Genomic DNA, 115,343 nt, shown 5'->3' on the forward strand with positions numbered 1-115,343 from the left:
TGATCGTCATCGGCTCGGATCGAATGATGGCAGCGGTAAAAGCCGCACGCTTTGCCGCTTTAAAACCGTACTTGAAGGAAGGCCACGAGGCAGTCGGTTCAATCAACTCGCCGATGCAATGCATGATGAAAGGCGTCTGCGCCCAATGCTTATGCAAACACGTAGATCCGGAAAGCGGCGAAGAGAGCTTTATGTATTCTTGTTACAACCAAGATCAGGCGCTGGATTATGTGGATTTCCCGAACCTGGCGGCCCGTCTGCGGCAAAACACGGTACAGGAAAAACTGTCCTCACTCTGGCTGACGTATTTACTCGAAGCCCAATGATAACAAGATAGGCAGACTTTAAGCCTATCCCCGGTAGACTACAGACCCGATCTATATCGTCGCTCCCGCAAAGGCCGGAGACAAAAGGCTTTAACGAATTCCCGCCCGCGCGGGAGTGACGAATATATTGGATTTAATGGCAGGGTTAAGCATATAAAACCGAAGCATTCCTTGCGGAATATCCGGGCTTTAGCGATGCTAAACTACACTCGCTGTAAAGTTACAAACTTTGTACTATCGTGATAGCCAAACCCGTAGTTAAGCGGGCACGGCAAAAGCAGTCACGGTCGAGGAACTCACTCCCTACCGTGGCTGTCCAGCACCCAGTTATTGAAAGGAGTTCACCCGTGTTTTCGCGCATCCTTCTACTCATTTTACTCACCTGCTCACCACTAACAGCTTGGGCAGACGCAGAACAAGCAGCACAAGCCCTTAATCTGACTAAGCATTGGGTGGGTTATTTGGCTATCGGCATATTTGCCGTTGCCTATCTGCTGGCAATGACCGAAGAGGTCACCGAATTAAACAAATCCAAACCCATGGTATTAGCCGCGAGCTTAATCTGGGCATTTATCGCCGGCATTTACGTGAATAACGGTATGAGCGAGCAGGCCGGACACGCATTCCGTGCTTGTCTGGAAGGCTATGCGGAACTGTTTTTGTTCATCATGGTGTCGATGGCTTATCTGAATGCGATGGAAGATCGCGGCGTTTTCGATAATCTGCGGGTTTGGTTGCTCAGTAAAGGTTTCAGCTACAGAAAACTATTCTGGATTACCGGCATCATGTCGTTTTTCATGTCCTCAGTTTGCAACAACCTGACCACAGCACTGCTGATGGGTGCAGTGATTGCAGCCATGGGCAAAGACAATCGCAAGTTCGTTACGTTGGCTTGCATCAACGTCGTGGTAGCCACGAATGCCGGCGGTTCGTTCAGCCCATTCGGCGACATCACCACACTATTGGTTTGGCAAAGCGGGGTTGTACCGTTCAAAGATTTCTACTCGCTTTTCATCCCGGCCATAGTCAATTTCGCACTGCCGGCGATAATCATGCATTTCTGGATACCCAAACAGCAACCTGCCGCAGTCGGTAAAGCCCCAAAAATGAAACGCGGCGCAATGACCATGATCGTGCTGTTTTTACTGACGATTATTACTGCGGTCTGCTTCGAAAACATGCTGAAACTACCACCCGCGGCCGGCATGCTGGCGGGCCTGACTTATCTAAAATTCCTGGGCTTTTATTTGCAAAAAACCGCTGATAAAGACAACGGCAAAATTAGCGATTTCGCCCACGTGTATAAATTATTTAACGTTGCGGTTCCCGACGCCAGGCCAAGCCAAAAATTCGACGTATTCAAAAGCGTCGCCACACTGGAATGGGACACCCTGCTGTTTTTTTACGGCGTCATGATCAGCGTCGGCGGCCTGAGTTTCATTGGTTATCTAACCATGGCCTCGGATGTGTTATACGTCGGCATGGATCCCACCATCGCCAACATTGTGGTCGGCATCCTGTCGGCTTTCATTGATAACGGTACCATCATGTTTGCGGTACTCACCATGCATCCCGACATCTCGCAAGGCCAATGGCTGTTAGTCACATTAACCGCAGGCGTGGGCGGCAGCTTATTGGCAATCGGCTCGGCAGCAGGCGTAGGCTTGATGGGACAAATGAAAGGCCTTTACACCTTTAGCGCACACTTGAAATGGATGCCGGTCATTTTGATCGGTTTTTTCGGTAGCATTGCCACGCATTTCCTGATTAACGGTAGCTATTTTTGACGCGACAAGCTCTATTGGGCAGTCTTTTTCATGGCCTGCCCAATAGGCCAATTGCAAAATTCAGTATTTTTTTTGTTTTTTTGCGGCAATCAAATTTGCATTTGCAAGCGGCCAAAAGCGGATTTCAGCCAAGCCGACTCTCCATAAAAGCCTGATAAAAAACCACTTCATTTCAATATCTTAGCCCACCAATAGCCACCCGCAACCTACGTTAGCCTGACATTTGCACCCACCAAAGACAACCGACAACCTATTGTCACAATCATTTAACAAGCAAAATCTAGCTAGTTTTTGTGGATACCCGCCGATTGCGATGTATAATGGAGGCGATTTAGCTCGGTATCGTTGTCGCTTTTCAAGTCTGCAATCGGATCAACAAACATTGTTTTCCACTACCTGCTTTATTCACCAACCCTAGTTACAAACCAGCGAATAGCACTTTATTAGCAAGAGAGATTTATGTCAGTTCAAGTAGAAGGCAAAGTAAAATGGTTCAATGACGAAAAAGGCTTCGGCTTCATTGAGCAAGAAGGCGGCAAAGATGTATTCGTACACTTCAGCGCCATCAACGGCAACGGCCGCAAAACCTTGAAAGAAGGCCAAAAAGTCACGATGGAAGTGACCAATGGTCAAAAAGGCCCACAAGCGGAAAACGTAACACCGCTGTAAATTGAACTGAAAAAGCCGCCTAACCAGCGGCTTTTTCGTTAGATCAGTTTACCCCACAAGTCATACTCGTCGGCTTCCTCGATTTCGACATCGACGAAATCGCCGACTTGTAAATGACTTGCGCCATCGATAAACACCTGACCGTCAATTTCGGGTGCATCGCTTTTGCTGCGCGCCACCGCCCCCTCCTCGACCACCTCATCGACCAACACCGTTTCGATCCGGCCAACTCGGCGTTGTAGACGTTCAGCACTGATAACCGATTGATGTTCCATAAAGCGCGCCAAGCGTTCCTGTTTAAGCGCTTCCGGCACTGCATCCGGCAAATCGTTAGCCACCGCTCCCTTCACCGGCGAATAGGCAAAACAGCCCACCCTATCCATTTGCGCTTCGCTCAGGAACTGCAACAACTCTTCAAAGTCTTGTTCGGTTTCGCCGGGAAACCCGACGATAAACGTGCTGCGGATGGTCAAATCGGGACAAATCTTCCGCCACGCACGGATGCGCTCCAAATTGTTTTCCGCCGCAGCCGGACGTTTCATCAGTTTTAAAATTCGGCTGTTGGCGTGCTGAAACGGAATATCCAAATACGGCAGAATCTTGCCTTCAGCCATCAGCGGCACGACGTCATCAACATGCGGATAGGGGTAGACATAATGCATCCGTGCCCAGATACCCAACTCACCCAAGGCTTCGGCCAAATCGTAAAACCGGGTTTGCATTTCCCGGCCGCGCCAGCGCCGACTTTGATATTTCAAATCCAAACCGTAAGCGCTGGTATCTTGCGAAACGATCAGCAGTTCCTTAACGCCGGCATCGACCAACTTCTCGGCCTCTTGCATCACATCATCGATAGGTCGGCTCACCAAATCCCCGCGCATGGATGGGATGATGCAAAACGTACACCTATGATTACAGCCTTCCGAAATTTTCAGATAAGCATAATGCTTAGGCGTCAGCTTGATGCCTTGCGGCGGGACTATGTCGGTAAATGGGTTGTGTGCGGGCGGCAGATACTCGTGCACCGCAGACACCACTTCATCAGTGGCGTGCGCACCGGTGATTTTTAAAACCTGCGGATGCCGAGCCAAAATCTCGTCTTGCCGCGCTCCCAGACACCCGGTGACGATGACCTTGCCGTTTTCCGCCAAAGCCTCGCCGATGCTGTCCAGCGATTCTTCGACCGCCGCATCGATAAAGCCGCAGGTATTGACGATCACCAGATCGGAATCTTTGTAATTCGGCGACACCTGATAGCCCTCGCTACGCAGCTTGGTCAAAATTTGCTCGCTATCGACCAGGGCTTTTGGGCAACCTAAACTGATAAATCCAACACGGGGGTTATTCATGAAACTCTCTTGAAAACATTTTTATAAACAGGTGGGCGGCTTGGGCAAGCCGGCGATTTTACAGGCGTATTTCAGCGGCCCTTGCGGAAAGAGTTTTTGCAGATAGCGGCTATTGCCCTTGTCTTCGCCAAATTGTTTGCGGATAGCCGCTACAAACATCCGTGCATTGGGCAAATGCTGGAATTTTTGATAGTAGTCGCGAATGTACAGCAGGATTTCCCAATGCGCATCGCTAATCGCGATACCTTCTAGCCGCGCCAACTCGTCGGCCACCGCTCGATTCCATTGCCCGGCATCGCGCAAAAAGCCATCGTCGCTGGTTGGCAACGCAACACCGCCGACCATCAATTCCACGAATGAATTACCGGATTCCGCACGGTCAGTTCGACCAAGCCCGCATAATCAACTGCTTCCAAGCCTGACAACAAAAATTGCGGCTGGACGCCGTGAACCGATAACATCTCTTGCAAGGCATAAACCCGACACGACCGACTCAACAATTGCCGCAACAACGCATTACCGCTATGCCCGATCCACGCGGCACACACCGCACCATCCATCAAGACAACATCGTCACCGCTGCCAATGCGCTCGATAAGCGCCGCTTGCAACGGCAATTGCGATAACAAATGCAGCATTATTCCACATGCGTCAGCTTCAAACCGACGATGCCGACGATGATTAACAGGATGGACGCTAAGCGGAACCAGTCCGCCGATTCCTTAAACAGAAAAATCCCGATTATCGCGACACCTACCGCCCCCATGCCGGTCCAAACCGCATAGGCCGTGCCCAGGGGCAAGGTTCTGATCGCCAGCATTAACAGGTAAAAACTGCCCGCCCCCGACACGCCGGTCACTACGCTTGGCCACAACTTAGTAAACCCGTCATTGTATTTAAGACTTATCGCAAACACGATTTCCGAGCAACCCGCGGCGAACAATAGCAACCAACCCATCAAAACTCCTTTCCTATGCACTATAATCTGCGGTATTTTACAGCAGTGCTCTTACCTATCCGCAATATTTAGTAATTTAATGGAAAAAGAATCCGACTATCTTGTTAGAAGCGCGAGGCTGATTTTTGGTCACTTGAGCGATCTAGTCAAAAAGAAATGCATTATCTCCGCGCATTTTGGCGAACATAACCAATCATTTTTGACCACCATTATCGATCTCGATCAAAAAGCCAATCTGATTACACTGGATGTTGCGCCTACGGAATTACTGAATAAGCAGCTGCTAGGCTCAGCCAAAGTGCTGTTCCGCACCGAATACGAAGGGATTAAAGTTTCATTCCGCGGCAAAGCAATCAAAAAGTCGCAAAGCGACGGTCACCCGGTGTTTGCGATGCCTATCCCGGACGCCATTTTTTGGATGCAACGCCGCCAGTATTATCGCGTTAAAGTGCCTCTTTCTCATAAAAACAGCACCTGCGAACTCAACCTTGCCACAAAAAATGAAGCGGGCGAAGTCGATACGCAAGCCAAAGTGTTCAGCGTGGCAGACATCAGTATTTCCGGATTTTCGTTTTTAAATCCCGACACAAAAATTGCCGACCTTTTAACGCCGGATACCGTCATAGACGAATGCGCCTTGTATTTGCACGATGGCAGCAGGGCCCACGTGGGTTTTGTCATTAAAAGCGTGAACAATGTTCGAGCCAGCGCCACAACCTATCAACATCGCATAGGCTGCAAATTCACCCACATCCCGCAGGTGTTCGAAAACAACCTCCAACGCTACATGCAGGAAATCGAATTACAGCAAAAGAATCTAAGCATTTAAATCCCAAACAGCTGAGCATAGGTTTTAGGCCGCGAAATTGCGGCAAAAGCACCCCAAGGCCGGCCACTGACAAAGCGCGGATGCTTAGTCCAAGTGTGACCTTACTGGTTATAATTGCGCGCTTCAAAAATCTGACTTAACGCCATGTCCTTACCAACAATCCCCGCAACTGCATTGCCACAACAAGGCACCACAATATACTGGAGTGGTCTGAGCGGCTGCGGCGACTCGCTGACGCTGGCGCAAACGATTGCTCAGGAAAAGCGCCTGCTAGTCATCGTCACCCCAGACACTCAAACTGCGCTGCGCCTGGAACACGAGCTGGCGTTCTTTTTGGACAACAGCCTGCCGATTCTGCATTTTCCGGATTGGGAAACCCTGCCTTACGACGTATTCTCGCCATTACCGGAGATTATCTCCGAACGCTTGCGCACTCTGGCCTTGCTACCAGACACCAAGCGCGGCGCGCTGATTTTGTCGGTGGCGACGCTGATGCATCGTCTGGCCCCACGCGAGCATATTTTGGCGCACAGCTTTGCGATCGAAGTCGGCGGCACTTTGAGCCTGGAAGTCACCCGCGCCAAACTGGAAGCGGTCGGCTATCAATGCGTCTCGCAAGTCTATCAACACGGTGAATTTGCGGTGCGCGGCTCGATTTTGGATTTGTTTCCGATGGGATCCAAGCAACCCTACCGCATCGAATTGTTCGACGACGACGTCGAATCGATCCGTAGTTTCGACCCCGACACGCAAATGTCGCAAGACAAAATGCAGAAAGTCGAGCTATTCCCGGCCCGCGAATTTCCATTTACCGACGAAGCCATCAAACGCTTCCGTCAGGCCTTCCGCGAGCAATTCCCGGACGCCTCGCCCAAGAATAATCTTTATCTCGACGTTTCCAAGCAAATCGCCCCGGCCGGCATCGAATATTACTTGCCGCTGTTCGTCGAGCGCACCGAATCGCTGTTCGCCTATTTGCCCAAGACAGCGCTGTTTGTGCTACCGGCCAATTTCGCCGAAAACGCCCAGCGCTTTTACAGCGAAGCCGACGAACGCTATCAGCAACGCAAATACGACACCGATCGCCCCTTATTGCCGCCGACTCGTTTGTTTCTGTCGGCCGAGGAAATCCAACAACACACCGACAGCTTCAGCCGCATCGTACTGGACAATCAATCTGAAACCGCCCACACGTTCGATTGCAAACAGCTGCCGGACGTAGCAATAGACAGTCGCTTAAAAGAACCCGCTCAGCGCCTGCGCCAATTCATCGAAGGCTTCGATGGCAAAATCCTGTTCGTCGCCGAAACCGCCGGCCACCGCGAAGGCCTGATCGACAAATTAAAAAGTGTCAAACTCGCCGCCAAACAGGTCCAAAGCTGGCCAGAGTTTTTACAAACCGATCACTCGCCGTGCATCGTTGTCGCGCCGATGGACCACGGGCTTTGGCTGGAAGACAACAAGCTGGCCATCATCACCGAAAGCCAGCTCAGCGGCGAAAAAGTCCAACAACGCCGGCGCCGGCAAAAATCGGCGGCGCGGGCGCTGGAAAACATTTTCAACAACCTTGATGAGCTGACGATAGGCTCGCCGGTGGTGCATCAGGAGCACGGCGTCGGCCGGTACTTGGGCTTGCAGATTCTCAACGTCGGCGGTATCGACGCCGAATTTTTGATGTTGGAATACGCCAATAACGACAGGATTTATGTGCCGGTGGCTTCCTTGCACATGATTGGCCGTTACAGCGGGGTCAGCGCCGAAAATGCGCCGCTGCATCGTTTAGGCACCGACCAATGGAGCAAGGCCAAGAAAAAAGCCATGGAGCGCGCCCGCGACGTGGCCGCCGAGTTGCTGGACATCCACGCCAAACGCGCCGCCCGCGAAGGCTTTGCCTTTAACATCGATAACAGCGACTACAACGCCTTCGCCGCCGCCTTCCCGTTCGAGGAAACCCCGGACCAGCTCAGCGCCATCGACGCCATCTTGCAAGACATGGCCGCCACCCAGCCGATGGATCGCGTGGTTTGCGGCGATGTCGGTTTCGGCAAAACCGAAGTGGCGATGCGCGCGGCCTTTGTGGCGGTGCAAAGCGGCAAACAAGTCGCGGTGCTGGTGCCCACCACCCTGCTCGCCCAGCAGCATTATCAAAACTTTCGCGACCGCTTCGCCGACTGGCCGGTGCGCATCGAAGTCACCTCGCGCTTCGTCACCCCCAAACAGCAAAAAGCCATCGCCGACGACTTGGCCGACGGCAAGGTCGACATCGTCATCGGCACCCACAAATTGCTGTCCAAGGAAATGAAATACAAGGCCTTGGGCCTGGTGATCATCGACGAAGAACACCGCTTTGGCGTGACGCAAAAAGAACATTTCAAAAAGCTGCGCCACGAGCTGGATTTGTTAACCCTGACCGCGACACCGATTCCGCGCACCTTGAACATGGCCATGGCCGGCCTGCGCGATATTTCCATCATCGCCACGCCACCGCCGAACCGCCACGCCATCAAAACTTTCGTCACCGAATGGATAGATTCGCAAGTGCAGGAAGCTTGCCAACGGGAAATCAAGCGCGGCGGCCAGGTGTTTTTCCTGCACAACGACGTCAAGACCATGGACAAGATGATGCGCGAACTGGGCGAACTGGTGCCGGAAGCGCGCATCCAGATCGCCCACGGCCAGATGGCCGAGCGCGAGCTGGAGCAGATCATGCTGGATTTTTACCACCAGCGCTTCAACGTGTTGATCGCCACCACCATCATCGAAAGCGGCATCGACATCCCCAGCGCCAACACCATCGTCATCAACCGCGCCGACAAACTCGGTCTGGCGCAGTTACACCAGTTGCGCGGCCGGGTCGGCCGTTCGCACCACCGCGCCTATGCCTACTGCATCGTGCCGCCGAAAACATTGATGACCAAGGACGCGATCAAGCGCCTGGAAGCCTTCGAGACTTCCGGCGAACTGGGCGCCGGCTTCATGCTGTCCTCGCACGACATGGAAATCCGCGGTGCCGGTGAATTATTGGGTGACGAACAAAGCGGCCAGATCCAGGAAATCGGCTTTACCTTGTACACCGAGTTGCTGGAACGGGCGGTCAAAGCCTTGAAATCCGGCAAACAGCCGGAATTGGACGCGCCGCTGGACACCGGCCCGGAAGTGGATTTGCAAGTCGCCGCGCTGATCCCGGAAGACTACTTGCCCGACATTCACGCGCGCCTGGTGTTGTACAAACGCATCGCCAGCGCCGAAACCGAAGACGATTTGCGCAAACTAAAAATCGAAATGATCGACCGCTTTGGATTGCTACCGGACCAAGTCAAAGCCTTGTTCGCCATCACCGAACTGAAACAACACGCCGCGCACCTAGGCATCCGTAAAATCGAAGCTCACGCCACCGGCGGCCGCATCGTGTTTATCGCCAGCCCGCAAATCGACACCGGCGAGTTGATCCTGATGATACAGAGCCAGTCGCAGGTGTATAAATTCGATGGCGCGGACAAATTACGCTTTACCCAGACCTTTAAGGATATGGAGGATAAGGTGGCGTTTTTGGAGAAGTTGTTGGCGAGGTTGGGGGCGAAAGCTTAGCCTAAGGTGTGAAGCAAAGACGGCGAGGGCAACAAGCTATCGAAAGAAAATTATGTGCTATTAGCTTACGTAATCGCGCATTTTGAAGCCAAAGTTCCTCCAATTACGCCATTACTAGCCTAGGTTTCGCGGACTACCAAAAGGGAATGAATGAAGCTACTTGCAGCGAGAAGAATTGTGTGTTCATATGAAGATTAGGGCTACTCCACTGTTGCCAAAACTAACCAGTACCATTATATAATTTATTTTTTATATTATTGGCCATTAGAAAATATAAAAAAATAAATTACCAGGAAGGCCAGTTTAATGGAAAAAATAGCTACAAAGAAAAAACTATATTTGCGTGCTATTCAGGCTAAACGTTTAAAGCGAGAAATAAAACTCTCAAACTTAGCCAAATCCAAGGCGATAAGAAAAAAGCTAAAAAACAGAAAGAGGAAAGAATCCTCCAATACCAGAGAGATTTTTGCCCCAAAAGAATTTTGCCTTACAACAGAAGAAAGCCGAAAACTTTTGATCGAATTTTTAAACAAGGTTATTAGCCATTTAAAAACCGGACATGAAGTTGTAATTTCTTTCAAAAAAACCAGAAAGCTTATTACTTGCGGAACATTGTGGGCGACGACAAGAATTGAATGTTTAGTAAGAGAATACCCGGGAAAAATTAGCTGCACATATCCAGACGACAATATTGTTGAGCAATTATTTCAACATATTGGATTACTTAACAAACTTGGAAAGCCACCTAGAAAAAATATTGACGAAGACAGTGTTCGTTTTTGGCATTATGTATTAGGAAAATCTACAGACGATGTTTCTAAGTTTAAAGATCTACTTCAATCGACTTTTTTATCTGAAGAGACAAGATCAGGACTATTTGACAGCATGTCTGAAGCTGTAACCAACATAATTCATCATGCCTATAAGGAAGGGCAAGTGAAAGAATGGCGTATGTTTGCACAACATAAAGATTTAAAACTGACTGTTGCAATATGTGATCAGGGCATAGGAATACCTGGTTCACTTAGACAAAAGCCTGAACTTAAAGAATATTTAGCATCTCCAATGCACTTTGCTAGACGGCGTCGTGATACTGCTCTCATTGAGGTGGCTGTTCAAAGTACGCGAACTAAAACTCGATTACCTCATCGAGGGAAGGGCTTGAAAGATATGCTTGAACTGGTAAAAAGTGGTACCGTAGGAGGATTACGGATCTTTAGTAAGAAAGGGGCTTTTGATTACAGTGCATCCATGAAATTAGAGACTACAAAGGATTTTAAAACAAATATCAATGGAACAATTATTATTTGGGAAATATCATTGGAGCCAAACAATGACTAATAAAGTTCTATACATTGCAAAAGACTATTCGGAAACTCCAGCTGGCCGCTATTGCTCTGATGGAAACTTCTCAGGGGAAAGGTTTCGCGAAGAGTTTTTATATCCAGCATTATTGAACAATGAGCACGTTGAGGTCAATCTTAATGAAACATTGGGACTAGGCTCTTCTTTTTTAGAGGAAGCGTTCGGCGGACTTATTAGAGAAAAGGGAATGAGCCTTGATGAAATTAAACGAAAACTAGAAATTGTCAGCAAAAGGACTGTATATAAAAATCGAGTATGGGAATACTTAGAAGACGCCCAACTACAAAAAGAAAAATAATATGACAGCATGCGACATTGCCGCAATCGGCTGGATTATTGCACTTGCTGGCTTAGTGATCAATAATAGATTCTCTAATCAAAGAGAAACTAGGAAGGAGATTAGAGCAAAATTTGATCAACTTAGCAAATCTCTTGATAATCTTCTTGACGCATCTAGAAATTATTATTTAGATTCTAGCGCAACTCTCTCAAAAGAGTCGATGCGAATACACGAGTCCATCAACTCTTGTGATAGGCTCATAGAAGAGCTTTTTGAATTCAATAAAAATATTGCATTACAACCAGATTTTTATATTATTTTTGACGTTGTAACTGGTGGAAAATTTGAGTCGACCAAGCATACTCCCGGAGAACATAATATTCATATTTGTAGGAGACTATCTATCCTGAAAGAAACTTTATTGAAGAATGCAGAGCAGCAGTTTAGCCAGATATTCAAGCAGAAAGCCATTTCTTGACAAGAGAGTAAATTGAAACAAACCCGAAAGACACAATATTATTATCTGGTGTCCCACCAAATTGAAGCATGCGATTACCGGTAGGTAAACAACATGCGCAGCATCGCTCGCGAACCTTGTAGCCTGTAAACTCACCCCGAAACACTCCCATCCGGCAATACAAATTTAATATCCAAACTCCGTAAATAAGTCTGTAATCCGGCATCCTGCAACGGAAGCAAATGCGCCTCTTCGCCGGAATCGTTGTAATGCGCATGCCAATAGCCGGGCGGAGTGATGAAAGCGGAATAGGGTTGCCAATCGACGCGGGTGGGATTGACGATCCGACCGGTTGCCGAAATCTGAGGCCCGACTAAGGTATAACAACCCGGCGCACAATCCAGAATCAAATCCAAGGCCACCGATTGGTGGCGATGCGGCAATTGCACCGCACCCTTGGGCAACACGCCCAGCATCGCCCACAGTGTGTGGGTGACGGTCAAGGTTTGGTCCATGGCTTTGTTGGCCAGCAACACACTGATGCGGTTGCGATTCACCATCTCCGCCGCTTTTTGCGCCGCGGCCAACTCGCGCAGCGAATCTTCAGCGGTATAGAGCGTCGGCTTAAAGCATGGCCTATCGGCTGTCACCCCCAAATAAGTCAACAGCGGCTGGTCGTGCACCAGGTAAAAGGCCGAATCGCTGTCGGCAAAATGTCGAATATCCTTGCCCACCGGCAGCACCACAAAATCGCCGGTTTGCCAGGGGATGGTCAGGTCATCGAATTCGGTGCGGCCGCTGCCGTACATCACATAAAACAACAGCGAGGTGGCGTTGAAATCGGTCGCCAGCGACTCGCCGGCCAGAATTCTGACGAAATTCGCGCACAAGGCCGGACTGGTAGCCGGACCGGGACAACGTAATTGCTCGCTGACATCCAGCGGGATAATCCGGGTACCGCCGGTTCGATGCAACTCGCTGCCGAAATTGGCGAACGGCAATTTAGTGATAGCGCCGGAGCCAATTGGGTCAGCGGCTTGGGTATATTCAAAATACCGGCAATTTTCCAGCAAGGGTTCAAGCGGATTTTGCGGTTTGACAATGGTCATGACGACACCTTTTTGATGTATGCAATCCAGGTAAATAGCGTGATGGTTTGAATTTTACGCTGGCTGGTGCGACAAAGTAGATTTGTGTCAAACCCAAAATGCACAGACGTTTTTTCAATCCGTAGTTCGGACGAAATACTTAGCACAAGGGTTCCACATTGCATCAGCAACCGTTAGAATCGTTTTGTATATCCAAGGTAAATCCAAGATGGCTCTGGCAGAGAAATTAACATTAAGCGTGAAAGATTATTTGCAAGGCGAGGCGTCCACGCAGATAAATCACTAAATGACACGCCCTGCCGCGCTTACATTTCCGACATGAAAGTCAACGTCACCATTGCCAACGCCTTCTTTTATCCTGACCTGCTGCTGGACATCGCTGATCAGGTATGATGCTCGGCATTTTGACCGCGCTCGTAACACAACGCTGAATCGCCAAAACCTGTTTCTTTTAACTTCTGACGTACCACTCACTGACATAACACCATGAAATTAACAAAATCTTCCCGTTTTCCTGCCTGCCCCGGCCCCGTCGTCACTATCGTCCTGGATGGCGTAGGCATTTCGCCACGCGAAGACGGCGACGCGGTTAAAGCCGCGCGCACCCCGAATCTGGACCGTTACATGGCCAACTACCCGATGACCACACTGCTGGCGCACGGCACCGCAGTCGGCATGCCCAGCGACGAAGACATGGGCAATAGCGAAGTCGGCCACAATGCCTTCGGCGCCGGTCGGGTGTTTGCCCAAGGCGCGAAATTGGTCGCCGAATCGATCAGCAGCGGCCACCTTTGGCAAGGCCACGCCTGGCACGAGGTCGTCGCTACTGCCAAACAAGGCGGCACCTTGCATTTCCTGGGGCTGTTTTCCGACGGTAATGTCCATTCGCATATCGACCATTTGAAAGCGATGATCGAACGGGCCAAGCAAGAAGGTGTTGCGAAAGTTCGCCTGCATATCCTGCTGGACGGCCGCGATGTCGGCGAGACTTCTGCATTGGATTACGTCGATCCGTTCGAAGCTTATCTGGACGGCTTGCGCGGTGCGGATTTTGATGTGGCTATCGCCTCGGGCGGCGGCCGTATGCAAATCACGATGGACCGTTACGAAGCGGACTGGTCGATGGTCAAACGCGGCTGGGACATCCACGTGATGGGTTTGGGCCGGCAATTTACCAGCGCCCACGAAGCAATTGAAACCTTCCGCAACGAAGCCAACGTCATCGACCAAGACTTACCAGGTTTCGTGATTGCCAAAGACGGCAAGCCTCTCGGTACTATCGTCGACGGCGATGCGGTGGTGTTTTTCAACTTCCGCGGCGACCGGGCGATCGAAATTTCCCGCGCCTTTATCGAAGAACAATTCAGCCCCTTCGAGCGCGGCCCGCTGCCGAAAGTGACTTACGCCGGCATGATGCAATACGACGGCGACACTAAACTACCGCCGCGCTTTCTGGTCGAGCCGCCCACCATCGACCGCACCTTGGGCGAGTATCTGGCCAAGAACGGCGTGTCGCAATATGCGATCAGTGAAACTCAAAAATTCGGCCATGTGACCTATTTCTGGAACGGCAACCGTTCCGGCAAATTCGACGAGGCCTCGGAAACGTATGTGGAAATCCCCAGCGACGTGGTGCCTTTCGAACAACGGCCCTGGATGAAATGTGCCGAGATTACCGATACGTTGATAGACGCCGTGCGCAGCGGCCAATATAAGTACCTGCGGGTCAATTATGCCAACGGCGACATGGTCGGCCACACCGGCAATTTCGAGGCGGCGGTGACGGCGATGCAAGGCCTGGATCTGCAATTGGCGCGCCTGATTCCGGTGATTTTGGAGATGAACGGCACGGCAATTATCACTGCCGACCACGGCAACGCCGACGAAATGTACGAATTGGATAAAAAAGGCAATGTCACCCGCAATGCGGAGGGCCGCACCAAAGCCAAAACCTCGCACACCTTGAATCCGGTGCCATTTGTGTTGGTATCTGGGGAGAATCCTAGCTACACACTCCGCGACGATTTGCCGAAAGCCGGCTTGTCGAATGTGGCTGCGACTATTTTGAATCTGCTGGGTTTTGAAGCGCCGGAAGATTACGATCCTAGCTTGATCAAAGCCAGCTAAGCCGTAAAGCATTCTGAGCTGATGACACCGCCTTTCGGCTATACGCTGTTAGGCGGTTTTTAATGGCTGATGGAAATTGGTGTAAAGCCTCTGTTGACCTAATTTGGATGCCCCAATGGACTACCCCGAACGCATCGTTTGTTTAACCGACGAAACCACCGAGACCTTGTATTTGCTGGGCGAGCAAGCCCGGATCGTCGGCATTTCCGGCTATACGGTCAGGCCGGCGCAGGCTCGCCAGGAAAAACCCAAGGTCTCGGCGTTTACCAGCGCCAAAATCGACAAAATTCTGGCGCTCCAACCGGATTTGGTGCTGGGCTTTTCGAATTTGCAAGCTGAGATTGCGGCGGAGTTAATCCGTAACGGTATTGCTGTGCATGTGTTCAATCAACGCTCAGTCAACGGTATTTTGCAGATGATAGGCTTGCTGGGCGCGATGGTCGGCGTCCCGGAAAAAGCCGCTACGCTGGTGGCGCAGTACCGGCAGCAACTGGAAACCACCCGCCTGCACAGCCTGAGTTTTGCCAAACGTCCGAAAGTGTATTTTGAAGAATGGGACGAGCCGATGATTTCCGGTATTCGCTGGGTATCGGAGTTGATTGGCATCGCCGGTGGCGAGGATTGTTTTGCCGAACTGTCCACCAAACACTCCGCCAAACAGCGCATCATCGCCGATCCTAAGGAAGTGGTAAGGCGCGCGCCGGACATTATCATTGGCTCCTGGTGCGGTAAAAAATTCCGCCCGGATCATCTGGCTGCCCGCCCCGGTTGGGACAGCATTCCGGCCGTACAACAACAACGAGTCTACGAAATTAAATCTTGCGATATTTTACAGCCAGGACCGGCGGCACTTAGCGATGGTTTGGCCCAGATATGTCAGATCATCAATGATTGGCAGCAAGATTGTGCTTAGCCTAATAGGTGCTCAAATAAATCCAATAGCGCAGGCTATAGCTGTGAATTAATGCCGCCGGGCCGGATGGAATAGTTCATATCAAAACCCGCGCCTACATCTTAACCTCCTCTTCGAAAGGGATTCTTCATGCCACCCCAAATCCCAGGGAGCTTGATCAATGATCATCATCGAAGAGGTATCACATGAAAACGCCAAAATTATTTTTCCTAAGCACCGTTTTGTTCGGCGCCTGCACCATTGCCCATGCCCAGCCAACGGGTGGCGGCACCACACCTAAACCGGTGTGCAAAACCTTCGATATTCCCACGATTATTTGTCCCGATGGCTGGACCATAGCCGACGATCTGAGCAACGGCACCAATAAATGTACGACCGGCTTTATCAAAAGAACCTTCTGCAAAAATGTTGCTGCGCGCAGTGGTTTTCAAGGTAACGTCGAAGTGATCAATAACGGCTCCAAGTTGTTTGAATTTGTGCAGCCAGTCGATGAATCAGGCGCGCCTATCGCCATAGAAGCTGAATAGCTGATTGCCAGCCAAAACAAGCATAAACCTGTATTGGGCTGCGTGAGTGGCCCAATACAGCGTCATAAAATCAGACGGCAACTTCACTGTGGTTACAAATAGCGCTGAGGATCGACCCCGCACTTCGCGGGCACCTCAAATGAGGTAATCCGATCATTACAACCGGGTTTGGACAGATCAAAATCTGCGGGAGGTGTGTAGCAGCGCGTCCGGGCATTGAATACCACTCTCACCCGGGGATGCAGCAGGTTTTCATGATGTTGCTCAACTACGACGGCCAAATAACCGCTCTCCAGTCGTACTAAGGTGCCGACCGGATAAATGCCGATGCTGCGAATAAATTGATGCACCAGCGTCAGATTGAAATGATGGTCGCTCCATTCCAATAACTTTCTTAGCACTTCGGTGGGTTCGATGCCGGTGTGATAAACCCGCGTGGATGTCAGTGCATCGTATACGTCCACTACCGCAGCCATCTGCCCGTAAAGGCTGATTTCATCGCCCTTCAGGCCTAGTGGATAACCACTGCCGTTGTAGCATTCGTGGTGTTCGGCTGCGACATTGAGCGTGATGGGTGAAATACCCGGCGTTTTCTCCAGTAACTGACAGCCGTAGTGCACATGATTTTTCATGATCTCAAATTCGCTTTCCGTCAGTTTTCCAGGTTTGTTCAGAATGTTATTCGGCACCTGCATTTTGCCGATGTCGTGCAATAAACCACCAAGGCCGACCTGTTCGATAAGCTTGCGGTCTATATCCAAAGCTCTGCAAAAACTAATCAGCAGCGTGCCGACCGCCACGGAATGCTGAAAAGTATATTTATCAGCCTGCTTGATTCTGAGCAGGCTGACCATGGCGTCCGGGTTACGGAAAATCGAATCGATGATATTGGAAACTACCGGCTCTACCTGCTCCAATTCGACCTGCTTACCCAAGCGACAATCCTGGAGGACATTGTGTACGATTCGGTTGGCTTCGCGGCAGACTTGCTTGGCTTTTACCCGTTCTTTTTCGACGCTAACCGGCGGCGGCACGCGCTTGAGCGTGCGCCCCAAGTGCTGCATATGTTCGTCAAGCTGCCGGTTTATGTCATGAACGGATGGAGCTTCCGGCATATCCGGGCCGAGCGCGGTATCTATGTAGACCTGGCAAATGCCGTAGGCGGCGATTTTTTCGATGTCTTGAGCGGATTCGATCAAAAAGCTGTTGCGCAAGAACGGGTGGTTTATCCACGGGCAGTTGATGTCGTGGATAAACATCTTGGGCTTCAGGTCGGCTACATCGATTTTTTTTATCATTGCGCGTTTTGCCCAGCGGATTGCGACTGAATGGCAGCATACCCGTTATGAATTGGACCGGGTTCGCTGTAAGTGTATCAGCACTGGTGGTTGCCATAGCAGTAACCAATAAAGCCACTAAAACAATCCCTAATCCTAGTGCGGGGATCATCAAAAAACACACAAAAATTGGCAATCGCCAGCCGCTGAGCTAACCTAGGCGATCCGGTTAACTGCAAATTTAGGGAATAGATAGAACCATGCTGCGTTACGACCGTTCTCGATACATCGCTTTAGGCCTGCCTGCTTTGCTGAATGCTTTGGCGCTACCCCTGTATGCGCATCAGATAACGACCAGCGGGTCGTCCGACGAATATGCCGTGCCGTTCTATTTGATTATCGCCCTGGCATGCGGATTATTCGGGGTATCCGCGATGATAAAACGCTGCCGCGACATCGGCTCTTCGGCCTGGGGAATATTGCTGGGATTTTTGTTCGCGCCACCGCTGATGCTGTTTGTGGCTTTGGTATTAATATTCGCCCCCAGCAATCCGGCCGCCGACCAACTGGAAGCGCCAGCGTTGCGCCCTACCTTCGATATCTGGTTTACCGGCTTTCTGTTATTGGTGAGCCCGTGGATGCCTGTGCTATTAGTACGGGCTTTGTAAGCGCTTATTCCAATCAGCTGGTTTGAACCTGTTCAAGATTATCAACCTCGCCCTTAGACGCGCCTAAAACCTTGGTTTCCGGGAAGATAAAATTCTTTTAGCCCGGCCCTTAATTATCTTCGCTCAATGGAAATCTTGGATTCCCGCTTTCACGAGCATTACAGCGAAGTGACTATTTGGGCAATACTGGCGGACGCCCGAAGGCGTCCGCCGTGAGTTGAGCTCATTTGGTATTTCTGGGATAGCTGTAAATAGCTTGACCATGGGCTTTATCAACATAAATCATATCTTTTTCCGCTACCACAACCGGCGCAAGCGGATTGGGATAACTATGTATGCCGCGATTGTGCGCGGGATTGTCGTAAACCACTTCAGCAACCCAACTATTTAAAAAGCCGCCGGAGGCGATGCGATCACCCTGTGCTTGAACACTTGTCGAGACAAGAGCGGCAGTAAGGACGATAGCCAATTGGATGGTATTTAAGGTTTTCATGATAGGTCTCCTGGTAATAATGGTTATGAACCCGGCCCTATCTGTTTCTGCATCTCGTTCGAGAAGAACGGTATGTCGGCCTGGGTTAATAAATCACTGGAATTCTGATTGGAAATTCAACCGATCCAGCTTGGAGACCATTGTGAACAAACCCCTGCAACAAATAAAATTGATTGTTTTTATGGCTTCAATAGATTTTACATATAGTGAATTCCTTGCCGGCTTGTCGAATAAAGCGACAGTCTGAGTATCGCCAGCAGGAATAATGGGCTTAGTTAATCAGCGCGGCAAAGCGTGTCGATTACTTTACATTTCAGCGGCAAAACTGCGGATTTAGTGGGGAACGAACCAGGTTGACCAAGTTAAACCCATCGGCATATTGCTGATTTTTCATCTATTTCCAACGCATAATCAGTGAGTTGGCAGGATCATCTTCCGCTGAAATCCGGCGCCAAGATTAATGGCATCAAAATTGATAGGGTTCAGGCAATATGCCGGCTTTGCGCTGACCTTCTGGTCATGGCCGGAGATTTGTTCAGCCCTGGCTTTGGAATTTAAATACCTATGACTATCTATGCCATCGGCAGCGTAAACGGCGACTACCAGAGACTGATGCAACTGCTGGCGACTATCGGCTTCGATCCGTTGGAAGATCGACTGTGGTTTGCCGGCAATCTTGTCAATCACGGACCGGAATCTTTGCAGGTACTGCGTTACGTTAAAAGCCTGGGCAAGGCGGCAGTCGTGGTATTGGGCAAACAAGAACTCCATCTCTTGAGCGTTGCGCTGGGCTATACGCCAATGACCCCGGAAGATACCTTGCATGAAATTCTTAACGCGCCGGACCGGGACGAATTATTGAAATGGCTACGATTGCGTAGCCTGATTCATCACGATGCCAAGCTTAATTTTACGCTGGTGCATTCCGGGATTCCCGGCGAATGGAGCTTTAGCCAGGCGCTGACTTTTGCGTATGAAGTGGAATCGGTTTTATCGGGAAGCAATTACGCGGCGTTTCTGGAAAACCGCAAGCAAGACCAGTCGCGCTGGCATGCCAAACTGCGCGGCTGGAAACGGCTGAATTTTATTGCCAATGCCTATACGCAAATGGCCTATTGCAATGAACAAGGCAAGCTGGATTTCAACGCAACTGGCCCAGTCGATGCTCAACCGAGCGGTTTAATGCCTTGGTATCGTGTCCCCAACCGGCTGACATCGCAATTGAACCTAGTTTTTGCCGATGACGCGCATTTTGCCGATAGTGATTGCGCCGGCTTCTATCCGCTGCCCGCGTTGTCGGCTTTGCGATTATCGACATCCGGCGCAATGATTGCAGCAATGTCTTAATGCGCTGTTGCTTGAACTCAGCCTGGGCGGCCATACGCTCATTTTTTAAAGCCCAGGGCTGTATCGGCCCCTGTCACATTAGTCAAATTTGCATCATCAAACTTGGCACTTCTAAAATCCGCGCCGGAAATGGTCGCGCCGTCTAAATTGGCGCCGGACAAGTCCGCCCAGATAAACTGGCCGCCGCTCAAATTGGCATGGCGGAGCGATGCGTTGCTCATCAGCGCGTAATTAAAATTCGCGTCGCTCAAATCCGCATTGTTCAGTATCGCATTGTTCATTTCCAACTTATCGCGCAGTTGCCGCGGACTCGCCGAATTGGGACCTAAATTGGCCTGTTTTAATTTGGCGCCGGCGAAATTAACATTGTTCAGCGATCCGGTGACGCGGCTGCGGCTCAGGTCCGCGCCGGATAAGTCGGCATAATCCATCAATACGCCATATAGGCTGGCATAGGATAAATCGGCATTCTGCAAATTCGCATTACGCATCTGCGCAAGATTGAGATTGACACCTACCATTTTAGCTGCCGTTAGCTTTGCCCCGTCAAGATTGCTGGAAAACAGGTCGGCTTTATTGAAATCGATTCCGGATAAATCCAAACCCGACAGGTCTTTCTTGATCAAGTTCGGCTGCTGACTGCCGGCCTCGGCTATAATCGCGATAACGCCTTCTCGAGTGAGTTCCGCTGCAGCGCATGGCAATAGCCAAAACCCCAAACTGAAAGCTACCAAGGTTCGGCAAACACCGGAATCGTATTGCATAACTACTCCTCAAAGCGGGTTAGACGGTCAAAAAATAACCGCCATCTTGCGAGTTTCAGTGCATCATAATCCAATAAATCAGGCTTTAGGCAAATTTTCCCGCCCTATAGAAGTGCTACTTCAGGCCAGCCATGATCAAGGGTTTTCGACAAGTTATATACTTTTGGCAACACAACCACTAAAGGCTGTTTAGCGTGAACGCTTTCTATCATAAATTATTGATTTTGGGGCTGATACTAGCGCTGCCCGGTTTAGGCTGCTTCAGCTATTACACGCTTGAAGAAGCCGGCCCAAACACCGCGCTGCCGGCGTTGGCGATTATGATAGCGTATCCGGCCTTACTGATTTCCCTGACAACCCTCATCATGTTGCGAGTTTCGAAGAAGCCGTCCCGTCCAGGGGCTTGGCTGGCGGGAAGCTGTTTAATCGTTTCGGCGGCGATCCTGCTGATTGCCCGCCTATAGAACATAAAACTGCTTAACAAACACGCCGCCGATTAAATTTACTAGATACTTTCCAAAAAACATAAAGCAACTATAGTTGCCCAGACACGCGCCTCCACAACATCGCCAGGATCTTAACTATGGATTTTGTCATTTCGCCCGCAATCGCCTTGATGGATAGGCTGCGCTATCCCGCAAAATTTGCGCTGCTATTCAGCATCGTGCTGATCCCGATGCTGTTCATGGCCGGCACCTTGATCAGACAATTTCAACAGGAAATCGACTCCTTGGCGCAAGAACGCCATGGCCTAAGTTACATCGCCGCCCTCAGAAAACCAATCGAACACATTCAGCAGCATCGGGGCATGACCAGCGCATTTCGCAACGGCGCAACCCAATTTAAGGAACGCATCACGAGTAAACGCGAAGAAATCGATGGCTATTTTGCGGAACTGGAAAAAACCGACCGCGAACTGCATGAGGCCTTGCAAACCGACAAGATGCTTTCCAAGCTCCGCCAACAGTGGAACGACATCAAAACACACTCCCAGGATCAAGAGTTAAGTGCAGTGATAACCGCTCATAACATGTTGATTGCCGATGGTTTGAAGCTACTAAACCATATTTCGAATACATCCGGCATCATTCTCGACCCCAAGCTGGATAGCTTTCATATGGGCTTCGTACTGACGGCCGATTTGCCCGAATTAATCGAAGTGATGGGGCAAACGCGGGCGCTGGCGTCCGGCATCGCCGCCAAAGGTAGTCACACACCGCAATCCTTGACCAAGCTGTTGATCTTAATCGCTAATATAGAAACCTATGCCCGCAAGGTGGATGAAGGCTTGGCCGTGGCGTTTGCGGAAAACCCCGAGGTGTCGCGAAACTTGCGCGGCACCAATGAAAACTACCGAACAGCCTTGCAAACCATGCTCGGTTTATTACGCCAGCAATTGGTCGAAAGCGAAACCATTTCTGTTGGTAGCGATACAGTATTCGAAACCTCCACCCAAGCCATCACCCAGTCTTACCAGCTCTACACCGGACTGATAGCCGAACTCGACCTGCTTTTTCGCACCCGCAGCACGGCAGCCGAACAGTTTTTACAATTTACGCTGGCCGGGTTAATCGGGGTGTTGTTGGTGGTCATTGTGCTATTGCTGGGCTTAACCAAGTCGGTCAATCGCAACATAACCGCAATTAACCTCGCAACTAAGCGCGTTGCCCAAAACGACCTGAGCGCGAGAATACATATTGATGCCAACGATGAAATGCGGGAGATTGCCGAAAACTTTAACGCCATGATAGAGACCAGTTCGGCTTTGCTGAAAGAAATCATTCATACCAGTGCCGAATTGCATACGTCGGCGCAAAAAGTCTACACAGTTGCCAACCAAAGCGCGACTCATCTCGACCGGCAACGCGAAGAAATCACCTCGGTCGCGACAGCGGTGAACCAGATGAGCGCGACCATCCAAGACGTTGCCTCCACTACCAATACGGCGGCCCAAGCGGCCAGCACCGCTAACGAGCAAACAAAAAACGGTCAGAGCATAGTGGCCAGCGCCACACTATCGATCAGCCAATTGGCTAAAGACATCGAAGGTGCCGCCAACGTGATTCAAAGTCTGGAAAAAAGCAGTGAATCCATAGGTTCATTGGTGGACGTGATTAAAAGTATCGCCGAACAAACCAACTTATTGGCATTGAATGCCGCCATTGAAGCCGCCCGCGCCGGCGAACACGGCCGCGGTTTTGCGGTAGTGGCGGATGAAGTTCGCAGCCTAGCAAGCCGTACCCAAGAGTCAACTGCCGTAATCGAAAATATGATAGGCGAATTACAGGCCGGATCGCGCAAGGCGGTCGCCGTGATGCAGCGAAGCCGCACGCAAGCTAATGTAGGTGTGGAGAAATCTCGGGAGGCCATGCAATCCCTGGAAGCGATCAGCCAATCGGTGGAAACCATCGACGCGATGAACCTGCAAATTGCCAGCGCGGCCGAAGAGCAGACGGCTGTGACCGAGGAAATCAATCGGAATATCGTCCACATTACCAATTTATCGGAACACACCAGTAGCGGGGCTAATCAGACTACCGCCGAAGCCCGCCAGCTGAATCAGCTAGCGGAAAACTTACAAAAACTAACCACGCAATTCAAACTGAACATCTAGCAAGAGAAGCCGCTACCCGATTTGTGCAGGCACCCAGGTAGCGGAACCCATTCTATTTACCCAGCACTTCGCCTCTAACGCTTTCTACCAGTGCCGCGGCTTCCGCGATGAGTTCGGCAGGCACATTCAGCTCTTGCATAGTCGCGCCTAGATGCTCCATGACGGCGTCGAAATGGGAGTCGTTCAAACCCATTTTTACCAAGCGAGCGTGACCGTCGCGCAAGGAACGTCCGGTGTAGTTGTTGGGACCGCCGAAAGCCACCGTCATAAAGGTTTTTAAATGCTCGGCTTGTTTAGCCATGTCGGTTCTTTCAAAAAAGCGGTTGATCCGAAAATCCCCCATCACTTTGCCGTAAAACACATCTACTGCGGCATTCACCGCCGCTTCGCCGCCGATGCGTTCATACAAAGATGGTCCTTGCACTTCATTTGCTTCACTCATAATACCCCCTCGTTATAGTTTTTAATTTACGAGGCGTCTGTTAAATCGGCAAACTATTGATTTTTGACTGATTTAACGGCCTCGGCGGCGATAATACCCGATGATAGTTTCGTATCCAAACTATTTCACTGCCGCCAAAGACCTGACTGATTGTAAGTTATTGAATCTTTTCGATACCGCCCAAATAAGGCCGTAAAGCCTCCGGCACGGTGATGGAGCCGTCTTCGTTTTGATAATTTTCCATCACCGCTATTAAGGTGCGGCCGGCTGCCAAACCGGAACCGTTCAAGGTATGCACCAACTCCGGCTTGCCGGTTTCCGGATTGCGCCAGCGCGCTTGCAGACGCCGCGCCTGGAAATCCTTGAAGTTGCTGCAAGACGAAATCTCGCGGTATTTCTGCTGGCCCGGCAACCAGACTTCCAAATCGTAAGTTTTGGACGATGAAAAGCCAGTGTCGCCCGCGCACAGCAACACTTTGCGATACGGCAAATTCAACTTTTGCAAAATAGCTTCGGCGTGCGCAGTGAGTTCTTCATGAGCCTGCGCGGAGGTTTCAGGCGTGACGATTTGCACCAGCTCGACTTTTTCGAATTGATGCTGGCGTATCATGCCGCGCACGTCGCTACCGTAGGCACCGGCTTCGCTGCGAAAACACGGCGAATGGCAAACAAATTTCAGCGGCATTTGTTTGGCTTCGACGATCACATCGCGGACGATATTGGTAACCGGCACTTCGGCGGTCGGGATCAGGTAAAACGTCGGATCGTTTTGGACCGTAAACAGATCGGCTTCGAACTTGGGCAATTGGCCGGTGCCGCGCAAACTATCGGCGTTGGCCAGGAACGGCACATAGGTTTCCTGATAGCCGTGCTCGTTGATATGCGTATTCAACATCAACTGAATGATAGCGCGCTGCAAGGTCGCAAGCTTGCCGGCCAGTACCACGAAACGGGCGCTGGCGATTTTCGCGCCCAGTTCGAAATTCATGCCCAGCGGCTCACCCAAGTCGACGTGGTCTTTTGGCGTAAATGTAAATTGGCGCGGCTCGCCCCAGCGGCTCACTTCCTGGTTATCCGCATCGCTTTTACCGGCAGGTACTGCTTCATCGAGAATATTGGGGATGCCTTCCAATAGCACGCTCAATTGGTTTTGAATGTCGTTTAACTCGGATTCCGCTGCTTTCAGTTGATCGCCCAAATCCGCCACCTGATCCAGCAAGGGTTGCACATCTTCGCCCTTGGCTTTGGCTTGGCCGATGGCTTTGGAGCGGGTATTACGTTCGTTTTGCAACTCCTGGGTTTTGACCTGAACCTCTTTGCGCCGGTCCTCCAGAGCTTGATAAGCGGCGGCATCGAATTGAAAGCCGCGTCTTTGCAGCTGTTGCATAACCAGTTCCAGGTCGCTTCTAAATAAACGGGGGTCTAGCATGATGTTAAAGATCCTGAATTGAAAAAAGAGATAAAACGACGGCTATACCTGCTTGCCCAGCCACAAGCCGGTCCACAGTGCGGCGGCGCAAAACACGATGTTGCTTAGAAAAACGGTCAGCATCGCACCCATGTGCGATTCGAAGGAATGACCACTTTCCAGCAGGTAGAGAATCAAATATAAGCCGGACAGCGTGATGAATAAACCAATCAGAACGGTCACTAAAATGGCCCGGTATTCTATTGAAATGGACAGTTTGTGCATCAACACCGTGGCGACGATGCCGATCAAAAACGCGCCGATGCCATTAACCAGCGTCAATGCATAGGGAAACGGCCAGTCGAACACACGAATTGTGCCCTGCGAATAGAAAAACAAGCCTTTGCCTAGCGCCAAACCGGCCCATACCGCTAACAGGCAACCGAACACGCTGGCTACAATATTCAGACCGGCCTTGCTGAGTTGTCCCTGTTCCAGCAAATAAAAGGTTTCCAGAGAAAAGCTGGAAAAAGTGGTAAATCCACCCATCACGCCGACCAGAATCGCGGTGCGGTATTCCAAGGCAATCGTCAGACGTTGCAGAATCAACGCTTCGGTCATCAGCCCGATCAAAAATGAGCCGAGCAAATTGACCGTCAAGGTACCGTAAGGAAAGCCCCGGCCCAGCCACAGATATACGCCGCTGGAGGCCAGATAGCGCAACATGGAGCCTATGGCGCCGCCAAGAGCGACCGCGAACAATTGCAACATCAGAATTTAAAGAACGTTTCCCGGTAGTACCGTAATTCTTCGATGGACTCGATGATGTCGTCCAGCGCTTTGTGCGAGGCTTGTTTGTTAAAGCCATCCTTTAACTGCGGCGCCCAGCGCGCGGCTAGTTCCTTAACGGTGGAGACGTCCAGGTTGCGGTAATGGAAATAGGCTTCCAATTTGGGCATGTAGCGATAGAGAAAGCGCCTGTCCTGACAAATGCTGTTTCCACAGATCGGTGACGTTCTGGCCGGCACCCATTCTTGCAAAAACGCGATGGTTAGCGCTTCCGCTTCGGCCGCGTCGATTTTTGATTCCTTCACCCGCTGAATCAATCCGGACTGCCCATGGTGCTTCTGGTTCCAGTCGTCCATTGCCGCCAGCGCCGCGTCAGACTGATGCACCGCCATCACCGGCCCTTCGGCCAGGATTTGCAGATTTTTGTCGGTCACTACCGTGGCGATTTCGATGATCAGATCGTTATCAGGATCTAAGCCTGTCATTTCCAGATCGATCCAGATAAGATTGTCGGCATCTTGAGCCATTTTCATTCCATGGTATTAATAATGTTGCGGCAAATTGTAGCATTAGCTAATCTGTACCGCTAATTGTTAACCCCACCTACATAGGCTTGATGAACACGTTTACCGGCATTTTTTTAGCGGCTTTAGTCCTTTCCTACGGCATCCAATTTTGGCTGGCAATGCGCCAGAAATCCTACGTTTTACAGCATCGCGAGCAGGTGCCGACCGCCTTTCAAGACCGAGTGTCACTCAGCGCGCACCAAAAGGCTGCCGATTACACCATAGAGAAAAGCAAACTGGGCGACATCGACAGCGTGGTCGGCATGGTATTTCTGCTGGCGCTGACCTTGGGTGGCGGCATCAGCCTGGTGTTCGATTTCTGGTCAACCTTCGATTTGTCGCCACTGATGGCCAGCTTGTTGTCAATGGCCAGCATTTTTCTGCTGATGACTGTAATTGAAATCCCGTTTAGCCTTTACCAAACCTTTGTCATTGAGGAAAAATACGGCTTCAACAAAAGCAAACTGCCGCAGTTCGTGAAAGACCAACTAATGTCCATGGGCTTGACGCTGGCGATAGGTTTGCCGATTCTGGCGCTGATTTTGTGGGTGATGGACAGCATCGGTGGCCTATGGTGGCTGTATGCCTGGGCCATCATCATGAGTTTTTCGCTGTTGATGAGCTGGCTGTTTCCGACCGTGATCGCCCCGCTGTTCAACAAATTCGAGCCTATGCAGGAAGGGTCGTTGAAACAACGCATTCAGGGCTTGCTGGAACGTTGCGGCTTCAACAGTCAAGGCATTTTCATCATGGACGGCTCGCGCCGCTCCGGCCATGGCAATGCGTATTTCACCGGTCTAGGCAATAATAAGCGCATCGTGTTTTTCGATACCCTGGTCAATTCACTGGACGAGGAAGAGCTGGAAGCAGTGCTGGCTCACGAATTGGGCCATTTCAAATGCAAACACACCATTAAGATGCTGGTGGCTTCGTCAGTGATGACCTTGATCAGCTTTGCGGTGTTGGGCTGGTTGATCAGTCAGGACTGGTTTTTCGACGGTTTGGGCGTCAGCACCCATTCCAATGCCGCCGCACTGTTGCTGTTTATGCTGGTGTCGCCTGTGTTCACCACCTTCATGCAACCGATCAGCGCCTACTTTCAGCGTAAATTCGAATTCGAAGCCGACGACTTTGCGACCCGCAATGCCCAAGGCAGCAAAATGATCAGCGGTTTGGTGAAACTTTACGAAGAAAACGCCAGCACGCTGACGCCCGACCCACTTTACTCGGCGTTCCATTACAGCCATCCCCCCGCCGCGATCCGCATAGCGCATATCGAAGAAAAGATGCAGTCCGCCTGATGGCAGACCTGCACCAGGGCTTGGTCGTCGCCCATCTCGGCAAAGGTATCGCCGTCGAGGTGAGCGACGACGCTGACAAAGCTGCCGAGCAACTCGTGCTCTGCCAGACTTTACGTAAACTGGACACAGTGGTCGTCGGCGACCGAGTGTTGCTCTCCATGTCCTCCCCCGAGCAAGGCCGCATCGAGCAGATACTGCCCAGGCGCTCGGTGTTGCAGCGTCCCAGCCGCGGCAACGACACGCGGCCGGTAGCGGCTAATCTGGATACCATTTTCATCGTCTTCGCCGCCGAACCGGAATGCGATTTTCTGTTGCTGGATCAATATTTGGCGATCTGCGAAAACTGCAATATCGATGCGGCTTTGGTACTCAATAAAGTCGATCTGCCACTCTCCGCCATAGTTGAAGAAGGCTTAGCCTACTATCAAAGTTTGGGCTACAGCTTACATAGAGTCAGCGCCAAACACGCGCTTGGTGTTTCGGGTCTACAACAGGCTTTGGCACAACAGACCAGCATGTTCGCCGGCCAATCCGGGGTCGGCAAATCGTCTTTGACTAACGCGCTATTGCCGGACCGGAATCTAAGAACCAACACTGTATCGGAAATCACCCGCCACGGCCGCCATACCACCACGGCCGCGACGCTTTACCATTTACCGGGCGGAGGCGATCTGATTGACAGCCCCGGCGTGGCGATATTTGGCTTGGCCGGCTTGTCGGAAGGGCAACTGGCTTGGGGTTTTAGAGAATTTCAGCCGCACATCGGCAAATGTCGCTTCAACGACTGCCGGCATGTCAATGACAAGGATTGTGCGGTGCGGCTAGCGGTAGAAGCAGGCCAAATTGCCGCAGAGCGCTACCAGCGCTTCTTAAAACTCAGAGAAAAGATGCCGCCGGGCAATCGCAACTAGTCCCTTCCAACACATGATTCTGCATTCCGGACCAGCTCAATCCCATCTTGCGTGCTACAGTAGGTTCGCGTAAATTATATTCTTTTGACTAAAGCGCTAGCCAAGACCGCCGGAACCAATACATGGATACACACACAGTAGCTCGCCTTCCGGACGATAAAACTTGGCAAGTGCCGGGCTTCACGCGCGACCAGCACGGTAAACCGCAAATCGGTCTTGAGCCGGAAAGTCTTTATGCTTACGGTCACCTGATTCGCCTGACCGAAGAGCTGGTGCTTGATCAATTTTCCCGCGGCCTGGTCTCGGGTACCACCCACACCTGTATCGGCCAAGAACTCACCGCATTATCGGTAGTTCGCGCCTTGGATCATCCCGATGACGCCGTCCTCTCCAATCATCGCAATCATGGGCATTTCCTGTCTTACTCCGGCGACTTTGTAGGGCTGGTTGGCGAAATTATGGGCCGCGAGGCTGGCGCCTGCGGCGGTTGGGGCGGCAGTCAACATCTGGTTCACCGCAATTTTCACAGTAACGGCGTGCAGGGCGGCATGCTGGGCATTGGCGCGGGTCTGGCCTTGGCGCGCAAGCTGCATGGCAGTTCCGGAATCGTGGCCGCCATCATTGGCGACGGTACGCTCGGCCAGGGCCTGGTCTACGAGGCAATGAATCTGGCGTCGGTCTGGAACGCACCGTTGCTGGTCGTGGTCGAGAACAATGGCATTTCTCAAACTACCGTCAGTCGCGACAACCTGGGCGGCGATATCGAAGCCCGCGGCGCGGCATTCGGACTACCGACCTGGCGCCTTGCCGACAATGACCCGGAGTTCTGCAGCAAAGTGGCGGACGTAGTCAGCGCAGTCCGCGCGAGTCGCGGCCCCGGCTTCCTAGTGATCGACACCCGGCGGATGGGCCCTCACAGCAAAGGCGACGACCTCCGCGATCCAAACGAACTTGCAGAAATTCGCGCCCGCGACCCGTTGTCGGCGTTGGCCAGGCAGTTGCCAGCCGATACGCTGGCAATCATCGAGACCCGCAATCGCGAATTTGTGGAAACGGTACGCCAAACCGCCAATGCCTCGCCGGAAGCCACGCTCGCCGAGACACCAACACATATCTTCACAGCTCAACCAGAACACCCAGTGCCCAGTTATCCGCCCATCGGGGCGGGCAGCAACGTACGGCAGGTGTTGAACACTGCCTTGCAATTCCTGCTTAATTCCGATCGGCGCACACTGTTAATCGGCGAAGACCTGCACGACCCCTACGGCGGCGCCTTCAAAGTCACACAAGGTCTGTCCAGCGAATTTACCGGCCGCGTCATTTCCACACCGATCAGCGAGGCCGGCATCACCGGCTCGGCTATCGGTTTGTCGCTTGATGGCTACTTGCCCATCGTGGAAATCATGTTCGCCGATTTCCTGTCGTTATGCCTGGATCAACTACTCAACCATGCCGTGAAGTTCCCCGGCATGTTTGCCGATACCTCGGTGCCTATCGTCATCCGCACACCTTGCGGCGGCCGGCGCGGCTACGGCCCCACGCACAGCCAAAGCCCGGAGCACCTGTTTACCTCTGTGCCGGGCTTGACCGTGGTTTACGGCAGCCACAGACATAATGTTGCCGAACTTCTGATCGACGCCGTACTGCGCTGGCACTATCCGGTGCTGTTTCTTGAACACAAGCTGCTTTACGGCGAAAAAATGGATTCGGCGGATTATATCGCGTTGCCGGCAACGGACGATGTCGCTACCCACCTGTTCCCCACATTACGTCGCGGTGCAACCGAACCTGACCTGACCCTGGTTAGTTACGGCGGCATGCTGACAATGACAGAAGCGGTGGCAAGCAGACTGGAAAGCGAAGAGGAATTAGCTGTCGAAATTGTTGCACCATCCCTGCTTTCGCCTCTGCCGCGCGAATCTTTGATCAAGCATCTGGCAAAGCGGGAATGCGTGGTCGTGATCGAAGAATCTCACCACGACTTTGGCGTCAGCGCCGAAATCGCCGCCGCTTTGCTCGAATCCGGATTCAAGGGCCAGTTTCTGCGCATCGGCACGCCGCCCGTGCCCATCGCCTCCGCCCGCAGTCTGGAGCGCAGCATTATTCCCGACGAACAATCGATCATCGACCAAATTCTCGACCTTTTTTAAAGGACAGCCATGCCCAGTTTCCAAACCGTCCCCTGCGTGAACATCAACGACGAGTTCGTGGACGTCGTCAGCATCGACGTCAAGCAAGGCGAGTTCGTCAATAGCGGTGACGTAGTCGCCACCGTCGAAACCGACAAATCCATGATAGACGTGGTCGCGGAACAGGACGGCTACGTGCTGAGGGTCGACTGCGAACCGGGACAAAAAATTCGCGTCGGTGCAGTGATGTTCTGGCTGGGCGCGACGCGCGACGAAGCCATCCCGGAAGAAACCAAGGACACTTCGTCAACAGCAAGCGCTGTCCGCCAACCCACGGCAAAAGCCAGAGCCATGCTAAAGGAACTGGACATCGACCCGGCCCGCGTCCCCGCCAGCGGTGAACGCCTTTCGGTGGCCGACATCGAAACCTGGTTAAGCAAGGGCGGTAAGCCCGGCAAAGCCGCCGTATCTAGCCAATCGGCGATACGCCGGGAAGACGTTCCAACAGTTGCCGGCGACTTGCAAGAACTGTCGCCGGAAGCGGCGGGCATGCTGCATACAGTGGCTTGGCATCGGGATTTTGCGGCCTCGGCCTATCTGGAGGTCGAATACGACCCCAAGCCCTGGGAGGAACGGGCCGCCACCTATGCGGCGGAACATAAGCTGATGCTCTCTCCCTTGCTGCCGCTGATGGCCTTTCGTCTGGCCGAATTGGGCCGCGAACGTCCGCTGATCAACTCCACGATAGTCAACGGTCAGCGTTTCCAATATACGCCCGTGAATATCGGCTTTACCGTGCAGGCCGGCGCGATGCTTTATCTAACCGTGGTCCGCGACACTCAAGACATGGATGCGGCACAATTCATCAGCGCCCTCGGCGAGGTACAGCGCCACGCGATGGCTCATAAGCTGCCGCCGCAGGAAGCCTCCGGCGCCACCTTATCCTTTTCGAGTATGGCGCGCTGGAATGTCAGCCGCCACACCCCCATTTTACCGCCGCAGACATCGCTGATTATCGCCCACGCAGCCCCGAAAAATTCCGATAAGGCCGTACTGGGTGCCACTTACGATCATCGCGTTCTTACGGGTTTTGACGTCGCACAGGTGCTGCTGGCATTATCCCGCCCGGCATAATCAACTCACTTAAACCAGAGGCCACTGATAGATGAACCTAAATCCCGAAGAGATCAAAGCCGCGATTCGCGCTAAGGTAATAGAGCTTGCCAAAGCGCTGGACATGGACGCATCCGGCGTCACTGACGAAGACATCCTGCCCGCCACCGGCCTACTCGACTCCGGCGCCATTCTGGAATTGGTGGTCTGGTTCGAGGCCAGCTACGACTTTCGGATCAAACAGGAGGACATGAACATAGACAATCTCGGCTCGATTAACGCGATGACCAACTTTCTGCTTTCCAACAAACAAGCCTAACCAGAATAATCATCCCGTACGCCTATTTGACGCTATTGCGCTGAAGGAATAATCATGGCCATGCCGACGCTGGAACCGATTCAAGACGGCGACCTGCTCGCCTTCTGCCAATTTCTCACGGAACACCTCAGCGCCGAGCGCAGCGCCGAACAATGGGTGCAAGCTTTCCAGCAGAACTGGGGAGTAGCCAAACCCAACAACGGTTTTCTGATTCGGGACGAAGGCAAAATTGTCGGCGGCATCGGCGCCATCTACGCCGAGCGCATCATCCGCGGCCAAGCGGAACAGTTCTGTAATATTACCAGTTGGTGCGTGCTGGAGGCCTTCCGCTCCCAAAGCATGCGGCTGGCGATGGCGGTCGTCTCGCAGCCCGGCTTTCATTTCACCGACCTGACGCCAACGGAAGTAGTATCGAAGACCCTGCAATTCCTGAAGTTCAAGCCGATGAACGAGCGCCACGCACTCTGGCCCAATCTTCCCTGGCCATTTGCCCGACTCGGCGGTATAGGCATAATTATTGATCACGATGTCATCGAACAAGCGCTTGCGCCGGCCGATGCCAAGGTATTCCATGACCACCGCCACCTACCCTGGCTTAGACACTTGGCCGTTGGAAAACCTGGCTCGTATTGTCTCGTGACCTGGAAACCGAACAGATTAAAAGGCGTACCCGGCGCGCTGGTGTTGGGGTTCAGCGATCCCGAGCTGTTTCTGAATTACCGACAAACCATCGGCTGGCACCTGTTACAAAATGGCTGTTTTTATACGCGAGTGGAATCACGTCTGCTACCTAGGTTACCGCTGATTTCGCACGAACTGGCCGGCTATCGCAACAAAGTATTCCGCAGCGACACGCTGGCCGAATCAGACATCAGCAACTTTTATTCCGAGATCGTGGGGCTAAACCAGTGAGTGAGCGAAAACTGATTCGCGTAGACAGCGAAACCCGCCCCATCCTCACGGTAGTCATCCATACCGAAGAGGAGTTCGACTGGAACAAGCCGCACGACAGACACGCCACAGGCGTCAAGCATATGCGTCACATCGACCGGGCGCAGAGCGTTTTCGACAGTTTTGGTATTGTTCCAAACTATGTGGTCGACTATCCGATTGCTTCGCAAGAAGAAGCTTTCGGTCCGCTGAAAGCCTACGCCGATTCGGGACGAGCACTGATCGGAGCGCATTTGCATCCCTGGGTGTCGCCACCGCACGATGAAGAACTGAATGCCCGCAACTCCTATCCCGGCAATTTACCGCGCGCGTTGGAATATGAAAAACTCAGGATACTCACCGAACAAATCAAAAGCTCGTTCGGCACCTCGCCGTTAACTTATCTGGCAGGCCGTTACGGCTTCGGCCCCAACACCGGCGAGATTCTCGAAGAACTGGGCTACGAGGTAGACATCAGCGTGGCCGCGTCTATCGATTACAGCGCCGACGGTGGCCCGGACTACTCCAGCTATACCAGCGACCCGTTTTGGTTTGGCAACCAGCGCCGCCTGCTTAGCTTGCCCGGCTCGGGCGGTTACGTGGGAACATTGCGGGCGGGTGGCACGCCTCTTTACCGGCAGCTGATGCATCCCTGGCTGCGCAAAGCCAAGATTTCGGGAGCAGTCGCCAGGCTACGGCTACTGGAACGCATCAGGCTCTCGCCCGAAGATTACAGCGAACCGGAAATGCGCCGCTTAACCAAATCCTTGCTGGCTGACGGTGTGCGAATCTTTGTATTCAGCTTTCACTCGCCGTCGGTGATGCCCGGCGGTACGCCTTACGTGAACAGCGATGCGGACCTTGAACGGTTTCTGGAAAAGTGCCGGCGCTACTTCGACTTTTTTATGCGGGAATTGGGTGGCACGACCATGACCCCGCTGGAGATCAAGGACTGGCTGGAACAGCATTGATGCCCCGGCAAGCCGCACAAACACAAAAAAGCCGCGAATTACGCGGCTTTTTTGTGCTTTTTATGTCCGCGTTAACCCGGCGGCCAATGCATCTGCCTGCCGGCCAGCAGATGCAGATGTAAGTGATGTACGGTCTGCCCACCGTCGTCGTTGCAGTTGAACACCGTCCGGTAACCGCTTTCCGCATAACCCAACTGGCCGGCAATTTTAGCGGCAGTCTGTAACATCAATCCGCCCAGCAAGGCATCGTCCAGATCATTTAAATTAGCGACGTGGCGCTTAGGGATGATTAGCACGTGCAAGGGCGCTTGCGGATGTATATCCCTGAACGCCAGCAGTTGCTCATCCTCGTAAACCACATCTGGCTTGATGTCACCAGTGACCATTTTGCAAAACAGGCAATCGCTCATGTGTCCTCCTAAAATTCGCGGCGACCGTTGAAGGCGTGCGCCAGAGTGCCGCTGTCGATAAATTCCAGCTCGCCGCCCATCGGCACGCCGTGAGCAATGCGGGTGGCGCGGATATTGAATTTGCCGGCGACTTCGCCGATGAAATGCGCGGTGGCCTGACCTTCCACGGTGGAATTGGTCGCCAGAATGATTTCCTTGATTTGCCCACTCGCCATGTGTTGCTCGAGCAACTCGAAACCAAGCTGATCGGGACCGATACCGTCCAAGGGCGACAAGCGGCCGTGCAATACAAAGTATTTGCCCTTGAAGGTGGTGGCTTGATCGATCACCCAAACGTCAGCGGGGCTTTCGACGACACACAAGGTTTCCGTATCGCGTAACGGGTTGGCACAGACCTCGCACAACTCGGCTTCGGTCAAAGTCCGGCATTCGCGGCAATGGCCGATTTCGTTGACGGCCCTAGCCAGTATTTTGCTGAGCTGCATGCCGCCGTCGCGATTGCGCTGCAATAGATGAAAAGCCATGCGTTGCGCTGATTTTGGCCCGACGCCCGGCAGGCAGCAGAGGCTTTGAATCAACTCTTTCAGCAGGCCCTGGTTTTGCATGCTTAGAACGGCATCTGGAAACCGGGTGGGATTGGGATGCCGGCAGTGACATCGGCCATTTTTTCTTTTTTCATTTTGCCGACTTTATGCACAGCATCGTTGATCGCCGCCGCCACCAAGTCTTCCAGCATGTCTTTGTCGTCGCCGACCAAAGACGGATCGATGCTGACCTTACGCACCTCGCGTTTGCCGGTCATCACTATCGTCACCAAGCCGCCACCGGACTCGCCTTGCACTTCCATCGCACCCAATTCTTCCTGAGCTTTTTTTAAGTTGTCCTGCATTTTTTGGGCTTGTTGCATGATGCCCGCTAGCGCATTTTTCATCATCGTCTCTCCAATATTAATTCAGTGGCTCGATACTGCCAGGCATAATTCTGGCGCCAAAAGTATCTTTCAAAGCCTGCACATTTTCATCGTTATTAATACTATCGACCGCCGCTTGCTGCCGATCTTCGCGCGCTTTTTGCATTTCCAGCGCCGGTGTCATTTGCTGCTCTACTTGCTTGCTTATCACCAGTTTTAACGGTTTACCGTAATAATTTTGCAATGCTACCCTTAGGTTGTCCTCGGCTTTAGTCCCGACTTGCTGGAAGCTCGGATCGAGCAGCAAGCGGCAACTGCTGTCGTCGATCCCGTCCAACACGCAGTTATTCGCCAGTTCGCGGGTACGCCCGCTGATATTCAATGCGGCGATAATTTCGGTCCAGTTGCCGGGCTTGGCGGTTTGCGAGACTGATGACGGACGCGGCTCTTCGATGGATTTGGCACTGCTCTCCACAACCGCAGCTGACGCCGGTGTACTGACAACCGACTTAACGACCGGCGGTTTGGCCGGCTCAAGCGTTTGGGCTTCCGCAGTTTGGGGCCGGAAAGTCAGCATCCGCAGCATGGCCATTTCAAAACCGCTACGCGGATCGGGCGCCAGCGGCAAATCGCGTTGGCCAAGCAAGCCAATCTGATAATACAGTTGCACGTCTTCGGGCAATAAAGTCTTGGCTAGAGTGTCCAATAATTGCTTATCAAATTCCTGATCGACGAAATCCGGCATTTGCTGTAACAACGCGACCCGATGCAATACCCGCAGCATCTGCTGCAGAATATCGGCGAAATCCGGCGTCAACTCGGCGACATCGGCGATTTTTGCCAGCAAGGCCCGCGCATCGCCTGCCGCCAAAGCCTGCAACATGTCGTCGATAGGCTGCTGAGCCACGGTGCCGAGCATGCCGATCACCGCTTCCGCCGTGACGCTGCCGCTACCGTACACGATGGCTTGATCGAGCAAGCTCAAGCCATCGCGCAAGCTGCCGTCAGCGGCTCTGCCAAGCATTTTTAGCGCGGCTGGTTCGAAGGCGATTTGCTCCTGGCCCAAGATGAACTGCATTTGCGCGTCGATTTGCTCCGGCAGCAACCGTTTTAGATTAAATTGCAAACAGCGCGACAATACCGTGACCGGAATTTTATGCGGATCGGTGGTAGCCAGCAGAAATTTGACGTGCGGCGGCGGCTCTTCCAGGGTCTTTAACAAGGCGTTAAAGCTATGCCCGGACAGCATATGCACTTCGTCGATTAAATAGACTTTGTAGCGGCCTTGATTGGGGGCGTATTGGGCATTGTCGAGCAGATCGCGGGTATCTTCGACTTTGGTGCGGGAGGCGGCATCGACTTCGATCAAGTCCATGAACCGGCCTTGCTCGAAATCTCGGCAAACCCGGCATTCGCCGCAAGGGTTGAAATCTTTTAGATCTTCACAGTTGATGGCTTTGGCGAGAATCCGCGCCACCGTGGTTTTGCCGACGCCGCGGGTGCCGGTGAACAGATAGGCATGATGCAATCTATCATGCTGCAAGGCGTGCATTAACGATTGACTGACATGCTCCTGACCGACAAGCTGCTTGAAGTTGCTGGGACGCCATTTTCTGGCAAGAACCTGATAAGCCATTAGCAACGCGGAAAGGCAAGAGTTGGGCGGCTACTGCGCCAGCCACATCCCGGCACACGAGTCCGCTGCTACCGTTGCTTCCTTCCGGACCTGGCGGGGTTTACAGCGTATCGTTGCGAGAGGACCGACACAGTAACCATAAAACATCAGCAAGACGCTGAAGAGTGGCGCATTATCCATAAAAGTTCATCGTTAAGCAACTGTCTTGCCAAAAATTAAGTAAATAAATGGATAACACGCGCCGGACTACTGCATCGCCGGCACAGGCAAACGGCTGGCGATAGCATGACCGAACGAAGCGCCGAACTTGCCGGCCAAGCGGTCGATCAGACGCTCTTGAGGAGTAAAGTTTACTTTCTCTTCGGTGCCGAACTGGTCGCGGGCCACGCTATCGACGCTACCGAAATCATCCGCCAATCCCAGCCTGACGCCTTCCGTGCCGGTCCAAATCAGCCCGGAGAACATCTCGGGCGCTTCGGTTTCCTTCAAACGCTTGCCGCGTCCTTCCCGCACCGCACCTATAAATTGTTGGTGTACTTGGTCGAGCAATGACTGCATATGCTTGCTTTCTTGCTGATTGACCGGCGAGAACGGATCGAGCATGGCTTTGTGTGCGCCGGCGGTTAACAAACGCCGCTCCACGCCCAGCTTGTCCAATACATTAGTAAAGCCAAAGCCGTTCATGATGACGCCAATAGAGCCGATGATGCTGGCCTGATTCACGAATATTTTGTCGGTAGCCGAGGCGACATAATAACCGCCGGATGCGCACATATCGCCCACTACCGAATAAATCGGCAATTGCGGATGCTTGGCTTTCAAGCGCCTGATTTCATCGTAAATGTAAGCGGATTGCACCGGACTGCCGCCGGGTGAGTTGATATTGAGGATGATACCCTTGACATTTTTATCCTTGGCCGCATCACGTAAGCCCTCGATCACCACATCAGCACTGGCGGCCTCACCTTCGACAATCTGCCCGAGCACATCAACGATAGCCACATGCTCGGAGGTGTCGGACTCGATATCCTCCTTGAATTTCGGGTAAATCGCTATACCCAGCACAACGGCCAAATAAGCAAACGTCAGCAACTTGAAAAATATTCCCCAACGGCGCGCCGCTTTCTGTTCGTCGATTGCGGCAAACGCCAACTTCTCCAGCACCGACTTTTCCCAACCGGGGCTGTTTTCAGCAATATCTTCGGGAACATCTTGTTTATTCTCCACCATTTGTCTCCTATATGATTCCGATTAAATCGGTGGGATAGTTCACACACAACAAGGGATTGTATTTTTGCAAGGTTGCCGCGGAATGCGCCCCGCAAGTAACACCGATTGACGCGACTTGGGCATTTAAAGCCATTTGCAAATCATGCACCGAATCGCCGACCATCAAGGTGCGCTGTTTATCCACACCCAGTTCAGCCATGATTTCATCCAGCATCAGCGGATTGGGCTTGGAAGCCGTTTGGTCCGCACAGCGCGCAGTACAAAACAAATCCGCCGCACCGGTCGCATTCATTGCTGCATGCAAACCCGCGCTTTTCTTGCCGGTCGCCACAGCCAGACGATACCCTTGGTCACGAAACTGCTTCAACATTTCACGCACACCGGGAAACAAGTCGTCAGGACCGATTTGCTTGCTAAAAAAGGTTTCCGCGTAATCGGTAGCGATCTTTTGCCGGATCTCGGGCTCTTCAGTCGGAAACAGTTGCTTCATCGCATTTTCGATGCTCAAGCCGACGATGTCTCGGACCGCCTGCGCTTCCGGCACGGCACATTCACAACTCCTCGCCGCTTGTTGGATGCAATGCACGATCCAGTCCACCGAATCCATTAAAGTACCGTCCCAATCAAAAATGATTAAATCAAAGCGGTTTTTCATGATTCAGCAATTCTTGTAAATCCTCGGGTAATGGTGCGGTAAAGTGCAGCAAGTCGCCACTGACCGGATGCGCAAACTGCAATTGTTCGGCGTGTAAAAACAGACGCTTGTATCCACGCTTTTTAAAGGCTTTATTCTTATCGTCATCGCCATAACGATCATCGGCCACAATCGGATGCCCCAGCCAAGCAGCATGTACCCTAATCTGATGGGTACGGCCTGTTTTAGGCGCGGCATGTACCAAGGTGACATCCTGAAACTGCTTCAGCCGCGTGAAAAAGGTTTCGGCGGATTTGCCTGCCTGGCTGACCACTACCATCCGCTCGCCGCCCTGGGCGACGTTTTTCAATAAGGGCACCTCGACTAACTGCTTCTTGCGTTGGAACTGCCCAACCAGCAAGGCCAGATACGTCTTCTGAATACCATCGCCGCGAAAAAGTTCATGTAACAGCTTCAATACTGAACGCTTCTTGGCAATCAACAAGCAACCGGAGGTTTCCTTATCCAGCCTATGCACCAATTCCAAAAACTTCTGTTGCGGCCGAACCTGTCTTAGCCCCTCGATCACGCCGGAACTGACGCCGCTGCCGCCATGCACGGCAAAGCCGGCCGGCTTGTTCAACACGATAAAGCCCTCGTCTTCGTAAAGAATGTGGTTTTCCAGGCTGAACTTCAAGGTGGGTTGGACGATGATTTCGTCTTTTTTTTCCGCGACTCTAACCGGCGGAATTCGCACAATATCGCCCAACTGCAACTTGTAACTGACGTCGATACGGCCTTTATTGACCCGAACTTCGCCCTTTCTGACCATGCGATAGATGCGGGTTTTGGGAACGCCTTTGAGATAAGTGATCAGAAAATTATCGAGCCTTTGTTCGCTGTTTGCCTCGGTAATCTCCAGCCATTGGACTTGCGGATTGGTCTGATTTTCTGCGGTATTCATGCGGCAAATAATAACAACATATCCGCCAGCCATGTTTAAAATTGCTGCTGTCAATAAACATTGCTATATTAGGCTAGTTTATCTTTGGATAGACTTTAGCTATAAAAATTTAAAGACCGGGGTTTCAGCGTTGTGTCTTCGCGCTGACCTAAAAGAATTTTTTCGGGTTTTATCGCTCAACCCATGATGAGCGAGCTGCATCCTTAGAATAGAGTTCGGTATAACAGACCTCCCACTTTTCAAGCGCCACCCTCGGCAATGCCGATAACCCGCTGCGACAATTACTACAACTAATTGCAGTTTTCCGTCAGTCTGGCCGCTCACTTAAGTACATATTGGGAAACACGCCGCCTTTATCCGCGACAACCAAACCTGTTTAAGCTCTAAGTAGGATACAAATTACAATAAGGATAATTTAATGAAAAGAATGCTTATCAACGCCACGCAGCCCGAAGAGCTGCGAGTGGCATTGGTAGATGGTCAGAAACTCTATGATTTCGACATCGAAGTTCCGTCAAAAGAACAAAAAAAATCCAACATTTATAAAGGTATCATCACTCGGGTAGAACCCAGCCTAGAAGCCGCCTTCGTTAATTACGGCGCCGAGAAACACGGTTTTCTGCCGTTCAAGGAAATCGCCCCCGAATACCGGACCGGCGACAGCGAAGAGGGTAAATCCTCTAAATCCAATATTCGCGAAGGCCAAGAAATCGTCGTTCAGATTGAAAAAGAAGAACGCGGCAACAAAGGCGCGGCGCTAACGACTTACATCAGTTTGGCCGGCACCTATTTGGTACTGATGCCGAATAACCCCAAAGCGGGCGGCATTTCCCGCCGCATCGAAGGCGACAACCGCAGCGAACTGCGCGAAACCATGGCCGCGCTGGAAATTCCGGACAGCATGGGCTTGATCATTCGCACTGCCGGCTCCGACAAAAACGTCGAAGAGCTACAGTGGGATTTGAACTACCTACTGCAACTGTGGGAAGCCATCGACCGCTCCAGCACCGAGCAAACCGCGCCCTTCCTGATTTTCCAGGAAAGCAACGTCATCATCCGGGCCCTGCGCGATCACTTGCGCGGCGACATCGACGAAATCCTGATCGACCAGGAAGGCGCTTTCAAACTGGTGCATAACTTCTTGAAGCAGGTGATGCCGCATAATCTGCACAAGGCCAAACTGTATCAGGATAGCGTGCCGCTGTTCAGCCGCTATCAGATCGAAACCCAGATTGAAATGGCCTATCGCCGCGAAGTGTCGCTGCCTTCCGGCGGCTCGATAGTCATTGATCACACCGAAGCCTTAACTTCTGTGGACATCAACTCGGCGCGCGCCACCAAAGGTAGCGACATCGAAGAAACCGCGCTAAATACCAACCTGGAAGCTGCCGACGAAATCGCCCGCCAATTGCGCTTGCGCGACTTGGGCGGCTTGTTCGTCATCGACTTCATCGACATGATGTCGAACAAAAACCAGCGCGAAGTGGAAAACCGTCTGCGCGATGCCTTGAAAATCGACCGCGCCCGCATCCAGACCGGCCGCATCTCGCGCTTTGGTTTGATGGAAATGTCCAGGCAACGTCTGCGTCCCTCGCTGGGCGACTCGACACAACTAACCTGCCCGCGCTGCAAAGGCCAAGGCACCATCCGTAACGTCGAATCCGTCACGCTGGCCGTATTGCGTTTGATCGAAGAAGAAGCGATGAAAAAAGGCACCGAGCGTGTCATCGCGCATCTGCCTATCGATTGCGCCACCTTCCTGCTCAACGAAAAGCGCGCAGCAATTCAGGAAATCGAAACCAGATTGCAAGTCGGCATCATCGTGCTGCCGAGCAAACACCTGGAAACCCCGTCTTACGATATCGAACGCATCAAATCCGCAGGCGAAAGCAGCGAAGAAAAAGCCAGCCATTTGCATATCAAGGAAGAAGACATCACGGTACCGGAATTTGCCAAGCAGGCCGGCCCCAAAGCCGAAAAAGCCGCGATCAAGGAGTTTTTACCGGATTCCCCGGCCCCCGTACAAAACAAAAAGACCTCTACTGGTCTGATTCAACGTTTCTGGCAGCGTTTGATCGGAAATAGCAAAGCCGCCGAAAACGGCGAAGCCTCTGAAAAAAGCAGCGAAGACAAACCCAGATCCGGCAGAAACAATCGCCGGGACCGTGGTGATCGCGGCGACAGAGGAGAGAGAGGCGAGCGCTCAGCATCAGGCCGTAACAACCGCCGCAACAACAATCGTCGTCCGCCCAACAACCCGGCAAACACCGAAACTACGGGCAGCGCCCCAGTCGAGCCGAAGCAAGCTGTGGTTATTGACCAGGAAAATACCGACGACGCGACGACAACCGCAAAAAGAGAAAACGGCAACGGTGGCCAAGAACGCAGCCGCCGCAGCCGCAGCCGTAGACGCGGCCCGCGCAACGGTGGCGAGAGACGTCCCGAGCAAAGCGCCGGTGGCGAAGCTGGCGAAAATAGCTCAACAGGCAATCAAGGCGGCGAACGTCCAACCCCAGCCCCTAGCTATTCCGAAAGCAGCGAAGCCAGCAGCCAGCCGCGCTCTTACGATAGAGAGTTCGCCGAGCGCAGCAACAATCGCCACAACGAAACACCTCAAGAACCTGTCAGCCGTAGCGCCAGCGAAGACTGATAAAAAAAGCCGGGCAACAGTTTTAGCTGTTGCCCGGCTTTCTCAAAGCGCTGACATCATCAGCGTTTAGTCGATAAACCGCCTCTTCAAATCCGCATACTCATCTATCCGGCGATCACGCAGAAACGGCCAGATGCGTCTGACATCCTCGCTGCGTTGCGCATCCAGCTCGGCAAATAACAACACATCCTGATTATCGTCGGCACTGGTTAAAATCTCGCCTTGCGGGCCGGCGATAAAGCTATGTCCCCAAAACTGAATACCGGGCGCTTGATCCGGCGCCGCTTCAAAACCGATACGATTGCAGGAAATCACCGGAATGCCGTTCGCCACCGCATGCGCCCGCTGCACGGTAATCCAAGCATCGCATTGACGCTGCTTTTCGGCCGCATCGTCCTCGGGATTCCAACCTATAGCGGTGGGATAAATCAACAAATCGGCGCCAGCCAACGCCATGAGCCGCGCCGCTTCTGGATACCATTGATCCCAACAGATCAGCACGCCCAACTTGCCTATCGAGGTTTTGATCGGCGTAAAGCCCAGATCGCCCGGCGTGAAATAAAACTTCTCGTAAAATCCCGGATCGTCGGGAATATGCATTTTCCGGAAGGTGCCGGCGATGCTGCCATCCTTGTCAAATACCACCGCTGTGTTGTGGTACAAACCCGGCGCACGTTTCTCGAAAATGGTCGAAACGATCACCACCTTATTGGCCTTGGCCACTTCAGCCAGCGTGTCGCAAGTTGGGCCGGGAATCGGCTGCGCCAGATCAAAACAGGCGGTGTCTTCGCTTTGGCAAAAATAATGATCCAGATGCAGCTCCGGCAGCACCACCAGATCGGCATTCTGCCGAGCGGCTGTTTCGATTTGGCTGATCGAATAAGCCAGATTGGTTTCCCGACCGCGATTGCAAGGCTGTTGCACGGCGCAGGCGATAATCGTTTTTTTCATGAGTCGGACAGATGCTTAGAAATTCAATTTAACAAATGCCGGCACCTGCATGCTGGCGCAATGCAAACTACCGTATTGATGCACCAGCGGCCGGCATGGCGTGGCGATGATTTCGTGATTCGGGAAGCAGCCTTTCAAGCGCTCCAGCGCCACCGCATCCATCGCGTCGTCGTAAACCGGCACCAATACCGCGCCGTTGATAATCAGGAAATTCGAGTAATTAGCCGGCAACTGCTGGCCTTGTTCATCGAAAATCGGTTTTGGCAGGGGCAGCGCCACCAACCGATAGGCTTCACCGCCTGCCGTCTTAAAGGTTTTGAGTTGCGCTTCCATATTTTTCAGGCTTTCGAAATGCGGATCCGCGCTGTCTTCGCAACTGGTATAAGCAATAGTGTTGGCATCGCAAAACCGCGCCAGCGTATCGATGTGCGCATCGGTGTCGTCGCCGGCCAGATTACTTTGCTCGACCCACAAAATCCGCTTCGCGCCCAAATAATTTTGCAGTTGACCGGCTATCGCCGCTTCCGACAAATCCGGATTGCGGTTGGGATTGAGTAGACAATTTTTAGTGGTCATCACGGTACCTTGCCCGTCCGACTCCACGCTGCCGCCTTCCAGCACCAGATCCAGCGTGGCAGTGGGATGACCTTTAAAAATCGGATGCGCAAACAAGGCCAAATTCAAGGCGTCGTCGGCCGCATGCGGATATTTCTTACCCCAGCCATTGAATCGAAAGTTAAGCAACTGCACGCTGGCTTTGGGATGTTGCCATTCCATCGTCAAAAACACCGTATCCCGCAGCCAAATATCATTGTAATCGGCCTGCACCATATGAATTTTTTCGTTGTGACCCAGTTGCGTCTGAATATGCTGCTGATGCTCGCCGTCCTTGCAAATAATCACCAAGGGCTGAAACCGGCTGATGGTAGTGGCGACAAAATGATAGGTGTCTTCGACGGCGGACAGATTGGTAAAGTCGCCGCTGTGGTGCGGCCAAGCGATGATCACGGCTGATTGTGTTTCCCATTCTGCTGGAAAGCGAATCATGAGTACTCCCTGGATAATGTGGCTTTGAGAAATAATGCCTTATTGTATCAATGCTGACCGGTTAGGCCTATTCCACGGAATTTTAAATGTAATCGGTGCATGTTTGGATACGGAGGCAAGGTTCCAGAGGTTTGCCGCTAACGCCGAGAAACAGTTGGGATGCGATTCGAGAAGCAGGAAGAGAGAAATAACCGGAGTTGGATGATGATGAGCCCGCCGGCGGGGGATTCCACAGCCTAAACTGTAGTCTCCAACCCGCCAGCCTACCGCCGATGCCGTTGACGAGGTCAGACTCGAGGTCTGTAGTCAGTCAGAAATCCCGAAATTTACCGTGAGGCCGCACTAACCAAGACATCTGCCATCATTTCAGCCAATTATGAACAAAATACGAAACCACGATTGCTCGAGGGATTCGACGCCACTATGTACCAATTTGAATCTTTCCGTACCCGCTCTTTACGTGGTAATTGCCCCTAACGTTCAATCCTCAGACAGGACACGCGTTGCCGCTCATTTGTTCCACTCGTCATCGACCGCTTGCGCGGTGTTAACACCGCAGTAGCGCTCTGCGTTTCATTCTGGCCTTACGGCCGATTTTTTCAAGTGGGAATATTGATTTTGCGGGGGGTTATTGGCGCAGTTTCAACAATTAAGGCATCAAGCGGGACGCGAACCCAGGATTATTACTGGACTGCCGCCTGCGCGGGAGTGGCGATCAGTTAGACTTACTAGCTATGACGGATGCGAATATTTGGAGGTTTTGTGATTACTATTCCTTTCTAAATCCATACCTTCATCGCAGCTAAAACCGCTACCAGGCTGGTGAAAAACTCGAAAAGCCAAGTAAGCTAAGGCATAGATGAGCCGCCAACTGTTAAAATAGGCTACCTAAATTTGGAGCCTTTCAATGCGCGGACACGATGCCATCCAAAACAACTGGTTCAGCTACATCAACCTGGAAGACCTCATTCCCAAGCAGCATCCGTTGCGCCGTTTACGGCTGTTGGTCGATGGCGTACTGGCCTCGATGGATGCCGTCTTTGCCGCGCGTTACTCGCACACTGGCCGTCCCTCGATTGCCCCCGAAAAACTGCTGCGCGCCTTGCTGTTACAAGTCCTGTATACGGTCCGTAGCGAGCGTCAGTTGATGGAACAACTGGACTACAACCTGTTGTTTCGCTGGTTTGTTGGTTTGGGTATCGACGATGCTGTCTGGGAGCGCAGCGTGTTCAGCGCCAACCGCGAACGCCTGCTGTCCGAAGCCCTGAGTCGCGAATTTTTTGAGCGGGTACTGGCCATAGCCGAATGGCAAAATCTGGTGTCCGACGAACACTTCAGCGTCGACGGTAGCCTCATTGAAGCCTGGGCCTCGCATAAAAGCTTCGTTAAAAAAGACGGCAGCGGCCCGGACAAACCCGCCGGCCGCAATCCCGAGGTCGACTTCAGCGGCGAAAAGCGCAGCAACGCCACCCACCACAGTACGACCGATCCCGAAGCCCGGCTTTACAAGAAAGGCGAATACACCGAGGCCAAACTGCGTTACATCACCCATGCCTTGTCCGAGAATCGCAACGGCCTGATTGTCGATGTCGAAACCACTCAAGCCACCGGCACCGCCGAAATCGAAGCCGCGCAAAACATGATCAAACGCCGCGTGCCCCAAGGCGGCAGCGTCGGTGCCGACAAAGGCTACGACCAAGCGGCGTTCGTCAACGGACTCGAGTCCCGTGACATCAAAGCCCATGTGGCCCGCAAAAAGACCGGCAGTGCCGTCGATGGCCGCACCGCGCGCGGCAAAGGTTACGCCCAAAGTCTCAAGCGCCGCAAAATCGTCGAAGAAGCCTTTGGCTGGGTCAAAACGGTCGGCGGCCTGCGCAAAACTCGTCACATCGGCTTAGCCAAAGTCGCGGGTCAGGCCTTGTTTTGCTTTGCCGCCTACAACCTGACGCGCATGCTCAACCTATTGGTGTTCACGCCGAAACCGGCGTGGAGTGCGCCCGCCTAGGGTGAAGTTCGCCTGAAAACCGTCCACAGACGGCTTCAGGCGAATAAAAAGCCCTTGAAACCGGGGCAAAACGCTTGAAACTCGATGTCATGACCGATTTCAACTCGAAAAAATCACTTACATCGTGGGTAAGGGGAAATATCGGCGGGTTTTTCACCAGCCTGCTACTGGCCCAGATCTAAATCAGCCCCCCCGTACCGATAGCATTGCAGCCGTATTGAATAATGGCATTTGGAACTGGTGAACTGTAGCCATCGCCCCCAAGGCGACATTCGAAGCTTTGCACTCAATGTCGGGAGGGATTCAATTAGCTGACATTCAACGTAAAGCTAAGCCGACTGCTGGAGTGAAGCGGAAGCGGGTCGGCTTGAGCGCTATGTTAGCGCTGGCCGCTTGTCAGAAGCCGCTTGCATGTTCCTTCGTTATCTTTACCGAGAACGCTAATTGCAGTTGCGCAACTAACGCTTCAACCCTTCCAGCCATCCGAAACCATTCCTCGTGTGATTCGTCACATACGCCTTGGTAGGCCAATTCGCCAAGCTCTTCATGAACCAATTCAACTTGAGTGTCTTGGAACCGGCCAAATTTACGGTCCTCACGAACCTTGCTGATTAATTCAAAGATTGGCACAAGCGTTTGGACTCCCATACCGCTCCCGCCAGGATAGAAGTTGGAGCTCAAGCCCTGCAACATGGCTTCCAGTTCACTTAAGGTATTTGTGAATGCTTTTACAGCGAGTTGTTTATCGCGCTTACGCCACCAGATTCCCTTTGCTTCTTTTTCGATTGCCTGATGGCATGCGTACAGCCCGCGGATTGAATTCTCCAACTGAGGGCGAATATTATCCTCATGAAGGTAACGATCAAGTCGCGCCCAGAGAGCGTTTACCTGATCAAGTTCTCCGACGTCACATTTCCGCACATCTGTGAGAATGTGTTGGCGTTCGAGGCCTAAAGCGTTAACTGCTGCCCGCGCCGATTCCAAGTATAAAAGAACACGTTTCGTGACGTCTGGACTGTCCTGGGCTTTTTTAACAACCTCGGATATGTCTTGCCCCAATTCCAGCAGGGATTTGCTCACTGTTATGGCGGTACCAACATCCATCGCTAACCTCCTAGAGGATTTTTGTCCGGATCATGGGCGCTAACTAGTTATTAGATAGTTTCTGAATATCTACCATGAAACCTGCGCCGCTACAATAAGTTTGTGATCAGCAAGGATTTTCCTTTCTGTATATCATCCAAACTACACCGATAGTTGTTTTAGAGGTTGTTATGTTTCCGTGTCCAGTCGGACGATCAATGAAGCGAAACCATCGTCGGCAATGTGCCAATTTGCCGTCATTCCTCCAAGACTGCTCTGTGGCCGGTTCCCGCCTCTCAAATAATCCATTTCAACAAATCGCTTAAATACTTTCATGCTCGAAATCCTCCGAGTCGAATTCAAACCCTCCCACCTCAAAAAACTCAACTCACCAACAACATCTTCCGCGCCTTAACCCCGTAGGCATCGTCCGGCAAATCCGCCAGTTGCCGCAGCAATTGCGTGCCGGATTCCTGCTCGCCGTTTTGTTGCAAGGCCAGGCCTAAATAGAATTGATATTTGCTGGACGCGCGCGCGGTCTGGCTTATAGCCTCCAGCTGCTCCAGCGCCGCGAGCGTATGCTGACCGGACAACAAAACCACCGCCAAATCCAGGCGCGAGTCGTCATCGTCCGGATTATGTTCCAGTAGATGCTCGAACTGGGCGATGGCGACATCGCGCTTACCCAGACTCAGATTCACCAAGGCCAGATGCCGCAAGGCGTTACTATCGTCCGGATTCAGCGCCAGTGCGGTTTCCAGCGCTTCGCGGGCGCTGCCCAGATCGTTACGCAGGAAATAGGTTATACCCAGTTGCGCCCAAGCCTCCTGATAATTTCCATCCAAAACCAGCGCCTGACGATAATGCTGCACCGCTTCCGCCAGTCTTTGCTGCGCGGCTACGGCAATACCGAGGCGGGTATGTAATTGCGGTGCATTGGGTTGCAGATTCAAGGCCCGAATCGCTGCATATTCACCACCTTGAAAGTCGCCCAACAACACTTTTATCCGGGCCAGATTGTCCCAGGCCGTGACGTTATCCGGATCGCAAGCCGTCGCCTGCTCCAGGTGAGCCAGCCCCTCGCCGGCCTGCCCGGTATTCACCAGCACCTGACCGAGATTGCAATGCGCCATCGCCATATTCGGCTTCAAACGCAGCGCGGTACGCAAATGCACCAAGGCCTCCGGCCATTCTTCCCGCTGCGCCAGCACAAAACCCAGATTGTTATGCGCGCTGGCATTGTCAGCGTCCAACTCCAGCGCCGCCCGATACAAGCGCGCCGCCTCGGCCAGATTGCCGGCCTGATGGGCGATTACCCCTTCTCTGAGCAGATCGTTAAGCACATTCATCAGGCTATCCTGGCAATCAAACCACTCAAAATGTCACCCGGCGAAATGTCCGGCACCTCGAACTGCACGTCATCCAGCGATACATCGAAGGGTTGTCCTTCGTGATAATGCACCGGCAGGCTGATACCAAACTTGTAATCCGAACCAAATTGATACGAAGCCAGTTGCCAACGCTGATCGTACACGCTGAATCCCAATGCAGTCACGGCTACGTAACCGGAAATATCAAAGGTAAAGCTGGGTTGCGCGGACACCGCCAGCTTGGCAGTCAAATCCAGGCCTGTGGCCGGCGTCCAATCCACATGCACCCCCGCCTCCGCCGCACCCTCAATACCCAGTTTGCCGCCTATCTCCAGGCCGCCGGTGGCGCTGGCACCTGTGATACCCAAGCCGATACCGGCCCGCACCGCCAAGCGCAAGCCGGCATCGGCCGGCACTTTAAGATGCGCGTCGCCGGTAATTTTGGTGTTTTCTTCATGGTCCGGATTGTAGGTCAAGCCGATTTTCAATTGATCCAGGCTGCCGGGGCCAATGCCTGCCGTCGCGCTGAGGTTGCCACCCACTTCCGCGACGATGCCCGGCACAATCGGCACTTGCGTGGCGACGGCAAACAGCGATTTGTTGATCTCCTTGCGCGGAAAGATCTCCAACGAACTGGGTAAACCCAATTCGCCGGACACGGTAATCTCGCCTTTCTCGTCCAATGTCAATCCAACAGTCGCTTTCAACCACGGCGCGGCAGTGACATCGACCGTGCCGCTGCCCCACACCTTGATCGGTTCGGCCTCGCCGCCACCTTCACCGACCACGGCTTTGGCATTCAAATCGATATTACCGGCCAGCATGCTGCGTTTGTAATTGGCCGTGAGTTTGCCATTCAATAAGCCATCTTTATAATCCAGTTTGATTTTGGCGCTGGCGTCCAATCCGCTCAAATCGGGTTCCAGCTCGCCGCCGCCACCTAATGACCAGACGTCGCCCTTGCGCTCCGCTGAGACATTCAGCTTGCCGGCTTTGATACGCGGGATGGTGTCGGACAGCGTCGCCTCGCCGCCCAAGCTGATATTGCCGCTATCGTCGGCATGCGCAGACAGTTTGGCGCCTTTAAAGCCGGGCACGGAAACTTCGGCATCGCCGGCAAAATCGATGGCTTTTTTGGCATCGTCGTAAGCCAGGGTAAAACTGGCTTTTTTGATGCCTTTCAATGCGCCCGGCTTCAGGCCCAGCGTCCCGGAGGCTTTAATGCCTTTGGCGCTGTCATAGTCGATACGCCCCGCACCGGTGAAGAGCTGTTTATCAAATTCCAGCTGGCCGGCCATCGCAAAGCCCCCGGCGGTGGCACTGCCCTCCAAGGAACCTTTAGCCAGTTCGCCAATATGAAACTCGACCAAGCCGGCGGCGGCAATCGGCGTGGCTGCGCCGGCACTCAGCGTCAGCGAACTGCTATCCAATTGGATAGGCCCTTTCATATCGAATTCATCCGTAGAAAAGGTTTTCGAGAACACCAGATCGCCGCCAACCAACGCCACGTCGACAGTCGTGCCGGCCAACAGCGGAATACCGTCGATGGTTAAGACGCCGCCGCCGACGATATTGGCGCTGGCATCCATATCGGCGTTATTCAGCGCAATCGGGCTCAAAGTCTTGGCTTTAAAAGCGTTGCGATAAGCATCGGCTACCTGACCGGGCGGAATATGGCATAGGGTCGGCGCACCGCTGCTGACAAAATTTAGTGTAGTGTTTTGTGCATCGACTTTTTTGGTTTTGGGCATGGTCAGCGTCACCGTACCGCTGCCGGCGGTGCGGTTGAAGGTTCCGCCAACCACCGACATGCCGCCCCAACTGCCGGCGTCGAAAGTTTCGCTGCCGGGGTCGCCCTTCAAGGCGCTCACAAACATCACCCCGGCACCGGGACGCGGCAGCAGCCGCAATTTATCGTTGGCAAACAGATCGGGCGCATTAGATTTGGTGGCTTTTTCCAGAGGCTTCAGGTGTTCCATCTTGGTGACGCGGTCCGCCTGCCAACAGATGCCCGGATTGCCGCCGACGGCCCCCTCGAATTTCACTTCGTCGAAAAACAGTTTGTCCTGATAGCTGGTTTTAATCGCGTCCAGTGCAGCCGACGCCGGATCTTTGGCTGCGGTAGCCGGTGCTGCGCCGCCTCCCGCGGCAGGGGCCGGAGTAGGCGCCGCGGCATTCGCAGCCGGTGCCGGTGCAACTCCAGGGGCGGCTTTGCCCCGCCCCGGCAACGGTTTGGAGAGATTTTCCGGCAAGTCGCCACCACCTTCCACTTCGGGCGGAATGGCCGCGCGTATCGCCTTATCGATGGCATTTTTAATCTTGCTACCCGAACTGCGATTGGCGCTGGCATCCAGTAATTGGAAGTTTTCCAGCTTGTCGGCATCACCACCCAATTGCAGTTCCAGAATATGATCGACATCGAACAGGTGCGGCGCGCCCTGGCTATTCCACCACGGCAGAATGGCCTGCTCGCGAATCTCGCTTTCGCTGCCGATCAGATAGCCTTGCCCGCCGCCCCCGGCTTTCAGCTTCAACGCATATTGCGTGCTGGCACCGTTGGTATCCGGCAAGGTGTTATCGCTGCCGAGGTAGGGTTTTAAATCCCAGCCACCGGACGACGGTTTGATCTGCTTTTTCCAGTCGTCAATCTGGTTGGTACGCTCGTCGGCTTGCGGCAATTTCCAATTGGTCAGGCCGCCGTATTTGGCGCTGAACTTTTCCTGCATGCCCGGTTTTTGCGGCAAAGTCAGCAGGGGCACATGCAATTCCCCACCCTTCAGCGTACCTTTACCGGCACTTTTGGCTCCGCCCGCCGCGGGAGCGGCAGCAGGAGCCGCCGGCGGCGCGCGCATCACGCGCTGCACTCCGGCACCTTGTTGCACTACATGGCTTAGTTCATGCGCCAACAGTTCGCGCCCGGCATCGGCTTCCGGCGCAAACTCGCCGGGGGCGAAGTACACATCATTACCAACGGTAAAGGCCCGGGCATTGAGTTGCTTGCACAAATCCGCCGCTTCGGCATCGTTGTGAATGGTCACCCCGGCAAAATCCGCCCCGAGTTGTTGTTCCATCTCGCGACGGATATTTTCCGGCAACGGCGCCCCCTTACCCCGGCTCTCCTCAATCCGCGCTTCCACCGACTGCTCGACTGTGTTTGCCGACGCGACTGATTCGGTATCGTCAGGCTGCTCTGCTTGTTCGGCGGCAGCCCTGTGCAGGCGGGTTTGCGCGACCGTTTGCTCCTCATCCGCCGGTTTGGATTTACGTAACAAACGCGCGGCGGACGTTGGTTGTTCGTCTGTTTTTTCCGGTCCTGCGGCCTTACGAAATAGCCGAGCGGCCTTGGGCTTTTCTTCTTCCTTGGTTTTACGACTCAGACGTTTGAGCTGATCTTCTTTTTTATCATCGGTTTCCACAGAGCGCTGCGCGGCAGGGCTTTTCTTGTCCTCATCCGGCTGTTTCGCCCGGCGCACCGGCTTTTGCTCCTCTTCAGGTTTTGCGGCATTAGCCGCAGCCCGGTTCAGCCGCCGCAACAAGCGTTGAGCGCTGGGCACCGGCTTGCTGGAAATCATCTCCTTGTCTTCCTTCACCCCCGGCTGTTCGCCGGTTTTTTTGGCGCGGCTGACTTCCTGAGCCACTTGGTCGGCTTCCTTTTCTTCAGGGTCCTGCGGCTGGCTGACGGCCATCTTGCGTTGCAGATACGCCGGCTTGCGCTGCTTTTTCTCTTCATTGGGTTTGGGCGGCGCACTGGTTTTGCGCTGCGACTGTTTTTTACGGAGTTTGGACGCCAAGGTTGCCATAAGCTAACTCCTTAACTGTTTTAACTGCGCCGGCGGATTGCGGCCCAGTTTCTGATATTCGCGCTGCAAGGCCGACAATAAGGTCTCAATGCCGATAGGCTGATCCGCCGGACTGCAACCGGCAGCGGTCAACACCACATTCCGAATCTGGCCGCCGCTGATGTCGCAATAGCTAGCCAGCGTTTTGCATAAATCGTCGCTGGGGCTGCGTTGACCGAAATGGCTGCGCCATAAATCCAGGCGCTCCTGAAACCCCGGCATGGGAAAATCCACAATCGCATCCAACCGGCGAGTAAAAGCATTATCGATACGCTCGCGGCTGTTGGTGGTCAGAATCGTGATGCCGGGGTGGTTTTCGATGCGGGTTAATAAAAAGTTGGTGAGCATATTGGCGTAACGTTCGCCACTTTGCTGGGCCTCGGTGCGGCGGCCGAATAAGGAATCGGCTTCGTCGAACAGTAGGATGGCATCGGCGGCGGCGGCCAAATCCAGCAAACTCCCCAAGTTTTTTTCCGACTCGCCGACGTATTTGTTCATGATCGCCGCCAGATCGACCCGGTACAATGGCGCGCCGAGCGCAGTCGCGACATAACTGGCGGCCAGGGTTTTGCCGGTGCCGCTGTCGCCGACGAATAAGGCCCGCAGGCCGGCATTACGCGAGGCTTGCAAGGTCACGCCCAAGGCTTCCCACAACGATTCGCGGCTATGCGCGCGGGCGATAAAGTCGTGCAGGTATTGCTCCACCAGCGGCGGAAATACCACCGCTGCCCGTTCGACGCGCCGCCGCACCGGCTCGGCCAACAGCCGCAAGCGTTCCGCGCCCAAATCGCGGCGGGCTTGGGCAATGTGTTCGGCATTCAAGGCGCTGCGGCTTTGTTCCGCGCGCAGCACCGCATTCCGGGCTACTTTCTGAATCACCGGCCCGCTCAGCAAGGCGCTGGCGGCACGGCGAGCCAATTCCGCATCGGTGAGATAACGCGCCCAAAGCTGGCGGCGCTCGGCTTCGTCGGGCACACCCATTTCCAATTCCAGCAAATCCTGACCGGACACCGCATCGCTCATCCCCAGCACAATCACATGGGCAATATTGGGTTGTATCGCCGGCAACTGCCAGCTTTCACCGGCCGCAACTTGCACCTTGATGACCGGCAGCCAGCCGGCCAATTGGCAGGCCAGCGGTAAGGCCGGCTGCTGTTGCCACAAATCACTCGGCACTTCGATGGCCGTTAATCCCAACAAACCCGCCAGCTCGGCGGCCAAGGCCCGCCGGCCGCAACCGCTGTTGCCGCGTATCGCCAAGCCGCGCACTTCGCCTTTCGCCAATAAGGTCGCCAAATGCGGCAATTGTTTGCGGATACGTTGCGGCAGCAATTCCCGGTCAGTCAACGCAACCACTCGGCATCCCGGCCAAATCGTCGGCCGGCCGCACAATACCGACCACAAGGCCGGCTCGATGCGCAATGGCCTGAGCGACAGCGGCCCACTTCCCTCCAGCAATAACACTTGCTGCTGCACCAACAGGGTAGCGTGCAAATCCAGCGCATCCAGTGTGCCGGCACCGAATAATTCGTCCAGCATCGTTAGCGCCAGATGCACCGCCAAGCGATTGCCGGGATTGGGTGCTTGCAACTCGCTCAGCGTCAAGGTCACCAGATAATCGGTCTCGGCGCTGCCGACCACGGCCAGCAAAAAGGCTTGCGGCAGGTCGATATGTTGTTCCCGCAACCAATGCCCAAAGGGACCGGGCAAGTTAAAAAACTGCATCGCCGCTGCATCGCGCATTTGAGCCCAATTCGGCAGCACTTCCACGTTTAACTGTCGGGCGGCTTGTTGCCGCAATTGCTCGGACAGTTCGCTGTCGCCCGGCATCATCCGTTCCCAAAATTCAGCCAAACCGACGCGCACCAAGGCCGCCAGCGGTTGCTGCCGGTTAGGTGCTTGCAGATTTAGCGATTCGGCAAAGGGCTGCGGCGGCTTAGTCATAATGAAAACTCACGACTCGGCCCAGCCACGGCAGCCAGCCCGGATTGATGTCCAGCCCGGCCAGACGCACCGGCAATCGGATCGCCGACATCGGCGCGTACAAATCGATATGGCTGGGGCTGTAGTGAATTTGCCCGGCAAGCGCCAACAACTCCGGCTGCCAAACGCCGGTCTTGCCATACCAGCGCTCGGCCAGACTCAACACCTGTGCGCGGGCCGGCAATGGCGGCAATTGGACCAGTTCGGCGCTATGATCCAGACCCAATTGCAGCGCGATGAAATCGACCAGCGCGTCGTCCTCTTCCAACTGCAATTCTTGCCCCAACCGATACAACCAGGCCCAGCCGCTAGGCAATGTTTCGGCATGTTCCAGCATCAAGCCGCGCATTTCTGGCCGGTTGAGCATATTTAGTAAATACAGCAAGCCGCCTTGCTGGGTAAGGAATTCGGCAAATTCCGGGCGTTCCATGGCTAGCTTGGGTTTCAGACTTTGTTGAGGCTCCAAGGCGCGGATAGAAGAATCGGCAAATGACGCGTCTGCCGCAATGGGGGCTTGCGAAGGTTGTTGCCGGACATTTTTGTTGTTTTGCGCGATATAGCGCCGAACATCGGACGACAAAGGCGTTTGGTTTTCGACGCCGACATTGGACTTTAACTTTACATCTGCCTGCGCTTGCGTCTGGCCGGCTTGGCTAGCCGGCGGCGCTTGCGGAAGGGGTTTAGCTTGCTGGGGCTGAACCGCTCCCTGGATCGTATCAACCAAGACTGGCAACGATAACTCAGCAATCGCGTGCTTTGGCTTAACTTGTAGCGGAGACGCAAAACAGCTGGATAAAAACGCCAGCACCTTAGCCGGCTGTTGTTGCAACAGCAACGGCGCCGCTTCCTGACCGATCAGCAACAAGGCCAATTGATAACGGCCATCGCTGACTTTCAGCTCTTGCAACAGCGTTCGCCATTGCGCCAAGAATCCGGGCCGCCGATACAGTTGTTCAACCCAAGCCTGAGCTCCGGCAGCCAAGGGATGTGGCCTTTCTGCGCCATAGATTTCAGAGCCAAGCAGCTCGGCTATTTCCAGACTAGACGGCAACCGAAAACCGCTCAGTCCGGCCAGCTCAACCGCCAATTGTCGAGCATCGCTGTCGTTCAGACTCAAGCAGACGGCGGCTAATTTTTCTCGTTGCGCCAATCGGGCACAAACCGCCGGCAGTAAAGTCAGATGTTCGGACACTATCCCGGATATAGCCCGCGACACCGGCAATTCAAACCAATGCGCCCAACGCCGCCAATACCAGTTAAAGCCGGCGCGACCGCGCACCAAATCCGTCAGCAGGGCCGCCAACAGCTCGGCCAAACTAGTGAAACGCATCACCTGCTCGGGATTATTGCTTTGCGTTAAATATTGCCGGGTTTGGTCTAGCAATTGCCTTGGTAATTGCCGCGCCGCGCCGCTGACGTGCAGGCGGCGAATAAACACCCAGTTGTCCTGCCCTGCATCCGGCCAATCCGCGCTTTGCAAAAAATCGCGCAAGTTATCCGCCGCGCGCTGCTGTCCGGCCCTGACGGTCAGACGGTGTATCGCAACGCTATCGGCGGCCAGCTTTGTCATGACGGTGCTTTACAAGCGCTGCTGCGTCAGCTTGTTCGCCACCACGCTGAAACGGGTGTTGATCTTCACACCGCTTTGCAGCATGTCGACAATGGTTACCTGGGTACTTTGCGGACTGTGATCTTCCACCGCCAGCACAGCCACCACCCGCTGTTCGGTATCCAGCAATTGCAACCGGGTCCCCGGCAACGGCGGCCTGTTCAATTTGACCTGCAAGCGCTCGCCGATTGCCGCCAAGCGCGGCGGCACATGCACATTCCCGCGAATGATTTCTTGCGGATCTCCCAGCGAAGCATGAATCAGTACTGCCCGAATCATATTGCGCATGGCGCTGCGACTGGCAGCGGAGGCATCGCGGTCCAACTGCCGAAACCACCAGGCGATCAATTCCGACACGGTGCGGGCGGCATTGAAATCATCGGCTTCCGCCCTATCCATGCCCGGCCACCACGACACGTCTTCGACGCGAATCTGATCGTCCTCGGCCAGTTGCCCCCATTGCAAACGTAGCGACGGCGGCAATAGATTGAGTTTTTCCAGCAGACAAGACTGGCAATGCTCCAGTTGCTCGCGCAGTTCGTGGGCTGGTTTGCGCAACGGTCCGGCCGTGCCGGCCAGATCTTCCAAAGCCAACACCTTGGCGGCTGCGGCCTGGGTTTGCAAGCTGCTAGCGGTAAAAGCCGGCAAACTAAAACTCGCCCATTGCTGCATCACGATCTGGGTTTGCAGATGCACAGTTTGCAAGCGGGCCTGCAAGGTATCGGTATTGGCCGGCGTCAGCAGGCTGGCGGGTCTGGCTTTGAAGCGGGCCTGACGCAGTTGACCGAGATAATCGAATTGCTGAAATGGAGGCAGCTTGGGCCGCAAGGGTTTTAAGCCGACCCAGTCGTCCATCGGAATCTCGCAGATCGCCGCAAAAAACGGATCCAGCGCCGCCGGCAAATCCACTTCTTCTTCCCAGTCGCAGCCGGGGACGATGTCCTTGCTGCTGCCGTAACGCAAGGCCAAGGGGTCGGCCAAGGCCGCGCTGACCGGCGTGCCGCGCACTCTGACGTAATACAAACCGCGCAAAGCCTTGGTTAAAATTCGCGTGCGTTCGTTGTTCAGAGCCCATACTTGCCGCCAGTCTTCTTCCAGCAAGCGCTGCGCGACGCCGTAGTCGCCGAGCTGTTCGACGCGGAATCTGTCCATGCCTTCCAGAGTTTCCCGCGCCACCCGGATCAAACCGGCCAGTTTGTCGATCTGCGCCAGTTTATTGGCTTGTTCGCGTAATTTACCTTGCAGTTTGCGTTCGATATTGTTGTAACGCGCCTCGAAAATCGCGATCCATTGCGTCAAAATCCGTCCGGCTTTGAACAAGGCATGATAGCGATATTGGGTCTTTAACAGACTGGAGCGTTGCGGATTGTTAGGTGCATTTTTATCCGCCAGATTATCCAGCACGCTCGGCGATTCCAGCTTACCGCTGCGCTCGAACGGATTGGTGGCATTCGCACTATCTCGATCATCTTCCACCACACCGATTGTTTCCATCTGCCTGCGCAAGGTGGCTGCGTCGGTGGGGTCGAACAAATCGGTCAGCGTGGCCAGCAATTCCTTCATTCCATAATAGGCCTTGGCATATTCGTTGATTTCCGGACTGATATGATCGATCACCCCAAACCGGTATTCTTTGGCCTCGAAAGCCGGCTTGCTGACTGCTTCCTTGGTAATGCGCGACAACATATCCAGGCGGTTTTTATTGATGCCCAATTCAAACGCCGAATAAGTTTGCGGCTTACTGGTCAATAAAAATGCCGACTTGGACACCGACGACGTGGAGGCCAGCGCGTTGCTCAATAAATTGTTGCTCAAGGCACTGCTGGCGCTGATTTTCGGCGCCGCCATCTTACTAACCGCGTTGTTGAACAGGCCTGCAGAGGCGGTGGCAAAAACGGCTTTAGGCGCGTTGCTGACCACACTTTCCGTGCTGACAGCTCTTTCGACGTTGTTGGGAATGTCGGTAGCGTTGAGATTGGCGTACGGCAACCAACGCGCCACCTGCAAGCCGGTGCCGTCGCCGGCCACGCCTCCGGCCAGGGCGGCCAAGGCCACGGTTTGCGAATCCAGTTGCTGGCGTTGCAATAATAAAAAGTCGCGGGTTTTCTCGACCCGGCTGCGGATCGCCCGAATCTGGTTTTCGATGGCTTCCAGTTCCACCAAGGCCACCGCGTACTGCACCACCAAGCCATCGTCGCTGGGCACGGCTACCGGCGGCGGATTGCCGTCTTCACCTAACCAATTGCGGTAAAAATTCGGCAGCGCCGGCACACCGTTGCTATAAGGATATGGTGTGCCGGGATTTTGCGGATCTTGTTGTTCGTTGTTGGCGCGGGCTATAACTTTCTCGAAAATTGTCAAAGGCAAGGCCGGCGGCATTTCCGGTTTAGGCAAATCCAGATTTTTGAATTGCGCCGGATCGAGCACCGCATGTTCGATAACGCCTATGCCGCCAGCCAAAGGCGGGGTGTTGGACGGTTCGACGAAATACAGCGCATCGAATTGCTGCCGCCATTTGCGCCAAGCCTCGTAAGCACGCATGTAAAACCGGAAAATATCGCTTTCCAGTACGCTGTCGGTTTGCGGAATGTCCAATAAATTAGGCCGATAATCCGGCTCGTTCACCGCCAACAGCAAGCGAATCTTATCGCCGGCAGGCTGGCGCAAATCGATTACCCGCCGGGCGATATGGCCGTTTAACAACTCGATCACCGCTTCTTCCGGCACTGGCACCATGTCTATGCCCAGATGACTTGGCAGCCAAAGCAGATTCGGCGCGGGCTCTGCGGGGTTTTGTAACCAGTCCAGCGGCAACTGGCCGGCAGCCGGTAGAAAATCCAGATGTAGATTGTCTTGCAGGAACTGCGGCAACGGAATCCCGGCATTAGCCGGCAAACCAGCGGCCTGCATGACTCGCCGCATCGCCGCGCCGCTTTGATTCAGCAAAACCCGGTAACCACTATTTGCCACCGCTTCGTAGCGGCCAGCTTCTTGCGAGAGCCAGGCGACACGGTAGCTGGCATCTTCGTTAGTAACCACCGCCAGCAAGGCCAGCGGTACGGCATGGCCCAGCTTGGCCATGAAACCGGCATCGACCCGGTCGGCGGCTACCCAGTTTTCGATGCGGTCGCGCGGCCAAGTGTTGACAGCGTTGTCGCTTATGTTGATGCGCTGTAGAGCCAGGCTGCCGGCCAACACTCTTTGGGTGTCGCGGGTTGGATCCAATTCGGTACGTTGGCAGGCATCGACGCCCGGCCCGTCGATTTGCCGGTCGCCGCGGGTCAGCATTAAATAATAAACACCCACCGCGCTGACGACCTGGTTGCGATTTAGGTAGGCGTCGATCAAATCCTGCCACTCGGCGCGTAGCGGATAGTACAACCCTAGTGCCTGGCCATTGGCCGCCAATGCCAGACCGGAACTGACACTGAAGCCCGGCTCGGCTAAGCCATTAGGGCCCAGTTGTAAATCCAGGCCGTGCACGATGCCGGCAGCTTTGCCCTGTAACACCATAGCCAGCCGCGCATCGGCATACGCCTGTTCGCGGTCGAACTCTTCCTCGCCCAGATGCCGGCCGGGGAACATGTGCACCCGTTGCAAGCTGCGGGAGCTGGCGATGGGGTTATGCAGCAGGATCATGGACATGATGGCTACTCCTTACTCTTCTTTCCATATCTGTTGGGGAAATTTTGTTTGCATAAACCTTCCCCGACCTGGAACAGCTTTTATTGTGTCGCTATCGCGACGGATGTTGTTGATGTCGGTTCTCGGACCGACAGCCGAGATACTTTCTTTTGTTTGCCCAAAAGAAAGTATCCAAAGAAAAGGGCACCCGAATGCCGCTTTGATCCTGCGCGCCGAAGTTTTTATCGAGGGTCGGCAGAAGGGGCTTCCCAGCCCCTCCGCCGACGTGCGGCATCCATGCCGCACCCCTTCGGGCAATTCTCGATAAAAACTCCGGTGCTCGGCGCGGCATACGGGATAAAACTCGTCTCCAACTCGAAGCTATTGAGTACTCATAAAAAGTCGAAACAGTCCCCTCTCCCTCCGGGAGAGGGCTAGGGTGAGGTGATATAAAACCGCCAATTTCCCCATCCTCTGAAAGCATTGCAAAGCAGCTAAATCTTTCTTAATCCCCGTCACGGCACCAACGCAGCCCATTGCCCGATTAAACCATTCTCCAAACCCAATCCTGCACCGCTCTCGCCAACCCAGGCGCCGGTGGTTTGGTTGGCTGACTTGGCGCGCACTCCTGCCACAAATGCTTCGAGATTGTTAGCCGCGGCCAGTTGTTGCAGGGTTTGCCAAATCACGGCGTCGTATTGGCGTTCCACCAAAAGCAAGATTCGCTGGCTGGCGGCGACCGATGTTGATTCATTGAATGACGCCTCCAACGCCGCTAAGGCCGCACGGCCGGCGTCGTCGCTGGGGGGGCGCAGCTCGGCCAGCATCGGGTAATTCACCCGTTTCAAGAAGACACTGTCCTCGTCGTCGATCAAGCCGCCGTCGTCGGCGGGGCCGCCCACCACTTCGGGCGGTGCCGGTAAAGAAGTACCCAACGCCAACACGATACCGCTGATCGAGGTTTCCGCCGCGCGGCTGGGTCGGCGCACGTACAACGGCGCGTTGCTGCCGAAGCGGTCCCAGATGGCTTGCCAGGCGGCCTGGTCGGTGTCCAGCGCATGCACCGGCCTAACCGGATACAGTTTCAGGCGTAGTAGATCCAGTTGCGGCAGCAGACGTTTATTCGGATCGAAATTACGTTCCAGTTGCGCGGCGTAATGACCGTAATCCAGATTGGACAGCGGCACTAGCACCACGATGTCCACCGGCTCGCCGTTGCTTAAATCGATGGGCGGCAAAGCCAGAGATTCGGCGCGGATCTGTTCCACATCGGATTGCCGTAAAGGTGCGATAGCGACCTGATAGTTTTCCGGAAAATAACCTTGCCGACCGTTGACCGGATCGACTGCCTCCTTGGGCAGAGTGCCGACCGGCGGCAATAGGGAAAAATAATCGCTGGCATGAAAATCGCCGGTCAGCCCGCCGCTACGACGATTGCTTAATATGTCGGTTAATAAGGCCTCATACTGCCGGGACAAATCGCTTTGTAATGAATCTATGCCCGGCTCGGCACGCAGGGGATGGCGCAGCAATTGCGCATCCAGCCATTGCGGCGCGCCTTCTTGAATCGCCACTAAACCCAGTGCCACGGCATCTTCCGGCAATAAGCCGTGCAATTGATCATCGCCAAGCAACTCCCGCATCAAACGCGCCCGAATCTGCAACGGACTTTGTTGCGGCAGCGGAATCGGCAAAGGCACCAGGCCCATTTGCACCGACTCGGTAATCATCGCGTATTGAAAGCCGCGCTTGGCGCTCAAATCTTTCGGAAACACTTCGGCAATGTCGGTGCCCACATCGACATAGCGCAGCACGACCGCGTACAAACCCCGGTTCAGATTCGAGAAATTGCCCTCGTTCAAGCCGCTAATTAAGGCCCGGTCGCGCAAATTGACGATGAGCCGGCTACCCAGCTCCAGCACCCGGCCGGCCGGCGTCATCGCCATGCCCGGTTCCAGCGTCAGCAAACCGGTGAAGCGGTCGAAGCTCAAGGCCAAACCGGCGACGATGCCGCTGCCCAGCACCCGGCCCAGCTCGCGCAAGCGCTGATCCAGATAGATTTGATCGCGGGTCAAGTCTTCGGCGGTCAGCAAGCGGCCGTCGAAATAATGGCTGCGGGTCAAGCGCGGATCGATGTCGGCGACCTGATCCAGCGCCAGCCCGGCGGCAATCGGATTACCGAGAGGTTGAAATAAAATGTCGCTCATAGTCCCTCCATGATCAAGGCTGGCGCGCCAGCCAGGCCAATTGGCTGGCGGTGGCCAGGAACGGCCGCACCAAGTTGTTGATCGAGATTAATTGCGGGTTGACCAGAATGGCGTTGACGTCGGCGACGCTGATGCTAATCCTGGCCAGCAACAAGCGGGCGCCCTCCTCCAACTCGTCTTGCAGTTGTTGGGGATTAACGCCGTTGCCATCCAGCGCGTGCAGCAAACGGGCATGCAGCGCCAGTTGCGCACCGGCCTGAGAGTTATCGTTTTGCACTTGCTGCAACCAGGCTTGTTCGGCGGCCGACAGTGCCGGCATCGCCGCCGGCAGCCCCTGATGGCAAGCCCAAGGTTGATAATCATCGTCTGCCGCTGGCGGCGGCAATTCCGGAATCAATTCCAGGCGCACGCTGTCGGCAGTGCGGCTGGGTTGCACCGCGTCGGTACTGAGATTCAGCTTGCGCGCCAGCACCGGCTGCATCGCCACCGGGCAATCTTTTTGCCGCACGCAGATTTTCAGCCAAAGCAGGTTATCGGCGTCGCTGTAACCTTCACGCAGATGGCTCTCGGATTGCGCGGCCAGCCAGTCGCCGAGATTGATGCAATAAGGCTCGTGAATCAACACCTCGCGGCCCAGACCGTCGATGCCGATGCCGGGACTGACCAGCAATCGCACCGTCAGATTGTCGGTGTTATTGGGATGCGTGGCCGGTGTCATGCTGACCACCATCCCAGCCAGCGTGCCGTAACCTTGCAGCCAGTATTGATGGCGAGTCAGGCGACGGCGATGGTAAGCCTGCTCGTCGCGGGTGGCTTCCAGACCCAGCATCATCCCGGCCTCGTAAGCCACGCGGCGCAATGGTTCGGACATACTGGCGTCCTGTTCCAACGTGGTGAAATCGTCTAGGGTATCCATGCGGCCTCCGTGTGTGGTGCCCAATAGGAAATGCCAAAATCTCGGTATCCGGCAGCATAAATCCCCTCGCCCATCGGGAGAGGGCAGGGTGAGGGACTAAAAACAGTTGGATCACATTGATCGATCCCCCTCACCCCAACCCTCTCCCGCGAGGAGAGGGAGCTTCTCCCCCTGCCGCTGACAGGAACCGGAATCAGACAAGCCGGTTGCGCCGTGCCATTCGAAGGACTCAGCCCAAACGGAAGCACTGTGATAAACAGGGCCTGGTTGTTAACCAACCCAGGAAAACCGCTAAGCCTGCGCATTAATGTCCTCCGGTGAAAATGCCGCCGGATTTTTCAAGATCCCCTCGCGGCCCAGATAAGTGTCGTCCAGCGTCACGCGGCGGAACGGCGGCGCGGTTTCTATAAAGGTATCCATGCCCAGCAGCGGCGCAATACCTAGCACGAAGGGATGTTCGGTTTCGATGATCCGGTATTGCAAATGCGCCGGTAGCTGTTCCGTCAAAATGTCTTCCACAGCAGTTCGCAAACTCACCGCCCGCCCGTGTAACAGGATACTGACTTGATGCGCGTATTCCTCGAAAAACGCTTTGACCTGCGCCGCCTCGTCAACTGTCGCCAACTCCGGGGCGAACAAAGCCAGAAATTGCCGGGCATCGCTTTCCGACAGAATCAAGCTGTCGCCGACGATGCTGTTGCCGCTCATGCCGGTGCCTAAAGTTAAAGGATGATCGCCGTCATCCATGTCTATGCCCAGTATCGTCGCCATGGTCCGCCGCAAGCGGAAATTCTCTAACACCACGATTTCGCCGCGCTGCACACCGCCGTCGCTGACGATGTCCAAAGCCAAATTTAACCCCGCCAACGTGCCTTTGTATTGTTGAATCAAGGTCAAGTCCCGCAGCCAGCGCCGCTGCCGGGCTTCCGGCCAATGGCTTGGCAGGCGGCCACCGACGGCCTCGGCCAACCAAGGCAGGTTAGCGACAGGGGTCGCCTCCGGAGCAAGCAATTGCTCGCTGGCGGCAATCCGGCCTTCCAAGGGGGTCAACACGCCTTCGAAGGCTGCCAGCAAACGCTCTCGCACATCAGCGCCATTGGCCGGACCGACGGCTTGCGCGGGGTCGTAACTGAGCTCCTGCCGGTAAAATTCCGGAAAATAGGCTTCCTGATAGGAAAACCGCGGGTAATAGACTCTGATGGCATGCAATGCCGGACTTTGCCGGCCGTCGCCGCGCAAGGTCACTTGAATTTGTAGATAACGTCCGCGCAACTGCCGTACCGGCCCCGTCGGCTGTTGCAACAAAATTTCGAACAGACCGCTGGTGCCGAGTTGCTGGCCGGCCAGACTTGCCGCGAACGGCAATTCGGACGGCAACGGGTTCCATAACGGCGCGGGTTGCTCGATAGGCTTGGGCCGAACCGCCTGTCTGCTGGCAAATACCCGCACCGCAATCTGAATGTCGCAGCCGGGAGGGATGCAGGCATCCAGATACAGCCGGTGCCATTGGGTATCGACTTGGCCGGAATCCAGTTCGTGCAGCAAGGCCGTACCTTCCAGATGAAACTGCGGGCGGCGCAAGGCGTGCAGTTCTCTGGGGCGCGGCACAATCTGAGGAAAATCCGGATCTGCCTCGGCTTGATAACGCAACTGGCCGTCGGCGCTGCTGACGAAACGCGACACGGCTTGCGACAACATCGGGTAGCGTTCATACAGCAAGCGGGCCTGGCCGGTGTTGGTTTCGTTATCCCAATGGAGGGTCAACACCGGGCAATCGCGTTGCGCAAAATTCAGATCATCCGCAGCGCGCGGCACCAAAGCCGCCAGCCGGCCGCTGTCGGGTAAAGCCGAATCGGCAGCCAGCGCCAGATCGATAGCGAACGGCAATTCCGCAGGACAGGCGTAGGCTTTGAATGGCGCATCAGCTAATGCCGATAAAGGCCGCGTCACTATGGCCTGCGCCCCCATACCGTCGTGGCACAAGATAAAAATCTGCTGCAAATCGCAACATAGCGCCAGCGCCTGCATACCCTCCGGCAAGGCTTGCTGCCAAATTCGGTTTAAGGGATGCGGATTGGCCTGCTCGGGTTCGAAGCGCACCGGTTGCGGCGTGTACGGCAAGGGCAATGCTTCACCGCTGCACAACATCAAACCGGAATTGCTGATCAACCAGATTCGCTGCTCGGCGTCTACACATGCCCTTACCGGCATTTGCGACGCCGCGTCCTCACCTTCCGCATTGCCCCATGCACAGAAAGTTTGCCAACGCCGGGCCAGATGAAACAACAGCAAACCATGCTGATTATTGCCATCGCTGAACGGCAAGGCCAATCTGCCGTCGCCGGCTGGTTGCCCGAAGTCCGGCTTGCCGCTGCTCGCGACCGCCGCGAAAGCCATATCGGTAAAGAGGCCCTGAGGCGCGACGACATCCCGCAATTCATTGTCTTGCAAAGTCAGATAGCCTCGACCGCTATTGAATTCGACGCGAGTACCGTCGTCGCTCAAACGCCCAATCTGATTAAAACTGTCCAAGGCCAGCGGCGCACTGTTCTGCCACGCCAGCAAAGCCGCCGCCGGATCGGAGGCCGGCAAACGCAAAGCCTGATTTTGCGCCAGCGTCAGCGCCTGCAAACCGGCATTCCAGCTCAAATGGCTGGAGCCCTGTTCGAAATCGGCCTGGCCTTTCAGTAAAAAATACGAGGTGTTGTTGACGTCCATCGCTCACCCTCAACAAATGTCCGGTATTACCGGTACAGCCACGCCCAGACTGTCGTCCGGGGTTTGGCCTTCCAGCAAACCAATACCGTCCGGCAAAGCCGGCGTGCCGGAACCGCTGTCAGCGCGCACACCCACCAGTTCCGGCAACTGGTATTTAGTCAGGCTGATCGTTTCGTCGGCTGGCAAGCGGCGCCAGCCATTGCTGCCGCGTTGAAACAGACTCAAGCTATTCACGGCCTGCACCCCGGCCACCCGCGCGGCTTGAGTCAATAATTCGTTGGCGCGCACCGCACCGCCCAAGGGCCACCCAGCACCGCGCGCGCCGCCGGGCGCCAGGGGCCACAGATATTCCAGCAAAGTCTGCTGCACTTCGCGCAGGGTTTGTTGCTCGGTTTCAATGTCCCGCACCTGAACTTTTACACTGACGGCAATAGGCACGAACTCAGGGCTTAACACATACAGTTCGGTGCCGACCATGGTCCGCTGCAATAAGTAGGCAAACACGTCCTTCAACAAGCCCTGATTAGGTTTGGGCGTGTGACCCACAGCCGGCTCGGCCGGCGGCAGCACGAATACGCTGACCACGCCCGGCACGCCGTCGCGCGCCGCGCGGATGCTGGCGCCGGGCAGAAAACCGACTAATACTTCGGCGCGGGCTACCGGATTCAGCGGATTGGCCTCGGTGATGATTTTAAAATCCTGCTGGGTCACCGCCCGATTGCGATGGGTCAGAAATTGCGGGATGCGTTTTTCGGCTTGTTCGACCGTCTCCGCATCCAAACCACCTTGCAAGGACCATTCATGGCGAATTTTATAGCGCGAGCTGCCGTTAACCACCTCTTTGATGGTGCCGGCGGGGATATTGCCGGCGCTGCCGCCGCCAAACAGATAAGCCGCGATACGAATCCGGCTACCCGACGGCGGCCGGCGTCCGGTCGTACCGTCACCAAAGTAGACATAGCCGGACTGCGGATTGAGCCGATACACTCTGGCATCTGCGGCTTGACCGGCCAGAAAGGCCACCTGTTGCCAACGCACCCAGGCGCCGTTTTCCTCGACATCCAGTTGCAAGGTCGCCGCCTCGATATTCTGATCAGGCAATACCACCACCTGATCGGGCTGACCAGTACCCATGCCCACCAGTAAATCCTGCTGCAAACCTTGCGCAAGTACATCGACGGCGTTCAATCCCAGATAGCCCAGCTGTAATTTTGGATGCTCCGGACAACGCAAGCGTAACCAAAACGCCACCCGGCCGGCTTCGACCTGATCAGCCAATTCCGGCGGCCGGTCGCCAAAACCACTGAACATCGGATCGGTGGGCACAAAAGCCTGGAACAGCGCCGGATTTTTGGGTAAGCGCAAGCGCACCACGCCGGTTTGCCGACCGCCTTTGGAACTGTCGGCCAGCACATCCAAGGGTAGATAAATCGTTTCGCCGGCCTCGCCGGTGGAAACCAGCTCCCAGATCAGCTTGCGCGGATTCAGCTCGTTGATCGCTTCGCCGTCCAAATCGTCGGCGGGCGCGATGCCAATGTTAAAGGCGATACCAGCTAGATGGCTGCGCAGCAATACAATTTGGCCTTCCAGTTGCCGGGGGGCGATGCAGGCCAGATAAAAGCTACGATCCAGGCTCCCGGTTAAATCCAGCACTTCCTTAACCGGCTCGAAGCGGCGCGGCTGAAACGGCTCCGGGCGTTGGCCGTTGCGCAATCCATACTGCTCCTGCAAATCCTGCAAGGTCAAACCCAGCGCGGCCAGATCGGCAGCCTCCAGCTTTTGTTTGATCAACACTTGCAAGCTCAGGCAGGTGGGTTGCAATTCGCCAACCGCCGTCAAAATCTGTTTGCCGGCCCGCAGCTGGCTGCCATCCGCCAGCAATGCCGCCGGCAACACGCTGGTCGGCCCTGCGTCAACGCTGACGATGCCTTTGGCCGGCCGGGCGGCACGCACCGGAATTTGCAGCAAATTCAAAAATACCCGGCGCTGGCGCTCCGGAATTAAATTGGCGCGATACAAAATCGTTTCGGTCAGCCAGGCGAACAAATCGACAAAGCTGTTGAGCGGGTCGCCGGGGGCAATCTGCGTCAGTTCCGGCAAATGGTTAGCCAGCCGCGCCTTGGCCTCGGCAACCAGGTCGTCGAAGCGTCTGTCGTCTAAATTCGGTACCGGTAATGGCATAGCGGCCTCTCTTGCAGCCTCAAGCCGGCAGGCTCAGGTTTAGCGTGAATCCCAGTTCCGCCGGACGCTGGCTGTTACGCAGCCGGTAGCGGATATTGATATGCACATCGGCGACGCTGGCCGGACTGGCCTGCACTTGCACTTCGTCGATTTCCACTCTAGGCTCCCATGTCTCCAGCGATTTGCGCACCACACCGGCAATCAGATGGCGGGTGGTTTCGTTATTAGGTTGATGCACGAAGTTTAATAAACCGGCACCAAAAGTCGGGCGTTGCAAGCGTTCGCCGCGCCGAGTCAGCAGGATATTCAACATCACCTCGCGGATGCTCTGATCGTCGCGGGTCCAGCTCAAGCGCCCGTCGGCATCGATATTGCCCAGCGGCCAACTGATAATCTCGGGTACCGGCGTGCGCATACTTAATCTCCCTTGATTTTTGGAAACGGCAGGCAAATCCGTACCCACGGCAGCCAGAAAAACACGATATTCAGCAGCGAGATCATGATCATCAACAAGATCATCGCCACCAGCGTAATCACCGGCAAGCTAAACGAACAAATCCATTGAATCCCAAAGTCCGGGCCTGACGTGTCTTTGACCGTGTCTTCGCTGGCGCCTTTGTTTAATTTCAGTTTGTTCATTAAATCGAAGGTATCAGCGGGCGTGATCATCGCCGCGCCCTTGGCCAGACCACGGCGCAAATCAGCCAGCGACGGCATCTGGATCAGCGCCGGCCGACTGGCGTCCGGATCGAAGGGCGCGGCGACTCGAAACGGTATGCTGCGGGTGTCGGCATTGGCCCATTGAATCTGTTCCTGGCCGAGCTGGTTTTTGGCGCGCACAAAGGCCACTACTTGATAAACATCGCCGGCATTTTGCGCGAATTTTGGCAAGGGGATTTCCTTGACCTTACTCAGTGCTTGGTCGCTAAGGCGTTGCCCCAACAGCACGCGGATTTCCTGGGCATCGGCGGCCAGCAGCAACAGCGTCAGATTGAGATTGCCGACGCCATTGGCATTCGGCAAGGCCGGTAATGCCGCCAGTTTGTCCAAGCCGCCGACCGCGTCTATCGCTTGTTCTTGTTGAATCAACCAACGCACCAACGGGTTATCGCCGCCCATCGCAAAGCAGGCTTGCAGATAACTAAACAAGGTTTGTTGCCGATACGGCGCGAACAAGCCCTGGCTGGTTTCGGTATAGGCTTGGCTTAGCAAACCGACCGGCAGTTTGGCTTCGTCGTACAGCCACAACTGCTGGCATTGGTTTTCCAGCGCGGTGTTCTCGGCAATGCCGGCTTCGCCGAGGTGATAGCGGTTGACCAATATTCTCAGCAATTCGAAAAAAGCTTTACTGGGCAAGCCTTGCACCAACGGCTTGCTGTGTTCAGTCAGCCAGGTTTGATTCAGCGGTTGCCGATAACCGAACGGCCAGGGCAACATCGCCGCCGCGACGTTGGCGGTTTGCGCTTGGTCGGCACTATCAAAAGCCTGACCAACATCGCGCAAATAATAAAAACCGCCCAGCGGCAAATAGCCGAACAACAGCGTGTGGGTTTTACGCTTGGCATCGCTGGTTTTTAATACATGCAAGGGGTGCACTTCCTCGCCGCTATAGGCCGCCTGATCATCGCGTTTATGCAGCACGCCGTTGGCGCACAAGCGGCGATGCAAATCCGGGTCGCGCAATTCGCTGGGGGCGTCTTGCCAGCCCAAGGCCTCGCCGTCTTCCAGCATCCAGGCCTGTTCACGGCCGCCGCTGAGCCGGCGAATCACGAAACCGGCCGAGCTGATTTTTTGCGGATCCAGCGCCGGCTCGCCGAAGCGGTCGCAGACCACTTCGCAACTGACGATATGAAACGCCCGATGCAGCGGTAATCGCAGCACCGGCTGTTGGCCATGACGGCTGTGGCGCTCTTCCTGCTGCCAGGCGTTGAACTGCGGCAAATCGAACTGGCGGCGCTGCATGTCCTGCTTGAAGCGGTTGATGAACTCCGCATCCAGATAACGATGCAAGCCGCATTGTCCGCCCTCCTGATAAAACGGCGGTTTCAGTTTAATGGGATGCAGAACTTGTTCGGTTTTCATAATCCCTTACCAAATGTTGCCGGCGCCCGGCGTGTAGGAACTGCCCACCACTGAAGTGGCGATCACCGTGTCGGCTTGCACCACACCGCTGAACTTGGACATACTGGCATTCACCGTCACCATGCTGGCGTTAATGGTCACCGTACTGGCATTGACCGTGACGCTGCCGCTGCTGCGCACTGCAATGCCTGAGCTATTAAGGGTGACGCTTTGGTCGGCGCGCTCGATAACGATTTCCCCGCCACCTGCTTCGTCTATCGAAATCTTGTAACCGGAGCGGGTACGCAACTCCACTTTCGGGCCGCTACCGTCGTCGAAATCCAACACGGTTTCCTGCGGCGTACGGATCACGTAATGATCTTCCTGCGGGTCGGCCTCTGCCGGCACGCTACTGCTTCCAGCCCAGACGCTGCCCAGCACCAACGGCATTTCCGGGGTGATGAAAGCCAGCACCACAATTTCTTCCAGGCGCGGCACGAAACTCGCGCCGTAACCCTGACCGGCTGATGGTGCGACGACGCTGGCCCATAATTCCATCTGCGTCGCCAGCAAGCGCACCTTGATGCGGCCACGGCTGTCCGGGTCCGTGTTATCGGTGACTTGCCCAAGTTGCAAACTGTGCAGATTGCCTAAAGCATGGCTGTTCATGACTGCCACCCGCCTTTGTTGACTTTAAGATGCGTTTCGAAGCCGCTGTTGTTATCGAAGCGGTGCACGCAATGCACAATCTGGTAGCGGCCTTTCAGGCGCGGCGACACGCCATCCAACTCGATCTCGCGGCCAGGTTTTAAAGTCGCTTCGCCTTGGCAAACAATTTCACCTTGAATAAAGCGTTTGGCTTGGCGTTTGAATGCGGCCTTGGCATAGGCTTCGGCTTCGCTGCTGGTGCCGGGAAAGGGCTGCGGGACGATTTCCGGGCCGGGCCAGCTCAGATTGCCTAAAGCCGCCGCCGCGCTGGTGCCGGTGGGCGCCGGCGTCATTGCGTCGGCCGTAAAATCCACCGGGTCGGCGCTAGCTAGGTTATAGCCATTGACTTGGCTGCTGAGCGGTTGATGATTCAAATCGGCGATTAAGCGCACTTTCAGGGCGCTGTCCTGGGCGCTGAGCTCGACCGGGTTGGGATCGGCTTCTTCGGCCTTGGCCCGTAGGGTATTCCCCTCCAAGCGTACGGCTATGTCAAAGCGATTGCCGATGCGCAGCAGAAAGGCCAAATCACTTTCGTTGAGTTGATGCCAGGTGGCGGTGATACTAGACAACGACGCATCGGTTTGCAGGCCCGCCTCGCCGGCGATGGCTTGCACTAGTTCGTCCGGGCTTTGATCTTCAAAGCTACGGTTATGCCGGCTGCGCGCCAGTCTATGCAATTTGTCTTGCAACAGCAGCGCGATGTTGGGCGCGCCTTCGCCGTAGCTTTCTTCAATGGCGGTAATCTCGCCGCTAAACAGATGTTGCGGAGTGTCGCTGCCCATTTCGATTTCCACGCCGGCACCCAAGGCAATGTCGTTCAAAGTAAAGTCGGGGTCTTGCCCGCCTTCCGGCCTCCCCCAATTGGACAGCTGCAATTCGGCATGCGCGCAGCCGTGCAAGGGCAGATTAACCTGCATCGCCAGCAAGGCCTGTTGCAGATCTTCGCGTTTTTCGCCGTCGATCTTGATCGTCGGGCGGGAACTGGTGAAGGCGGAATCGGGCATAGTGTTGTTAGTTTGTTTTCTTATTGTTTTAGTTGGTGTCGCTAACGCGACGGTTTTTCTAATGTCGGTTCGCGGACCGACAACCGCGATACTTTCTTTTGCGTCGCCAAAAGAAAGTATCCAAAGAAAAGGCGACCCGGATGCCGCTTATTCCCTGCGCTCCGAAGCTTTTGAACGGGGTTGCCGAAAGGGGCTCCTGCCCCTTCGGCAACGCGCCGCATCCATGCGGGGCGCCCCTACGGGCGGATCCGTTCAAAAACTCCGGTGCTCGGCGCGGCATACGGGAAGGAAACCCTTCCGCCACTCAAAGCCTCCTAAAATCTTTGTACAAATCTCCTTACCCACATCTATTCAATCAATCCTCAACCTGTCTTGCCTCTGCCTGATCAACTCCAACATTTGCGCCAGCTCGATCTCAGCCGGCGCCAACGGTGTCTGCTGCGCGGTCGGTTGTTGTTCGGCCGTTTCGGTGACGCCGTCTTGCACGTCTAATATCACTTCGTCTATCAATACCGGCATGTCTGATTCCTGCTCAATCGAATCCAACGCCAGTGTCGGCGGAGGCTTTTAATAAACTGCTGACCGATACGCCGCTACTTTTGCGGCCCGCAGTTGCTGATCCTGCTTGGTTAGCTGCAGCGGTTGACAAAGGTCTCTCGCCAGTAAGCGCCGGGGCCAATGGCCCGCTTTGACTGCTACTGGCGGTTTGCATTGCTGCTGGTCTTAACAACGTACTGCCGGTCTGCATATGGGCGGCATTCAGAGTGCCCTTTTTCCCAGCCGGGTTAAACGCACCTTCGATGCCGGTGCCCAGGCTGGCGGAGTTGCCGAATTTGAACGCCGGACTTGGCGATGGCGCTGCTGGTGGTGCCGCTTTTGCCCCCCCTGCACTATTGACTGAACCAGCACCAACATTCACCGAGGCTGACAAGCTTGCCGAAACATTGGCGCTGATACCGCCGCTGATGTTGACACCGGCACTTACCCCAAATCCCACGCCGCCGCTAATCCCTACCGAAGCACTCAAGCTCAGGCTAGGCACCGCCACCACCGATAGCGACGGCATTCTGGGCGACTCTATGCCATTAAACAGCGAGGTATCGCGCCAATTGCCGGCATCTTCGCCGCTGCCGCCTGGCACCGGCGCGGCATTCTGTCCGGAACCGCCTTGCGGGCCGGCTCCGGTCGAACTCAGGCTGGGGGTATTGCGGGAGGCTTGTTCTACGGCCCGGTTACGGAATTGATAGCGGTCTTCGCTGAGCTTTAAGGACACGGTGGCGCGCAGCGGCCGGCCTTCCGGCGAGAAGAAATCCAGGGTTTCGTCGAAGCTTTGCACCAGCCCCAAAAACTCGAACGCGCCCCATTGAAATAAACAGCGCTTGGGTGCCTTCATTTTTTTGCCGTCTTCTACCGGCTTGATAAAAGTATCAGCGATTTTTTTGGTCTCCAAACGCACGTCCGAACCTTGCTCGATAGCTTTCTTGGCGCTGCTGTTGCTGCCGGCACTGCTGGCGGTTTGCCCGCTACCCTGGCCCGCGCCGCCGGGCGCTTCGATATACGTGGTATCAAAAATCAATTCTATGGTCAGATTGGACGAGCTTTTATCGACGAACTGCGCCGAGCGGCTGTTGCCGTTGCGGGCGTTTTCTTTCAAGGTGTTAGACAGGCTGACTTTCAGGCTGGACGGGTTGAATTGCACGTCAATGGCGTTATCCAAATCAGGACTATCGTTGTCACCGTTGACCGGAATCAGTTTGCCGCGTTCGATGGCTATCATGCCGCCCCCCTGCCTTGCGTGCTGGCCGGCGCCGGCCGCTGCAATTCCAGGCCTTGATGCACCAGCTGCAATTCTTCGATGGCTACCTGGCTGGCGGTGGCCGACAAATCCGGGCCTTTGAATTTGGTCGGCAACACCCCGTTAAGCTTCCAGACCAGCACCGCGTTATCGGTGACGTTGCCGCCGCTAACGCTGGGATTGCCGAACACGATAATCTCGCCGCTCAGGCGGTAGCCGTAATTGGCTTGGCTGGTAGTGATGTCGAACCAGGACCATAAATCGTTGATGTCGGTGACGCCGCGTTTCAAAATAATCGGCGCGAATTTGGTTGGCCCGCAGCGGTGATGTTCGCCCCAATTATGGCCGCCCTCGTTGATCACTTTGGGCTCCATCGTCGCTTCAAAACCGGTCACTTCGCTGAAATAGCCGCTGCACAACAAGCTGCTCTGGTCGCTGTTGTACAGATTAACCTTAAAGCGAAAGGCGACAAATTCGCTAACTTCAACCATCGACCACCTCCGAGCGCCATTCGCCATTCAGATTGGCAAAGGTCAGAAACAGCCTGTCTATCGGAAACGCCGGGGCCAGCATGATTTCGTAAAGCATCGCACCTTCTTGCGGCGTCGATTCACGAATCGAAAAAGCTTGCTCGGCGGACGCGCCGCGCAAGGCGCCCTGGCTGTACAAGCGGCGGAAAAACTGTTCCAGCAGTAAACGTGGTCGCGGGTCGCGATAATCCAGATTAAAGATCAATTGCTCGCCCAAGGCCTGCAATTGCCGGCGTAAAAAGCCCAGAAAACGCATCACTTCCGCCGAGCGAAAACCATCGTAGCGCTGGCGGTCGAACGGATAATCAGCGTTCGGCAAGGCCGGTACCACCAGACGCTCGTCATCAAGGCTGAGCTGCGCGCCACCGCTAACCGCGTTGCGGTAGTTGAGCACGCTGATGCCAGGGTTATCGCGCAAACCAATCGTTTGAGCGATGGACAAACGCGGGTAAGGCAAAGCGTCAGTGTTCAAGGGCTTGGCCGCCATTGAGCGCCAAGGACCGTCGCGACGGGCCACCGCCGCCTGCTGGCCGGCGATCAAGCCGACCGGGGTATGCAAAGCAAAGCGCGGACCGCGTAGATAGGGAAACAAAAACTGCACATAGCGCAACGCTTGCGCGGTATCCGGATTGCTTTGATAACTGGCCAGTGCGCTCAACGCCGCCGGGTCGAGCACCGGGCTGTCCAACTCGCCGGAATACGCCAGCGGCAAGGTAAACAGACATTGCAGATCGGGCCGATGGCTGCTAATAAATTGCAGCATGCCGCGCAACACCTGCGGCAATTGCCAAGGCGGCGGCATATCGCTTAACTCGCTGCTGTACCGGCGTTCGCGGTGATCGTCATCGGAATTTTGCGTGCAAGGCAGAAACTGCGGGTCGTTGTTTTCCAGGCGTACCCTGGGAATATCCGGCAGACGCGGCGGAATTTGCAGGCGTTCCAAATCGGGAAAACTCACCACGCCCAAAGCCGGAATGACCAGCACACAAGCCAAGCCCTGAAGAGTAGTAACATCGTGCAATTCCGTTTTGTCGGCAGGCAGGAAACCGGCTTGCCCCGAGCTTTCGGGTATCCGCACCACCCAGAGTTTTTCGCCGCCGTTGGCGAAAAAATCGTCAACCGCCAGGCCCAGCCAGGCTTTATTACCAGCCAGCAGGCTGACATATTGGGTGGTGGCGGTAAGCGCATCCGGGAAAATGTCGTGAAATTCGGCGCTGGACTGCAAGGGTATCGGTAGATGGTACAGTTCGCTGACCGCACCGGGCAGCAGCAAGTCATCGACTGTCTTACCGTATCCGACCGCGCGCATATCCTCCAGCGCTGCCGGCAATTGCAGCAGGCGCTCAAGCCTGACCCGGCCCGGGCAATGCCCAAGCATGGCCACTTCCAGCGCCGCGATCCGGCGTTCAACCGGCCGTGGCGTCAGGGCGATGCGCGCTCCGGCTAGCCATTCCATCCGCTGTCGCTCCGGCTAGCTTTGGATGATGGTTTCGACCGAGAGCACCAGCTCTTCCATCGCCACGTCGCTGCCGCCCTTGGCGGTTAAGGTCGGCCCGGTCCATTTGATAGGCATGGCCCTGACCAGTTTCCAGGTGACCACGGCGCTGGCGCTGGTGGGATCTTCGTTTTTAAGCTTGATCACCACATCGCGCTTGGCGGTCACATCGCCGCCGCGAATTTGCTCCAGCCAACTGTAAATGTTGTCCGCACCGATCACGCCACGCTTCAACGTCACGTCGCCGGCCTTGTTGATGGCCGGGATCTTGCGCACGTAATTGACCGCGTCGTTGCCGTTACGGTATTCCGCCACCGTCACTTCCGCATTCAAACCCGACACTTCCGAAAAGCCGCCCTGCACTTCGCCTTCGCTGCCGTCGCCCAGGTTGACCAGATAATTGAACACCCCATAGGGTGTTTCGCGATATGTAGCCATGATTTATCTCCAGTCCAGGGTTCAGGCGTCGGCGGTTTTTTGGCCGATACGGAAAATCACGAATTCGGCCGGCTTCAAGGCCGCCACGCCGATTTCGCAAACCAAGCGGCCGTTGTCCAGGTCGTTTTGGGTCATCGTGCTGCGGTCGCAACGCACGAAATAAGCGGTTTTGGCGCTACCCCCCAACAGTCGGCCGTTGACCCACTCGTTGTATAAAAAGCTTTCCACGGTCTGGCGAATGTTGTCCCACAAGCGCTCGCCGTTCGGTTCGAACACCGCCCATTGTGTGGATTTGTCGATGGAACGCTCCAGGTACAAAAAGTAACGGCGGACGTTGACGTATTTCCATTCCGGATCGCTGGATAGGGTCCGACCGCCCCATACCCGATGCCCGCGTCCTGGAAACGAGCGCAAACAGTTGATGCCGTTGGGATTCAGCAATTCCTGCTGGAAGCGGTTGATTTCCTGGGCAAAACGCAAAGCGCCGATCACCGGTTCGTTAGCCGGCGGCTTGTGCACGCCGCGCTGCACATCGGTATTGGCGTAGACGCCGGCAATAAAGCCGGACGGTGGCACGGTGATAGTGCTGAGCAGGCCGCGCGGATCGGCGATGACCACCCAGGGGTAATAAAGCGCCAGTCTGGAATCGTCGAAGTTGGAACGAAACTCGCGCACTTCCGACAGCGCCATGCCGTCGCGGCTATCGACGATGCCGACCCGGTAACGCATTTTTAGACAGTGTTTTTGCACCTCCGCGACGATGGCTTGATGATTAGTGGCGTCAGCCGCCGCTGCCGGAGTCATCACGATGGACACATCCTCGATATTTTCCAAGGCCACGAAACCGCTGCTGCCGTTGACCTCGTCTTCCACGCCGCCGTATTGCACGGCCCCCGGCACGTTGCCGTCGCTGCCGCCGGACAGATTAATCAAATAACGCGGACCTTGAACCGACATGGGGCCGGGATTTAAGCCATCCGACTCGAACAAGCTGTACAAGGCTGCCACCACGTCGGCGCCGCTGATACCGGGGCTGAGGGTGCAACTGACCGGACTGGTCAATTGGTCGTAACGCTTGTCCGGCGTCACGGGCATTACGGCGCTGAGGCTGTTTTTTGCATCGGGGGCGCTGGAAATATCGCCGTAACTGTAAATTACCGGGCCGTCACGGCCGCCGGCATGTACGGCAATATCGAAGTTGCGCTGCACCACCACCGCCCGCACCGTATTCGGTGCAGCAGCCAAAGCCGCCAACGGCAAGGTGATGTCGGCATTGACGCCCACATTCAAACCGCCGCCGTCCAGCACAAACTCGCTACCGGCCGCATTTAACGTGCCGCGCAGCGCGGTCAGGGTGCCCCAATGCGCCGCGCCGGTATACACCGACAAGTTGGTTTCCGCGCTCAGGGTTAACACCGCCGACGTGCCGTTAGCCAAGGACCCGCTGCTGGGATTTTTCGCAAACACCCGTGTGTAGCTGACTGCAACGCCCGGACCGTTTACCAAACCGGCCGTCATCAATACGCCCTGACTGCCGTCGGCCTGGCCGTTGGGACGTAAGGCGGTACCGCCCGCTGCGACATCGTCGGCGGTGTCCAGTTCGCAGCGGTTATTGACGATGACGAAATGATCGCCTTCGCGGCGCACCAGGGCGCGGACATTTAAAGGAAAGCGTTCGTCGGGGAATTGCGCGGCGATACCGGCCGAGCGCACCGCATTGGTCAGGCCGATGGCATTCAGAAACACCACTTCGCCTTCGGCTGGCGCCGAGGTAGCCTCGGTTTTTAACAGATTTTCGCTATCGCGCCACAGAAGTTCCAGCGTGAAATCGCCCATTACTCCCGGAAAGCGGCTGCTGAAACTCAACACATTCGGCACGGACCGCGTCGACACCCCTGGGGCGTTTTGCGGAAAATTGCCGACCCGCGACACATAGAGTTGTTTGCCGCCGCCGTCGAAAAAGGCTTTCGCGGCAATCGCAGTATGGTTAAGCACCGACGCGCCGGCCAGCGTCAGATTTTGGATGTCGCCGTAGATGCGGGTGAATTCGCCAAAGCTAGTCACTACCTCGGGATTGCCCCGCAACGGCCCGAAACGGGTAGGACCGACCACCGCCGTGACACTGGTCCCCACCCCTTCGATCGATTTGGCGCGAAAGCTAACTTCTTCTACAAACACACCCGGTGCAAGATATTCAGGCATGCTCCCCTCCTTAATTTTTATGTGGACCAGCGTTTAAAGGACAAACTCAACTCATGGATGACTCAATTGGGTTGAACGGCAAGATGATCCCGATTAAAGGACCGGATTAAACTCAAATCGCCCGGCACCAAGGTCAGGGCTAGTGCGGCGGCAAAACTGTTAGCGTTAATAGCGCCGAGCAGCATCGGCTGCAAGTCGGCCGGGTCGACCGGTTGCGCAGCGCTGGCCGCAGCCGAGGCCGCAATGCTCAGTGTCGCGTTGTATTCGGTTACGCCTTCCGGTAAGGGCGGCAGGCGGTGCATCGCGATAATGAAATCGCCATTGGCGTCGGCTTGGGCACGGCAGATCAAATTGCCGCCGACGCCCAGATTGACCGTCAGCGTCAGCAATGCCCAGATAGCCGGCGCATTACTGCCGGTAAACCTCAGAGTGCCGCGCAAACCGCCGCCGCGGCCGAGCTTGGTACCGAAAGGGGTCGGATAAAGCACCAAGCTGTGTCCGGCGGCATTGCCGGCTTGAACTGCAAAACGGCGCGGGATATAGCGGCTTTGACTATCCGCCACCGAACCGGCGATGGTGTATGCCGCTTCAGCAGGCCGCAATTTATCCGCCTCATTAGGCGCGCCTTGCACCGTTTTACCGGCCGAGCGCCGCCACAAGGCTGTTTTGCCTGGCGTGTGTAACCATTGCAGATCGGCGGGGCGGGTATCGAGTTGCAACACAACGGCTTCACTGAGCCGCCGCATATCGGCTTCCTGTGCGGCACTACTGCCGTCCAACCAATAAATCACGTCGCTGGCGTAGAGGATATTGGTTTCCAGAACCTTGACGGCTTTCATACCGTGCCTCCTGGAAATACCCGCGTACTAACCGGCGGACCTTCCGTACGCGGCCGACGCAGCCGCAGGCGCACGGTGCGCGCCACATAGGGTACGGTACTGGTGTAAGGCGATTTGAAGACATCCCAGATGCGCATCAAATCCTCGGTAGTCATCTCGTCCGGGGCGATATTCAGCACTTCCGCCTGGCCCCATTCGTCGTCGATGTCTTGAATATGCGAGATGTCGAGCTGACATTCGTTGGCGAGCTCGACCATGGCCCAACTCAAAAGATCGGCTTCGATGGTGGCGCTGGCAGCGTTGGCGATTAACAGGAAATGCAGATTGACCGGCAGTTCGGCTTGCGGGGCGTTTTGGTCGGAACCTCGCGACGCGAAGGTGCGCTGCCGACCGTGCGGATCGATGGTGATGCGATGCAGGTAAATACCCAGCAGATTGCCGGTGAGGATATTGGCAATGTCGGCGCTACCCAGCAGTTTTGCTTGGGCATTGGTGGGCTCGCTGCTCAGCTCGGCAGGTAATCTGCTGGTCAAGAACGATTCCAACGCCAACAGCGCGCCGGTCACTCCCCGGTACGAAGCCATTTCTCCTCCCCCACTTGAGCGGTAGCATAGCCTAGTACATAGGTCTACTGTACGCAAGTCGATTTTGTGAAGCTATCCGCCGATAAAAATCGAAAAAAGCGATCTACAGCAAACTGACCGGCTAAATTCCGTGCCTCAATCAAATAATGGTATTAATTTTTAGCAGAGCTTTTGGAAATTGCTGGTGCAGAAGTCATTAAAATCGGATTAAAAATGGAACACCATTTGGAAAAGGTAAGAGCCGGAACCAAAAGTACACAACCAAAGCAGCAGGAATAAAACAACTATGCCGAGCACGGCAAACCGGGTGAAGATAATCCCCACTACAAACCATTAGCCCCAGCCGAACCATGATCTCAGTGAGCCTACAATTTTTACTAGCCATTCTGTACGCCAATCTGGGCGAATGGCTGATGCACAAATTCATCTTGCATCGCTTAGGCAAGCAGCCGGGCAGCATCTGGGCCTACCATTGGTATGAACACCATGCGATCTGCGCTAAACACCAGATGCGGGATCCCGGCTATCGCCGTTTGGACTTATCAACCTGGAATGCGCAAACCAAGGAGTTGGCGGTATTGGCGGCGATTGTCATGGTGCATTTACCGCTAATTTGGTATTGGCCGATTTTCGTGATGGGTTTATACGGCTCGTTGACGCTTTATTACCTTCTGCACCGCAAAGCCCATCTCAACCCTGACTGGGCTAAACAGCATTTACCCTGGCATTACCAACACCACACCCAGCCAGGCTCCGGCAACTGGTGCGTCACTTGGCCGGGGTTTGATTATCTGCTGGGCAGTAGACACAAGTGATGCGCGCATACGCGAATAAAAAATTGCTTGGAGGTTTGAATGCTTGTGCTTGTGTTGGGTGACAAGCGGCCAATACCTGCCGGACGAGTTTGATTTTGGAACGGCAGCTTTATGTCATAACGAGCTTATTTTTGGGCAGAATTAACTAGGCGAGAAACACAAAACCGTTCTACAAACCGACTGCGGCGGCGTTAGGTCAAGAAAACATACCCAAACCCAAGTATGCGCACGAAACAAACAATCCATGTTGAAAAGACACAGTAGCAATTATTGATGTGATTCTGAAATGCCCTAACCCAACGTCATTTCCGCTTAACTTGGGTAATAGTATCTGCTTGGCTTACGGGTTAATTGACTTATCTCCATGCAATAGCCCTAGAAACCATCTTTTCAACGTTGGGCTCCATGTTGTCGGGCAGTAATGTTATTTCTGGATGAGCTTGCGCATAGACACGGAAAATTTCATCGGCAAAAGCTTGGCCGATAGCCAATACACCCTCAAAGTCAAAAATAACGTAATGAAAGCGTTCTACCCGTGCCAGTAATCGTTTCGCTTGAGACCTGGATACAAGTTTTTCATTACCGTATTGGGCTAAGCGCACAGGAATGATGGTTTTGTTGAATTGAAACCCGTCTGGTCCAGCATAGTCGTCGAACACCGCTTGAATCTGGCGGGTTGAATCCCGCTTAATAAGCATATAGACCACCGTACCGTCTTTATCAAAAGAAATAGACGACTCGAGAATAACATCGAAATCGAATGTGTCGTCGTGACTAAACCTGATTCCACACGATTCGATTTCAAACTCGTCGAATACTCTCGATGTAAAGAAAATACCTTCGCCGGTATGATTCTCGGGATCGGTGGTCAGCTTGCCTTTGGACAACTCGAATAGGGCTTGTCGTTCGTCACTTAAATCGCACAGCCGTTTAATTTTCCTAAAAATACCTTCGCCGTCGTCAACGACAGCGATGACTATTTTTTCTTTGTCCCGTACCACGGATATATAAACTTGTTCTCCGCCCGAGTGGTCGATGACGTTATTGACCATTTCGGTAAAACCGTAATGGCATATGTCGACGATGTTTTCAGGCAAACCGTCAAATACGAAAGCGTAATAATCTCGCCAGACGCTGTCCTCTGCGAAGCCTTCGGTCAGAGGAAATAGAGACTTATAGTGTCTTAAGTCGCCAAGAAAATATCTTTTTCCTTTACCAGTGCCACTCGAGTTTAACCAGCCTTCGGTTTCTAAGCGTTTAATGTGGTTGTTAACTGCTTGTACGCTTATCGAGAAGATAGTTGCAATATGTTTTGCAATATCAATGGGATGATGCCTGACGTCCCTAATAATTTGGCGTCGAACTTGCTCACCGCGTTCTTTGTTGCTCATACTTTATCCTTTAAGAAAAACTTCTTTCTTAAAGGATAAATCTATTGTTCTTAAAGGACAAGAGCCCGATATAGACGGATGTCACGTTTTCTTGTTACCCAGCGAACGCCTGCTGCTTGCCAACCACCAGTCAACCAAACAATTTCTGTCAAATACGGATTAAGGTCCAGACCGTGTAAAAACGTCAAAAACCGGGGAGTCGCTATTTTTGTCGAAAGATTTTTTCGAGCTTCCCAGCAGGAAAAAAGATGAAATACCGGACAGGTATCGACCAATTCTGTTGAGCTCACATCAACCCGTATCACAAGCTTGTCTCAAAGCGCAGGAGCAACAAGAACACCGAGCTTGCTGTAAAGCGCCACGTCACTCGTTACCATCGACTATTTTCTCGATGCTGTCGGCAGCATGTCGTTCAATCGTCATTTATTAAGTTTAATTTAAGGACCTGAGGAGATAGTAGCCGCCAACACAAACTGAAAGCCGGAGAAATAATAATGAGACAGGCCACATCATTCGATGCCAATAATGCCCTTGCTCAAGTTAAGTACGCCATAAAAGATTTGATACACTCGGATTATGACGATAACGAAGACGATGTGATTTACACCGCCAACAAATTGAATGCTGTATTGCGTATGGTGCATGACAACCATCAATCCTGGAACGATGAAGCGATTCGGGAATTTGTCATGCGCCAGCATGATCCATTGCGACACATCCCGGTTAAGTCGGAAAAGCTCCATCACAGGGTGCGCCATATCCAACAGGATATTATCGTTAAATTTTCCTGACTGTTACGGCTACCCGACGGCTACCCGCTAGAGGCCAGAACCAGGCAGCGAATCTACAACCCCGGGATCCCCATCTGCTGAATCCGCATGGCATTATCGCCTTCTTCATAGGCCAGCAGTTTGCCGTCCTTGTGATATAGCTTGAAAGCCAAGGCATAAGACAATACCCGAATCGGATAGTCACGCGGCAGGGTTTGCAGGTAGGGTTGCATGGTCACAAAATCGGTAGCGCCGTATTGCTGCATGATAAAACGCAAGCCGCCGTTGCGCGGCCCAATGTTGTAAGCCAGCAGGCCTAAAAACAAATCGCCCTTCATTTCTTGCAGGTAATGTTTAAAGGTAGCGGCTGCGACAAAGGCGTTATGCCTGGGATCGTTGACTTGCAGTTCGTCCACATCCAGCTCGTCGGCTGCCTCGCGGGTAATGGCTTTGGGCACGGCGGTAATCTGAAACAAGCCTTTGCCGCCATCGAAACTGTCGCGCGGCATAAACGAGGACTCGGTCGCGGCGATGCCTTGCAGCAAATTGACATCGACATCAAAAGCCTTCGCCGCATCCTCGATTGCCGGATTGAAGGCATCGGCGCGCACCATCATTTTTTGCAACCCGCCTATGCCGTGGCGCCGATAAGCCGCGTACACTTGATGCGCCAGGGTGACTTTTTCGGCTTCCTGCTTGCCGCCGACCAAGGTGCGAAAATGCGTAAAAACTTGGGTGTAGCCACCGTGCATCACAAACCAACCGGTCGAAGCGGCCAGCACCACGGCCAACGCGGCGGGTAAATAATCCAATCGGCCATGCAGCCAGCCGCGCAAGCGCGACCAGGCCAGCAACAGCGCCGCCGCCGCCAACATCAAGATCACCACGCCAATGGCGAACGGCAGCAAACTGGTAAAAAAACCGGGGCCGGATAGCCAACTGGCCGAGTAACCGAGTACAAACATCGTCGCCAGTACGGCGGCAATCATCAACGCCAAGCCTTCCACAACCATCAGCCACCACTTTGGTTTGCGCAGAGATTTGGCTTTGCGGCGCGGTTTGCCCGGCTTACGCCCCGCACCGGCTTTTGCCCGGCTAGGCGGGACAGTTTTAACCGGTGTTTTGGCAATAGGAATGGGCCGACTCATCAAGAACAGTGAAACAGGGTTGGAAATGATTTGGAAAATCTCAGGCGGATAAGAGCAATACATCCGCTGCAAAGGCGCGCTGGCGTTTGGCGGTACAAAAGGTATATTCCTCTTCCAAACCATCGCCCAACCACTACTATAAAGCAGGTCCACAATCATGCACAACGCCTTCCGCCCGGCCTGGTGGCTGAACAGCCCGCATTTGCAGACGATCTATCCGGCGTTTTTGCGGCGCATCTCGCCACCGGCCGGCATCCGCCGCGAGCGGCTGGACACGTCGGACGGCGACTTTCTGGACATCGATTGGGTCGATAACGGCGGCCGGCCGCTGGTGATTCTGTTGCACGGCCTGGCCGGCAGCAGCCGTTCCGGTTACATCAAGGGTTTACAACACAGTTTGCTGGCCGCCGGCTTTGCCAGCGTGGCGCTGAATTTTCGTGGGTGCAGCGGCGAGATGAACCGGATGGCGCGCTGCTATCACTCCGGCGAAACCGAGGATATCGATTTTTTATATAAGACCTTGCGCCAGCGTTTTCCGGACCGGGCGATGGCGGCGATAGGTTTTTCCCTGGGCGGCAACGTCTTATTAAAATGGCTGGGCGAACAAGGCGATAAGATTGGGTTATCGGCGGCAGTGGCGGTATCCGTGCCGTTGTTGTTAAACGAATGCGCCGACAAGCTTGATCGTGGTTTCTCAAAACTCTATCGCGACTATTTACTGCGCGAGTTGAAACAGTACATGCGCGTCAAGCTCAAGCATTTGCAAGGCATCGGCCAGCACGAACAAGCCGAACGGATCGCAGAATTAGGCGATCTTTCCGGCATCAAATCGTTCTGGCAATACGACGACAAAGTCGTGGCCGGCCTGCACGGTTTTAAAGACGCCCACGATTACTACCACCGCAGCAGTTCCCGGCAATTTCTGAAGCATATCCGTATCCCAACTTTGATTTTGCAAGCTAAGGACGATCCGTTCATGACCGAACGAGTATTGCCGACCGCCGCGGAATTATCCGATCAGGTGCAACTGGAAGTGTGCGCCGGCGGCGGGCATGTGGGATTTGTGAGTGGAGGATTGTTCAGGCCGGCGTATTGGCTGGAGGCGCGGATTGGTGGATTTCTAAGGCAACACCTACCTTCGCTAACGGCAAGGTGAAATACTCTTGGCGAAGAAACCTGAAGCCGGCTCCGTACCTAAGGTTGCTTTCGTCGCTTGTTCCGATGATAGGTCAAGGCCATAGCGATACAAATTGACAGGCTATCCATGTCGACGTCTTCGGTTTCTTGAAAGACAATCGCCCGATTGCCTTCGTATTTAAACTGATGCGGAAAAAGCGTCCGAAAGGTTTCAACCAAATTCGTCGTACAGATGAAATACATGGCATATGGGTTAGGTTTCTCTTTCTTCCATGCCATTCTGATCGTACTGCCACATCCGGTTTCGGCGGTCATGTAAGCAGGCTCGCCCCACTTTAAAGTTTCCTCAAGCTGTCCGACACCCTCGCTAGCCGCCACAGCAAAGATCGCTTCGCGAAGCACCAGCATTTTCCGGCGAATTTCCGGAGGATAGCCGTCGAAGACTGCCTTGACGGTCGTATTTAGAAATTGCTTCATAAAGGGCAAAGACTCTCGGAATTGTTGGGTTAAATCAGCCCCAGCTCGTAGTATTTTCTACAGAAACAGCTATATCTGCCTATGCTGCCCGCCAACGCTAAAACTCATCCCCAGCCAAAGGCTCACGTTTTGGCACCTTCGCCAAAACAGCCTGAAAAGCGGCTTTGTCGGCTCGTTCGGCACGGGCCTGCAGGTAGTCTTCGGTGGCGATAGCCGAGACTTTTTCGGCAACGGCGCTGGCAATGAATTGATTGATCGATACGCCTTCCTTACTCGCCAGCTCCTTGATATGGCGGTGTATGGAGTCCGGCAATCTCAGACTTAGTGCACTCATGGTAAACGCTCCAGCAAGGTTTTTGGCGTGATGGCTTCGACGCCGAATTTTTCGATACGGGCAAAATCTTTTAAATTATGGGTAACAATGGTGTTTACTCGGGCAGCAACGGCCAACTCCAAGACTAAATCGTCTTTCGGGTCCGGCAAATAAGGTCGCCATAAAAAACACACCTTTTGATGACGACTAAATCCACACAGGTTATCCAGCACTATGTCTATTTCAGCATCGGTCAGTTGCAGCATGGAACGGTTGCGTTTCAAAACATCCTCATACTCGAACAAAAGCGGTGTCGATATGGCTGTTTGCAACTGCCCACCGGCTAAAAGCTCCAGCAATTTAAAGGATGCGCCGTTAGCGGAATACAATCCGGCGAACAGAACATTGGTATCCAGTATAATTTCATGCATACCACATACGGTATCATCATTATAATAGCTCAAACAAATTCTTTACTGCCTGTTCTCGTGTAAGCAACCTAGCCGAAAGGAGTTTTATGACAAACACCCATTCTCAAGTCCTATTCCTCTGCACCGGTAACTACTACCGCAGCCGGTTTGCCGAGTATTTGTTTAATCATCACGCGCCGGATTACGCGCTGCCGTGGCGGGCGTTTTCGCGTGGGCTGGCTATCGAGTTACTTAAGGACGATGCCGGGCCGCTTTCGCCGCATACCCGGCATGGCTTGGCATTGCGGGAGATTCCCATCGAGCCCGTCCGCGCGCCCATTGCCCTGACCGAGCAGGACTTGGCCACAGCCCGCCACATCATCGCCTTGAAGCAAACAGAGCATCAACCCTTGCTGCATAGCCGCTTCCCAAACTGGGTGGATCGCGTGGAATACTGGCAGGTAGACGATATAGAAGACGTCCATCCGAGCGAGGCCTTGCCGCAGATAGAAGCGGCGGTATTGGCTTTGCTGCGGCGCTTGGGCAAGCAATAGTCAGGCAAAAAACCGTCAGAGGAACTTACCCGCTCAACGCCGATCTTTTAGCAAGCGGTAATAACACAGCGCGGTGCTGTGTTACTATTTTCTTCCTTTATTTTTTCTGTTCGAATGTAATGGCGCCTAGCAAACCGTTGCAACTGATAGACCACTTTGGCAGAGTGGTCAACTACCTGCGGGTATCAATCACCGACCGCTGCGATTTTCGCTGCGTTTACTGTATGGCCGAGGACATGACGTTTCTGCCGCGCAGCCATATTCTTAGCCTAGAGGAAATCCGCTTTATCTGCGAAACCTTCGTCGAACTAGGTGTCGGCAAAATCAGGATTACCGGCGGCGAACCGCTAGTGCGTAAAGGTGCGTTAGGCTTAATGCAAGACTTGGGGCGGGTGCCGGGTTTGAATGAACTGGTATTGACCAGCAACGGCTCGCATCTGGCCGAAATGGCCGATGACTTGAAAGCCGCCGGCGTGAAGCGCATCAACATCAGCCTGGATACTTTGGACCCGGTCAAATTCAGGGAGCTAACCCGAACCGGCGATTTGCAGCAAGTGCTGAAAGGCATAGAAAAAGCCCGAACAGCCGGCTTTCAGCGCATCAAACTCAACGCGGTGATACTAAAAAACCGCAACCACCAGGAAGTCTGCGATCTGGTGCAATTTGCCGTCGAGCGTGGCATAGACATCAGTTTTATCGAGGAAATGCCGCTGGGTGCGGTGGACAACCATCACCGCGGCGCCGCGTTTTATCCCAGCGATTTGATCCGGCAAGATTTGCAACAACGCTTTACCCTGGAAGCTGTAACCGACTCGACCGGCGGACCTTCGGCTTATTACCGGATAGCCGGCAGTAAAAGCAAAGTGGGTTTTATCTCGCCGCACAGCGCCAATTTCTGCGGTAGTTGCAACAGGGTGCGCCTGACCGCCGAGGGCCGTTTATTGCTCTGCTTGGGCAACGAACATTCGGTGGATCTGAAACAGGTTGTGAGAGACCACCCCGGCGACAAAGCGATGTTGAAACAAGCCATCGTCGAGGCCATGCAAATCAAACCGGAAAAACACGAATTCAATATTCACGAACAGCCGGTTATTTTGCGGCACATGAACGCCACCGGCGGCTGACAAACGGAGGACCTCATGTCGGATAACAAAGCCTATCACATCGTCGCCGAAGCCCGGCGCTACAAGGAAGAGCGGGAAAAAGGCTACCGCGAGCAAGCCTTAAAACTCTATCCCTGGATTTGCGGACGCTGCTCAAGGGAATTCGATCATAAAAACCTGCGCGAATTGACGGTCCACCACATCAATCACGATCACGACCACAATCCGCCCGACGGCAGCAATTGGGAGTTGCTGTGCCTGTATTGCCACGACAACGAACATCAACGTTTTGAAGAGCACGTGCGTTACGGCGGCAAAGCCACCTCGGAAGGCAAAGCGCCTGCCGCCACCTTCAATCCTTTCGCCGATTTGAAAAACCTGATGAAAAAAGACTGATGTCAGGCAAATGCGTGTGGGCGCTGAATAGCACCAACGAAGAACATTATCACGATCACGAATGGGGCGTACCGCTGCACGACGAGCAAAAGCTGTTCGAGTTTCTGGTGCTGGAAGGCGCACAAGCCGGCCTCAGTTGGCGAACCATTCTCGATAAACGCGAGGCTTACCGCTCTGCTTTCGATCATTTTGATCCGCTTAAGGTCGCCGCTTACGATCACAAAAAACTGGCGTCGTTACTGCAAAATCCCGGCATCGTCAAGAACCGCCTGAAAATTGAATCCGCGGTAAGCAACGCCCAGGCTTTTTTAAGGGTACAACAGGAATTCGGCGGTTTTGATCAGTACATTTGGCGCTTTGTGGATGGCGAAACCCGGCAAAATAGTTGGCTGAGCCATAGTCAAATACCGGCCTATTCCCCGGAATCGGCCAGCATGTGCAAAGACCTGCAAAAACGCGGCTTTAAATTCGTCGGCAAAACCATCTGCTATGCTTATATGCAGGCGGTGGGCATGGTCAACGACCACACCGTCGATTGCTTCCGCCACGCGCAACTGACTGCTATCACGACACCATGAGTTCCGAACCGCTAGCCGCCGATTACCGGACTTTAATTGCCAACAGCCAAAGCCTGATAATCGCCAGCAGTTCCGAGCTCGGGACAGCCGAAGTCAGCTATGCGCCGTTTCTGGATTACCAAAATACTTATTACATCTACGTCAGCCAATTGGCCCGGCATACCGGCAATATGCTGCGCCAACGTCAAGCATCCATCATGTTTATCGAACCCGAGGCCGAAGCGGTCAACCCGTTTGCCAGACGCCGTTTGGTAATCGAATGTGAGGTTGGTGAAATCGCCAAAACCCACGCAGCATATACCCAGTTGTTAGATAAGCTGCAACAGCGGTTCGGCGAAACAGTCGCGGTTTTACGCTCCCTAGCGGATTTTCATTTACTGGCACTGACGCCTTTGCGCGGCCAATATGTCGCCGGCTTTGGCAAAGCATTTAGCATGGATGTCGAGAATGGCGTTCTGTTGCCCGCAACTCACTAAAGCGACTGCTTCGCCCAGCCTCGGTGAGAATCAGAGTCCGCCTGTTTAATCATGCCGACAGCTTTTAGATTTTTTCTGCTGAACAGCGCCTTGGCCCTGGCCTATTTTATCGGCGGCTATCTTGGGCATATGCTGGCGATGCAGCCCAGCCATGCCAGCCCAATCTGGCCGTCAGCGGGTATCGCTCTGGCCGCGCTGCTTGGTTATGGCCCCAAATTATTGCCGGGTCTGATCATCGGCAGCTTGGGCACGCAAATTTACGCTTTTGGCGATCTGGCCACCCCGGAAGATTGGTTTACACCGATTTGGGTAGGCGCCGCCGCCAGCGTCGGCGCCATCGCCCAGCCCTTACTCGGAGCGTCCCTGATCAACCGCTGGATTGGCAGACACAATCCGTTGATGGAAGATCGGCATGTCGTCTGGTTTTTCTTGCTGGCAATTGCCAGTTGCTTAATATCGGCTAGCGTCGGCACCAGTTTTCTGTACATTTTCGACACCATCGATGCGGAAGAAATCGGCCTGAACTGGTGTACCTGGTGGATAGGCGATGCAATAGGTACGGTGATCTTCGCGCCCCTGCTGCTGTTGTTTATCGGTACCCCGCGGCATATCTGGCGGCAACGGCAAAAATTCGTGGCCTATCCGTTATCGATTTCGCTATTGTTGGTGGTCATCGCCTTCGTCTACAGCCGCAATCTGGAAAATCAACGCCTCAATGGGCTATTCGACAACCAGATTAATCTGACCCATACCAACCTCCAGGAACATTTCAGCGACGATATTCTGAATAATCAGTTATTGAAAGCCTTGTTCGACAGCTCGGAATCGGTCAGTGCCAATGAGTTCAGACTATTCGCACATACCATTTTCAGTAAACATCCGGAGCTGGAGGCATTGGAATGGATACCCAGAGTCAACGCCGAAGACCGCAGCGCATTTGAACACCAGACAGAAACAACCATCCGCGAACGCGACCGCAATCAGCAATTGATACCGGCTGGTAAGCGGAATGTTTATTTACCCATTGCTTACGCCTTCGGCAACCAGCAAAACATTGGTTTCGACGTTGCCAGCAACCCACAACTATCATCGGCAATCCAAAAAGCGATTAATTCCGGCGAAACGGTGGTGACGGACGGCATGGTCTGCGACGACAAACAGCCCTGCTTCGCCATCTACTCCCCGATTTATCTCAAAGGAAAATCGCTAAACACCAGCGCCCAGCGTCAACAGTTTTTTGTCGGATTGGTCTCGAATGTTTTTAAATTAAGCAACGAGATTCAGGAACTGTCCGGACGCTTACAAAGCACACGTTTGTCGGTAGCGATCTATGATCAAGACCAGCTGTTATACCGCAGCACTCCCGAAGGCATCGAATCGAAAACGCATTACTTACTTCCAAGCAAGCGGCAAGCGCTGGCGGTCGCCGACCGGAATTGGACGCTTGAATATAAACCGCTGCCGGAGTTTTATACGCAACAAAATCCCTGGACGGTTTGGTGGCTGTTGTCCGGAAGCTTTTTGCTCTGCGGCCTGACCAGCTTCGGTTTAATGCTGATGAGCGGACGCACCGCCCGCATCGAAGATTTAGTGGCCCTAAAAACCCGCGACTTGCTGCGTAGCAACCAAGCGCTGAATACCGAGATCGAACGCCGTAAACAGCAGGAAAACGAACTCCGCATCGCCGCAACCACATTCCAGTCGCACGAGGCCATTATCGTCACCGATGCCAATGGGGCAATTTTGCGCGTCAACAATGCTTTTAACAAAATCACCGGTTATAGCGCGGAAGAAGTGATTGGCCGGCAACCGGATTTTCTGTCGTCGACCCATCAAGCTCCCGGATTTATTCAAACTTTGACCCAAGCCTTGGCCAAGGATAACCAATGGCAGGGCGAAATTTTTAATCGGCGCAAAAACGGCGACGTGTTTCCAGAATGGCTGACGGTGACCGGCGTGAGGGACGAACAGGATCGCCTGCTCAATTATGTGGCGATTTTTTCCGACATCAGCGAGAAAAAAGCCGCCGAGCGGGAAATCCATGAACTGGCATTTTACGACCCGCTGACCGGCTTGCCGAACCGACGTTTGCTGCTGGACCGCCTGAAACAGGAGATCGCTGCCGCCAAACGCCAAAGTTATTACGGTTCGCTGTTTTTTCTGGATTTGGATCACTTCAAAACCCTTAACGATTCGCGCGGCCATCAAGTAGGCGACGAATTGCTGATCCAGGTTGCCCAACGCCTCAAATCGATTATCCGCGACGAAGACACCGCTTGCCGGCTGGGTGGCGACGAATTTATCGTGATGGTGCCTGGCCGCTACTCGCAACTGTCGCAAGCGACCAGTCACGCGGCGATGCTGGCGGAAAAAATCCTGCACACCATCAATCAACCTTTCACGGTTCAGGGCAGCGAACATCACTTTTCCACCAGCATAGGCGTGACCCTGTTTCCCGAGGTGGCCGAACAGCCTGAAGCGGTCATCCAACAGGCGGATACTGCGATGTACCGGGCCAAGGAAAGCGGCCGTAACGGCATCAGTTTTTACCGTCCGTCGATGCAGGAAACGGCCGACCGCCGTTTAACCTTGGAAAAAGAGATTCGTCAGGCGCTGAAACAGCGGCAGTTTTTGCTGCACTATCAGGCGCAGGTCGATCACCTCGGCAAAGTAATCAGCGCCGAAGCGCTAATCCGCTGGCAGCATCCGGAAAAGGGCATGATCTCCCCGGCGGAATTTATCCCCATTGCCGAAGATACCCAGCTGATTTTGCCGATAGGCGAATGGGTTATGCGCGAGGCCTGCCGGCAAATCAAGGTGTGGGACGCGCAGAACCTGCCTATTCATCATGTGGCGGTCAACGTCAGTTCCCGGCAATTCCGCCAGGCCGATTTTGTCGACCAAGTAAAACGCATTTTGATCGACGCCGAACTGCCGGCTGAGCGTCTGGTCATCGAACTGACCGAAGGCTGCGTCATCAGCGACATAGACGACACCGTGGAAAAAATGCGCGATTTGCAAACCCTGGGCGTAAAAACCTCCATCGACGATTTCGGTATAGGCTATTCCTCACTGTCTTATTTAAAAAAATTGCCCATCAGCCAATTAAAGATCGATCAGAGTTTCGTCCGCGACATCGCCAGCGACCCCAACGACGCGGTGATTGTGGAGACCATTATCAATATGGCTAAAAACTTAGGTTTACACGTGATTGCCGAGGGCGTGGAAAACCAGGAACAAATGATCTTCTTACGTGATAAAGGCTGCCTATCCTACCAAGGCTATTACACCGGCCGGCCGGTGGCCGCCGCCAGATTTGAGCGAGAAGACAGATTACTTCCCACTGCATCCTAGGCTGTTAAGCCACGGGAAATGTCTACGCCACAGCTTTTAATATTCCCGAATCGGTAAGCCCAGCGCTATCCGCATGCCTTGCCGAAAGGCCGATTTTGCGGCTGTAGCGCAGCTTGCTAATCAGCTGTTTTAACCTAGGCCCTAAATTCCTCCCAGCCCCGCCATGCCGGAACCCCTGGTTACTCGTGTGGTCTAGTGGCCTCGGGCTTTTGGGAATATCGGTCAAACGGTTTGCCCTTAAACCTTGGACAACGCATTCCGCTCCAGACAAACCCGACAAACATTCTCGTATTGGGGGCGGCTGCGTTAAAATCGTTGCGTTAACCATCCGACTAGGGACTTTGCAGATGAATATAAAAACTTGCCTGTTTGCCATTGCCGCTTTATTGCCGCAATTTGCCAACGCCGATGAAAAACCCACTATCCGCATAGGCGCTATGGCCGCCGGCACCTTAAACTGGGAGCTGGCGGCGATGCGCAACCAAGGACTACTGGACAATGCAAAATTCAACGTGGAAAACATCGCGGTTGCCAATCAGCAAGCCGGTAAGGTTGCGCTGCAAGCTGGCTCAGTCGATGTGATCGTCTCCGACTGGATCTGGACGTCCAGCATGCGCAGCACCGGCACCAATTTGAGTTTTTACCCTTTTTCCGACACTTCCGGCGTATTGCTGGTACCGGCCGATAGCCCGATCAAGTCACTGGCCGATTTAAAAGGTAAAAAACTGGGCATAGCCGGTGGCGAGCTGGATAAGAACTGGCTGCTGTTACAAGCGTTGGGACAGCAACAGCATGTGGACCTGAATACCGGCGTGGAAAAAATCTACGGCGCGCCACCATTACTGAGCCAGCAACTACTCGAAAAGCGCGTCGATGCCTTGCTGACCTTCTGGCAATTTGCCGCGCATTTGGAAGCGCAAGGCTATCGGGCGCTGTTGAGCGGCGAGGAAATCATCCGCCAACTCGGCATCAACGAAACAGTGCCCAGCATCGGCTATGTGTTCAAACAGGACTGGGCCGATCAACATAAAGCGGCGTTCAAACAATTCTTGAGTCTCGGCAAGCAAGCTCACGACACCCTGTGCAGTTCCGATGCGGAATGGCAGAAAATTTTGCCGCTCACCGACGCGGCCAGTCCGAAAGAACAACAAAAACTCCGGGAGCGTTACTGCCAAGGCCGCGTTGAACAATGGGGCGCCACTCAGCAAAGCGCCGCCGCAAAAATCTACGCCATGCTGCATCAACTCAGCAATAACAAGCTGACCGGCCAATCGGCGCAAATACAAGCGGGGACGTTCTGGTCGGCTGACTAATGTTGACGGGCACTTTTAAACTTAACCAGTCTGCCGTCACACTGCTATCGCTGTTAGCGCTGCTAGGCATCTGGCAGCTGGCGGCTGGCTTGGTCCACAGTCCAACATTACCCTATCCGCTCCAGGTCGCCCAGGTATTTTGGCAAGCAACTCAATCCGGCGAACTACCCTACCATTTAGGGGTTACGCTGCTGCGGCTGCTGGTCAGCTTCTCGATTGCGATGGTATTGGGCTGCGCGATAGGGGTGACGCTGGGTAACAACAAAACCCTGGATGCGTTCTTCGATCACTGGTTGGTAATCTTCCTGAACATTCCGGCGCTGGTCACCATCATCCTTTGCTACGTCTGGTTCGGATTGGCCGAATCGGCGGCGATTCTGGCCGTGGTCATCAATAAACTGCCGAATGTGATTGTCACCATCCGTGAAGGCACGCGGGCACTGGACAAGGATTTATTGGAAATGGCTGCAAGCTACCGTTTCGACCGCAGAAAAACCTTGGCGCATGTGATCTGGCCGCAATTGCATCCGTTCGTGATGGCGGCCACGCGCTCCGGTCTGGCGCTGATCTGGAAAATCATTTTAGTGGTGGAACTGCTAGGCCGCAGCAACGGGATGGGCTATCAACTGCATCTGTTTTTTCAATTGTTCGATGTCGCCAGCCTGCTGGCTTATACCTTTGCCTTTGTCGCGGTCATCCAAATGATCGAATGGCTGTTGCTGCGGCCGCTGGACCGCAAGGCCTTACGGTGGCGGCGGTGAACGATATTACCATCAGCATCCAGGATAAAACTTATCGCTCTGGGCATGCCGACGACCGCCAACACCAAGCGATTGCCGACTTACAACTCGGCGTGGGCCGCAACGAATTCGTCTGCCTGCTCGGCCCATCCGGCTGCGGTAAAACCACGTTGTTGAATATGATTGCCGGACTAGATAGTCACTATCAGGGCCAAATTCAAATAGGCCGCCAAGCTACAACTGCCAGAATTGGTTATGTGTTTCAGAACCCCAGATTACTGCCCTGGTATACCGTACGGCAGAATATCGAAGTGGTATTTGAGGAAACGCCGCCCGCCGCCTTGATCGATTCGTTATTGGCAGACATGCAACTGAGCGACGTGCAGCAGGTTTATCCGGAACGTTTGTCGCTGGGCATGCAGCGGCGAGTCGCCATCATCCGCGCCTTCGCCATTAATCCGGACATTCTGCTGATGGACGAACCCTTCGTCTCGCTGGATGCGCCTAGCGCCCGGCAGGTGAGAAATCTGCTGTATTCGCTATGGCAACAACGGCCGCATACGGTACTGTTCGTCAGCCACGACCTGCGCGAGGCGATTGCGCTGGCAGACCGCCTGATTTTTCTATCGCCGCCGCCGATGCGGATCATCAGCGATATTCCGGTCAACATTCCGCGCGAACGGCGTAACGACGAAGCGCAAATCGAAGCGTTTCGCGAGCATCTATTGAGCCAGTATCCGGCAATTACCGGGCTATTGTAAGGTGCGTGTCGTCGTCAAGACTTGTGAAGTCGAGGAGATCATCAAGAAATCCCGCTTCATCGGCATCATCAGCCCCTGCCAGACCGAGCGCGAAGCTTTGTTGTTATTAAAGGATTTGCATCAACGCTTCCCCGACGCCAGCCATATCGTTTACGCTTATCGCATCCAATCGCCGGACGGTCTGATCTGCCGTTTTCACGATGCCGGCGAACCCAGCGGCACCGCCGGTAAGCCGATCTTTCAGCATCTGGAAGGCAAGCAATTAATCAATCTGGTGGTGGCGGTGATTCGCTATTTTGGTGGGGTGAAGCTGGGCGCGGGCGGCTTGACCCGCGCCTACGGCAATGTCGCCAAGCAAGTCATAGAAGCTGCCGACATTGTCGAATACATTGAATTCGCCGAGCTGACATTGAATCTGGATTACCACCGACTACAAGCGCTGGAATACCAGTTAAAAAAACTGGACGGCAGCATTATCGGTCAGGATTTTTCCGATTCGGTAAGACTGACCGTCAAACTCCCCAAGAGCAATCTGTCCGAGCTTAGCGCATTCCTCGATTAAAACAGCTTATAGCAAGCCTAGATGACAACTTTATTTCAATATTGTTTCTAAAAAAGAAACAAGCAATCCACTATAGCCGGTATTGTAAATAAAAAAATAAAGCTTATATTGAAGTCGTCTTCATTGGTATCGACTGTATTCAGTCTAGGAGCAAAAATGAACAAATCGAACAATCTGTATAAAGACGTACTCACCGGCCTGTTTTTCACCACCGGCGTGTTTGGCTTCATGTCTGGCGAGTTCATCATCTCCACCATGCTATTCGGCGCTGCAACCATCGCCAGCAATCTGGATTTTAGCGACTCGTTTCGCGCTTAAGTTTTGTTGTACCTCCCTCGTTGTTAAGCAGTTAATCTGTTTATTTCAAGCCCGTCAGCCGCCTCCGTGGCAGGCGGGCTCTTTTTAAAAACCTCTTGTTTCCCGTATCGTTTCGTAAGCTTTCCTGATTTGCTGAGTCTTTTGCTTGACCATCTGCATCATTTCCTCGGGTAACCCCTTGGCCACCAATTTGTCCGGATGGTGCTGACTCATCAGGCGCCGATAGGCTTTTTTCACTTCAGCATCGTCCGCCGTCGCGGAGACGCCTAACACCGCATAAGCATCTTCCAGTTTTGACGAGCTGGATTTGGCCGCGTGAAACTGTTCACCCGACTGCTGAAAACGATGTTGCGCCTGTACTTGGCCTTTGATGATCTGATATTCGAAACGCGACAAGCCCAGTTGCGCGCAAATATCCAGTAACAGCTTTTCTTCCTTGGCATCGTAAACACCGTCGGCAAACGCCGCTTGAATCTGGATTTCCACGAACATCCGCACCAGGTTAGTCCGGCGATGACATTCCACGCGAAATTGCCGCAGTACTTCCGCCAATGGAAAATCGGTCTGCTTGCCTTGCTGAAACAGTTGAATCGCGGCTTCGCGCAGCTCGGCACTGAGTTCCATATTATCCATCACCCGTTTTGCCAGCCCGATTTCCTCGTTGGAAACCCGGCCATCCACCTTGGCGACGTGGCCCATCACCGCGAACGTCGCAGTGAAAAACGCCATTTGCACGCGCTGCTGGTCGCCGGGATTAAATGACTCGCCGGCCATCCCGTCCAGTCCGGCATCGAACTGATGCCCTACCGATGCGCCGAAAATGGCGCCCAACGGCCCGCCCAACATAAATCCAAACGCTCCACCCACCAACTTGCCCAGCCAACTCATGCGTTTCCTACCCTCAACAGGTTTAATGATAAAATTGCAGCCACTTTTCACTGACTCCACACACGTATTATGAATGCCCCCGCCGCACTTTACGAATCTTCCCTGCCGCATTTGAAATTGCTCGGCCGCGGCAAAGTCCGCGACATGTACGAAATCGACGATAAACATCTATTGATCGTCACCTCCGACCGGATGTCGGCGTTCGACGTGATCATGCCCGACCCGATTCCCGGTAAGGGCCGTGTGTTGACCAGGGTCAGTAATTTCTGGTTCGAAAAAATGCGCGATATTATTCCCAATCATTTAAACGACGACTTGACGCTGGAAGATGTAATTCCCGATCCGGCATTGCGCGCGCAAGTGGAAGGCCGGGCCATCATCGTCAAACGCCTGAAACCGCTGCCGGTGGAAGCTATCGTGCGCGGCTACCTGATTGGCTCGGGTTGGAAGGATTATCAAAACAGCGGCTCGGTGTGCGGTATCGAATTGCCGGCCGGCTTGCAACAGGCGCAACAATTGCCGCAGCCGATTTACACGCCGTCCAGCAAGGCCGAAATGGGCACCCATGACGAAAACATCAGCTTCGCCGATACGGTAGCGTTAATGGGAGAGGAACTGGCCGACAAAGTGCGCGACGCCAGTTTGCGGCTCTACACCACGGCCGCCGATTACGCCCGTGAGCGCGGCATCATCATCGCCGACACCAAATTCGAATTTGGCCTGGATGAAGACGGCGCATTGTACTTAATCGACGAAGCGTTGACCCCCGATTCCTCGCGCTTTTGGCCGGTCGAGCAATATCAAGTCGGCATCAGCCCGCCTAGCTTCGACAAACAATATCTACGAGATTACCTGGAAACCTTGGATTGGAATAAGACCGCGCCCGGTCCGAAATTGCCGGAAGAAGTCAGCAGAAAATGCGCGGAAAAATATCGGGAAGCCGAATTGAAACTGATTGGAAATTGAAACTATAATCCAGGCCGCCATCCCACGCCACTAGCGGGATGGCTTTGGATCACTAAAACCTAAATCGGCTTGAATTGATAACCCTGCGCGGTTTGCCAGGATAGAAAAACACTCTCACCATCGCTCAACAGAAAAGCATCGTCCGCGCTTTCCGCCGTTTTACCGACGACTTCGGGTTGCGACCAACTCAGTCCGCCATCATTAGACTTAATCAACTGCAACAGATTATGGCTGCCGTCGAATTCCGACCACACCACTACTACCTGCTCGCCCTTGGCAAACACGTTGGGATGTTTGGCGCCTTGATTGCCGAAATGGTAGGCCGACGAATACCTTAAACCGCCATCCTTGGAGTGGCCGTAAAACAAGCCTTGTTTATCAGCGGCTCCGCTGAACCATACCGAATGGTAAACCCCATTGTCGGCAATTGATAAGGCCGGGCCATGATGCGGACATGCATCGATTTTCCAGTTTTCTTGGCTGACGCGCTGCACCGCTCCAGGGGTGTGCCAATCCTTAAATTTAACCAGCGCATGATCGCGGATATTGCCTTCATAAACATGCCGCCACAGCACCACCGGCAAATTGTCGGCATCTATTTCCACACCCAATCGGCAGCATTCACAGCTATGCGGTGCCACGGTTTTGTTGGGATAGAAGCTTTTGCCGCCATTGTCCGACCAGGCGTAATACACGGCAGTACCTGCAAACTCTTGCTTAGCGGCCTTGGCTTTTTCCTTGTCGCGCGCATCCAGCCAAGCCACAAAAATCTCGCCATTCTTCCCCACCGCCAGCGCATCGAAGCGGTGGCCGATCACGTCCAGATTGTCATTGACCGTCACCGGCTTGGAAAAACTCTTGCCGCCGTCCGTCGAGCGACTGAAGCGAATGTTGCCAGTATGGCGTTTTTCCAAATTTTGGGTCCAGGTCAGGTAGATATTGCCTTGCGCATCGAGTTTGATTTTTGGCCGGTATTCACCGCGCGCAGCAATAGCTTCCGGCTCGGCGTTTACCGCAACCGGTGCGGAAAAGCTCCGACCTTTATCGGTAGACGATTGCACATAGATACGATCACGGACCACCCAAGCCAACCACAGCGCACCGCTATTGTCGAAAGTCGCGGTGACCGTCTCGGAACATCCAATTGCCGGACTGGTTTGCAGATCAGCGCACAATGCTTTTTGGTCGGTATGCTGTTCAAGCTTAGCTGCCTCAGCGCCTTGCTTACTTGTGATCGGCTCGTTGGCACATGCAGTCAAAATCAACGAGGCAACCATTGCCAAAGGGAGTTGAAATTTCATCATCGTCTTTTAGTAAGTGTCCGGAAAGTTACGAACATTTTTACCCGCTTGACCGGGCAAAATTAAACTATGTCATTTAACGCACAACCAGGATTAGATGAGCTCTACCCTATCCTGGTTGAATACATTTAATAACCGCTTAATAGTTAAATTTCAATTCTGCGATATAGGTGCGCTGCGGAAACACGTGGAACAGCCAATATTTTTCGTTGGTAATATTGTCGATACCTGCTGAAAGCGTCAGTTGCTTGGTCAGTTGATATTTGGCACGGGTATCCACAACGAAAAACGCGCTACCGGTGCCGGTATAAGTATCCGGATTGACGTCGCTGTTATCGATTTGCCCATATTGTTGACTGCTATAGCGTCCACTGATGGAGGACGTAAAATCTTTAGTCACATGATATGTGGCCGTGGCACTGGCGCGCCACTCCGGCACTCGGGGCTGATACTTGCCGACAGACGCAGGCAGAGCTGCATTTTTATCGATGCGCGAATTCGCCCAGGTCACGTTACCCGACAAGTCCAGGCCATCGATAACGACATTGCTGTGCTCGCCGGAAAACTCCCATCCGTAGGTGCTGATCTGGTCGATGTTCTGCGCATACGATAATGTCGAGTTAGTGACCGGACTGAAAGTCGTTTGACTGTAGATGGCATCGTAGACTTTTTCGTGGAATAAGCTCAAACGCAACGAACCTTCGCTCAGAAAATATTGCGCGGAAAGCTCGGAAGACAATGCCTCTTCAGGCTTTAGCGTTGGATTGGGATTCACAATATTTGAGGTGCCGCTGACGGTGATATTGGTACCCTGGAACAGTTCTGTCACCGTTGGGAAACGGTAAGCCTGAGCAATAGAGCTGGTAAATTTCCAGCTATCAGTCGGCTTCCAGGCCAGCGAGGCTTTTGGCGAAAATCTTAAATCGCTGCGGTTAGACTGATTGATCGTTCTGCCGTTTGAACCGGTGTTAGTGCCATCGAAGGCGTTCCAGTTCTCCAAACGTCCGCCCAAGGTCAGCGTCCAATCCGGATCAAATGTCCATGCGTCTTGAATCCAGACCGCGTTGGTTTCGGTCTTGCCTTGCGAATTGGTATTTAAGCGGACTGGTGCACCGTAGATCCAATTGGAGGTTACATATTGTTGGTTGTTTAATTCGTAAAGATCATGATGAAATCCAAAGCTGACATGATGCGGTCCCCATGCAGAATCCGGACGCCATATACCTTTAGCATCGACAGTGTGCCAACCGGTGTCGTTTAGGCTGGTAAGAGTTCCCGCACCACCCGCAGCCGCAAGATTGGGCGCAACCGTGGGCGCGCGTTGCTCATCCTGGCCATAATTGATCACACTGCCGGTCAATTCCCAATCGAAAATACCGCCGGTGTTCGATTTCAGCGCCATACCGTGCGACCAGTGCATCTGTTGGTAATCGTTCTCGGCAAACGTCGAACCCAGGCTGTAGTTTCGTCCGTTCATATTGATTATGCCGCTATTAACCGGCGCTCCGGTAGTGGCACTGCGCAAGTAGCTATTGAAGCCCCCGCTTTCGTCGTTTTGCCACAAACCCAATGTGTATGAGGCTTTTAGCGTGGGCGTAATGTCGTAAGCCAGTTTCCACTTAAAATTATCCTGCACCGTATGTCTGATATTGCCTTCGCCTATGGCAAAGATTCTTTGGGAGCCGCTTCTATCGACATCGCCGACGGCGCCGGTAACGGGTACGCCACCCGTGCCGGAACTAGTGGGAAGATATGTATAACTGATAGGCTGGCTGTGCGCATCCAAATGACTGACGTCAAAGCGCCAGGAAAAGTCGCCGTGTCGGCTACCCAGATTGGCCGTGTACTGCTGGGAGTCATAGACATCGGTATGGCCGTAAACATCGTATTCTTGCCAAGTAGACTGCACGCCGCCGCCAGCCTCGAATTTCTCAGGCATCCGCGTCGTAATATCAACGACACCGCCTATCGAGTTTCCGCCGTAGGCTGCGGAAAACGGTCCGTACATCACATCAACCCGCTCAATTTCTGACGGTGAGACCATATTCCAGCGCGGCGAACCGGTCATGCTGTTGTTATTGCCCAGCAACGACGATAGCAAAATGCCGTCCGCATAAATCAAGCTGCGCGCACTGGAACCGGTCCCGGAGGTGCGCATAGACACCGGCATTTCCTTGTCGCCGATATAACGTTTGCGCACCAGGATATTAGGCAAATACTTGATGGCATCCTCGGTGTTCATTACGTTGATGGTATCTTCCATCTTCTCGCGGGTAACGCTTTCGGTCACAGCAGGCAATTTGTATTTTTCGGTAGCTGTTTGCGTAGCGGCTTTTCCGCTTTCGGCGGTAACCGTCATTTCCGGCAATACCGCGGTTTGATTGCTACCGGTTTTATTGTCCGTCTTGCCATCTTCGGTCGCCGAGACTCCCGGCAACACAGTAAGCAGCATCGCCCCCATTAAATAGGGCTTGGCGCTAAGTTTGATTTTTGCGTGTTTCATAGGTTTAAAAAATTGCGAAGGTATGCGATTTGTTCTCGCTAAGGGCTAATTGTCGGCAAAAGCGCTATTTAAAACACCAACGGTTTCTGGTGATCTCACACACTTTAAAACAACCATTTGTAGATATAAGCAATTTATAACCCTAAATACAATTGTGCTTTTTTATCAATCAATTAATAAAACACATCATCAAATACGCCACTACAACCACCCATCTATGTGGCAAATGACTCACTAGAAATAAGTCATATAACATAGTTTATTTTATTCGCCGCCATATCCATTGTTTTGATGCTGACACTCAAAACAGCGACAACAGCTCAGGTAGCAACTGGAACCGGCCCTCGCCCGCTAAACAAAAAAACCCTTGCCAGCCGTTCGGCCGACAAGGGTCTTCAGAGACCAAGCAAGCGGTATTTATTCGTCCGCGTCTAACTCATCGGCGGAGAGTTTTTTGCCTGGAAAATAATTAGGCGCAACGCTGATCAGAATCGTCAGCAACGTGGCGACGTAAGGTACGGATTGCACCGCCAATACCGCCATCCACAACCTGCCGCTCAAGTTATCGAAATGCTCGATAGAGCGCATCGCCAGGATGCCGGCAAGCAACAAGGTCAGCAATAACAACTCCTGCCAAATAATCAATAACCCCGCCACCAACGGCCCTTGCTGCTCGTATTTTGGCGTGCGCATGAAGGGTTTGCCTGAGGTAAACAAACCTTGCAAGGTACCCCGTGCCACGGTATGCGTCAGCGATAACCCGGCCAGCGCCGCACCTAATGCATGCAGCATTGAACAAGCCACCCGCGCCTTGTACAACCACAAACCGCGCAAGATTTTGAATGCAAACAGGCCGATGGTCGGCAACAGGAAGGCGTTTACCGGCAATTCGCTATGAATAGGATCCGACACGATCAGCGCGGTCAATATCAAGCTGGTGCCGGTAAACAACAGGGCCAAGGCATCTGAAAACCAAGGCAACCAACCTGCCACAAAATAGTAACGCTGTGCCGAAGTAAGCGAAGACTTTTTGTTGGGCAAGAAATGCCGCCAATGCTTTTTGATGATCTGCATCGCGCCGTATACCCAGCGGAAACGTTGGGTCATATAGCCGGAGAAGGTATCCGGCATCAGGCCGCGACCGAAAGACTCCTTGCAGTACACCGAGTCGTAACCCGCTTCATAAAGACGCAAGCCCAATTCGCTATCCTCGCAGATACACCATTCGCCCCACGGACCAACTTTGTCGAACGCCGACTTGCGGACCATCGTCATCGTGCCGTGTTGGATGATGGCGTTGAATTCGTTACGTTGCACCATGCCGATATTAAAAAAGCCGGCATACTCCCAGTAGCAAATATCCTTGAAAGTGCTTTGCCCAGAATCACGGTAATCCTGGGGCGACTGCACAAAGCCGACATTTTCCTGATCGAAATACGGCACCATCGCTTTCAGCCAATCGGGGTTCAGAATGTAGTCGCTGTCGATGACCGCGATGATTTCGGCATCTTCAGCGGTATTGGTCAATGCGTAGTTGATCGCACCGGCCTTGTAACCGGGCCAGTTATCCAGATGGAAGAAGCGGAACTTCGGGCCAAGGCGGTCGCAATCGTCACGCACCGGCTGCCAAACTGTCGGATCCTTGGTGTTGTTATCCATCACCAATACTTCGTAGTTCGGATAATCGACCTTAGCCAACGCATTCAGGGTCTTGCGCACCATTTCCGGTGGCTCGTTGTGGATCGGCAAATGGATCGACACTTTCGGATAACGGAAACCGGCCGGCGGCGTCAACGGCTGGAAAGTACGGCGGCCCTTGCGGTGCCAGATGACTTCGGAAATCTCCAGACTCTCGGTCAGCAACACCAAGATAGCCATGGCCTGCATCATCAGCAAAATTGCCCAGAACACCACCGAAAAACTGGTTTGGTATTGAGCGGCAGCAATTGATGCCGACCAGAACAATACCGACGCCGCCAAGTTAGCGACGATGCCGAAGAAAAATTTACCCGGCAGCTTCAAGCTTTTGCGGGTAAACAAGAAGGCCGCCATCAAGATAATGCTGAGTACCGCCGCGCCACTGGCCCAGTTACGCCAGGTCGGATTTGCCAACACATCACCTTCCATCGGGAATTTAGGCTGACGATCAGCATTGAATAAGCCCCAGTAAGCACCAGCCGTACCTTCCAGCTTGATCTTCCAGGGTTGATCGAAAGCTTCGACCACATAGTAAATAATGTTTTCGGCAGTCGCACGATTCAGGAACTCACGCAAAAACTTGGCTTGATTCGCCAACGAAGCAGTCGCGGCTTTTTGCGGAGGGCCGTCGGACGGCCAACCCACCTCGGTAATCACGATGGTTTTGTTGGGGTACAACTGCTGCAACTCGTAATAACGCTTGAATACATATTCGACCGCGTTATCACCTTCTGCACCTTTGGGTAAATCGACCGGCACGCCTTCCCAGTAGGGCAGAATATGCACAGCGATGTAATCGACTTCCGCCGCCAAGGCCGGGTTTGCTACCCATATATCCCAGGTTTCAGCTGTACTAACCGGTTTCCAGGTGCGTTTTTTTACTTCGCGAACGTACTCGATCAGTTCGTTAGCTTTGCCGGCCACTTCCGCCTTAACATCAGCCTCGATTTTCAGCTGCAAATCTTGCTCGCTCATCGAACCGGAAAATTCTTGACGGACTTTCTGTGCGATAGGTCCACTAACCTTGTTTCTGTACCGTAACAAGGATTCGTTACCCACCAACGTGCGAACAATGGTTTTTGGATATTGATTGGTTAGGTTGATTAGGCTTTCGACTTCGCGCTGATTTTTATCCAGCCGCTTCTGCGTGCTCTCTAACTTTTTTTGCGGATCGTCCTCGGCGCTATCGTCATCAACCAAATCCACCCAACAGCCCATCGCCAGATTGATCGCATTCTTGGCTGTCAACTCAGGCACAACCTCCATCCCCTCCAGCGCGGTATAGGTTCTTATCGAATGGGCTTTACCGGACAATAACTCCAGATCCGATTGAATCTGTTCCCGTGTCGGAAACACGCCATCCGCTGGATTGAAATCCCGACCTTTGGGGTTAAAGGTCACCCCCATCATGGTATCGCTCCAGGATGGCAGTTTTAACGGATTATTGACGTAAGACCAGATACCCAGGTTGATGACAACCAGTAGCACCAAGGTGAAAAATGTGGCAATTTTGGCTTTCATTTCGACAGAAAGACTCCGCAATAGAGGGTTATTAGAATCAGTATTTTTTAATTTTCACGGCATTACGCAGCCATTCCGTCGGCAAATTTAAATGCGCTTGCTACGGTATCTGATTTCGACAGAGCGACTGGCGCGTGTCTAAGCGGGCCACGCATTCCTGTCAGGTAACAGATTTACCAACAAAACACAGCGGCATTTAGGAACCCGCCCAAGGGCAAACCCCGGCGACGCTCAAACCGGCAAAGAGCCGGTATTGAATGTCGCCACGCTTAGCTCAACCTTAAGCAGGTTGCGGGAAAACTTTTATTTCAATGAAAGGGTTTCTACGCGGCCTTTCATTTCAATATTCAGTTTGTCTTCTTTAGCCAGCCAACCGATCGCTCGCTGGACGTCGTTCTTACCCAAGCCGGTTTCGGTCGTGACTTTATTAACGCTAGCTTCGCCATGCGTATGCAAATATTGCCAGACTGCTCCAGCTGCTTCACCAATTGTATCCACCATTTCAACTCCTCATCATTTAAACAACAAAAAAAATCGGGGGGTTTTAGTCGTGCTATCCAGCCTTACGCAACACAAGCCGCGGCAAAAGCTAGTCAGCACAACTAACGCTCATCAGGCAGCACAATATTAAGTTCCAGGGTTTCCTGGTTTCCATCCTGTTCAAAATTAACGGTAATGGCATCCTGCCCGACATTGACATATTTACGGATCACCGCCAGCAATTCTTGCTGCAACTCGGGCAAATAGGACGGTTGATTTCTGGATGCACGCTCATGGGCGACCAGAATTTGCAATCTCTCCTTGGCCAGCGATGCCGTATTGGTTTTCGAGGATCTGAAATAATCTAAGAGACTCATCACTTGCTCCCGAATAGCTTACTGAATAAGCCTTTTTTCTCTTCCTCGATAAAACGATGTGGTTTGGTTTCGCCCAAATAACGCGCCACGATGTCTGCATAAGCCTGACCTGCATCGCTTTGCTCGTCGAGAATGACCGGTGTGCCTGAGTTTGACGCATTCAACACAGATTTGGACTCCGGGATAACGCCCAACAAATGTAGCGACAAAATTTCCTGTACATCGTCAACGCTGAGCATCTCGCCCAATTTCACCCGATCCGGCGAATAACGCGACAACAACAAATACTCCTTGATCGGCTCTTCGCCATTCTCGGCGCGGCGCGATTTGCTGGACAAGATACCCAGCATACGATCCGAATCCCTAACTGAGGAAACTTCCGGGTTGGTTACCACAAATGCATCATCAGCAAAGTACATGGCAAGTGTAGCACCGCGCTCTATTCCTGCCGGAGAGTCGCAAACGATGTATTTAAAGTCTTTAGACAACTCTTCCAGAATTTTGCCGACACCTTCCGTTGTTAAAGCATCTTTATCACGGGTTTGCGATGCCGGCAATATAAATAACTGGTCGCAACGCTTGTCCTTGATCAGGGCCTGATTTAGGGTGGCTTCGTTGTTGATCACATTGACCAAATCATAAACAACGCGACGCTCGCATCCCATGATCAAGTCGAGATTACGCAGCCCCACATCGAAATCGATCACAGCGGTTTTATGTCCGCGCTTCGCTAAGCCCATCGCGATAGCAGCGCTGGTTGTGGTCTTGCCCACACCACCTTTTCCCGATGTTACTACGATAATTCTGGCCAATGTTGTTCCTCCAAGAAAAGCTTAAATATCTTTGATAATCAGCGTCTGGTTATCCAGACTGATCTGTACGGGCTTGTGCGCGGGATACTTGCTCAAATCGTCGCTAAGCTGGTAAATGCCGGCTATCGAAATCAGTTCGGCTTGCAAATCCGAACAAAAAATACGGCTATTGACATTACCCAGCACGCCGGCAAGCGCTCGTCCGCGCAGGGATCCGTATATATGAATATTACCTTCCGCCATGATTTCCGCGCCGGCACTAACGGTTGCGGTGACGATCAAGTCGCCTTTGGCATAAACCCGCTGGCCCGAGCGTATCGGCTGTGTCACCAACTTATTTTCAATTGACTGATTAGCTTGCTTTTGCTCTTCCGCAGCAGGTGTCGGCAAGGTTTTTGCCGGTGCTTTATTGACTAAGGGCACATTGCTGCCGTGCAGGGAATGCTGGGGCAAATTCATAGCCAAAGCGTCGCCGTTCTGATGTTCGTTACCCCCGCGTACCCCTATCGGCATGAAGCCGTGCTGACGGACGATAGTGACTATTTCGGTGAAATCAATTGGCAGATTTTGAGCGTTAAGTTTTTGCAGATCGATCAGCAAGGGCGAGTTTTTAAAAAACTCGGGAGCTTGAACCACTTTTTCCTTGAGCTGCTGATCGATCAGAGAGATGTCGTTACTGGCTAGCAGCAACACCGGCACGGTCAGTGACGTGCTTTTAAACTCCAAAGCTATTTTTTGCGAAGTAGGTGCGCCGGTTGACATCGAGTTTGGAAAATCCGCTACTGAATGCCCGAAATACTATCATTTTCCGTGACAAAAAGCACAGTTCCTTACAGTAAAAACAAGGTTGCTAAGCCCAAAAAGGCCATGAATCCAACCACATCGGTAACTGTGGTCAGCAACACACCGCCAGCCAGCGCAGGGTCTACACCGATCTTATCCAACAACACCGGAATCGCCACGCCGGACAAAGCCGCGCACACTAAATTGATCATCATCGCCACGCCGAGCAACATACCGATATGCGGATTGTGGAACCACAGCCCAGCCACTACCGCCACCACAGCAGCCCAAACCAAGCCGTTTAGCAGGCCGACCGAGACCTCTTTAAACAATAAACTCACGGCGTTACCGGTGGTGACTTGTCGCAAGGCCAAGCCCCTGACAACCAGTGTCAAAGTCTGACTGCCGGCTATACCCCCCATAGACGCTACAATCGGCATCAATACCGCCAATGCGACGATCTGTTGAATAGTAGCCTCAAACAAATCGATGACTGAAGCCGCCAAGAATGCGGTAAGCAAATTCACGCCCAACCAAAGCGCACGACGCTTGGCACTACTAAATACCGGCGCAAACATATCCTGCTCTTCGCTCAAGCCGGCCATGCTCATTAAGGAGTGATTGGCTTCTTCGCGAATCAAACCCACGACATCGTCGATAGTGACGCGCCCCAAAACCTTACCGTCATTGGCTAACACGGGCGCGGACAACAATTTTCGGCGCTCGAACAAACCAGCCACATCCCGGCTAGGCATACCGTAGGGAATACCTGAGCTACGGGTATCCATGATCGACTCAACTTTGGTATGCGGGTCGTGGGTCAACAATTGATTAATCGGCAACAAGCCCTGAAACTGCTCTTTGCGATCCACCACGATTAGACTGTCTGTTGCAGTCGGCATATTACCGCGCAAGCGCAAATATCGCGTCACGACATCCAGCGTTACATCGGCGCGAATGGTTAACACATCGTCAGACATCAAGCCGCCGGCGGTATGCTCGTCATAGCTAAGCGCCTTTTCGATGCGATTGCGGTTATGTACACCGATAGATTCCATCACTTGCGACAGCAAAGGCTCAGGCAATACATGCAGCAGATCGACCATACCGTCATGGCCCATGGATTCAGTTGCGGCAATCAAATCTTTCCTGTCGGTAATTTTCAGCAAGCTGCTACCCACTTCGACATTTATCTCGACCAGAATTTCGCCGATCACGCTGGGCGGAATCAACGCCCACAGCTTGGCTCGCAGTTCCGGCTCCAATGACTCGAGAATATGCGCCGCTTCCGCCGGGTATAAGGAACGCACTAGGTTCCTAATCTCGATCAGAGAGTCTTTTGTCAGCACTTCGATGGCGCGATCTAAAAGATGCTCGGTATTTTCAAGCTTTGCTGCTGATGTCATGGGTAAAAACCAAGAAATTGGGCCAGGCAATTGCGTTAACGCAATTCCCTATGCCTGACGATAACGTTAGGAGTAATAGTTTGAAAGTGCTTACTCAATGCCTCGACCAGATAAACCGAACGATGTTGCCCGCCGGTACAGCCGATCGCTATGGTTAAATAACTGCGATTATCCGATTCGAAGCGCGGCGCCCAGCGACCGATGAAATAACCTATATCATGCAGAAACTCTTTGACGATCACTTCATTCTGCAAAAAATCGATGACCTCGGCGTGTTTACCGGTCAATCCTCGCAGCTCCGGCGCCCAATAGGGATTGGGCAAACTGCGGGCATCGAACACGAAGTCGGCATCCAACGGGATACCGTATTTAAAACCGAAAGACTGAAACAAAATCGACAAAGAACTTTTGCCTTTTTCGCCCAAACGGTTTTTCAGCAAATCCCGTAACTGATGATAGTGGGTGAAACTGGTATCTATAAGTATATCGGCACGAGCTGCCAGGGGTCGCAGCATTTCCCGTTCGATTTCCAAAGCCTCGCGCAGCGGCCTACTTTCGGTGGTCAACGGATGGCGGCGGCGCGTTTCACTGTAGCGCTTCAGAATGATGCTCTCATCCGCTTCCATGAAAACCAGTTCGCAATCGATACCTTTGCTGCGAATAAAAGTCAGGCTATCCGGGAAATCGGCTAACTTCTGGTTACGGTTTCTGGCATCGATACCGATAGCGGTTTTACTATAGGTCGCCGGGTCTTTCAGCATGACATGATCGACAAAATCCTCAAGCAAGGTCACGGGAAGATTGTCGATACAGTAATAGCCGCAATCTTCCAAAGTATCCAACGCGATACTTTTACCCGATCCCGATAAGCCGCTGACGATGACTAGTTTCATATGCAAAACGATACAGAGCGAAAATCGCGTTCACCCTGTACCGCGCAAGCCCATAATTAACGATGGTTTTGATTTTTTTCTTTATGTTTGACGATTTGTCTGTCGAGTTTGTCGACCATGTTGTCGATAGCCGCGTACATATCTTCTTGTACGTCTTCGGCATACAGTTTGGCACCGCTGATTTGTACCGCCGCTTCGGCTTTTTGCTCCAATTTCTCAACGGTCAAAATGACGTGAACATCAACGACATTGTCGAAATGACGTTTGATTTTGCTGATTTTTTCATCCACGTAGGCTTTTAATGCTTCGGTGACTTCTACGTGATGACCTGTGATACTGACTTGCATGGAATACTCCTGTTTTTAAAAATTATTCTTCCAGATTGATCAAATATGCCTTTTCCGCTGGCTGGTTGAAGGAATGGACATCGCTTCCCGATATTTGGCAATGGTGCGGCGCGCGACATTAATGCCCTTCTCATTCAATAAGTCCGATATTTTACTATCGCTCAATGGCTTGGCCGGGTTTTCACTGCCGACCAACTCTTTTATCAGCGCCCGAATTGCGGTCGCCGAACACTCTCCCCCGCCATCGGTACTGACATGGCTGGAGAAAAAATATTTAAATTCGATCACACCGTGTGGAGTGTGCATGTATTTTTGCGTGGTGACCCTGGAGATGGTGGATTCGTGCAATTCCAATTCCTCGGCGATATCGCGCAATACCATCGGCTTCATCGCAATCGCGCCGTGCTCGAAAAAATCGCCTTGTTTTTCGACGATGCTTCTCGCCACTCTCAACAAAGTGTCGTTGCGGCTATGCAAACTTTTAATAAACCAGCGCGCTTCCTGCAGATGGTTTTTCATGCTGACATTGTCATGACTATTGTCGGCGCGTTTGATCATCCCAGAATAAAAAGGATTGACGCGCAATTTGGGCGCTATCTCCGGGTTCAGATTAACCAGCCACTGTCCGTTGACTTTGGCGACGAACACATCAGGCACCACATATTCGACATCAGAATCCTGCAAGCGAGCGCCAGGCTTGGGATCCAGGGTTCTGATTAACGCCAGCACCCCCTTTAATACATCCTCGGTCATCCCTATCCTCTTCATCAAGCGCGCTTGATCGCAACTGGCCAACAAATCCAAATGCCTGTGCACAAACTCCAAAGCCTCCGACCGATAAGGCGTCGTAGCCGGTAACTGTTGCAATTGCAAACCCAGGCAGTCAGCCAAATCCAACGCCGCCACACCGACGGGATCAAAGTTTTGCACCCTATGCAACACGGCCAGGACTTCATCCATTTCCAAGCCTTCCAGTTGATCCTGGAGTCCCTGAAAAATATCCGCCAATTCGCTGGTCACATAACCGTCATCGTTAATCGCGTCGATGATAGCGGTAGCTATCGCATAATCGCGGTCAGAAATCGGAATCAGCTCCAGCTGCCAAACCAGATGATCGCGTAAAGACTCGGATTTGCCGCGAAAGGCCTCGAATTCCGGACTATCGCCCTCATCGCCACCGCTGGGCAAAGAGCTTTCGTAGACATCGTCCCAACTGACATCGACCGGTAATTCGTCCGGCATATCGGTTTGCGAGCCTTCGCTGGTTTGCTGATCGGTGTTTTCGAGTTTTTTATCGCGAAACTCCAGATTAGGCAGCTCCTCTTCGTCGATCTCCAACATCATGTTGGATTCCAAGGCTTGCTGAATTTCCTGTTGTAAGTCCAAAGTCGACATCTGCAACAGCTTAATAGCCTGTTGCAATTGCGGCGTCATGGTCAGACTCTGACCGATACGGAGTTGTAGAGATTGCTTCATGACTATTCGAATTTCATAAACTAAATTTCTCGCCCAGATACACTCTACGCACCTCTTCGTTATCCACCAACTGGCGCGACTGGCCTTCGGCGATAACCTTCCCATTGTTCAAAATATAAGCGCGATCGCAAATCTCCAAAGTCTCCCGCACTTTGTGCTCGGTAATCAAAATCCCGATACCGCGATGCTTCAAGTGCGCAATGATTTTTTGCAACTCCAGCACCGAAATAGGATCGACGCCGGCAAACGGTTCGTCTAGCAGAATAAATTGCGGCTCACTAGCCAACGCCCTGGCGATTTCCACCCTGCGCCGCTCCCCACCTGACAAACCAAGCGCCACCTGATTACGTAAGTGGTTGATATTAAACTCTGTCAATAACTCATCGATCAACAACTCGATTTGCCCATCGGTCAAATCGACCCGAATCTGCAATACCGCGCGTAAATTATCGGCCACACTCAATTTACGAAAGACCGAAGCCTCTTGCGCCAGATAACCGATTCCCAAGCGCGCGCGCCGGTGCATCGGATGATGCGTGATGCGCTGCTCGTCAAAAAAAATCTCGCCGCTATCGGCTTTGACCAAGCCCACCATCATGTAAAAGCTGGTGGTTTTCCCGGCTCCGTTCGGACCCAACAAACCTACGACTTCCCCGGTGTCCACCCTCAGGCTGACCCCATCGACCACATTTCGATTGTTGTAGCGTTTAAACAGCTGTTCCGCAACCAATCGCGCCATTATTGCGCCTGCTTAGGCTTGGGTTTAATCACCGAGTGCACGCGCTTGCCGTCGGATTGCGCTTCACCAGCTTTCAGCAAGGAGTTCTTGGTATCGTACTCGATATACTCACTGGATTGTTTAGCATCGCCCTGCCAGACCGAGGCATTTTTCATAAATTTCAGCAAATTCTGGTCGGGGTAAAATTCGTTGATCAAGCCCTCCCCGTGCATTTCTTCCTTGCCCACCGCCGGCAACTGTTTGAATCGCGACGGTTTACCTGTAGCAATCAATTTGATAATCGCGCCATCTTTCAGATAAACCACCAATTTGTCGCCATCGATTCTGATCGTCCCCTGCGTAGCGACCACATTGCCGGTATAGGTGCTGATCTGCGCCTTTTCGTCGTAAACCGCATTATCCGAGTCGATATAGATGGGTTGTTCGGAATCCGACTCCAGACCAAACGCCATCCGCGCCGAGAATAACAGGCCTACACCGACCATTTTACTTAATTTCATAGCGACCTTTCACTTTGGACAACAATTTCAGGTGAATCGGACTAACAAAAGTCGCTTCCATTCCTACTCCCGCCGTTTTGTTGGGTGGGCTGATGATCTCCGTCCACGCCTGTGTCTCCGCATAATGGCTGGCGAGTTTTACTCGCAAATCCGATGTATTGATGGTCAGCGCCGAATTGGTTTTCGAGGCTTCCCGGTTGATATAAGCACTACCGTTAAGTTGCAAATTATCGCCGTCCACCGCCATCACGCCGCTGTCGGCCTTGATTAGCCAAGGCATCTGGTTGGGGTTATACAAAGTCATCACCGGCTTTTCCAGATGCGTGCTGCCGTCGGCTTTAAAGTGCTGCATTTTTTCCGCGGCCAATTCGCTTTTCGGCACACCGTCGATATTCATTTCCTTTTTGAAATAACCCAAGCTAAAAAAATCCGGGCTATTTTCGACAATTTTCATTTCGGCGTCACGCTGTTCATTCAGCTGTACCAGCCACCATGACAACAATGCGGCCAAGCCAACATAAATAAAAATCTGTAGATTTTTCAGTACGGTCATAAATAGGTTTGCAGTACGCCGTCAAAGCTATCCTGGACTTGCATGATTAAATCGCATACTTCCCGAACCGCGCCTAAACCGCCGGCTGTCTGTGTTTGCCAATGAGCATAATTCTTTAGCACGAAATTGGCATCTTGCACTGCCACCGCAAAACCCACTTGACGCATCACCGGCAAATCCAGAATATCGTCGCCTACATAAGCCACTTGTTCCGCCGTTAGCGCCAGACGCTGCAAAATTTCCGCGAATGCCGCGCGCTTGTTCTCGTGACCTTGGTAGACAAGCTCGACTCCAAGACTCTGCATGCGTAGCGCGACCGAATTGGATTTGCGGCCGGAAATCACCGCCACTTCTACACCAGTCTGACGCAACAATTTAATGCCATGCCCGTCGCGCGCGTGAAAACATTTGTATTCTTTGCCGTTATCGTCGAAAAACAAACGACCGTCGGTCAGCACGCCATCCACATCCAGAATCAACAGCTTTAGCCGCTTAACAGCACTCAGTAATTGGGGGGTTAAATCGAACATCACTCGTCACTCTCAGACTATGCCGGCCCGCAGCAAGTCGTGCATATTCAAGGCGCCCAACAATTTTTGTTGGCTGTCGACGACCAGCAGGGCATTGATTTTTTTACTTTCCATGATTTGCATGGCTTCCGCCGCCAACATATTCACATCGATCACTTTACAAGGACCCGTCATGACTTCGGCGATGCGTGTCGCATGCACATCCAGATTTTTTTCCAACATGCGCCGCAAATCACCGTCGGTAAATATCCCGGCGACCCGGCCTTCGCCATCGACCACTGCGGTCATGCCCAGCTTCTTGCCGGTCATTTCCAGCAAGGCATCGCTCACTAAAACACTATCCGTCACCACCGGCACTTCACTGCCGCGGTGCATGATGTCGTTAACCTGCAACAACAAGCGCTTACCCAAGCTACCGCCTGGATGCGATAAAGCAAAATCGTCGCGGGTAAAACCCTTGGTTTCCAATAGTGACACGGCTAACGCATCGCCCATGACCAATGCCGCCGTGGTGCTGGCAGTCGGCGCCAAACCCAACGGACAAGCCTCATGCTCGACAGCCACATTGATGTGTACGCTGGCAAACCGAGCCAAGGCCGATTCGGGATTACCCGTCAACGCAATCAGCGGCACGCCGAGTCGCTTAATAATAGGCAATATCGTCAGGATTTCTTCGGTTTCGCCGGAATTGGACAAGGCCAGCACCACGTCCTGCCGGGTAATCATCCCCAAATCGCCGTGACTCGCTTCGCCTGGATGCACAAAAAAAGCCGGGGTGCCGGTGCTGGCCAGCGTGGCGGCAATTTTACCCGCTATATGCCCGGATTTGCCCATACCGGTAACCACCACCCGGCCTTTACAAGCCAGCAGCAACCGGCAGGCACTGACAAATTGCTCATCGATGCGTGCAGCCAAGCCGGCAACCGCCTGCATTTCGGTCTGAATCACCGCCAACGCCAACGCCTGTATGTCTTGATCACAACCCACGGAAATTAACTCCACGCA

General features: G+C 53.6%; 104 protein-coding genes and 1 other RNA gene (1 of these 105 running past the window's edge). 39 read left to right on the forward strand and 66 right to left on the reverse strand.

Going from position 1 to position 115,343, the window contains the following annotated elements:
* From JWZ98_RS19285 to JWZ98_RS19295, 3 genes are all read left to right on the forward strand, one after another.
* Positions 1–326, forward strand: partial view of a pyridine nucleotide-disulfide oxidoreductase gene (locus JWZ98_RS19285; RefSeq protein ID WP_205451396.1) — the final stretch only. The gene continues 3,322 nt to the left of window position 1, outside the view; only the last 326 of its 3,648 coding nucleotides appear in the window; the start codon falls outside the window, past its left edge; its stop codon occupies positions 324–326.
* Positions 327–673: 347 nt separating this feature from the next.
* Positions 674–2,113 carry a sodium:proton antiporter NhaD gene (gene nhaD, locus JWZ98_RS19290; RefSeq protein ID WP_346015180.1) on the forward strand — a complete coding sequence of 480 codons (1,440 nt, stop codon included), beginning with the start codon at positions 674–676 and terminating at the stop codon, positions 2,111–2,113.
* 459 nt (positions 2,114–2,572) lie between these two features.
* Positions 2,573–2,782 carry a cold-shock protein gene (locus tag JWZ98_RS19295; protein ID WP_020483452.1) on the forward strand — a complete coding sequence of 70 codons (210 nt, stop codon included), beginning with the start codon at positions 2,573–2,575 and terminating at the stop codon, positions 2,780–2,782.
* A 38-nt stretch (positions 2,783–2,820) separates the two neighbouring features.
* Here the strand turns inward: JWZ98_RS19295 and rimO are convergent, their stop codons facing one another.
* The 4 genes from rimO to JWZ98_RS19315 are packed head-to-tail and all read right to left on the reverse strand — an operon-like array spanning position 2,821 to position 5,089.
* A complete protein-coding gene (rimO, locus tag JWZ98_RS19300; protein WP_205451397.1) occupies positions 2,821–4,131 on the reverse strand; it encodes a 30S ribosomal protein S12 methylthiotransferase RimO in 1,311 nt (436 codons plus the stop codon).
* A 21-nt stretch (positions 4,132–4,152) separates the two neighbouring features.
* A complete protein-coding gene (locus tag JWZ98_RS19305; RefSeq protein ID WP_201799005.1) occupies positions 4,153–4,485 on the reverse strand; it encodes a TusE/DsrC/DsvC family sulfur relay protein in 333 nt (110 codons plus the stop codon).
* Complete coding sequence (locus tag JWZ98_RS19310; RefSeq protein ID WP_205451398.1) at positions 4,476–4,769, reverse strand: DsrH/TusB family sulfur metabolism protein; 294 nt, start codon at positions 4,767–4,769, stop codon at positions 4,476–4,478. The genes JWZ98_RS19305 and JWZ98_RS19310 overlap by 10 nt, the downstream gene beginning before the upstream one ends.
* On the reverse strand, positions 4,769–5,089 hold the full coding sequence (locus tag JWZ98_RS19315; RefSeq protein WP_020483456.1) for a multidrug efflux SMR transporter: 321 nt from the start codon (positions 5,087–5,089) through the stop codon (positions 4,769–4,771). The genes JWZ98_RS19310 and JWZ98_RS19315 overlap by 1 nt, the downstream gene beginning before the upstream one ends.
* A 79-nt stretch (positions 5,090–5,168) precedes the next feature.
* On the opposite strand from JWZ98_RS19315, the gene JWZ98_RS19320 reads away from it, so the two are divergent.
* The 5 genes from JWZ98_RS19320 to JWZ98_RS19340 all read left to right on the forward strand — a co-directional run bounded on the left by JWZ98_RS19320 (position 5,169) and on the right by JWZ98_RS19340 (position 11,629).
* Positions 5,169–5,918: a flagellar brake protein gene (locus tag JWZ98_RS19320; RefSeq protein ID WP_171697498.1), complete on the forward strand. Its 750-nt coding sequence runs from the start codon at positions 5,169–5,171 to the stop codon at positions 5,916–5,918.
* Positions 5,919–6,062: 144 nt separating this feature from the next.
* A complete protein-coding gene (gene mfd / locus JWZ98_RS19325) occupies positions 6,063–9,506 on the forward strand; it encodes a transcription-repair coupling factor (protein WP_205451399.1) in 3,444 nt (1,147 codons plus the stop codon).
* 306 nt (positions 9,507–9,812) lie between these two features.
* The gene (locus JWZ98_RS19330; protein WP_205451400.1) at positions 9,813–10,847 is read left to right on the forward strand and encodes an ATP-binding protein; all 1,035 of its coding nucleotides are present in this window, start codon (positions 9,813–9,815) and stop codon (positions 10,845–10,847) included.
* The gene (locus JWZ98_RS19335) at positions 10,840–11,169 is read left to right on the forward strand and encodes an STAS-like domain-containing protein (protein ID WP_205451401.1); all 330 of its coding nucleotides are present in this window, start codon (positions 10,840–10,842) and stop codon (positions 11,167–11,169) included. The genes JWZ98_RS19330 and JWZ98_RS19335 overlap by 8 nt, the downstream gene beginning before the upstream one ends.
* Before the next feature lies 1 nt (position 11,170).
* Positions 11,171–11,629, forward strand: a complete 459-nt coding sequence (locus JWZ98_RS19340; RefSeq protein ID WP_205451402.1) for a hypothetical protein — start codon at positions 11,171–11,173, stop codon at positions 11,627–11,629.
* A gap of 131 nt (positions 11,630–11,760) precedes the next feature.
* On the opposite strand, the gene JWZ98_RS19345 is transcribed toward JWZ98_RS19340, so the two are convergent.
* Complete coding sequence (locus tag JWZ98_RS19345) at positions 11,761–12,717, reverse strand: cupin (RefSeq protein ID WP_205451403.1); 957 nt, start codon at positions 12,715–12,717, stop codon at positions 11,761–11,763.
* Between the two features lie 486 nt (positions 12,718–13,203).
* Here JWZ98_RS19345 and gpmI point away from each other — a divergent pair, with 486 nt between their 5' ends.
* From gpmI to JWZ98_RS19360, 3 genes are all read left to right on the forward strand, one after another.
* Positions 13,204–14,844, forward strand: coding sequence for a 2,3-bisphosphoglycerate-independent phosphoglycerate mutase (gene gpmI, locus JWZ98_RS19350; RefSeq protein ID WP_205451404.1), 1,641 nt, complete (start codon positions 13,204–13,206; stop codon positions 14,842–14,844).
* Positions 14,845–14,959: 115 nt separating this feature from the next.
* Positions 14,960–15,757 (forward strand): cobalamin-binding protein, encoded by a 798-nt coding sequence (locus tag JWZ98_RS19355; RefSeq protein WP_205451405.1) that lies wholly within the window; start codon positions 14,960–14,962, stop codon positions 15,755–15,757.
* 185 nt (positions 15,758–15,942) lie between these two features.
* Positions 15,943–16,284: a hypothetical protein gene (locus JWZ98_RS19360; protein WP_205451406.1), complete on the forward strand. Its 342-nt coding sequence runs from the start codon at positions 15,943–15,945 to the stop codon at positions 16,282–16,284.
* 92 nt (positions 16,285–16,376) lie between these two features.
* Here JWZ98_RS19360 and JWZ98_RS19365 read toward each other — a convergent pair whose 3' ends face one another.
* Complete coding sequence (locus tag JWZ98_RS19365) at positions 16,377–17,582, reverse strand: HD-GYP domain-containing protein (protein ID WP_205451407.1); 1,206 nt, start codon at positions 17,580–17,582, stop codon at positions 16,377–16,379.
* A 239-nt stretch (positions 17,583–17,821) separates the two neighbouring features.
* Here JWZ98_RS19365 and JWZ98_RS19375 point away from each other — a divergent pair, with 239 nt between their 5' ends.
* A complete protein-coding gene (locus tag JWZ98_RS19375) occupies positions 17,822–18,229 on the forward strand; it encodes a DUF805 domain-containing protein (RefSeq protein WP_205451408.1) in 408 nt (135 codons plus the stop codon).
* A gap of 223 nt (positions 18,230–18,452) precedes the next feature.
* Here JWZ98_RS19375 and JWZ98_RS19380 read toward each other — a convergent pair whose 3' ends face one another.
* Complete coding sequence (locus tag JWZ98_RS19380; RefSeq protein WP_033157813.1) at positions 18,453–18,722, reverse strand: hypothetical protein; 270 nt, start codon at positions 18,720–18,722, stop codon at positions 18,453–18,455.
* Between the two features lie 564 nt (positions 18,723–19,286).
* Here JWZ98_RS19380 and JWZ98_RS19385 point away from each other — a divergent pair.
* Complete coding sequence (locus JWZ98_RS19385) at positions 19,287–20,069, forward strand: symmetrical bis(5'-nucleosyl)-tetraphosphatase (protein ID WP_205451409.1); 783 nt, start codon at positions 19,287–19,289, stop codon at positions 20,067–20,069.
* A gap of 38 nt (positions 20,070–20,107) precedes the next feature.
* Here the strand turns inward: JWZ98_RS19385 and JWZ98_RS19390 are convergent, their stop codons facing one another.
* Positions 20,108–20,833: a pentapeptide repeat-containing protein gene (locus JWZ98_RS19390; RefSeq protein ID WP_205451410.1), complete on the reverse strand. Its 726-nt coding sequence runs from the start codon at positions 20,831–20,833 to the stop codon at positions 20,108–20,110.
* Positions 20,834–21,027: 194 nt separating this feature from the next.
* Between JWZ98_RS19390 and JWZ98_RS19395 the strand changes: the two genes are divergently transcribed.
* Together JWZ98_RS19395 and JWZ98_RS19400 are read left to right on the forward strand one after the other, a co-directional pair.
* The gene (locus JWZ98_RS19395) at positions 21,028–21,297 is read left to right on the forward strand and encodes a hypothetical protein (protein ID WP_033157811.1); all 270 of its coding nucleotides are present in this window, start codon (positions 21,028–21,030) and stop codon (positions 21,295–21,297) included.
* Positions 21,298–21,416: 119 nt separating this feature from the next.
* Entirely contained in the window at positions 21,417–23,447 is a 2,031-nt protein-coding gene (locus JWZ98_RS19400) for a methyl-accepting chemotaxis protein (RefSeq protein WP_205451411.1), read from the forward strand.
* A 52-nt stretch (positions 23,448–23,499) separates the two neighbouring features.
* Here JWZ98_RS19400 and JWZ98_RS19405 read toward each other — a convergent pair whose 3' ends face one another.
* The 4 genes from JWZ98_RS19405 to orn form a co-directional block, all read right to left on the reverse strand.
* Positions 23,500–23,889 carry a group 1 truncated hemoglobin gene (locus JWZ98_RS19405; RefSeq protein WP_171697483.1) on the reverse strand — a complete coding sequence of 130 codons (390 nt, stop codon included), beginning with the start codon at positions 23,887–23,889 and terminating at the stop codon, positions 23,500–23,502.
* Positions 23,890–24,046: 157 nt separating this feature from the next.
* The gene (serS, locus tag JWZ98_RS19410; protein WP_205451412.1) at positions 24,047–25,318 is read right to left on the reverse strand and encodes a serine--tRNA ligase; all 1,272 of its coding nucleotides are present in this window, start codon (positions 25,316–25,318) and stop codon (positions 24,047–24,049) included.
* Between the two features lie 42 nt (positions 25,319–25,360).
* Entirely contained in the window at positions 25,361–26,068 is a 708-nt protein-coding gene (crcB, locus tag JWZ98_RS19415; RefSeq protein WP_033157807.1) for a fluoride efflux transporter CrcB, read from the reverse strand.
* Entirely contained in the window at positions 26,068–26,613 is a 546-nt protein-coding gene (gene orn, locus JWZ98_RS19420; RefSeq protein WP_033157874.1) for an oligoribonuclease, read from the reverse strand. The genes crcB and orn overlap by 1 nt, the downstream gene beginning before the upstream one ends.
* An 89-nt stretch (positions 26,614–26,702) precedes the next feature.
* Here orn and JWZ98_RS19425 point away from each other — a divergent pair, with 89 nt between their 5' ends.
* The 7 genes from JWZ98_RS19425 to JWZ98_RS19455 all read left to right on the forward strand — a co-directional run bounded on the left by JWZ98_RS19425 (position 26,703) and on the right by JWZ98_RS19455 (position 34,326).
* On the forward strand, positions 26,703–27,953 hold the full coding sequence (locus JWZ98_RS19425; protein WP_205451413.1) for a M48 family metallopeptidase: 1,251 nt from the start codon (positions 26,703–26,705) through the stop codon (positions 27,951–27,953).
* A complete protein-coding gene (gene rsgA, locus JWZ98_RS19430; protein WP_205451414.1) occupies positions 27,953–28,864 on the forward strand; it encodes a ribosome small subunit-dependent GTPase A in 912 nt (303 codons plus the stop codon). Before JWZ98_RS19425 ends, rsgA begins: the two co-directional genes overlap by 1 nt.
* Positions 28,865–28,986: 122 nt before the next feature.
* A complete protein-coding gene (locus JWZ98_RS19435; protein WP_205451415.1) occupies positions 28,987–31,014 on the forward strand; it encodes an alpha-ketoacid dehydrogenase subunit alpha/beta in 2,028 nt (675 codons plus the stop codon).
* Between the two features lie 9 nt (positions 31,015–31,023).
* Entirely contained in the window at positions 31,024–32,127 is a 1,104-nt protein-coding gene (locus JWZ98_RS19440) for a 2-oxo acid dehydrogenase subunit E2 (protein WP_205451416.1), read from the forward strand.
* Positions 32,128–32,158: 31 nt separating this feature from the next.
* Entirely contained in the window at positions 32,159–32,425 is a 267-nt protein-coding gene (locus tag JWZ98_RS19445; protein WP_205451417.1) for an acyl carrier protein, read from the forward strand.
* Positions 32,426–32,479: 54 nt separating this feature from the next.
* Positions 32,480–33,337, forward strand: a complete 858-nt coding sequence (locus JWZ98_RS19450) for a hypothetical protein (RefSeq protein ID WP_205451418.1) — start codon at positions 32,480–32,482, stop codon at positions 33,335–33,337.
* Positions 33,334–34,326 carry a polysaccharide deacetylase family protein gene (locus tag JWZ98_RS19455; RefSeq protein WP_205451419.1) on the forward strand — a complete coding sequence of 331 codons (993 nt, stop codon included), beginning with the start codon at positions 33,334–33,336 and terminating at the stop codon, positions 34,324–34,326. Before JWZ98_RS19450 ends, JWZ98_RS19455 begins: the two co-directional genes overlap by 4 nt.
* A 71-nt stretch (positions 34,327–34,397) precedes the next feature.
* On the opposite strand, the gene JWZ98_RS19460 is transcribed toward JWZ98_RS19455, so the two are convergent.
* The 8 genes from JWZ98_RS19460 to rluC form a co-directional block, all read right to left on the reverse strand.
* Complete coding sequence (locus tag JWZ98_RS19460; RefSeq protein ID WP_205451420.1) at positions 34,398–34,736, reverse strand: histidine triad nucleotide-binding protein; 339 nt, start codon at positions 34,734–34,736, stop codon at positions 34,398–34,400.
* Positions 34,737–34,744: 8 nt separating this feature from the next.
* Complete coding sequence (gene recR / locus JWZ98_RS19465) at positions 34,745–35,341, reverse strand: recombination mediator RecR (protein ID WP_205451421.1); 597 nt, start codon at positions 35,339–35,341, stop codon at positions 34,745–34,747.
* A 2-nt stretch (positions 35,342–35,343) separates the two neighbouring features.
* Entirely contained in the window at positions 35,344–35,667 is a 324-nt protein-coding gene (locus tag JWZ98_RS19470) for a YbaB/EbfC family nucleoid-associated protein (protein WP_026147014.1), read from the reverse strand.
* A gap of 16 nt (positions 35,668–35,683) precedes the next feature.
* Complete coding sequence (gene dnaX / locus JWZ98_RS19475; protein ID WP_205451422.1) at positions 35,684–37,282, reverse strand: DNA polymerase III subunit gamma/tau; 1,599 nt, start codon at positions 37,280–37,282, stop codon at positions 35,684–35,686.
* Positions 37,283–37,315: 33 nt separating this feature from the next.
* Positions 37,316–37,412: signal recognition particle sRNA small type (gene ffs, locus JWZ98_RS19480), an RNA gene on the reverse strand.
* A 116-nt stretch (positions 37,413–37,528) separates the two neighbouring features.
* Positions 37,529–38,512, reverse strand: a complete 984-nt coding sequence (gene sppA / locus JWZ98_RS19485; RefSeq protein WP_205451423.1) for a signal peptide peptidase SppA — start codon at positions 38,510–38,512, stop codon at positions 37,529–37,531.
* A gap of 7 nt (positions 38,513–38,519) precedes the next feature.
* On the reverse strand, positions 38,520–39,167 hold the full coding sequence (locus tag JWZ98_RS19490) for an HAD-IIIA family hydrolase (RefSeq protein ID WP_205451424.1): 648 nt from the start codon (positions 39,165–39,167) through the stop codon (positions 38,520–38,522).
* Positions 39,151–40,110: a 23S rRNA pseudouridine(955/2504/2580) synthase RluC gene (gene rluC, locus JWZ98_RS19495; RefSeq protein WP_205451425.1), complete on the reverse strand. Its 960-nt coding sequence runs from the start codon at positions 40,108–40,110 to the stop codon at positions 39,151–39,153. Before rluC ends, JWZ98_RS19490 begins: the two co-directional genes overlap by 17 nt.
* A 418-nt stretch (positions 40,111–40,528) precedes the next feature.
* On the opposite strand from rluC, the gene JWZ98_RS19500 reads away from it, so the two are divergent.
* Positions 40,529–42,760 carry an Rne/Rng family ribonuclease gene (locus JWZ98_RS19500; protein WP_205451426.1) on the forward strand — a complete coding sequence of 744 codons (2,232 nt, stop codon included), beginning with the start codon at positions 40,529–40,531 and terminating at the stop codon, positions 42,758–42,760.
* Between the two features lie 66 nt (positions 42,761–42,826).
* Here the strand turns inward: JWZ98_RS19500 and JWZ98_RS19505 are convergent, their stop codons facing one another.
* Positions 42,827–43,711 carry a carbon-nitrogen hydrolase gene (locus JWZ98_RS19505; RefSeq protein WP_205451427.1) on the reverse strand — a complete coding sequence of 295 codons (885 nt, stop codon included), beginning with the start codon at positions 43,709–43,711 and terminating at the stop codon, positions 42,827–42,829.
* A 15-nt stretch (positions 43,712–43,726) separates the two neighbouring features.
* A complete protein-coding gene (locus tag JWZ98_RS19510; RefSeq protein ID WP_205451428.1) occupies positions 43,727–44,758 on the reverse strand; it encodes an agmatine deiminase family protein in 1,032 nt (343 codons plus the stop codon).
* 907 nt (positions 44,759–45,665) lie between these two features.
* Between JWZ98_RS19510 and JWZ98_RS19515 the strand changes: the two genes are divergently transcribed.
* Positions 45,666–46,763 carry an IS5 family transposase gene (locus tag JWZ98_RS19515; protein ID WP_205451429.1) on the forward strand — a complete coding sequence of 366 codons (1,098 nt, stop codon included), beginning with the start codon at positions 45,666–45,668 and terminating at the stop codon, positions 46,761–46,763.
* 396 nt (positions 46,764–47,159) lie between these two features.
* Here the strand turns inward: JWZ98_RS19515 and JWZ98_RS19520 are convergent, their stop codons facing one another.
* From JWZ98_RS19520 to JWZ98_RS19625, 22 genes are all read right to left on the reverse strand, one after another.
* Positions 47,160–47,867: a hypothetical protein gene (locus JWZ98_RS19520; protein ID WP_205451430.1), complete on the reverse strand. Its 708-nt coding sequence runs from the start codon at positions 47,865–47,867 to the stop codon at positions 47,160–47,162.
* Positions 47,868–48,229: 362 nt separating this feature from the next.
* Positions 48,230–49,195 (reverse strand): tetratricopeptide repeat protein, encoded by a 966-nt coding sequence (locus JWZ98_RS19525; protein WP_205451431.1) that lies wholly within the window; start codon positions 49,193–49,195, stop codon positions 48,230–48,232.
* On the reverse strand, positions 49,195–53,016 hold the full coding sequence (locus tag JWZ98_RS19530; RefSeq protein ID WP_205451432.1) for a DUF4157 domain-containing protein: 3,822 nt from the start codon (positions 53,014–53,016) through the stop codon (positions 49,195–49,197). Before JWZ98_RS19530 ends, JWZ98_RS19525 begins: the two co-directional genes overlap by 1 nt.
* Positions 53,017–53,019: 3 nt before the next feature.
* Positions 53,020–54,999, reverse strand: a complete 1,980-nt coding sequence (locus JWZ98_RS19535; protein ID WP_205451433.1) for an ATP-binding protein — start codon at positions 54,997–54,999, stop codon at positions 53,020–53,022.
* Positions 54,992–56,608, reverse strand: a complete 1,617-nt coding sequence (locus JWZ98_RS19540) for a hypothetical protein (protein ID WP_205451434.1) — start codon at positions 56,606–56,608, stop codon at positions 54,992–54,994. The genes JWZ98_RS19535 and JWZ98_RS19540 overlap by 8 nt, the downstream gene beginning before the upstream one ends.
* Positions 56,609–56,617: 9 nt before the next feature.
* The gene (locus JWZ98_RS19545; RefSeq protein ID WP_205451435.1) at positions 56,618–60,292 is read right to left on the reverse strand and encodes a hypothetical protein; all 3,675 of its coding nucleotides are present in this window, start codon (positions 60,290–60,292) and stop codon (positions 56,618–56,620) included.
* A gap of 494 nt (positions 60,293–60,786) precedes the next feature.
* Entirely contained in the window at positions 60,787–62,478 is a 1,692-nt protein-coding gene (locus JWZ98_RS19550; protein WP_205451436.1) for a hypothetical protein, read from the reverse strand.
* Between the two features lie 13 nt (positions 62,479–62,491).
* Positions 62,492–63,394 carry a hypothetical protein gene (locus JWZ98_RS19555; protein WP_205451437.1) on the reverse strand — a complete coding sequence of 301 codons (903 nt, stop codon included), beginning with the start codon at positions 63,392–63,394 and terminating at the stop codon, positions 62,492–62,494.
* 291 nt (positions 63,395–63,685) lie between these two features.
* The gene (locus JWZ98_RS19560; protein ID WP_205451438.1) at positions 63,686–66,112 is read right to left on the reverse strand and encodes a phage tail protein; all 2,427 of its coding nucleotides are present in this window, start codon (positions 66,110–66,112) and stop codon (positions 63,686–63,688) included.
* Positions 66,113–66,121: 9 nt separating this feature from the next.
* Complete coding sequence (locus JWZ98_RS19565; protein ID WP_205451439.1) at positions 66,122–68,293, reverse strand: putative baseplate assembly protein; 2,172 nt, start codon at positions 68,291–68,293, stop codon at positions 66,122–66,124.
* Between the two features lie 19 nt (positions 68,294–68,312).
* A complete protein-coding gene (locus JWZ98_RS19570) occupies positions 68,313–68,708 on the reverse strand; it encodes a GPW/gp25 family protein (RefSeq protein ID WP_205451440.1) in 396 nt (131 codons plus the stop codon).
* A gap of 2 nt (positions 68,709–68,710) precedes the next feature.
* Positions 68,711–70,375, reverse strand: coding sequence for a hypothetical protein (locus tag JWZ98_RS19575; RefSeq protein WP_205451441.1), 1,665 nt, complete (start codon positions 70,373–70,375; stop codon positions 68,711–68,713).
* Between the two features lie 6 nt (positions 70,376–70,381).
* A complete protein-coding gene (locus tag JWZ98_RS19580; RefSeq protein WP_205451442.1) occupies positions 70,382–71,023 on the reverse strand; it encodes a phage baseplate assembly protein V in 642 nt (213 codons plus the stop codon).
* Complete coding sequence (locus JWZ98_RS19585) at positions 71,020–72,066, reverse strand: phage late control D family protein (RefSeq protein ID WP_205451443.1); 1,047 nt, start codon at positions 72,064–72,066, stop codon at positions 71,020–71,022. Before JWZ98_RS19585 ends, JWZ98_RS19580 begins: the two co-directional genes overlap by 4 nt.
* A 351-nt stretch (positions 72,067–72,417) precedes the next feature.
* The gene (locus tag JWZ98_RS19590; RefSeq protein ID WP_205451444.1) at positions 72,418–72,585 is read right to left on the reverse strand and encodes a hypothetical protein; all 168 of its coding nucleotides are present in this window, start codon (positions 72,583–72,585) and stop codon (positions 72,418–72,420) included.
* 13 nt (positions 72,586–72,598) lie between these two features.
* The gene (locus JWZ98_RS19595; RefSeq protein ID WP_205451445.1) at positions 72,599–73,843 is read right to left on the reverse strand and encodes a hypothetical protein; all 1,245 of its coding nucleotides are present in this window, start codon (positions 73,841–73,843) and stop codon (positions 72,599–72,601) included.
* Positions 73,840–74,352, reverse strand: coding sequence for a phage tail protein (locus tag JWZ98_RS19600; RefSeq protein ID WP_205451446.1), 513 nt, complete (start codon positions 74,350–74,352; stop codon positions 73,840–73,842). The genes JWZ98_RS19595 and JWZ98_RS19600 overlap by 4 nt, the downstream gene beginning before the upstream one ends.
* The gene (locus JWZ98_RS19605; RefSeq protein ID WP_205451447.1) at positions 74,345–75,847 is read right to left on the reverse strand and encodes a hypothetical protein; all 1,503 of its coding nucleotides are present in this window, start codon (positions 75,845–75,847) and stop codon (positions 74,345–74,347) included. Before JWZ98_RS19605 ends, JWZ98_RS19600 begins: the two co-directional genes overlap by 8 nt.
* 15 nt (positions 75,848–75,862) lie before the next feature.
* Positions 75,863–76,324 (reverse strand): phage tail protein, encoded by a 462-nt coding sequence (locus tag JWZ98_RS19610; protein ID WP_033157779.1) that lies wholly within the window; start codon positions 76,322–76,324, stop codon positions 75,863–75,865.
* 21 nt (positions 76,325–76,345) lie between these two features.
* Positions 76,346–78,526: a phage tail sheath subtilisin-like domain-containing protein gene (locus tag JWZ98_RS19615; RefSeq protein ID WP_205451448.1), complete on the reverse strand. Its 2,181-nt coding sequence runs from the start codon at positions 78,524–78,526 to the stop codon at positions 76,346–76,348.
* Between the two features lie 62 nt (positions 78,527–78,588).
* A complete protein-coding gene (locus tag JWZ98_RS19620) occupies positions 78,589–79,365 on the reverse strand; it encodes a hypothetical protein (protein WP_205451449.1) in 777 nt (258 codons plus the stop codon).
* Positions 79,362–79,949 carry a DUF4255 domain-containing protein gene (locus tag JWZ98_RS19625; protein ID WP_205451450.1) on the reverse strand — a complete coding sequence of 196 codons (588 nt, stop codon included), beginning with the start codon at positions 79,947–79,949 and terminating at the stop codon, positions 79,362–79,364. The genes JWZ98_RS19620 and JWZ98_RS19625 overlap by 4 nt, the downstream gene beginning before the upstream one ends.
* A 350-nt stretch (positions 79,950–80,299) precedes the next feature.
* Between JWZ98_RS19625 and JWZ98_RS19630 the strand changes: the two genes are divergently transcribed.
* Positions 80,300–80,764, forward strand: coding sequence for a sterol desaturase family protein (locus JWZ98_RS19630; protein WP_205451451.1), 465 nt, complete (start codon positions 80,300–80,302; stop codon positions 80,762–80,764).
* 356 nt (positions 80,765–81,120) lie between these two features.
* Here JWZ98_RS19630 and JWZ98_RS19635 read toward each other — a convergent pair whose 3' ends face one another.
* Positions 81,121–82,155 (reverse strand): DUF4325 domain-containing protein, encoded by a 1,035-nt coding sequence (locus JWZ98_RS19635; RefSeq protein ID WP_205451452.1) that lies wholly within the window; start codon positions 82,153–82,155, stop codon positions 81,121–81,123.
* A 494-nt stretch (positions 82,156–82,649) separates the two neighbouring features.
* Between JWZ98_RS19635 and JWZ98_RS19640 the strand changes: the two genes are divergently transcribed.
* Positions 82,650–82,946, forward strand: coding sequence for a hypothetical protein (locus JWZ98_RS19640; RefSeq protein WP_033157761.1), 297 nt, complete (start codon positions 82,650–82,652; stop codon positions 82,944–82,946).
* Positions 82,947–82,999: 53 nt separating this feature from the next.
* On the opposite strand, the gene JWZ98_RS19645 is transcribed toward JWZ98_RS19640, so the two are convergent.
* Positions 83,000–84,232 (reverse strand): transglycosylase SLT domain-containing protein, encoded by a 1,233-nt coding sequence (locus JWZ98_RS19645; RefSeq protein ID WP_346015181.1) that lies wholly within the window; start codon positions 84,230–84,232, stop codon positions 83,000–83,002.
* On the opposite strand from JWZ98_RS19645, the gene JWZ98_RS19650 reads away from it, so the two are divergent.
* Entirely contained in the window at positions 84,231–85,229 is a 999-nt protein-coding gene (locus tag JWZ98_RS19650; protein WP_205451453.1) for a hydrolase, read from the forward strand. The two genes, JWZ98_RS19645 and JWZ98_RS19650, sit on opposite strands and share 2 nt — an antisense overlap.
* A gap of 38 nt (positions 85,230–85,267) precedes the next feature.
* On the opposite strand, the gene JWZ98_RS19655 is transcribed toward JWZ98_RS19650, so the two are convergent.
* From JWZ98_RS19655 to JWZ98_RS19665, 3 genes are all read right to left on the reverse strand, one after another.
* Positions 85,268–85,687, reverse strand: a complete 420-nt coding sequence (locus tag JWZ98_RS19655) for a DUF1801 domain-containing protein (protein WP_205451454.1) — start codon at positions 85,685–85,687, stop codon at positions 85,268–85,270.
* Between the two features lie 97 nt (positions 85,688–85,784).
* On the reverse strand, positions 85,785–86,021 hold the full coding sequence (locus JWZ98_RS19660) for a toxin-antitoxin system HicB family antitoxin (protein ID WP_205451455.1): 237 nt from the start codon (positions 86,019–86,021) through the stop codon (positions 85,785–85,787).
* Positions 86,018–86,431 (reverse strand): putative toxin-antitoxin system toxin component, PIN family, encoded by a 414-nt coding sequence (locus JWZ98_RS19665; protein ID WP_205451456.1) that lies wholly within the window; start codon positions 86,429–86,431, stop codon positions 86,018–86,020. The genes JWZ98_RS19660 and JWZ98_RS19665 overlap by 4 nt, the downstream gene beginning before the upstream one ends.
* 86 nt (positions 86,432–86,517) lie before the next feature.
* Between JWZ98_RS19665 and JWZ98_RS19670 the strand changes: the two genes are divergently transcribed.
* The 11 genes from JWZ98_RS19670 (at position 86,518) to JWZ98_RS19720 (ending at position 96,565) form a co-directional block, all read left to right on the forward strand.
* A complete protein-coding gene (locus tag JWZ98_RS19670; protein ID WP_205451457.1) occupies positions 86,518–86,964 on the forward strand; it encodes a low molecular weight phosphatase family protein in 447 nt (148 codons plus the stop codon).
* Positions 86,965–87,083: 119 nt separating this feature from the next.
* Entirely contained in the window at positions 87,084–88,088 is a 1,005-nt protein-coding gene (moaA, locus tag JWZ98_RS19675; RefSeq protein ID WP_205451458.1) for a GTP 3',8-cyclase MoaA, read from the forward strand.
* A gap of 15 nt (positions 88,089–88,103) precedes the next feature.
* The gene (locus JWZ98_RS19680) at positions 88,104–88,463 is read left to right on the forward strand and encodes a YajD family HNH nuclease (protein ID WP_033157754.1); all 360 of its coding nucleotides are present in this window, start codon (positions 88,104–88,106) and stop codon (positions 88,461–88,463) included.
* On the forward strand, positions 88,463–89,041 hold the full coding sequence (locus tag JWZ98_RS19685) for a DNA-3-methyladenine glycosylase I (protein WP_205451459.1): 579 nt from the start codon (positions 88,463–88,465) through the stop codon (positions 89,039–89,041). The genes JWZ98_RS19680 and JWZ98_RS19685 overlap by 1 nt, the downstream gene beginning before the upstream one ends.
* On the forward strand, positions 89,038–89,517 hold the full coding sequence (locus tag JWZ98_RS19690; RefSeq protein ID WP_205451460.1) for a pyridoxamine 5'-phosphate oxidase family protein: 480 nt from the start codon (positions 89,038–89,040) through the stop codon (positions 89,515–89,517). Before JWZ98_RS19685 ends, JWZ98_RS19690 begins: the two co-directional genes overlap by 4 nt.
* A gap of 51 nt (positions 89,518–89,568) precedes the next feature.
* Positions 89,569–92,871: an EAL domain-containing protein gene (locus JWZ98_RS19695; protein WP_205451461.1), complete on the forward strand. Its 3,303-nt coding sequence runs from the start codon at positions 89,569–89,571 to the stop codon at positions 92,869–92,871.
* Between the two features lie 347 nt (positions 92,872–93,218).
* Entirely contained in the window at positions 93,219–94,184 is a 966-nt protein-coding gene (locus JWZ98_RS19700) for an ABC transporter substrate-binding protein (protein WP_205451462.1), read from the forward strand.
* Complete coding sequence (locus tag JWZ98_RS19705; RefSeq protein ID WP_205451463.1) at positions 94,184–94,945, forward strand: ABC transporter permease; 762 nt, start codon at positions 94,184–94,186, stop codon at positions 94,943–94,945. The genes JWZ98_RS19700 and JWZ98_RS19705 overlap by 1 nt, the downstream gene beginning before the upstream one ends.
* On the forward strand, positions 94,942–95,685 hold the full coding sequence (locus JWZ98_RS19710; protein ID WP_205454501.1) for an ABC transporter ATP-binding protein: 744 nt from the start codon (positions 94,942–94,944) through the stop codon (positions 95,683–95,685). The genes JWZ98_RS19705 and JWZ98_RS19710 overlap by 4 nt, the downstream gene beginning before the upstream one ends.
* A 1-nt stretch (position 95,686) precedes the next feature.
* Positions 95,687–96,247 (forward strand): YigZ family protein, encoded by a 561-nt coding sequence (locus JWZ98_RS19715; protein ID WP_205451464.1) that lies wholly within the window; start codon positions 95,687–95,689, stop codon positions 96,245–96,247.
* Positions 96,248–96,403: 156 nt separating this feature from the next.
* The gene (locus JWZ98_RS19720) at positions 96,404–96,565 is read left to right on the forward strand and encodes a hypothetical protein (protein ID WP_020483539.1); all 162 of its coding nucleotides are present in this window, start codon (positions 96,404–96,406) and stop codon (positions 96,563–96,565) included.
* Between the two features lie 84 nt (positions 96,566–96,649).
* Here JWZ98_RS19720 and djlA read toward each other — a convergent pair whose 3' ends face one another.
* Positions 96,650–97,453 (reverse strand): co-chaperone DjlA, encoded by an 804-nt coding sequence (djlA, locus tag JWZ98_RS19725; protein ID WP_205451465.1) that lies wholly within the window; start codon positions 97,451–97,453, stop codon positions 96,650–96,652.
* Between the two features lie 69 nt (positions 97,454–97,522).
* On the opposite strand from djlA, the gene JWZ98_RS19730 reads away from it, so the two are divergent.
* Positions 97,523–98,419: a phosphoribosylaminoimidazolesuccinocarboxamide synthase gene (locus JWZ98_RS19730; RefSeq protein WP_205451466.1), complete on the forward strand. Its 897-nt coding sequence runs from the start codon at positions 97,523–97,525 to the stop codon at positions 98,417–98,419.
* Positions 98,420–98,478: 59 nt separating this feature from the next.
* On the opposite strand, the gene JWZ98_RS19735 is transcribed toward JWZ98_RS19730, so the two are convergent.
* From JWZ98_RS19735 to JWZ98_RS19810, 16 genes are all read right to left on the reverse strand, one after another.
* Positions 98,479–99,723, reverse strand: coding sequence for a sialidase family protein (locus tag JWZ98_RS19735; protein ID WP_205451467.1), 1,245 nt, complete (start codon positions 99,721–99,723; stop codon positions 98,479–98,481).
* Positions 99,724–99,859: 136 nt separating this feature from the next.
* Positions 99,860–102,223: a TonB-dependent receptor gene (locus JWZ98_RS19740; RefSeq protein WP_205451468.1), complete on the reverse strand. Its 2,364-nt coding sequence runs from the start codon at positions 102,221–102,223 to the stop codon at positions 99,860–99,862.
* 417 nt (positions 102,224–102,640) lie between these two features.
* Entirely contained in the window at positions 102,641–105,442 is a 2,802-nt protein-coding gene (locus tag JWZ98_RS19745; RefSeq protein WP_205451469.1) for a glycosyltransferase, read from the reverse strand.
* Between the two features lie 303 nt (positions 105,443–105,745).
* Positions 105,746–105,943 (reverse strand): winged helix-turn-helix domain-containing protein, encoded by a 198-nt coding sequence (locus JWZ98_RS19750; RefSeq protein ID WP_020483545.1) that lies wholly within the window; start codon positions 105,941–105,943, stop codon positions 105,746–105,748.
* A gap of 101 nt (positions 105,944–106,044) precedes the next feature.
* Positions 106,045–106,299 carry a cell division topological specificity factor MinE gene (minE, locus tag JWZ98_RS19755; protein ID WP_020483546.1) on the reverse strand — a complete coding sequence of 85 codons (255 nt, stop codon included), beginning with the start codon at positions 106,297–106,299 and terminating at the stop codon, positions 106,045–106,047.
* A complete protein-coding gene (gene minD, locus JWZ98_RS19760) occupies positions 106,299–107,111 on the reverse strand; it encodes a septum site-determining protein MinD (protein WP_033157742.1) in 813 nt (270 codons plus the stop codon). The genes minE and minD overlap by 1 nt, the downstream gene beginning before the upstream one ends.
* 21 nt (positions 107,112–107,132) lie before the next feature.
* Positions 107,133–107,873, reverse strand: a complete 741-nt coding sequence (minC, locus tag JWZ98_RS19765) for a septum site-determining protein MinC (RefSeq protein ID WP_101054456.1) — start codon at positions 107,871–107,873, stop codon at positions 107,133–107,135.
* Between the two features lie 68 nt (positions 107,874–107,941).
* Positions 107,942–109,300, reverse strand: a complete 1,359-nt coding sequence (gene mgtE / locus JWZ98_RS19770; protein ID WP_205451470.1) for a magnesium transporter — start codon at positions 109,298–109,300, stop codon at positions 107,942–107,944.
* Between the two features lie 35 nt (positions 109,301–109,335).
* On the reverse strand, positions 109,336–110,193 hold the full coding sequence (rapZ, locus tag JWZ98_RS19775) for an RNase adapter RapZ (RefSeq protein WP_205451471.1): 858 nt from the start codon (positions 110,191–110,193) through the stop codon (positions 109,336–109,338).
* 56 nt (positions 110,194–110,249) lie between these two features.
* Entirely contained in the window at positions 110,250–110,540 is a 291-nt protein-coding gene (raiA, locus tag JWZ98_RS19780; protein WP_020483551.1) for a ribosome-associated translation inhibitor RaiA, read from the reverse strand.
* Positions 110,541–110,579: 39 nt separating this feature from the next.
* Positions 110,580–112,016, reverse strand: coding sequence for an RNA polymerase factor sigma-54 (locus tag JWZ98_RS19785; RefSeq protein WP_171697420.1), 1,437 nt, complete (start codon positions 112,014–112,016; stop codon positions 110,580–110,582).
* 13 nt (positions 112,017–112,029) lie between these two features.
* A complete protein-coding gene (gene lptB, locus JWZ98_RS19790; protein WP_205451472.1) occupies positions 112,030–112,755 on the reverse strand; it encodes an LPS export ABC transporter ATP-binding protein in 726 nt (241 codons plus the stop codon).
* Positions 112,755–113,255 carry a lipopolysaccharide transport periplasmic protein LptA gene (lptA, locus tag JWZ98_RS19795; RefSeq protein ID WP_171697419.1) on the reverse strand — a complete coding sequence of 167 codons (501 nt, stop codon included), beginning with the start codon at positions 113,253–113,255 and terminating at the stop codon, positions 112,755–112,757. Before lptA ends, lptB begins: the two co-directional genes overlap by 1 nt.
* Entirely contained in the window at positions 113,242–113,808 is a 567-nt protein-coding gene (lptC, locus tag JWZ98_RS19800; protein ID WP_205451473.1) for an LPS export ABC transporter periplasmic protein LptC, read from the reverse strand. The genes lptA and lptC overlap by 14 nt, the downstream gene beginning before the upstream one ends.
* On the reverse strand, positions 113,805–114,338 hold the full coding sequence (gene kdsC, locus JWZ98_RS19805) for a 3-deoxy-manno-octulosonate-8-phosphatase KdsC (RefSeq protein ID WP_205451474.1): 534 nt from the start codon (positions 114,336–114,338) through the stop codon (positions 113,805–113,807). The genes lptC and kdsC overlap by 4 nt, the downstream gene beginning before the upstream one ends.
* A 12-nt stretch (positions 114,339–114,350) precedes the next feature.
* Positions 114,351–115,325, reverse strand: a complete 975-nt coding sequence (locus JWZ98_RS19810; RefSeq protein ID WP_171697417.1) for a KpsF/GutQ family sugar-phosphate isomerase — start codon at positions 115,323–115,325, stop codon at positions 114,351–114,353.
* Between the last annotated feature and the right edge of the window lie 18 nt (positions 115,326–115,343).

The organism is Methylomonas sp. EFPC1 (assembly GCF_016925515.1).
Taxonomy (GTDB): Bacteria; Pseudomonadota; Gammaproteobacteria; order Methylococcales; family Methylomonadaceae; genus Methylomonas; species Methylomonas defluvii.

Excerpts from the sequence above, each read along its gene's own strand:
- JWZ98_RS19295 (WP_020483452.1), top strand. The coding sequence starts at position 2,573 with ATGTCAGTTCAAGTAGAAGGCAAAGTAAAATGGTTCAATGACGAAAAA.
- rimO (WP_205451397.1), bottom strand. The coding sequence starts at position 4,131 with ATGAATAACCCCCGTGTTGGATTTATCAGTTTAGGTTGCCCAAAAGCC.
- JWZ98_RS19310 (WP_205451398.1), bottom strand. The coding sequence starts at position 4,769 with ATGCTGCATTTGTTATCGCAATTGCCGTTGCAAGCGGCGCTTATCGAG.
- JWZ98_RS19315 (WP_020483456.1), bottom strand. The coding sequence starts at position 5,089 with ATGGGTTGGTTGCTATTGTTCGCCGCGGGTTGCTCGGAAATCGTGTTT.
- JWZ98_RS19320 (WP_171697498.1), top strand. The coding sequence starts at position 5,169 with ATGGAAAAAGAATCCGACTATCTTGTTAGAAGCGCGAGGCTGATTTTT.
- mfd (WP_205451399.1), top strand. The coding sequence starts at position 6,063 with ATGTCCTTACCAACAATCCCCGCAACTGCATTGCCACAACAAGGCACC.
- JWZ98_RS19330 (WP_205451400.1), top strand. The coding sequence starts at position 9,813 with ATGGAAAAAATAGCTACAAAGAAAAAACTATATTTGCGTGCTATTCAG.
- JWZ98_RS19335 (WP_205451401.1), top strand. The coding sequence starts at position 10,840 with ATGACTAATAAAGTTCTATACATTGCAAAAGACTATTCGGAAACTCCA.
- JWZ98_RS19340 (WP_205451402.1), top strand. The coding sequence starts at position 11,171 with ATGACAGCATGCGACATTGCCGCAATCGGCTGGATTATTGCACTTGCT.
- JWZ98_RS19345 (WP_205451403.1), bottom strand. The coding sequence starts at position 12,717 with ATGACCATTGTCAAACCGCAAAATCCGCTTGAACCCTTGCTGGAAAAT.
- gpmI (WP_205451404.1), top strand. The coding sequence starts at position 13,204 with ATGAAATTAACAAAATCTTCCCGTTTTCCTGCCTGCCCCGGCCCCGTC.
- JWZ98_RS19355 (WP_205451405.1), top strand. The coding sequence starts at position 14,960 with ATGGACTACCCCGAACGCATCGTTTGTTTAACCGACGAAACCACCGAG.
- JWZ98_RS19360 (WP_205451406.1), top strand. The coding sequence starts at position 15,943 with ATGAAAACGCCAAAATTATTTTTCCTAAGCACCGTTTTGTTCGGCGCC.
- JWZ98_RS19365 (WP_205451407.1), bottom strand. The coding sequence starts at position 17,582 with ATGATAAAAAAAATCGATGTAGCCGACCTGAAGCCCAAGATGTTTATC.
- JWZ98_RS19375 (WP_205451408.1), top strand. The coding sequence starts at position 17,822 with ATGCTGCGTTACGACCGTTCTCGATACATCGCTTTAGGCCTGCCTGCT.
- JWZ98_RS19380 (WP_033157813.1), bottom strand. The coding sequence starts at position 18,722 with ATGAAAACCTTAAATACCATCCAATTGGCTATCGTCCTTACTGCCGCT.
- JWZ98_RS19385 (WP_205451409.1), top strand. The coding sequence starts at position 19,287 with ATGACTATCTATGCCATCGGCAGCGTAAACGGCGACTACCAGAGACTG.
- JWZ98_RS19390 (WP_205451410.1), bottom strand. The coding sequence starts at position 20,833 with ATGCAATACGATTCCGGTGTTTGCCGAACCTTGGTAGCTTTCAGTTTG.
- JWZ98_RS19400 (WP_205451411.1), top strand. The coding sequence starts at position 21,417 with ATGGATTTTGTCATTTCGCCCGCAATCGCCTTGATGGATAGGCTGCGC.
- JWZ98_RS19405 (WP_171697483.1), bottom strand. The coding sequence starts at position 23,889 with ATGAGTGAAGCAAATGAAGTGCAAGGACCATCTTTGTATGAACGCATC.
- serS (WP_205451412.1), bottom strand. The coding sequence starts at position 25,318 with ATGCTAGACCCCCGTTTATTTAGAAGCGACCTGGAACTGGTTATGCAA.
- crcB (WP_033157807.1), bottom strand. The coding sequence starts at position 26,068 with ATGTTGCAATTGTTCGCGGTCGCTCTTGGCGGCGCCATAGGCTCCATG.
- orn (WP_033157874.1), bottom strand. The coding sequence starts at position 26,613 with ATGGCTCAAGATGCCGACAATCTTATCTGGATCGATCTGGAAATGACA.
- JWZ98_RS19425 (WP_205451413.1), top strand. The coding sequence starts at position 26,703 with ATGAACACGTTTACCGGCATTTTTTTAGCGGCTTTAGTCCTTTCCTAC.
- rsgA (WP_205451414.1), top strand. The coding sequence starts at position 27,953 with ATGGCAGACCTGCACCAGGGCTTGGTCGTCGCCCATCTCGGCAAAGGT.
- JWZ98_RS19435 (WP_205451415.1), top strand. The coding sequence starts at position 28,987 with ATGGATACACACACAGTAGCTCGCCTTCCGGACGATAAAACTTGGCAA.
- JWZ98_RS19440 (WP_205451416.1), top strand. The coding sequence starts at position 31,024 with ATGCCCAGTTTCCAAACCGTCCCCTGCGTGAACATCAACGACGAGTTC.
- JWZ98_RS19445 (WP_205451417.1), top strand. The coding sequence starts at position 32,159 with ATGAACCTAAATCCCGAAGAGATCAAAGCCGCGATTCGCGCTAAGGTA.
- JWZ98_RS19450 (WP_205451418.1), top strand. The coding sequence starts at position 32,480 with ATGGCCATGCCGACGCTGGAACCGATTCAAGACGGCGACCTGCTCGCC.
- JWZ98_RS19460 (WP_205451420.1), bottom strand. The coding sequence starts at position 34,736 with ATGAGCGATTGCCTGTTTTGCAAAATGGTCACTGGTGACATCAAGCCA.
- recR (WP_205451421.1), bottom strand. The coding sequence starts at position 35,341 with ATGCAAAACCAGGGCCTGCTGAAAGAGTTGATTCAAAGCCTCTGCTGC.
- JWZ98_RS19470 (WP_026147014.1), bottom strand. The coding sequence starts at position 35,667 with ATGAAAAATGCGCTAGCGGGCATCATGCAACAAGCCCAAAAAATGCAG.
- dnaX (WP_205451422.1), bottom strand. The coding sequence starts at position 37,282 with ATGGCTTATCAGGTTCTTGCCAGAAAATGGCGTCCCAGCAACTTCAAG.
- sppA (WP_205451423.1), bottom strand. The coding sequence starts at position 38,512 with ATGGTGGAGAATAAACAAGATGTTCCCGAAGATATTGCTGAAAACAGC.
- JWZ98_RS19490 (WP_205451424.1), bottom strand. The coding sequence starts at position 39,167 with ATGAAAAACCGCTTTGATTTAATCATTTTTGATTGGGACGGTACTTTA.
- rluC (WP_205451425.1), bottom strand. The coding sequence starts at position 40,110 with ATGAATACCGCAGAAAATCAGACCAATCCGCAAGTCCAATGGCTGGAG.
- JWZ98_RS19500 (WP_205451426.1), top strand. The coding sequence starts at position 40,529 with ATGAAAAGAATGCTTATCAACGCCACGCAGCCCGAAGAGCTGCGAGTG.
- JWZ98_RS19505 (WP_205451427.1), bottom strand. The coding sequence starts at position 43,711 with ATGAAAAAAACGATTATCGCCTGCGCCGTGCAACAGCCTTGCAATCGC.
- JWZ98_RS19510 (WP_205451428.1), bottom strand. The coding sequence starts at position 44,758 with ATGATTCGCTTTCCAGCAGAATGGGAAACACAATCAGCCGTGATCATC.
- JWZ98_RS19515 (WP_205451429.1), top strand. The coding sequence starts at position 45,666 with ATGCGCGGACACGATGCCATCCAAAACAACTGGTTCAGCTACATCAAC.
- JWZ98_RS19520 (WP_205451430.1), bottom strand. The coding sequence starts at position 47,867 with ATGGATGTTGGTACCGCCATAACAGTGAGCAAATCCCTGCTGGAATTG.
- JWZ98_RS19525 (WP_205451431.1), bottom strand. The coding sequence starts at position 49,195 with ATGAATGTGCTTAACGATCTGCTCAGAGAAGGGGTAATCGCCCATCAG.
- JWZ98_RS19530 (WP_205451432.1), bottom strand. The coding sequence starts at position 53,016 with ATGGCAACCTTGGCGTCCAAACTCCGTAAAAAACAGTCGCAGCGCAAA.
- JWZ98_RS19535 (WP_205451433.1), bottom strand. The coding sequence starts at position 54,999 with ATGACTAAGCCGCCGCAGCCCTTTGCCGAATCGCTAAATCTGCAAGCA.
- JWZ98_RS19540 (WP_205451434.1), bottom strand. The coding sequence starts at position 56,608 with ATGACAAAGCTGGCCGCCGATAGCGTTGCGATACACCGTCTGACCGTC.
- JWZ98_RS19545 (WP_205451435.1), bottom strand. The coding sequence starts at position 60,292 with ATGTCCATGATCCTGCTGCATAACCCCATCGCCAGCTCCCGCAGCTTG.
- JWZ98_RS19550 (WP_205451436.1), bottom strand. The coding sequence starts at position 62,478 with ATGAGCGACATTTTATTTCAACCTCTCGGTAATCCGATTGCCGCCGGG.
- JWZ98_RS19555 (WP_205451437.1), bottom strand. The coding sequence starts at position 63,394 with ATGGATACCCTAGACGATTTCACCACGTTGGAACAGGACGCCAGTATG.
- JWZ98_RS19560 (WP_205451438.1), bottom strand. The coding sequence starts at position 66,112 with ATGGACGTCAACAACACCTCGTATTTTTTACTGAAAGGCCAGGCCGAT.
- JWZ98_RS19565 (WP_205451439.1), bottom strand. The coding sequence starts at position 68,293 with ATGCCATTACCGGTACCGAATTTAGACGACAGACGCTTCGACGACCTG.
- JWZ98_RS19570 (WP_205451440.1), bottom strand. The coding sequence starts at position 68,708 with ATGCGCACGCCGGTACCCGAGATTATCAGTTGGCCGCTGGGCAATATC.
- JWZ98_RS19575 (WP_205451441.1), bottom strand. The coding sequence starts at position 70,375 with ATGAAAACCGAACAAGTTCTGCATCCCATTAAACTGAAACCGCCGTTT.
- JWZ98_RS19580 (WP_205451442.1), bottom strand. The coding sequence starts at position 71,023 with ATGAACAGCCATGCTTTAGGCAATCTGCACAGTTTGCAACTTGGGCAA.
- JWZ98_RS19585 (WP_205451443.1), bottom strand. The coding sequence starts at position 72,066 with ATGCCCGATTCCGCCTTCACCAGTTCCCGCCCGACGATCAAGATCGAC.
- JWZ98_RS19590 (WP_205451444.1), bottom strand. The coding sequence starts at position 72,585 with ATGCCGGTATTGATAGACGAAGTGATATTAGACGTGCAAGACGGCGTC.
- JWZ98_RS19595 (WP_205451445.1), bottom strand. The coding sequence starts at position 73,843 with ATGATAGCCATCGAACGCGGCAAACTGATTCCGGTCAACGGTGACAAC.
- JWZ98_RS19600 (WP_205451446.1), bottom strand. The coding sequence starts at position 74,352 with ATGGTTGAAGTTAGCGAATTTGTCGCCTTTCGCTTTAAGGTTAATCTG.
- JWZ98_RS19605 (WP_205451447.1), bottom strand. The coding sequence starts at position 75,847 with ATGGAATGGCTAGCCGGAGCGCGCATCGCCCTGACGCCACGGCCGGTT.
- JWZ98_RS19610 (WP_033157779.1), bottom strand. The coding sequence starts at position 76,324 with ATGGCTACATATCGCGAAACACCCTATGGGGTGTTCAATTATCTGGTC.
- JWZ98_RS19615 (WP_205451448.1), bottom strand. The coding sequence starts at position 78,526 with ATGCCTGAATATCTTGCACCGGGTGTGTTTGTAGAAGAAGTTAGCTTT.
- JWZ98_RS19620 (WP_205451449.1), bottom strand. The coding sequence starts at position 79,365 with ATGAAAGCCGTCAAGGTTCTGGAAACCAATATCCTCTACGCCAGCGAC.
- JWZ98_RS19625 (WP_205451450.1), bottom strand. The coding sequence starts at position 79,949 with ATGGCTTCGTACCGGGGAGTGACCGGCGCGCTGTTGGCGTTGGAATCG.
- JWZ98_RS19630 (WP_205451451.1), top strand. The coding sequence starts at position 80,300 with ATGATCTCAGTGAGCCTACAATTTTTACTAGCCATTCTGTACGCCAAT.
- JWZ98_RS19635 (WP_205451452.1), bottom strand. The coding sequence starts at position 82,155 with ATGAGCAACAAAGAACGCGGTGAGCAAGTTCGACGCCAAATTATTAGG.
- JWZ98_RS19640 (WP_033157761.1), top strand. The coding sequence starts at position 82,650 with ATGAGACAGGCCACATCATTCGATGCCAATAATGCCCTTGCTCAAGTT.
- JWZ98_RS19650 (WP_205451453.1), top strand. The coding sequence starts at position 84,231 with ATGCACAACGCCTTCCGCCCGGCCTGGTGGCTGAACAGCCCGCATTTG.
- JWZ98_RS19645 (WP_346015181.1), bottom strand. The coding sequence starts at position 84,232 with ATGATTGTGGACCTGCTTTATAGTAGTGGTTGGGCGATGGTTTGGAAG.
- JWZ98_RS19655 (WP_205451454.1), bottom strand. The coding sequence starts at position 85,687 with ATGAAGCAATTTCTAAATACGACCGTCAAGGCAGTCTTCGACGGCTAT.
- JWZ98_RS19660 (WP_205451455.1), bottom strand. The coding sequence starts at position 86,021 with ATGAGTGCACTAAGTCTGAGATTGCCGGACTCCATACACCGCCATATC.
- JWZ98_RS19665 (WP_205451456.1), bottom strand. The coding sequence starts at position 86,431 with ATGCATGAAATTATACTGGATACCAATGTTCTGTTCGCCGGATTGTAT.
- JWZ98_RS19670 (WP_205451457.1), top strand. The coding sequence starts at position 86,518 with ATGACAAACACCCATTCTCAAGTCCTATTCCTCTGCACCGGTAACTAC.
- moaA (WP_205451458.1), top strand. The coding sequence starts at position 87,084 with ATGGCGCCTAGCAAACCGTTGCAACTGATAGACCACTTTGGCAGAGTG.
- JWZ98_RS19680 (WP_033157754.1), top strand. The coding sequence starts at position 88,104 with ATGTCGGATAACAAAGCCTATCACATCGTCGCCGAAGCCCGGCGCTAC.
- JWZ98_RS19685 (WP_205451459.1), top strand. The coding sequence starts at position 88,463 with ATGTCAGGCAAATGCGTGTGGGCGCTGAATAGCACCAACGAAGAACAT.
- JWZ98_RS19690 (WP_205451460.1), top strand. The coding sequence starts at position 89,038 with ATGAGTTCCGAACCGCTAGCCGCCGATTACCGGACTTTAATTGCCAAC.
- JWZ98_RS19695 (WP_205451461.1), top strand. The coding sequence starts at position 89,569 with ATGCCGACAGCTTTTAGATTTTTTCTGCTGAACAGCGCCTTGGCCCTG.
- JWZ98_RS19700 (WP_205451462.1), top strand. The coding sequence starts at position 93,219 with ATGAATATAAAAACTTGCCTGTTTGCCATTGCCGCTTTATTGCCGCAA.
- JWZ98_RS19705 (WP_205451463.1), top strand. The coding sequence starts at position 94,184 with ATGTTGACGGGCACTTTTAAACTTAACCAGTCTGCCGTCACACTGCTA.
- JWZ98_RS19720 (WP_020483539.1), top strand. The coding sequence starts at position 96,404 with ATGAACAAATCGAACAATCTGTATAAAGACGTACTCACCGGCCTGTTT.
- djlA (WP_205451465.1), bottom strand. The coding sequence starts at position 97,453 with ATGAGTTGGCTGGGCAAGTTGGTGGGTGGAGCGTTTGGATTTATGTTG.
- JWZ98_RS19730 (WP_205451466.1), top strand. The coding sequence starts at position 97,523 with ATGAATGCCCCCGCCGCACTTTACGAATCTTCCCTGCCGCATTTGAAA.
- JWZ98_RS19735 (WP_205451467.1), bottom strand. The coding sequence starts at position 99,723 with ATGATGAAATTTCAACTCCCTTTGGCAATGGTTGCCTCGTTGATTTTG.
- JWZ98_RS19740 (WP_205451468.1), bottom strand. The coding sequence starts at position 102,223 with ATGAAACACGCAAAAATCAAACTTAGCGCCAAGCCCTATTTAATGGGG.
- JWZ98_RS19745 (WP_205451469.1), bottom strand. The coding sequence starts at position 105,442 with ATGAAAGCCAAAATTGCCACATTTTTCACCTTGGTGCTACTGGTTGTC.
- JWZ98_RS19750 (WP_020483545.1), bottom strand. The coding sequence starts at position 105,943 with ATGGTGGATACAATTGGTGAAGCAGCTGGAGCAGTCTGGCAATATTTG.
- minE (WP_020483546.1), bottom strand. The coding sequence starts at position 106,299 with ATGAGTCTCTTAGATTATTTCAGATCCTCGAAAACCAATACGGCATCG.
- minC (WP_101054456.1), bottom strand. The coding sequence starts at position 107,873 with ATGTCAACCGGCGCACCTACTTCGCAAAAAATAGCTTTGGAGTTTAAA.
- mgtE (WP_205451470.1), bottom strand. The coding sequence starts at position 109,300 with ATGACATCAGCAGCAAAGCTTGAAAATACCGAGCATCTTTTAGATCGC.
- rapZ (WP_205451471.1), bottom strand. The coding sequence starts at position 110,193 with ATGAAACTAGTCATCGTCAGCGGCTTATCGGGATCGGGTAAAAGTATC.
- raiA (WP_020483551.1), bottom strand. The coding sequence starts at position 110,540 with ATGCAAGTCAGTATCACAGGTCATCACGTAGAAGTCACCGAAGCATTA.
- JWZ98_RS19785 (WP_171697420.1), bottom strand. The coding sequence starts at position 112,016 with ATGAAGCAATCTCTACAACTCCGTATCGGTCAGAGTCTGACCATGACG.
- lptB (WP_205451472.1), bottom strand. The coding sequence starts at position 112,755 with ATGGCGCGATTGGTTGCGGAACAGCTGTTTAAACGCTACAACAATCGA.
- lptA (WP_171697419.1), bottom strand. The coding sequence starts at position 113,255 with ATGAAATTAAGTAAAATGGTCGGTGTAGGCCTGTTATTCTCGGCGCGG.
- lptC (WP_205451473.1), bottom strand. The coding sequence starts at position 113,808 with ATGACCGTACTGAAAAATCTACAGATTTTTATTTATGTTGGCTTGGCC.
- kdsC (WP_205451474.1), bottom strand. The coding sequence starts at position 114,338 with ATGTTCGATTTAACCCCCCAATTACTGAGTGCTGTTAAGCGGCTAAAG.